The sequence below is a fragment of the Bacillus sp. CGMCC 1.16541 genome, from assembly GCF_003184905.1.
Taxonomy (GTDB): Bacteria; Bacillota; Bacilli; order Bacillales; family Bacillaceae_H; genus Priestia.
Window position 1 is genome coordinate 288,358 of the sequence record NZ_QFRU01000001.1, and the last position, 106,161, is coordinate 394,518.

Below are 106,161 nucleotides of genomic sequence, written 5' to 3' on the forward strand. Positions count from 1 at the left end.
ATTTATATTCTTGTTTTGCTTTTTCAAACTCTGACAGCGTTTGAGGTGCCACTTCAGTTTGTTGCTGAAGTAATTGATAGCTATGTTCTAATGCATGCTGAATTTTTTCAAAATCGAGTTGATTGTATGTCATAAAAACGCCCTCCTACTCAGGCAAATAAATGAAATACTATTACTATATACAAATACGTATCTGTTTATACGCTAAAAAGCGTGATGTTCATAAACATCACGCCTTTTTATTAGTCTTACTTATTGGTTATTTCTCGGAGGACGTTTCCCCCAGTATTGATAGTAATCTGTTTCAATGAATCCATTAAAGAGCTTACGTTTTTTGGTTGCTTGCTTTCCGTAAAATTGCTCAAAACCTTTATGAGATGTGAGCATGTAAATAGACCACGTATCTAAATTAGCAAAAGCTTGCCCCATCTCACTATACATTTTTTCAACAGAAGGACGATCGCTTAAACGTTCACCATATGGCGGATTTCCAATTATCACTCCATATTCTTTTCTCGTTGTAAAGTCACGCACCTGCATCTGTTTAAATGTTACTAAATCACCAAGACCTGCTTCAAATGCATTTTCCTGTGCAATTTTCACCATGCGATGATCAATATCAAACCCTGTAATGTCAAGTTCTTGATCATAGTTTGCTACATCTTCTGCTTCTTCTCTTGCTTTATCCCACACATCAGCAGACATCCACGGCCATTCTTCCGAGATAAAGTCTCGATTGAATCCAGGAGCAATGTTTTGACCAATTAATGCCGCTTCAATCGGGATTGTACCAGAACCACAGAACGGATCAACAAACGGTTTAGCAGGTGTCCATGACGTTAACATAACAAGCGCTGCCGCTAACGTTTCTTTAAGAGGAGCTTCCCCTTGGTCCACACGATAGCCTCGTTTATGCAGTCCAACTCCACTTGTATCAATCGTTAATGTCGCTACATCTTTTAATAATGCCACTTCAATTTTAAACATAGGTCCTGTTTCATCTAACCAACCTTCTGTTTTATGATAGTGTCTTTTCACACTATCTACAATTGCTTTTTTCACAATGCTTTGACAATCTGATACACTGAATAATTTCGATTTCACGGACTTACCACTTACCGGAAATTGCGCATCGACTGGTAAATAGTCTCCCCAATTAAGAGCTTTCGTTTTTTCAAACAGCTCATCAAACGTTGTTGCTTTAAACTGTCCCACTTGTATTTTAATACGGTCAGCTGTACGAAGCCATAAATTACAGCGAGCGATAGCAAGCTCGTCTCCTTCAAATACAACCTTCCCGTTCTCTACTTCACATTCATACCCTAGTGCACGTACTTCTTTTGCGACAAGTGCTTCAATCCCCATCGCGGCAGTTGCAATAATTTTATACTTACCCATATTTTAACCTCGTTTATTTCAATTTAGATGTATCTGTAAAGTACCACATCTGTATGTACATTTCAAACAATCTCGTAAAATTAATAAAGGTTTGAGAACTTAATTCCCAAACCTTTACTGTTTATGTTCGGCATGCACTCAATGATTGTTCAATATGTGCAACCGTTTGCTCATTATTCAGTCGTTAATAAGTAAACACGCGTTTCATACGGTTTTAACATAAATGAATGAGCAGACTCAATGCTATCTAATGGATAGTTGTTCGCTAATACTTTTTGAGTTGTAAATGTGATATCTTCTGGAAGTTCAAATGTTTCTTCTTGACGAGACATGTTACATACAACTACTACTTTCTCGTTCCCAAGTGTACGTGTATAAGCATAAACTTTCTCGTGATCTGGTAAGATCAAATCGTATGCTCCATAAACTAATACTTCGTGTTCTTTACGAAGACGAACAAGATTTTTATAGAAGCTTAAAATAGAAAACTTATTGTTCAACTGTGCTTCTACGTTAATTTCTTTATAATTTGGATTTACGCCCATCCAAGGTGTTCCAGTTGAGAACCCTGCATTTTCTTTTGTATTCCACTGCATTGGCGTACGAGAGTTATCACGACCTGTTTCCCAAATTACAGGCATAATTTCTTCGTGTGAACGACCTTTTTCACGTTGGATGCGATAATAGTTAATCATCCCTACATCATTATAATCCTCAATGGAATCAAATTTTACGTTTGTCATCCCAATTTCTTGACCTTGATAAATGAATGGTGTTCCTTGCATTAAGAAGTATAATGCTGCTAAACATTTTGCGCTTTCTTCACGATATTCTGGATCACCAAACTTATTAATTGAACGAATATGATCGTGATTTTCTAAGTATAACGCATTCCAGCCGTTTACTTTTTCTAATCCTTTTTGCCAATTCGTTAAAATCGTTTTCATTTCTTTTAAGTCAAGTGGACTTGATTGACCTTTGTCCCATAAACTCATGTGCTCAAATTGAAAAATCATATTGAACTTTCCGTTGTCAGCTCCAACCCACTCATCAGCGCCATCCCATTTTACACCGTTCGCTTCACCGACTGTCATAATGTCGTATTTTTCAAATGTATTCTCTTTTAATTCTTGTAAATGCTCTTGAATTCCTGGACGATTCATATGCCCTTCAAAAGATGGTACATAATCTAAGCCTTCTGGATTTGGCAAATCAGGGAACCCTGGAACTTTTTTAATATGAGAAATGGCATCCACACGGAATCCATCAATTCCTTTGTCTAACCACCAGTTTACCATCTCATATAACTCTGTACGCACCTTTGGATTTTCCCAGTTTAAATCAGGTTGTTTACGCGAGAATACGTGCATGTAATACTCTTTTGTTTTCTCATCAAACTCCCATGCTGAACCACTGAAAATTGATTCCCAGTTATTTGGTTCTTGTCCGTCTTTACCTTCATGCCAAATGTAATAATCACGATATGGGTTCTCTTTTGATGAACGAGATTCAATAAACCAAGGGTGCTCATCTGATGTGTGGTTGATAACTAAATCCATGATTAATTTCATACCACGTGCATGAACTTCTTCTAGTAATTGATCGAAATCTTTCATTGTTCCGAAATCATCCATAATATCTTGATAGTCACTAATATCGTAACCGTTATCATCATTCGGTGATTTATAGATCGGACAAATCCAAATAACATCAATTCCAAGGTCTTTTAAATAATCTAATTTTGAGATTACACCTTGAATGTCACCAATACCGTCTCCGTTTGAATCCATAAAACTACGTGGGTATATTTGATAAGCGACTGCTTCTTTCCACCATTTCTTTTCCAATATGTTCAACCCCTCACAAAACTACGTTGAAGTAAGCGCTAGCAAAAAACTAACACTATCCCATATTGTATAATGAAAACGTGTAAAAAAACAGAGGATTTTAATAAAAAATGACGAAATAACTAAAAAACTCTCCATTCGATATGGAGAGTTTACATTTCATTATTATTTTCAAAATACGTTTCATTTTTCATAAAGTTGTCGAGTGCTTATCAATAGCGTTCTGTAAGCCATGTTTTGTCCCTTTGTACTTCAATCGGCTAGCAGCCTCGTACTCCGGTGGCAACCATCTATCTACAAGTTGATAGTCAACTCGTCCTTCCGTCCGTTCAATTCCTTCTGGAAGATGCCCCTACCATTATTTGGGTTTCTCGCTCGAGGGGTTTACCTCGTTCCACTCTCACCATTTCTAATGAGACTCCGTCACTGTGGCACTTTCAGGGTATTAAAACCATATCGAAAGACTTAGGTTTGTTCCCCGCCGTTAGCCTAGTTGTCTAGACTACCCTAGCTTATGACTTCGCTAGGCACGAACACTACAGGCATCGCAGCCTGTGCGAGCATGGACTTTCCTCTACATCCTCAAGGGATGCAGCGGTCACCCAAACGCTATTGATGACGACAAGTACTAGTATAATAAAAATAAGAGCGAAATGCAACTCCTATTTTTGCCATACTTTATTCGTACAATTTACTACCAAATACATGCTTTTCCAAGTTAGATAAACGTTTTAGAATATCAAAGTTTGTCGTTCCACTTGCTTGATTTTGATTATACGTTTGCTGTTGACGTTTTGATGAATCTTCTAATTGTTTTTTCAAACGCATATTCTCTGCCTGAAGATTTCCAATTTCCTCGTGGAATGCTTCATAATCTTTAATAATTGAATCTAAAAACTTATCTACTTCTTCTTGGTTGTAACCTCTCATGCTTGACTTAAAGTCTTTTTCTAAAATTTCTTTTGCTGTTAAGCGAATTTTATCAGATAACATGTCCCTCACCTCAATACGCTTGCCCTATTCATTATTACTTTATATTTTTTCAAAAATAGGATGAATTGTCAATTTTTCTTTTACACGTTCGTTCGACAAAATGAAATTAATCCAATGAGTGTTGCTCATCTTCTACAAGATTTTGCAAATCATGCGATGTGATTGTCATGATTTCGTAATCAGCTTGCTCTCTTTTTTTCTTCGCAGTCTCTAACATATATTGCGGACTTCCTTCGTGCTCTTCATCATATATGATAAGCAATCCATCACTTTTTGCAACTATAAATTGATTTTTTAATCGAAATTGCATTGGACTTTCATACTTCTTTTTTGTAATACTATCCACAAAGTCAGCTTGGCTCACAATAAATTCATACCACTCTTGATTTGTTTCATTCCATTTTTCTTCTTGATCTAAAAAAGGTGTTAACACGGCCAACTTTAATTCTGGATACTCACATTGTAAATCAAATATGACTTCTGCGGCCCATAGTTCTACACCTAATTGTCCACTTATTATTACCCATTCTACCCCTTCTTCAATCAATGGAATTAACCTTTTATGTAAAGCTTTTTTAATGTATGTAATCCCTTCATACTTTTGGTTAAAAATTCCAAGTTCATAAGGTTTATATCCTGTAATTGCCAACACTTTTATCACATTACTAGCTCCTTATTAAAAAGATAATAGGAACTGATCAACGTCAGTTCCTATTAAAACTCTTATCTGCAATATCCTTTGCCTGGCATTTGTTGCATACCTGCTACTTGACCTGGAAATGGAGCATTTACACCTGGCATCATTCCTGGCATCTGCTGTGCACCTGCCACTTGACCTGGCATACCTCCTGGCATCATACCCGGCATCATTCCTGGCATTTGCTGTGCACCTGCTACTTGACCTGGCATACCTCCTGGCATCATACCCGGCATCATTCCTGGCATTTGCTGTGCACCTGCTACTTGACCTGGCATACCTCCTGGCATCATACCCGGCATCATTCCTGGCATTTGCTGTGCACCTGCTACTTGACCTGGCATACCTCCTGGCATCATACCCGGCATCATTCCTGGCATTTGCTGTGCACCTGCTACTTGACCTGGCATACCTCCTGGCATCATACCCGGCATCATTCCTGGCATTTGCTGTGCACCTGCTACTTGACCTGGCATACCTCCTGGCATCATACCCGGCATCATTCCTGGCATTTGCTGTGCACCTGCTACTTGACCTGGCATACCTCCTGGCATCATACCCGGCATCATTCCTGGCATTTGCTGTGCACCTGCTACTTGACCTGGCATACCTCCTGGCATCATACCCGGCATCATTCCTGGCATTTGCTGTGCACCTGCTACTTGACCTGGCATACCTCCTGGCATCATACCCGGCATCATTCCTGGCATTTGCTGTGCACCTGCTACTTGACCTGGGCCACCAATAAATTGTTGGTTGGTTGCTTCATTAACCGTTGATTGTGTTTGCGGGAAATAGTGTACATGTTTAAAGTTTGTTTGGTTAACAAAAGTTGTGTGTGTTGGATGAATATGTGGTACCACCACGTCTTGAGCACTAAATTGTGTACAGCACTTAGTTGGGTGAACGATTGGTGGACAACATTTTGTTGGTCTACAGTACATATGCATTCTCCTTTTTTTCGTGAAGTTAGTTATTACACTAATACAATATGTAAGGAGATGTGTACATGTACTGATTCAAATACCTATTTTTACGAGTTAATCACTCACATAAATGTGTAGTATGTGTTTTTAATGCTACTTAATACAATCACCGTTAAACAAATAACTGCGAAAAATGAAAATAAGATTACATTTTTCATAAGGCTCTCTCTCCACTTCACCATTTTTACAATACGCTCATCCGATGTCACGCATTTCCATAACACTCGCCGAATATCGAGTTGAAAAATACGCTTTCATTCTTCATTGAGTTTAGTCATTACAGTGAATTATTTTATCAATGACAGAAAAAGAGAACAATAAAAAAGTGAAGAAATGACCAAAATTTAATAATTGGAAATATTGCGTCATATTTGTCACATATAAACATGATTAGGTGTCTCTCTCTATCTTTACTTCCAAGCGTTTCATTCGCTTTTCAAACGCTAATTTTTCCTTTTCATTGTACATTTTTATTTGTTGATTCTTTTCTTTCCACCATTGATAAGCTTGCTTTGTACATGCAAGTGCTTCGTCAAAGTTTTTATAGCGATGTTCATATACCTTTGCTAGCTCGATTGCTGCTTCTCGTTTCGTTTTACCACATCCAGTTTGATAAACAACTCTCCATAAATCCATACACTTATCCCATTGTTTTTCTCTTTTGTACTGAAGAGCAATCGCCATTTTTGCTTTATCGTGTTCTTCTTGTTCGTGTGCTGACACATTCTCATACAAAGGTCTTGCTATCTTCTTTTCACCAAGTTGATCGTACCACCTTGCGACTTCAAATGTCTCCTTTATACTAAGAGATGCTCCTTGCAGAAGTTGATTGGAAAGATGGATATAAAGGGTAACAAGCGATAAAATATCATGCTCATTATGTTTCATCACCTCAAAGACACCTTGAGGGTTTTTTCGATCAACATAATCAAAATAAATCATCGGCGCTAAATATCCAGGTATATCACCTTGTCGCTTGATGTTTAAAACCTCTTCTTCTACTTTTGTGAGCTTCACCGAGTCTAGCTTATGCTTCCATAATCGCCTTGCTGGGTGAAGAAGGTCAAAGTGCTCGAGTTTCGGTAACGGTGGCAACTCATTTCGTAAGAGCGTATGTCTTGTTTTTACTTGAGGCCAATCAAAAGATTTTCCGTTATATACAATAGACGTTGTGAACTCACTGATATCTTTCAAAAAGAAGTAGTAAAGAGCGGTTTCTGCACTTGGTGAAGGAAGGAAATACTGTTTGACCTTTATCACATTCCCTTCTAATTGAGCATACCCAAGTAGAAAAATCGTTGTTCCCGCTCCGCCACTTAACCCGGTTGTTTCTGTATCAAAAAAGAATACTTCTGATACTTGCTTATTTTTTAATGACAACGGGTGTTGAATATCAACTTGCCACCAAACATCTGCTACAACATGCAAATCTGAAAATGGGTACAGACCATGCTGTTGCGAGAGAGGGTACGTTACTTCTCGGATAAAAATATATTCACCTTCGTAAAAGACTGGTTTTGCTCCAAATTCAATCCACTGCTGAAGAAACGGAATCGAAGAGGGTGATTCAGACACCTTCTCCTCTTTTCCACCTTTTTTCTCCACTTCTTCACGTACAATATGTTTTCGTAACTTCTTCAGCTTATTTTTCATCGCCATCATACTTCACCTTACGTAATGAATGGAGTAACTGAATCGAATCAGCTTTTGATGTGTCACCACTTGCTTCTGTACCAGTGCAAGATGGACACCCACTTTCACACATACAATGTGTAATGAGCTTGTACACTTCGTCTAACACACTGCCCATTTGTTCATACACTTTATCACTTAAGCCGATGCCTCCAGGATAACGATCATATAAAAAGATGGTCGGCTCTTCATTGTGAACCGCTTTTACTTGTGGAACAACATGTAAATCCGATGGGTCACACATCACTCGTAAAGGTGCAATGGATTGAAGAGCGTTCGCTACTCCAACCAAAGCTTGCTCTAAACGGTCCTCTGTCATGCTTCCCATTTGGCCACGAGCAAAACTTAGCCACACAGCATTGGTATGAAGCTCTTCCTCTGGTAAATGAATCGGCCCCGAACCAATGTTTTCATGCGTTTCAAATTTTATCTTTTTAAAAATCGTTGCCATTGCCGTGACCATCACATCGCCATACCCAATGTTATATCCATGCTCTTTTTTCTCCCTATCTGCTTCTAACACCTTTAACTGAACAGCCAAATTTGCATCGGTAAAATAGTCCACGTCTACTTCACGTACATATGCTTTTTTCTCATCCCAATCCAAATACTCCACTTGGTACTGAGTACCTTGGTGAAGATAAATTGCTTCATCATGAAGTAATGTCATCGCACTAAAGCGGTCCATTTCTCCAATCACTGTTACATTTGCAACATTCGTTTGATCAATGATGATTACATTTTCTTGAGACGCAGATCGCAAGCTAATATTATGAGCTGGAAACGACTCACTCATCCAGTACCATTTATCACCACTCATGTGAAGCACACGCTCTTCTGTTAAAAATTCAAGTACATCTTCAATGTCCACCCCATCAAACGTTTCTCCTTTTTTAAAAGGCAGTTCATATGATGCACACTTCAAATGATCGACTAAGATGACTAAGTTATCGGGATTAATACGAGCGGTTTCTGGGTTTCGGCTGAAAAAATAATTAGGATGCTGAATCATGTATTGATCTAATGGACTAGAGCTTGCGACCATTACAATAATCGCTTCACCGTGTCTTCGGCCAGCACGGCCAGCTTGCTGCCACGCACTTGCGACCGTTCCAGGATAGCCTGTCATGATACACACTTGAAGTTGGCCAATGTCTACTCCTAGTTCAAGTGCATTTGTACTTACAACACCATAAATTTCACCCGTTCTTAACCCTCTTTCAATGTCACGACGCTGCTTTGGTAAATAGCCACCTCGATAGCCTCGAATTGATTTCGCTTGTAGCTCGTTTTTCACAAGCTCTTGTAGATACGTTAAAATGATTTCGACACGAACTCGACTTCGTGCAAACACAATGGTTTGAATTTTATTCTTTAAAAACTCACTCGCTAAATTACGTACTTCTAATGTGGCACTTCGTCTAATGTTAAGTGGTTTATTAACAATCGGAGGATTATAAAACACAAAGTGCTTTTTACCAGCAGGTGCTCCATTATTATCAACTAATACAACATCTTCACCGGTTAATTCCTCAGCCAACTCTTTTGGATTCGCAATTGTCGCTGATGTACAAATAAAGATCGGGCTGCTTCCATAGTAACGACAAATTCTTTTTAGACGCCGAATGACATTTGCGACATGACTACCAAATACGCCTCGATACGTGTGAAGCTCATCAATGATGATGTACTTCAAATTTTCAAATAGTGATACCCATTTTGTATGATGAGGTAAAATAGCAGAATGAAGCATATCTGGATTTGTAATGACTACGTGTCCCGCTTTCCTTACCTTTTGGCGAATATTTGCAGGTGTGTCACCGTCATACGTATAACTGTTAATGGCGACCCCCATCTCATCAATGATTTCATTCAATTCACTTTTTTGATCTTGCGCTAATGCTTTAGTTGGGAATAAATATAACGCACGTGATTGTTCATTCTCAACAATGCTTTGTAAAACTGGCAAGTTATAGCAAAGTGTTTTTCCTGATGCAGTTGGCGTAACCGCTACAAAGTTTTGTTTATTATAAGCACATTCAAACGCTGTCTGTTGATGAGTATAAAGAGACGAAATCCCCCTTGTTTCAAGTGCATACTTTAATTTTTCATGAATAAACGAAGGAAAAGGCGCTGTTTTCGCTTCTTTTTCATCTATTGTATGCCAATGAACAATATTATCGCGGTACTGCTCATTCTCATTTAGTACATTGATTACTTCTTGTAAATTTTTCCTTACTTTCATGTTCATCACCTACCTACTATTTTAACGAAGAACGTATCATTTCACTAGATTCTATTCGTAAGCTTTTGTACAAGCATGTTTTCTAAACAATTGGATATTGTAACAACTAGGAGGTGTAGCAAATGGCAAACCCTTATTTATGTCCAAGCTGTAAAACAAATCGTACACGTTTTAATGTGATTGAACAAAAAGCCACATCCGTCAAAATTGATCCAAAAACAGGTGATGTGACAAATACTTACACAAATGATAACCTTGATCCTTTTCATACACCATATCGCGGCCCTGAACGTCGCATTCAATGCGCTGCGTGTGGACTAATTGAAGATGAGCAAATGTTTGTAAAACATGCCGAACATCATCGTTTGTCTTAGTTTATAGCACATAACCAATAACGCTGTCTCACTTTATTTAAAAAAGAGCAAAGAGGCTCATTCAAATGAAAAAGCCTTGCCTATTGATCAACCCATTTGATAAAGGCAATAGGTAAGGTATGATTTCTGTTAAAAAGACCTATCATCTATTCTCTTTGAAAAGAGAGTATACGACAGGCCCTTGTTCATTCTTCTACTTTTTCGCGAAACATTTTATCTAATAAATCAAAGAATTCACTTAAATGAATTGGCTTTGTTAAATAGGCAGTAAAGCCACTATTTAACGCTCTTTCAATATCTTTTTTCATTCCGTTAGCACTTAGTGCAACAACCGGCAACTCTTTTAGCTGACGACTATTTTGTAATTGTTCTATGACTTTATAGCCATTCATATCTGGCAGATTCATATCTAATAAAATTAAATCCATTCGTTCGTTACGAGCTAATTCAATGCCTTGTTCACCTGTAGAAGCCGTCACCAATTGATAAAGTGGATGAGAGTGAAGCACTTGTTCAATCAACTGAACATTTGCTTTGTTATCTTCAATATAAAGGATTCGAAAATGTAATACGTTCTCTTCCTCTTCAACTATTTGCTCTTCTTGATGAGCAGCCACTTCATTCATAGCTGATAAATGAATAGGAAGACTAAACCAAAAATCACTACCTTCTCCTACTTTACTTGTGACACCGAGCTGGCCATCCATTAATTCGACAAATTGTTTTACCAACGATAAGCCGATCCCTGTCCCGTCCTCTTTCGTACCTTGAACTCGGTAGAAAGAATCGAATATTTGATTATACTCCTCGGGAGGAAAACCAATCCCTGTATCACAAATATGAACAACAAGTTCATCATTCACCTTTTTACATGTGACGATTACTTCTCCACCTTCTCGGTTGTATTTAATCGCATTTTCTAAAAGATTTAATAGTATTTGCTTTAAACGAACAGGGTCTACAGGTACAGCATGTTGTTGACAATCCTCTAATTCTTGATCAATACGTATCTTCTTTGTATTTGCCAACGGTTGTACCATTTGAACAGCTTCATGGATGATTTCTTCTATATACATCACATCAAATTCCAAATGTAATTTTCCCGTTTCAATTCTTGATAAATCGAGAATTTCATTCATCAAATGTAATAAGTGGCGACCTCCACTCAAAATTTGTTGAACAAATTGCTGCTGTTTTTTATCCAATGTCGGTTCTAGCTCCAGTAATTGCGCAAAACCTAACACACCATTTAAGGGAGTACGTAATTCATGACTCATCTTGGATAAAAACTCAGACTTAGCCATATTTGCTTGTTCCGCTTCTTCTTTTGCACGTATAATTGCTTGTTCCATTTTTCTACGCTCTGTTACTTCTTCATAAACCCATAGGTTTCCATGGTTTTGATCATTGATTGGGAATGGGATATACGTTCGAATATAAGAATGACCGTCTACAGTTTCCATCTGCTCCGTTACAATTTTACGATTACGAACAATTTTGGTGATCGATTGTTCTTCAAAACCAGAAAATTTATTTACGTAACGTTCATATAAGCTGCGACCACTTTGTCCGATATAAGAATCATAGTTTCCTTTAATACCTAGCATTTCACAAAACGTATCATTCAATAAAATGATTTTGCGATTCTCATCTGTTACCGCAATTCCAATCTTTAGGTTGTCAATCAACGCTTTTTGTAGCGCATATGATTCTCGTAATCTTAACTCTTGCTCTTTCTGAAGGGTAATATCATCAATCGTTAGTAGTGCTCGGTTTTGTTTGTCTTCTGAGATGGTAAACGGATTCGAATTCACACTAATCCACTTCACTATTTTGTCATTCACTTTCACACCTAGCACTTCGTCTTGAATAGAGACACCTAGCTTTTTCGTTTTCATTCCTGGAATGTGCTCAAATGGAATCGATACGCCATTTTCATCAACGAACTCCATATTTAACGGTGATAATGACTCTTCCGTAAACATCCCTTCTTTAATCCCAAGAATTTTTTCTACATTTTCATTCAGCGTAATGAGATGGTTATCTTCTTCAAAAATCATCACACCTTCAGACATCGTATTTAACGCCGTTCGATATAAAGCTTCTTTGTCCCGTAGCGCCTCTTCCATCTGCTTACGATCGGTAATGTCCACACACGAACCAATGACTTCTATCACTTCATCCTGATAAAAAACCGGCTTCAAAATTGCTAGATAGTGAATACCATTAATTTCTCCTTCGTAGTTCGTATCATATCCATCCCACGCTTTTTGATAATATCGGGTTTTATATAACGCTTCTTCTTCAGAAAGAAATTCTGCTAACGACTTCCCAACAATGTCTTCTGGTGTAAACCCAACCTTATAAAGCAATTCTCCATCGCACAACGTATGTACAAAACTGTTTTCTTGTTTAACAATCGTGAAGATCATTCCTTGCTGTTGTCGCATTGTATTTTGTAAATCTGATTGCGCTTTTCGCAGTTCTTCTTCGTATGTAACAACGTCTGTTACATCTTTTGCTAGCAAAAAAGCTCCGATAGGTCGTTCATTAGCTACTTTAATCGGAATAAGCGTACAACTCATATGAAAAGCGCCTTCTCCATCGATTACCATCACGCTTTCAAACGATTGAGGAATTCCTTTCTTCACCTTTTCAAACTTTGAACGAATTGATTGTTGATCTTGAAGTTGAAAGAAGTGATCAACCTTGTTTAATCGCATCTTAAATTGACTATTATTTAACATTCGTAGTCCACATGGATTGATGTTTGTAATGTCTCCATCGAGGTTAATTGAAAAAACAAGAAATGGACTATGAATAAAGAGTGACTGAAAATGTTGCTCAGAAAGCTCCTGCATTTTTAAAGCTTTATTTCTTACTAAATAAGCGTTTAATATAAAAGCAGAAAACAAGACAAACATCATAAGCACGATTAGAGAAGATAATGCACTAATGGAAATATCTCCCCTAAAAATGATTTTGGGCGCAATTGCTTGCTGAACACTGTTAGTCGTTTCAAATGTAGTTGCAACCATAGCAGTGTAGTGCATCAACGCAATCCCTGTTCCCATTACAATGGAGACAAGTACTTTTTTTAGTAACGCGAATTGATTGTTATGACTTTCCCAATAGATTAAAAGAGCTAATGCTAAAAAAGAAGTCAGGACAGCAATCATAATGGAGACAAGCACCCACAGAGGGTCATATGAGAGAACAAGCTCCATCTCCATCGCAGCCATGCCGACATAATGCATGGAAACAATTGCTGCACCCATCAAAAATCCACCTAATGCAAATAAATAAATTGTTACACGATCTCGTCCTACGACGAAAAAAGCTGCTGCTGCCCCCACAACAGCCAAACACATTGAAAGAATAGTCAAAAACACGTTATAGGTAACATCAATATGAAATGGGTGTGCTAACATGGCAATAAAATGCATCGACCAAATACCAAACCCTAAGATCATTCCAGCAATAACTTGATGACCTATTTGTCTCATTTTTATGTAACTTTTCTCCTTATCAATTAAATCTAACGAAATAAACGCAGAAATAACCGCAATGAGAAAAGAAAGAATCACAAGCTGAACATTATATTGTGCAAAATGAATCATTGTTTATCTCCTTCTTCTTAACACTTCTTTTATCATACAAAATTCACTTATTAAAGACAATTTAATTTAGTAACCGTGAAATTTTAACCTCTAAAACTATATCTTTCTACCTGATTTGTCCTAAAAACAAAAGGCTATCTTAGGATAATGTAATGATTTTAAAGTGATTTATCGATAAGAGAAAGTTTCATAATGGGATTAACAGACAAGTTTGTACTCTCTTTTATAAAGGTTGCATTTCTAGTTATGTCAAGTTTTTACACATTTTTAATGGCTAAATACTTTCACAAATACTTTTTTATTAAAACAAATCGTCACTTCGTTACACTTTCTAACGAAAAAAGAAAAAAGAAGTTTGTGAAGGGGGTGTAATACATGAATCATTTACTTCCCAGCGGATCCATTGTTCTGTTACACGGTGGAAATAAAAAGCTTATGATTCACAGAAGAAAACAATTACTCGTTACGGGCGAAGGAGCCAATCAGCAGATGTATGATTAGGTGGGGGGGGCCTTATCCTGAAGGGTACATTTCTCCTGAATACACGTATGTATTTAATCATAAAGACATTGACAACGTTATCTTTACAGGGTTTGTCGATGAAGACGAGAAGGAATTTAAATCATTTCTAGCAACAAACGAAACCAGCTAAGGTACGTACCCTAGCTGGTTTCGTTTTAGTTTAGCTCTCATTATTGATACATAATCTTCCCCAGTACATCTTTCCCACCTGTGACTGGAATGACATTGCCCGTCATGAAGTCCGATTTATCGTCACATAGAAATGCGATCACACGGGATAAGTCTTCCCCTGTTCCGACACGTCCTACAGGTGTGTATGGTTCGGTGGTGTGTTGAGCAGATTCAATGTCTGCTTCTTTCCATTCTCCTGTAATATCGCCTGGAGATACCATGTTGACTGTAATTCCATGCTTGCCTTCTTCTAGTGCCATAGTTTTGGTTAATGATACAAGTCCAACCTTTGCAGCTGCAAAAGCAGAGCGATATACCCATCCTGGTGCTGTTTCGGCTCGGTCGAATCCAAAGTTGACAATTCGTCCCCACTTTTGTTCTCTCATGATTGGAACGATAAGCTTACATAAATAAAATACGGCATTTAAATTTCCATTTATTAAGTAGTTCCATTCGTCTACGTCATAATCAACCATGGCTTTTCGCTCAAATACATATGGACCTGCATTATTAATTAATACATCAATTCGACCAAAGTGTTCTTTTACGACTTCTACCATTCGCTCACAATCTGAAAATGACGAAATATCTCCTTGTAATGCTAAGGTACGAACATGATACTGAGTCTCTAAATGACTGGCTAACGTAAACGCGTCTTCTTCACTACGCATATAATTAATCACAATATGAATACCTTGCTTGGCAAGTTCAATCGCTGTTCGTTTTCCAATGCCTGTCGCACTACCAGTAATGAATGCTACTTTTTCATTTGCAATCATAGTCACATACTTCCTTATCCGATTTAGTTCGACTTTTCTTTTCCTATTATACTATCTTTTTGAAAAGATAATAAAGTAAAAGGCGGTTACAAATGTGTTCGTCATTCATTCTGCTGTTTCCTTTGAATTCATGAAAAAATGTGTATAATAAGGAATGAAATCTTTGTTTACAATGAAAGGTGTTGCGTATGCTAACAATTACAGAATATACAGTTGAAAAGTTGGAAGATCCATTTAACATTCTAACAGGAGATCGTTATGAGTTCTTCTTATACTTAGATGTACCTGAAGACGATGAACTACATACAGATAAAGGATTAGCACTAAAAGTTCTTTATACAGTCGATGAAGACAAGCAATCCATCACGAATTATCATTTCTTAGAAATGGAAACAAACGAGTATTTAGATTTTGAGTTAGAAGACGATGAGAAAGAAATGATTGAAGCTTTTTGTCGTGATAACTTACATACAGATGAACAATAATTTAAGCGTACTAAAAAGGTGAAGCAACTTACTGACTTCACCTTTTGCTTACTTTTTACGTAAAACAGCTCGAACCGGACTTCCATCTCCTTCAACAAGCGGAAGTGGTAGTGCTGCTAACTCATACAACCCTTCTTCAATGTCATCAAGTACAAGCCCTTCTAAAATATGAATATGACGAGCACGTAGCGCATGATGAGCACGTAACTCTTTGCTGTCTAATGCGTCTACAGACGGTAAATCAAGGCCCAATAGCTGAACACCTTTTTTCGCTAAATAAGGAGCGACGTCTGGCTCAACAGGTGGGATACTTCCAGGAAAAGCGGAGCGATTCGTCCATGCATCCGTTCGAATAAGCAACCTTGTCACACCATCTAAGTCTAGATGACTGAGTTCGTTTAACCCAATCACTTGAGGCTCTTTTATGTGAACAACGAGTGCTTCTCCTATATATAAATTCACATCTAAGTCAATGACACGTTTTCCGTTATCATCAAAGTGAAACGGTGCGTCAATATGCGTACCAGTGTGTGTACTCATCTTTACTTCTCCGACATTGACAGATCCACTTTCCTCTTTACTCCAACTTATTCGGTATGAAAATGGTGTATCTCCAGGCCACACTGCTATGTCATTATATAGCTTTTGTGATACATCAATCCATCTACTCATTTTGCTCATCTCCTTTTATAACTTCGTACGTAAGCTCCATAACTCTGGAAAGAATTGATGGTCAACTATCTTTTTTAAATACGTCACACCAGAAGAACCACCCGTACCCATTTTATGACCAATAATTCGTTCAACTGTCATCATGTGATTATATCGCCATAGCTGTTGTTGACTGCCAATATCGACTAGTTTTTCTGCTAACTCATATAAATCCCAATACTTCTCAACGTCTCTGTACACCGTTAACCAAGCAGATTCTATACTGCCGTTTGGCTCATATACTTGAGAAAAGTCTCTCGTTAAACAAGCTTCATCCGTTAGTAATCCTCTTCCATGAAGCGCTTGAATAGATGCATCATAAATACTCGGTGCTTGCAATGCTTCATTCAATTTGTCATAAAGAGTAGGTTCATGTTCGTAAACAGCAAGCGTATGCTTATTTTTATGTCCTAGTGCAAACTCAATAAGACGATTTTGATACGATTGAAAACCGGAAGAGTGACCTAACTGATCTCGAAACTCCATATATTCAGAAGGCGTCAATGTTGATAACACACTCCATGATTGAATAAGCTGTTGTTGAATGCGTGAAACACGAGATAGCATTTTAAATGCTTCTTCTAATTCATTTTGACGAATAGATGCCGTCGCAGCAGTTAGTTCATGCAAAATAAGCTTCATCCATAATTCACTTGTTTGGTGAATTACGATGAAAAGCATTTCATCATGATGATTTGATAATCGTTGCTGACTAGATAAAATACGATCAAGCTGTAAATAGTCCCCATACGACATCGACTTTTTAAAATCTGTTTGGATTCCCTTTTCTAACGATCGACCGTCTTTCTCGCTCATTCTCTTGCCCCCCTTATGCCACTACTTCACGTTCGTTTTTATAGTGCTCATACTTCTTCTCAATCATTATACTTCTCAATTGCTGAACAACTTCCCACACTTCTTCAAATGATGAATATAAAGCGACTGGTGCTAAACGGATAATACGAGGAGCACGAAAATCCGGAATCACACCATGATCTTTTAACGCTTTACAAATACGTGCCGCTTCTTGATGCTCGATACTGACATGACCACCACGTCGCTTATCTTCCCGGGGATTCCCAATTGTAAAGCCCATTCCATCAAGTTCTGTTTCAATTAACCACATGAGATAATCTGTTAGTTTAAGCGACTTTGCTCGCACTTTTTCAATTCCTACTTCTAAAAATAAATCAAGAGAACCAATAAGTGGTGCAACACTCATCACATGTGGTGTGCCAATTTGATAAGCTCCTGCTCCTTCTGCTTGTGTAAACGTGTGATTCATATCGAATTGCGTTTCTTTTTGAGATCCAAACCAACCAGAAAGACCTACCTTTTCCCCAAAGTGCTTTTTATTTACGTATAAACCACCTACACTTCCTGGTCCACCATTTAAGTGTTTATAATTACACCAATAAGCAAAATCAACGTCCCATTCATGAAATTGATGTGGAATAGCTCCTACTGAGTGACAGCCATCAAATCCAATCGCTATCCCACGTTGGTGAGCTTCTATTGTTAATCGTTTCATATCAAGGATCTGACCACTTCTATATAAAACAGTCGGCAATACAATAAGTGCGATTTCATCCGTCATTGCTGCAATAATATCGGCTTCATCAATAAATCGCCCATCTCGACTTTTCACACGAATAAGGTGTGTTTCTGGGTCATATCCTCTTAACTGCAGTTGACTCTTAAGCGCATAAATATCAGAGGGGAAATTTAATTCATCGGCTAAAATCTTTGTCCGGTTATTAGTCGGTTTGTAAAACGTAGCTACAAGCTGATGTAAGTTAACTGTCGTCGATCCCGTAACAATAACCTCTTCTGGTAACGCCCCTACTAAAGGTGCGCTTTTCTCACCTAACTCCTCCGACAAATGAAACCATGGATGTTTTCCTTTCATCCAACCATCAATTCCAAGATTTTTCCAATCGTTCAAAACATCTAGTAATGACGCCTCTGCTCGTTTACTTAACAATCCAAGTGAATTCCCATCCATATAAATCGACGTTGTTGATAAATAAAACTCATCACGATAAGACGCAAGTTCATCTTGCTGATCTAACGCTTTTGCAAAGTCACGTGTACTTTTATATGTACTTCCACCCATGCTACCACCCTTTTTCATAATCTACTAAAATTTCACCAAGTTAATTAAAGCGCTTTCATTTATTCTTTCTTTGCTCTTTCTCAATTAACTGTTGAACGTGCTTTTTCGGTTCCCAACAATTAAATTGATACGTTGGCTTTGTTTCATATCGTAATCGTTCACAATAATACATCATACGTTGTTCTAGCTTTACTGCTTTAAAATGTTTACAAGTAGCACAACAATGAAAACGACTCACCTTATCCCCCTTCTCATCAACTAATATTATTCTTTCTAGTATCCTTACTTATTAATCTATCATATTTAACAATTCAAAATGACACAAAATCATTTACATATTGCTTATTATTTCGTTTATTCTCTATAATAAGGCTAACTAACTATTTTGTGTTTTGAAGTACCTCACTTGTCTTAACACCTTACAATTCGATAAGGTTATATGGGCGTTGTTTTGCGAAAGGAGTTAAACTATGGACTTTCTACAAGTATTACTGCCAATTTTCGGTATTTTCACTCTCGGCTTTATCGGTCAAAAAACCATTGGCTTTGATACAAAAAACATCTCAAAGATGTCGCTATACTTAATGTCACCCGTTCTTACATTTCAAACATTTTATACAAATGCATTAAGCATGACTTATGTGTATTTAGGCATTTTTCTTCTTGTACTTTGCTTTACCATCATTGGCATTGTTTATCTCATTGGCTTTATAAAAAAATATCCGACAAATGAACTCTGTGGCATGATTCTAGCTTCTGCGTTTATGAATAATGGAAATTATGGAACACCTGTCGTCTTACTTGTATTTGGAGCGATGGGTCTTGATATTGCGATTGTATTAATGGTGTTACAGCAATTAATTATGTGTACAGTAGGTGTTTACTATGCAGCAAAAGGAAGTCCAGAAGCTGATGGAGTTCGTTCAGCTATTCGCGCAGTTCAGCGGATGCCTATTATGTATGGAGCAGCTCTAGGCGTCATTTTTCAATACATGAGCATTCCTCTTTCAAAGCCAATTCAAGAGGCGGTTAGTTTAGTTGCCAGTGCAACAATTCCTACGATTATGATCGTATTAGGTATGCAACTCGCCAATATTAAAATTAAAAACTTAGCCATTTATAAGCTATCATTTTCACTATCTTTAAAACTTTTATTATCACCTGTTATTGCTTTTATCATTACGTTATTTCTACCTGTTGATGACATGACAAAACAAATTATGATTATTATGGCTGCTATGCCAAGTGCGGCTAATACCACTATGTATGCATTACAATTTGATACTGATACAGACTTTGTTTCTAGTGCAACGTTAATCAGTACGTGTCTTAGTTTGATTACCTTGCCAATTGTATTGAGCATCGTCTTATAAAAAAAGAAGGTGGGACATAACGAAATGATTCCTTCTCAAAAACGAACAAGAACGTTTCTGTCATCGTGATGTTACAACAACAAGTTCGTTCCATTTCGCTCCAGCCACTCGCTTTCCGCAGGGATCAACCTGAGCCTCCTCGTTCCTGCGGAGTCTCAGCCTTTCCTCTATTTCCCGCAGGAGTCGAGTGTCCTACGCTCCATTCCACTATTCTTTTAAACTTGTTTTTTAACCAAAAAATGAGGGTGTCCCAAAAGGTATAAACTTTTGGACACCCTCTTTTTAGGTTAGCTTCTAAAATTAGTCCGTTGATTTCCGTTCCAAACAACCTGTGCCAAAGACAAAGATACAAAAATCGTACAGGTCTCAGTGAGAAACCACCAACAACGAAAAGAAGTTCGTGAACGCTTGGCCACGGAAGAAGGAAGCAAAAGATACAGGCAGCGAAAAATAGATGTAGAGCCTGTGTTTGGACAGATTAAGCACAATCGAGCGTTTAAGAGATTTGGGTTAAGAGGCCTATCCAAAATACCACGGATTGGAGTCTTATTTGCGCTGCACACAATTTACTGAAGTGGGCAGCCAACAAAAAAATTAGGGTAATGAAGGGAAGGAATATCTCTCTTTCCCTTATAAATCCATCAAACCAAAACCCAGAAACTGGATGAAAAGTAAAAGAGGCGACTCTCAGATCGAATTTATTCAACCTTTTGAGTCAGCCTCATATTATCGACTGAAACACTTATGTCCCAGCCTCTTTTCTATTACTTCTTAAAAATACCAAACGGTTTACCGATTGGTAAAAACACACGTCCAAAGTGCGTATTTAATACAGCTGCGGCTGAACCATAAAATGATAATAAAGCAATACACAGTTCAGATACAGCAGCTAACATATGTGTCGCATGCGGCATAATACCAAACGAACTTAATGACAAGCCAATGAATAAGAAGTCAATTAAAACGAAAATAAAGAATAAGACCTTATGCGTCTCCATTGCGCCAATTGTCATGTAAATACTAAAAATTAAATATCCTACAAATGCAAAGCCAAGCTGTTTTGGATCCACATTTGCAGCTAAATTTTCACCGAAGAACCCTAATTGAATTAACCATGACGTTCCAACTCCAAGCCAGAACAATCCGAATGCTCCAAATGCCGTTGTACCGAATGTATTATTATGTTTCGCATCGTGAATACATGCAAATAATTGAGCGAAACCTCCTAAAAAGAGCGCCCATGGTAAGACGAAAGAAAGACCTTCTGTTAATCCTAATTTTTGTGATGAAGCAACAAGTGTCACCATTGCTAATCCAAATAATCCGATTGCGGATGGGTCAGCCGTTGTCATTTTAACGTGTTGTGTTGATTGATTTTCCATGTTTACCTCCTCAAAAGCACATACTTAAACAAGATACTAGAGAGGTAAACATGTGTCAATAATTTTCGGCCTTATTCACTCTTTTAAAAAGAAGTTGTTATTTTTAGAGAATTCATTACCACCCTGCACGTTAAAGCATACGATCAATGTCTTCATTAATAACTTCTTTACGCTTATTTTGTAACGTTTCAAATAAAAGTTGCGCCTCTTCTGCTGTTAATTCAATGGACGTTTCTTCATTAAACTTATTTTTATGTGTATGCAGATTTAACTGACTTTTATCAAACCGATTTCTTTTCATGACTAATCACCTCTTGTTGTATAAATGAAACATTGGTGCCGTTCACCTTGTATTATTATTTACAACAGAGAAGGGTTCATGTACGAGACAAGCTATTTTTTTCTTGCAATACAATCTCTTTAAAATAAGTAAGTGGTAATAAATCATCATCAATTAGCGAATGTCCCCATGTCAAACGCATAAAAAGCTTTGCTATTGCCTTTTCTCGCTCCCCTCCACTATCTGCATTGCATAAAGCAATTGTACATAGATACACATCACACATTTGATTGGCAACTTTTTTTGCATAATATGTTTGAATTTCATTATTTTGTTTTGATACATGCGCCACTAATGCAGCTACTTTTGTCATCTCATTCATTATTTGCTGTATTTCGCTTCCCCACTTGGAAGACAATGAATTGAGCAAACTTTGAATGTGCTTAGTAAATAAAGCATGCACATTGAACTTATGAAGTAAACGAAGTACTTCTAAGCCAAGCGTATTTGCTGTACCTTCCCATACTGTTAAGACTTGAGCATCTCTTAACAGCCGAGGTGTGACGAAGTCTTCAATATATCCATTGCCTCCATGCATTTCAATGGCTTCATGTGAAAAATGAATCGCATCTTCCGCTGTACGCATCTTTAAGAGTGCAATTAATAAGCGATTTAACGCTTTGTCTTCTTTTGATGACTCATCTGGTCTCGTCATCACTCTGTCAAATAATGAAATTAACTCAAAGCACGCACTTACTTGAACTTCCTGTTTCACTGCTAGTTCTACTAATGTCTCTTGAATCATTGGATAGTCTGTTAACTTCTTTCCAAATGCGTTACGTTTGTTAGCGTATGACCTTGCTTCATCGTATGCTCGCTTCATAATCCCTACAGACGCAATTGCATTACATACCCTTGATAAATTCAAGGCTTCCATCATATAATAAAATCCTTTTGATGCATCTCCTATTAAATAAGCAGTTGCTCCTTCTAACACGACTTCCGCTGATGGTACAGCTCGTACACCTAATTTGTCTTTTAAGCGGCGAATGGATAGATGATTTAATGTGCCGTCTTCTTTTTTCCACGGTACAAGAAATAAACTTAACCCTTTCGTCCCTCGTTCTGCCCCTTCAATGCGAGCAAGAACCGTCGCAACTCCACACGCTCCGGCATTACTAGCGAAATACTTTTCTCCATATAATTTATACCTATCTCCTTCTTTGATAGCTTTTGTTTCGTTCGCTCCTACATCAGAACCTCCTTGTCGTTCTGTCAGAAAGGTGGCTCCTTCGTAAAGTTCCACTTCGCCCGTTGATAGCACATGTGGTAAATATTTTTCTTTTAACGCCTCATCTGCATAGTGTTCAAGTAAGTAAGCTGTAGCCATAGTTAGTGTAACCGGACAATAAAATCCTGGTTCTACTTGCGACAACAAATACCCTTGTGCATATGAATAAATATAATTTCCACGACAATCTAACTCAGGAATTCGCTTATGTACGTATCCGACAATTCCTGCACCGTATGTTTGTTGAATTGTTTGTTTGTAGCCTTCATTTAACCAAACATAAGAGCAATCATTGCCATATGCATCGTATTTAATGAGCTTTGGTTGTCCTTCTCGATCGGTATGTATGGCTCGTTCGTCAAACTCATTTTGACAAAGGTGCCAAAAATCTTGCAGTTGTTTCTCTGCATATTGAAACATGTCGTTGTCTAAATGCTTTTTCAATATTCGTCTTAAATTTGGATCACTTACAAATAATTGACTTCTGTCCATTTTTCTTCGTCCTCCTTATTGAAACATTTTCCAAAATTTTCAACATCTTCCTTGTTTTCTCTCGCAACTCTATCTTATGTCAAACTCCATAGTGAGTTAAAAAGGACTAGTAATCAAAGTACTTTTAATATATCTGAATTTTCTTATATTTTAATCAATGTACACGTTAAGGTCAATCAAAAGATTTCACAAAAATTGGAAATAGAGAAGAGAATAAATGACTTTCTCTTACACCACCCTAAAACATGAACAACTTTAAAGGAGGAATAACAAATGATAAGAGTAATCCCAACCATTTTCGTTGGCTCATTGGCTGTTTTATCACTTGTTGGCTGCGCTTCAAATCAACAAGGTAAAAATGAACTTATGGGGCAAGACGATGCTCGTAACGTCGTATATGAAAATGTAAACAATACAAACGACACAACTCAAAATAACCAAGAAACACGTATTCGCGTAGCAAATGAAGCTGGAGATCGCGTTGTAAAATTAGAAGAAGTTCGCCAAGCAAATATTATTGTTACGGATAATAATGCATATGTAGGAGCTGTGTTAGAGAATAATACTGAAGGTGAATTAACAAAAGAAATTGAACGTAAAATTTCAGATGAAGTGAAAGCTGCTGATCCTGATATTAATAACGTGTATGTATCTACAAATCCTGATTTTGTAGATCGTATGGGTAACTATGTAAATAAGATTGAATCTGGGCGACCACTCACTGGTTTACTTGATGAATTTAACGAGGTTGTTCGTCGCGTGTTTCCTAACGCTCGCTAAATAATAGGCAACACCTACTTAAACAGGCTATTGATAGAACTCTCAATAGCCTGTTTCTAGTTTTCAACATTTTTTTAAAAGTAATGATAGACACACAAGCCTTTTCTTTGCTTGTACATACGATAAACTAGTATCCAATATAGAAAGGAATAGTGATTAAATGGAAATAAATGGACATCACATGGTTGTCGATGCTTTTGCTTGTAATTCTGCTCTCTTAAATGATGTTAAAGCATTAGAAGAATTACTTTTGCACATCACAAAAACGCTTCATATGGAAGTACTTCATACACACTTTCATCAATTTCACCCAGTAGGTATTACAGGGGTCATCGTACTAGGAACTTCCCATTTCTCGATTCATACATGGCCTGAAGAAGGATATGCTGCACTCGACTTATACACATGCGGAGACGGCAATCCTATGACAGAGATTCACACACTGTTAAAAGGTCTTGAATGTCAGTATGCAAATGTCTACTATCTTCCTCGTGGAGAAAAGCATAAACAAGCAATCTCTTCCACAATTCTAGGTACGCCCCTCAATGACGGAGGACAAAAAGATGCTGAATAAAAAATCTTCTAACTTATGGCTTTCCGCTTACTATAAAAAGAAACAAGCAAACTCTCCTCTCAAAAATGACGCTAACCTCAATAAGAAAACAAAGAGTAGTCAACAAAAGCTTACTAATCCGAATAAAACCGTAGATGAGTGGGATCAACTCAGCTTACAAGCCATTCAACAACAAGACCATACCATGATTATCCAAGAAAATAGTCCTTATCAACAAGTTCACCTTGTAGAAGCAGCTGACCTTCGCTTATATTTAGATGAACAGTTGCAATTTAGTTCCCTAGATGAAAAGATTTATCATGAAGCACTCGTGCATCCAGCTTTCATGTTTGCTCCTCATGCTACTAGAGTCCTTATTGTTGGCGGTGGTGATGGACTTGCATTAAGAGAAGTCTTGAGGCATGAGCAAGTATCACAAGCTGACCTTGTTGACTTAGATCCCATTGTTTTAAATGCCGCTGCATCAAATCCAAACTTATCTGCGTTAAATAATCAATCATTCTTTGATAGCCGTGTAACCATTTACTGCCAAGATGCCAATCAATATTTAAAAGGGATGCTTCAGCCATACGATATTATTATCGTGGATTTCCCGGACCCTACTAATGAGATCACAAGCAAGTTGTACACCGTTGAATTTTATAACAACCTTCAACGTTACCTTTCAGATGATGGAATTATCGTTTGTCAATCTAACTCTCCTGAAGATACTCCTGTTGTTTACTGGAGCATTGCCAAAACGATGGAGGCAGCAGGTTTATCTACAGTTGGTTACCATACGATTGTTCCTTCCTTCGGGGACTGGGGCTTTCACTTAGCTTCAAAAACGAAACTAAAAGTACAAACGACTAACCTTCCTGTTCAAACTCGTTCCCTCCCTACTATAGAAAAACTTTTCTCATTTCCTACTTCTATTTATAACCAGAGACAAAATGCCATTGTAAATAGTGAACAAGCTTTATTGCTGCACAAGATCTTTTTAAAAGAAATTAAAGGTTAATGAGTAACTAAGTTTATAATGGCCTCAATCCTTTGTCCGTTAACTGTCATAAATCTATTTGACAACAGGATGAAGGTTTTTGTTTTATTCACACAATCGTTATGTAGTATGTTTTGAAAACCTGTTGCACAAACTACCTTTACATTACCTTACTTTTATCTTTTATAAAGGGCAAATAACACATCTGAATATTATGAATAGTTTTATTTTATAAGAATATTGGAATCGTTTTCATTGTTATCGCATGAAGGGATGAAGTAAACTTTTCTAACAATTTCCTTATGTTTAATCACTTGATACTTGGGTAATTGTTTGTTAGGTTAAGAAACCATAAGCAACAAAACCTTGATGTTATGCAATTTTCTAAATGTACATACTAAAAAAACAAAGGAGAGATATTGTGGAAACAGAAGTTTTTATAGCACTGGCCATTTATTTTGCCGGTATGCTTGGAATTGGATTTTACGCATATAAAAAATCAACAGATGATATTTCAGGATACATGTTAGGAGGACGTGGTCTAGGACCTGCCGTAACTGCTTTATCAGCAGGTGCATCTGATATGAGTGGTTGGATGCTAATGGGTTTACCAGGTGCGATGTACACGACCGGTGTTTCAAGTTTATGGATTGCTGTTGGTCTATCGATTGGTGCTTATATAAACTACTTAATCCTCGCCCCACGTCTTCGTACTTACACTGAAGTCGCGAATGACTCTATTACAATCCCTGACTTTTTTGAAAATCGTTTTAGAGATAGTTCAAAAATTCTTCGTACAGTATCAGCGGTCGTTATTTTTATTTTCTTCACACTGTACACTTCAGCCGGTATGGTATCTGGTGGAACGCTATTCGAATCAGCATTCGGATTAGATTATAAAATTGGTTTATTCGTAACAGCAGGTGTTGTTATTGCCTACACATTATTTGGTGGATTTTTAGCCGTTAGTTTAACCGACTTTGTACAAGGTATTATTATGTTTATTGCTCTTATTCTTGTACCGATTGTTGCACTTACAGATTTAGGTGGCGTTGGGCCAACATTTGATACGATTCGTGATATTGATCCAACTTACTTAGATTTCTTTAAAGGAACATCTTTTATTGGACTACTTTCATTCTTAGCATGGGGACTTGGTTACTTTGGACAGCCTCATATTATTGTTCGTTTTATGGCTATTTCATCCGTAAAAGAACTAAAGCCAGCACGCCGTATTGCGATGGGATGGATGGTTATCGCAATTATTGGTGCAATGTTCACTGGACTTGTAGGAATTGCCTATGTTGAAAATACAGCAACAACATTAGCAGACCCTGAAACAATCTTTATCGTCTTTGCACAAGTACTGTTTCATCCGTTAATTACTGGTTTCTTATTAGCAGCAATTTTAGCGGCGATTATGAGCACCATTTCTTCTCAGCTTCTTGTTACATCTAGTGCAGTAACAGAAGATTTCTATAAAGCATTCTTCCGTCGTAGTGCATCTGATAAAGAGTTAGTAACAGTTGGACGTATCGCTGTATTCGGAGTGGCATTAATTGGGATTGCCTTATCTTATAACCCAAGTGATACAATTTTAGGTCTCGTTGGTTATGCTTGGGCAGGATTTGGTTCTGCATTTGGACCAGCGATCTTATTAAGTCTATATTGGAAGCAAATGACACGTTGGGGTGCACTAGCTGGTATGATTGTTGGTGCTGTCACGGTTTTAATCTGGGTAAACGTCCCAACTTTAAAAGACTTTATGTATGAAATGATTCCGGGATTCTTCTTAAGTTTACTAGCCGTTATTGTGGTAAGTTACTTAACGAAAGATCCTTCTAAGAAAGTACAAAACACATTTGATGAAATGGAAGAAACATTAGAGGAAGAAACAAAATAAGATATTATGAAAGTGAGCGAGTAAATTTTTCATTTACTCGCTCACTTTTTTATGATGAACTTTTGTTTGGAACATATAATGGTATATCATACGAACGTTACGAAGGAGAGGATTTAATAATGCAACCGTCTTTTTATCCAAACTACACCCCTCCCCCTTATCATAATCAACAGAGAACACAAGATCGATCCGTTACAGTGATTGGTAGGGGTGAAGTAGAAGCGATCCCTGATACCATTTCGTTAGTCATTGGTGTACGCACGGAAGATGAAAATGTAAAAGATGCTTTACAGATTAACTCATTGACCTCTACACAAATGATTGAGGCGCTAAATAATAATGGTATTTCAGGTGATCAAATTCAAACGAAGTCTTTTACGGTAAATCCTAAATATGATTATTCAGACGGAAAAACAACATTAATTGGATATGAAGTACAACATCTCTTTACTATCAAAGTAAAGGATGTAAAGCAAGCTGGTGAAGTATACGATGTTGCCATCACAAATGGTGCAAACATCGCTCAAGATATTCAATTTAGTGTAAGCAATCCTGAACCATTCTACAATGAAGCATTAAGAGAAGCGATTTTAAATGCACAAGAAAAAGCTCAAACGATTGCTAAAACAATCCAAGTAACGTTGAATCCATTTCCTACTGAAATCGTTGAATCTAGTCAATTAAGAGAAAGTAGCCCAAAAGTTTTTGGACTTGGGTCAGTTAGCGCCGCACCACCGATTCAAGCTCAAGAGCTGACCATTTCAGCTATTGTCAAAGTAGTTTATCATTATTAACAATTTGTACTATAATAAGTGAAGCAATTATTTACAAGGAGGGTACAAATGACATCAAGTCAGTTGCTTCACACTTATAAACAACTTTGGTCAAATCGTTCATTTGCAAATGAACATGACAGTAATAGTGGGGATGTATTATATCAAGCAATCGAAAAAGATTTACTCGATGAAATGACTCACCCTCGTGTTAGAAAACCACCTCATATTAAATATCAATGGGCAATCAAACGGATTCTTGATAGTACTTTAACATCCGATGAAAAACTTGCGCTCATTGAGGAATATACAAATATTTATGAGACATTTATTATAAAAAAAAGTTGATGAGGAAATCCATTCACTCATCAACCTTTTTTATGTTTTGTTAAACAGAAAAACTACTTGCAAACGTTTGTAATGCTTGCTCAAAGTCATGTTGTAAATCAACACCTTCTTCTAGCCCTACTGAAATTCTAAGCAATGTTTCAGTAATCCCCTTTTCTTCTCTGACCTCTTTTGGAATACTCGCATGAGACATAGTTGCTGGATGAGTCAAAATAGATTCTACCCCTCCTAAACTAACCCCAACTGATGCTAATTTGACCGTTTTTAAAAAGTGACTCGTCAATGCTTCATCTTTTAATGTAAAAGAGATAATGGCACCATATCCGCTTGCTTGTTCAGAAGCTAGTGGATAATGCGGATGATCAATTAATCCAGGATAATACACCTTCTCAACAAACGAATGATTTTCCAACCAGTTAGCTAACTCTAAAGCGGTCTTCTGCTGTTGATCTAGTCTTACTTTTAATGTTTTCATCCCTCTTAGTACTAATGAGCTGTCTTGTGGACCTAATATGGCACCAAACGCATTTTGAACAAACTTCACTTCGTTCGCAAGTTGTTCATCGCTAACCACAACTAACCCTGCTACAACGTCACTATGCCCCCCGAGATACTTTGTTGCACTATGGATGACAATATGAGCACCAAGGTCGATTGGCCGTTGTAAGTACGGCGTCATAAACGTATTATCAACGATTGTAAGTAATTGGTGGTCTTCCGCTAACGTAGCAACCTTTTTGATATCCGTGATGTGTAAAAATGGGTTAGACGGACTTTCAAGATAAATACCTTTTGTATGAGCTGTAATGGCACCCTTTACTTCTTCAATATTAGTAGTATCAACAAATATCACTTTAATACCAAACCTTGAAAAAAGTTGAGTCAGCACACGGTATGTGCCGCCGTAAATATCATGAGAAACGATAATCTCGTCCCCTGATTCAAATAAACAAAGCACAGACGAGATTGCCGCCATCCCCGATGAAAAAGCGAATCCAGCTGCCCCGTTTTCGAGTTGTGCAATCGTATTTTCCAGCGCTTCTCGTGTTGGGTTGCCTGAGCGGGAATAATCATACTTTCCGTTATTACCTTCTGCCTCTTGATTAAATGTAGATACTTGATAAATTGGGACGTTTACTGCACCATAATGTCCTTCAATACCCGTTTTCGCATGAATTAACTTCGTTCCGAATTGACAGTTTTCTTCATTTTCGATAAGCATCAAATACCTCCTCTAAATCTTTAATTAAATCAGTTGCATGCTCAATCCCTACTGAGAATCGCAATAAACAGTTTGTCACACCAATTCGATCACGTATTTTTTCTGGAATATCAGCGTGAGTTTGTCTAGCCGGGAATGTGATTAAGCTCTCCACTCCACCAAGACTTTCTGCAAATGTAATAATGTTTACGTGTTCAAGAATAAATGGCACAAGGTCCGGGTCTTTCACTGCAAACGAAATCATTCCTCCAAAACCACTTGCTTGCTTCTTCATTACTTCATACCCTGGGTGCGTTTCAAGTCCTGGGTAATAAACTTTTTCAACCTCACTTCGACTTGTTAACCAGTGAGCAATTTGTAATGCATTTTCATTATGCTTTTCCATTCTTATTCCTAATGTTTTGATTCCTCTTAACAATAACCAACTATCTTGTGGGCCTAATATAGCCCCAACTGCATTTTGATAAAATCGTATTTTTTCCCCGAGCTCACAACATCGAGTCACAACCAATCCAGCTACTACATCATTATGTCCACCTATATACTTACTCGCACTATGGATGACAATATCTGCTCCTAACTCAATTGGACGCTGATAGTATGGAGACATAAAGGTGTTATCGACAATGGTCCATAAAGCGTACTCGTTAGCTAACTCGATTGATGCTTCTAAATCTGTTACATGCATCATCGGATTTGTTGGTGTTTCAATAAATAACGCCTTCGTATTTGATTGAATCGCAAGTCGAACCTCTTCTATGTTCGCTGTATTCACATATGTGACCGTCACACCATGTTCAGATAAAATGTCGCTTAACACACGGTACGTACCTCCATATAAATCTTCTGATACAACAAGGTGATCACCACTTTTAAACAGTAATAATACAGAGGTAATCGCAGCCATCCCTGAAGCAAATGCTAAACCAACTTTTCCTTTCTCCAAGTTAGCGATTGCTTCTTCTAATGCCGATCTTGTTGGATTTGCTGTTCTTGCGTAGTCATATCCAGTACTTTCTCCAAGTCTCGGGTGTTCAAATGTTGATGCCTGATAAATAGGTGTAGTAATGGAACCTGTTGCTACATCTCTTTTCATCCCTGATCGTACAAGTAACGTCTCAATATGCATATTTTTCTCTCCTCTTCCTAAATAAAAAACACCCTTCACAGATGGAAGAGTGTTTGTATGTAACACTTTCTCTCATCTGTTAGAACAAAGAATTGTTCTACAGGAATTAGCACCGTTCAAATTAGATTAATTTGATGGTTGCCGGGCATCATAGGGCCAGTCCCTCCGCCTCTCTGGATAAGAGTTGCTTATTTTCGTTTCATGTATAAAACTATTTGATATCCACTTTAATAAAATCAATGATAATTGTCAATACAATTTTCTAAAAAATCCAACAATAATATCTATTAAGCGTTTTGATTGTATGATGATATGTATTGTTGATAGTCTAACTGCTCATAAAAGTGAACCAATGAGTATCACCTCATTGGCTTCGTTTTCCTTATGGGAGATGCATCGTTTTAATATGCATAAGTTTCCAAAACATCTCGTCTCCATTTGCTGTTATGAGTTCAACAATGTTATTTGCGATACTTTTTACGACGCCAATTTTGTAAGGGTTATCACCTAAGTCAAATACAACAAGCTCTCCTTCTACCTTCTTTAATTGTTCTTCAAATGTTCGAGATAACGGAATAGAAGATGGTTTTACAGGGAGTTCTTCGTTATTAAGCATATAAGGGGTTAATTCATGATTGTATGGTGTTAGCCATTTTAAGTGATGTAAGGAAATACACATTGTTTTATAAACAGGTGAATAAAAAACAAAGTAATCATTAAGTACACTTGTAATGTATCCATGAATTGACTTGTTCCCTGTCACATAGATTTCCACGAACCTGCCTTTTGCATGTTGCAGCATTTTCCGATAAGAAATCACTTCTGATTCATTAAAAATAGAATCTTCTATATCTGCGCTTTTAATTTTTTCTTCTGTATATTGTTTTATACTATGCAAATGAAGCATCGGAACATATAAATATTGTTTTCCATCGAAGAGAACGAGTATATCAAGACCTACATCAATTAATATGCCTAAAAAGATTGTATTACCTGTTATTTCAAGCTGAACTTGTTTGCCAATATATGATTTTAGTGCAGTAGACATCTTTTTACCTCCTTCCTCATAGATGAAGAAGGGTGCTCAATCGCACCCAACTGTTTAGTTACCCTTTCCAACGATAATCTCTAGTTGTAATAACAGTTTCTTGAGCAATTGTTGCTTGATTCGTTTCGTTGTTTCCTTCTTTTGCACTTTTTTCTTCTTTAGCATCACTAGTGTCTGTTGCATTATTTTCTTCTGTAGAACCACTATTCTCTACTGTATTTTCTTCTTTTGAGCTATTATTTTCTGTTGTACTATTTTCTGTTTCGTTCGTGCGCGCTGCCTCTTCCTGTTCTGAAGCTGCTTCTTGCATTTTAAATGAGCCTCTTTCTCCTTCACTTACACTACGAATATGAGCTAATTGAATTCGAAGCACTTCTTTGTTTTTTATTAACATGATGTTGTGAGGCGAAGTTTGAACAACGATTCCTTCTACAGCTTCTGGACCACCTACGTTGAGAGAAACCCATTTCGTCATTAATGCTTTAAATAAGTTTGCAAATCCGTTTGTACGAACGTAGTCCATTTCGGAATTCAACTTCGGTAACTTGTCATTAACCAACGTCACACTTTTCACTTGATCAATATTGAAGTATGAAATTCCATCTTTCAAACTAAGTACGATCATATAAGCATCTGTTACATCAATTAAAAATGCCTTTGTTGCTTCTGGACCGCCTTGATTAATCTGAATCATGTTACTTTTTAACTGTTTCAACAAAGAGACAAATGATTTTTCTTTCAGACAAACAGATCCTTCTGCTCCTGAATTACCTTGACCAGAGTTTACTTTAGAATCCTCTGTTACACTTTTTACATGCTTTAACTGATAATAAGAAACATGAGATGCTCCGTTAACGGCTAATGCTAAATAGTCTTGCTTCAAATCTAATAACATACCAGACTTGGATTCTGGACCACCACGGTTGACCTTTACTGCTTTTCCGACTAAAGGCCGTAATGATGTGTGGAAATGGCCCGACATTTTATTGCTGTTGTGCAATTGATAAGTCATTATACTTCCTCCTTGATATCTATCCATATTGGTCATTCATACTGTATATATACGTGTCACAATAGGGGTTTGACTCTAGTAATTCGCCTATTTCTACATAAATCAACGCTTGCCTAATAGAACGTAACACCTTGTTATTTAAGTTCATCTAACTGCTTATATAAAAACGCCCGACGCTTATCTATAAAATTCAAAATAAATGCTGGTTCTTTCTTAAACTGCTCACTATATTTTGAGATATATGGGTCACTTTCCACATACGAATAAAGCATGTTATAAAGGCTCATTATCTTCGGTCCCATGTATTCAACTGTAAATTGCTTCTCTAACACTTCAGCTAGAATGTCTCGATATTGCGCTTTAAAAATCGGTAAATGTAACAACCTCGCAGATAGGGTATTAAATCCCTGTATACGCAAATAATCTGCCTGCATTTCATTTCCATTCAAATTTCGCCCCCATGTTCCATCACAATCCCAAGGAATTAATTCAAATAATCCTGTTTGACTATTACGGTACAGAGCATAATTTTGTACAAATCCGTCATAGTTTTGGGTACATACCACTCCCGTTAACCAACGTAGGTAGTTTTCAACATGAATCACCTCAGGAATCTTTTTGGCAAACTCATCATGCGATAGAGTATTAACATTATAAATAAGTTCGACTAACGCCTGCTGATCGTTTCCATACAAATACTTTGACTCGTATCCTTTTTCTAAGCTTTCTTTTAACGATTGAGTTAACTCACTCATTAGTGAAAAGTTAGCATCCGCGTCTATTGCATAAAATAGAGAACCTGTTGGTACATTTCGTTTCTTCAAAAAATCTTCATTAACAGATTCAATCTTTAAATAAACCCCTTCTCTCTTTCCATTCATTTTCATTTCGACATAGTGTGCTTGTGGCGCCAAGATGCCAATATCGTGAAAAAAATCAAGTGAGAGCTTGTTTCTCATGAAAGAAGGATCTAAATACTCTGCATTCAAATGAAATTCCTTCTCACCCCCCAATTTCTTTGGATTGTAGAAGCGAACAAAGTAAGACTTCTTTTTGAGAGTACGGGTAGTCGCTCCTCGATAAACAATATCTATTTCTATCTTTTGATTCTGTACTAATAATTGAGCTGGAATAGGTTCATCACACCAAATATCTTTCTTTAGTTCCTTTATATCGTTTGGACGGATAAAAAATTGATAGCAATCCATCATTGTTCACACCCTTTCACTTGTACCTATTAAATGGTATGACGAGAAAGAAATGAGTGATACAAAGGCGATTGTTCTATTTTGTGAAAAATAAACGATTACACTAGAGCATGTTTTCTCTTTTTACGTACATTAAAAGTAGAGACAAACTTTATTGTTTTGTTTATGAGGATTGATAGATATGTATTATTTTAAGGGGGAAAAATCGTGTTTTTTAAAAACCGTGACTTATATGGAGCTGCTCAAGAAGCAGTAGCAACTGGACTTGGTGGATTTATGTTTCAAGAGCCTAAAGAAGATCAATCAAATGAAGTAGAAACAATGGAAGAAATTGAGGCTGAAATTGAAGCAGCTCTTGCTGATTTACAGGAAGACACACAAGAAGATAATAGTGACATGAATACAATGACTCAAACAACGGGCCTTCAACAGATTCAACAATTCACTAACGGCTCTCGTTCTAACGGCAATCGCTCTCGTTCTAACGGCAAGCATTCTCGCTCTAATGGCAAAGATTCTCGTTCTAACGGCAATCGCTCTCGTTCTAACGGCAATCGCTCTCGTTCTAACGGCAAAGATTCTCGTTCTAACGGCAAGGGTTCTCGTTCTAATGGCAAAGATTCTCGTTCTAACAGTAAGGGTTCTCGTTCTAACAGCAAGGGTTCTCGTTCTAACAGCAAGGGTTCTCGTTCTAACAGCAAGGGTTCTCGATCTAACGGCAATCGCTCTCGTTCTAACAGTAATCGTGAAGAACGTTCTATGCCTGAACGACAAAGTTCAAGCAACAGCACACGTATCTTCCGAGATGGAAACCAAGAAGAACTTCGCTTTTAAGTTCGTTATGTCAGTCACTATATTCACATAACCGTAGTGATTAGGCGGTGTCTCATAAAAACTAAGAAAGCTGACTTTTGTCAGCTTTCTTAGTTTTTATGAGATTTTTGACCATATTTTGCGTTATGTTCTGGTGTAGCGTCTTTTTGAATAGACACTTCGCTTGAAAACTCTTCATTCATTTTGTTATTTGGGTATTTATTTTGACGTTCACGATTGTTATTTTTATTTGTCATACAGTTCACCTCTTCACATTATTTTTCTTTACACTCAATAGTTTGAATCATCATCACTTTTTTATTTCATTAAAAATCCTGCTATTGAAAGAAAGATTTGGACTCCTTTTGTTTACATATTCTTTTCATTAAACATCACACTAAATGTAGAAGGAGAGGATAACTAGATGTCTACAAATAAAAAAATGTACGTAACACCGTCTAACACACCAACTCTTGTCATTAAAACGCACTTAGACCCTGATACAAACGAAGAGAAAAATCCTTATTTTACACATAAGCGAGATGAGAAGTTTGAACAATACTTCAAGCGTTCTTAATTCCAGCAACTCTTTAACCAAATTAAGCCGTTCTACAAATGTAGAAGAAGTAAAAAGATTAAATAAACAATCCGGGTTAACATATAACGAAGTATTTGCATTATTAGGAAAAAACTATTTAGATTCTCAACAACAAAAACGATAAAATAAAATCCTTCTCCTCTCTCCAGTTTAAAGAAACTCTGGAGAAGAAGAGAAGGATTATGATAAATGCGCTTTTACTATGCTCTATGAAAAGAACCGACTACTTCAGTCGTTTCTGTTATATTCACAAATGCATTAGGATCTGTATCATTAATCATTTTTTTGACATCTGCTAATTGATAGCGAGTAATAACAACCATTAACATTTTTTGTCTTTCGCCTGAATACGCACCTTCTGCATCTATTAACGTTACACCACGATATAAACTCGAAAGAAACTTCTGCTTAATTTCCTCTCCTTTTCTAGTTACAATCATCAGTGTTAATTTAATGTGCTTTGTATGAATGGTATCGACCACTTTTCCTGTTGCATATATGGCTACCATTGTATTTAGTGCAGCGTCCCAGTTAAACACAAAACCAGAAGCAATGACAACCACTGCATTCATTGCAGAAATTAAAGCTCCTAACGGGAAGTCCTTTTTCTTTGTCAATAGCATGGCAATAATATCAAAACCGCCAGATGAGCCTGATGAACGGAAAATGAGTCCAATTCCAATACCCGTTAACACACCACCAAATAACGAAGATAAAATAGGTTCTGTAGAGACTTGAACGATAGGAATAACATACAGACTTACTGATAATACAACGACTGATAAAATGGTATAAAAGATAAACCGCTTACCAAGTTTTAAAATACCTAAAATAAGCAAAGGTAAGTTTAATAAAAAGTTTAATACGCCGGTATTAAAGGGGGTAATAATCCCAAGCATAATGGCAACTCCGCTTAATCCACTACTTAAAATTTCGTGCGGAATAAGAAATAGATTATACGCAATCCCTACAAGTATCGATCCGATGATGATAATAAGTATCCTGGTCATTTCTGTTCTCCTCAATCATAAACTAAAAATAATTGAATTTATTATAGTAGAGGATTAAATAAAACAGAAAAAGATAGTTTTTTCTGAAATATCACTCATTCATATCAAAGAACTTCTTCACACGTTAAATTTTAAAGATACCACCAAATCCTTTCACAAGTGATGTTAACTGATTAACTGCCCCCATCATTTGTCCAGCTGTATTCATCATTTTATTCATGTCATAAGTTCCGTTTGATGTTTTAAATTGAGACATAAACGATTGCATTTGTGATGGTTGCTGTTTAATTCCTTGATTCATTTTCGGATAAGGTGTGACGTAAGGATTGTTCATATTCATCATATACGGTTGTTGAAATGGTTGCTGTGCATATGGTCCTCCATTCATTTGTGGAACTGGCATTTGAACGAATGGAGATTGCTGTGGCATGTAAGCTCCTTGCCAGTAAGCTGGCATTGGCCTCATCGGTTGAGTATATTGAGGAAACGGATAATATTGACTTAAATCAACATGATGTTGTTCAGTTGGATGATAATGATTTGCATGCATGCAATAACCTCCCTTTTATCAATAGTACATCATATGCCTATACAAGCTTATAGGTGATTTCCATAACGACTAAAACATTTTCATTAACGCATTATTTGTTGATATTTGTCGAAAGTTTCAATTTTTCAAATAAAAGAATTAACTCATATCTATGGTAAGATGAAACAAATGGGGATTAGGAGGGAATTTACATGTGTGTGAACGAACTTCGTAAAAGTTTTGTTGAATGTAAAAAGTACGAACCAGAACATCACAATGAACTTCTGGACTTTGCACAACAAAAATATTTAAAAGGGAACATTTCAATTTCACAATATAAGTCGATCGTGAAAGAGCTTGAATTAATTGGGGCTCAAAAACCAGACTTTGTGACTGTTGAAGAACATCATTAATGGATAAGACCATCAGCTTAAGGGTTGGTGGCTTTTTTGTTAGTTGTCGTTTGTTTTCCCTTCTTATTCCATACATAAGCGATTTCATTCACTCTCATATTAGTAATGTACTCTTAAAATAAAGGAGGCGTTTTAATATGAGTAGAGGAAAGCATTTTAATCATAAACGTCAAGGTCATGAACAACAGCCGTCTAAAGCTGCACAACAAGTATCTCCAAAAACAGAAGAAATAGTCGAATATTCAATTGAACCTTTTGCTCACGATGGAGAAAAGCCAGTTTCAACACGTACTGGAAAAGCGTAAACACAAAAAATCCCGCCTTGTTATGCAAAGACGGGATTTTCATTCGTTTGCTAAAATTGATTCTAATACATACTTATTTGCTTGATACATTTGTTTAAATCGCTTTTCACGTGTATCTTTATAAAACGATTGCAAAACCACATTATGCAAGTTTTCAATTGTTGACGTAATCTGATTAAGATGAATGTATTTCGGCTTTTCGTCCTGAATCCACTTTTTCGTTACCATTTCCCATTCATCAAGCTCTATAAAGAACGCGTCCACATAAGGCTTTACTTCCATATAAAAATCAGCTTCTGCTTCTGTTTGATGAACATGCAAAAGACGACTTAGAGCTTTCTCATTGTATACAAATAGTTTTTCAGTAAGCTCAATCACTGTTGATTTTGTTATCATTTTATTTTCACCTCTAAGTTGATATTGTATCATACATGTCTATAAATTTTTAGCTATACTGTTCGAAGGATGACTTCTCTTTTAGACTCTCTCCACCCTAACTGAGAATGACAATATTGCGTATCTTTCGTTGCTTTCTCTAAATCGCCTAAAGATTGATTAATTTGTTTAGCATGATCAAAGAATGACTTTTCTTGCTTAGTAACTGACTCATTTATCTTAACAGACATTTCTTTTTCCGTTATCTCTAATTGGGATAAAACATCATCTAACAAACTTAACACATCTTGTGTTGCTACTAAGTTTTGTTTCATCATCATCCCTCCAGACTGTTTTACTTATATATTCTCCCTCTTATCAGGTTCTCCTAGTGACATGACAAAACTAGTAACCATTCGTCAAAGAAAGTGATTTTACACCCGCTGAGTTAAAAATTCGACAACACATCCTGTTTGTCATAAGAATGAAATGAACGAAGTGGTAAACACTATTTCTAGTAGGAGGTGGTTAACAATGAGTCAAAACCAAAAGCAACAAAAAAAACAATCAAACAACGCTCCAAAACAAACAGAATCAAAAACATATGCTGATCCTAAGAAATTAAACGGCCCAAATCAGCCCTCTACTTAATGTGTAAAAAAGAGCGATTGAAAAGCATAACAACTTTTTCAATCGCTCTTTTTCACTTATTACTCTACTTTTCACCCGTAAATGAAATTCCTTTTACAAAATAGGCATTAAAAAAGGCATAAATAAATAGTAAAGTGTTTCATTTTATTGCAATGGATGATGAACATATGATTGTAACTTAATGAGTAAATGGAGTTCTACTTGTTTCTTTCGATACCACTTTGTCACGTTTATTTTAGGTGGAAGTGAAACATCTTTTTGCCATACTCTAATTTTTCTCCGACTCTCTTGCCAATGATTATCTTTAGATTGATGATGTGAAACTAGTGGAAAAGTTGTTCGTAAAATAGGTGTATGACGTTCTACGTCTTCTTTAAGATATTGCTCATAATCATATCTTGAACCTGTATGAATGGTTTGATTGGAAAACTGTAAAAATTCTTCATGATGAGCTGGATGAAATAAAAGTTTAGCTAATTTTTTACCCAATTCTATCCGCTTCGATTTTTTCCAAAAATCATGAACAGAGCAGCCATATAATTGCCCTTCTAACGTTGGAAATAAGACGCAAGAAAAATGGAGAAAGTCTTGAAAAGTAAAAATAAACGAACGAAACACCTTTTCCTGGTAAAATGGATGTTCAATGACTGGTTGTTGAATAATGTTTTGCTCATTAATAATTAACGATGTGCGTAAACGCTCTTGATCACCTTTTTCCCAAAAACGTTGCCATTCTTCTCTAATAAAAGAAGACACACCGAAATAAGGTAATAAATAAAAGTACGACTTTTGCTTTGCTTTTGAAACCGCGTAAATAAGTAATTGCGGATATACATCGTGAAAAATGAGCCAATTTGCTCGCTCATAAGTAAGAAAAAGGATATCTCTTGTTTGTTTCCTTAGCAAACGAGGCATCCACTTCCCTTCTAAGTCGCACATATTCCATCCAGCATTACGAGACACCATGCTCGCTAGAAATGACCATTGAATCTCTGGATAGTAACGATAATAGTCAGCATACGCAATTGTTCTTGAAACATTATCAATGTTCATTTTCTCTCTTTTGTATTTAATATAATGTAAGAGTCGTTTTTCAAATGACAATTCATTCATTGTACCACTTTCTTTCATAAAAAATAGTCGATTTACTAGGACTGTTTGATTATTTTTTCTGTTAGTTCTGTTTTTTCTGAAAAAACTTAATCAGTCCATCTCCTTATGATTTTTGGTATGATATATTATATATTTTTGACGTATTTACTTTTAAAGGGGGTAATGATAGAATGATTCGCTATCCAAATGGAAAACTGTATAGTCCTGTTCACCAAGGAAATACCCCTGCAAACAAGAAGCTACCAATAAACTATAGTAATCGAGGTATGACGCTTGAAGAAGATTTAAATGCAACAAATGACTATTATTTAACGCACGGTATTGCAGTGATTCATAAGAAACCAACACCCGTACAAATTGTAAAAGTTGATTATCCAAAAAGAAGTGCTGCCGTCATTAAAGAAGCCTACTTTAAACAAGCTTCGACGACTGATTATAATGGTGTTTATAAAGGGAAGTACATTGACTTTGAAGCAAAAGAAACAAAAAACAAAACCTCTTTTCCGCTTCAAAACTTTCATGAACATCAAATTCAACATATGGAACAAATTTTGAAACAAAATGGGATTTGTTTCGTCATATTAATGTTTACTACTTTTCAAGAAATATACTTACTCGATGCATCGCACTTACTTCCTTTATGGGATAATGTGCAGAAGGAAGGTAGGAAATCCATTCCGAAAAAAGAGATAGAAGAAAAAGGTCATTTAATAGAAGTGGGGTATCATCCGCGTATTGATTACATGAAAACTGTAGATAAATTGTATTTTTAAGAGTATGATATAAATGTTTACCGAAATCATTCTCTTACAATTAGTTGAAAGGTAGGAGCTTTTATGTCTGAGAATTATACTTCTCGCGAAGAACGTCGACGATCTCAAGGCGACAATAAACAAAAAAATAAATCATCTAGTTCAACACCAAAAAAGAAACGCGGAGGAATTTTCCGCAAAATCGTTGTAGTCGTTCTATTATTAGGATTTGTTTCAATGATTGCTGGAGCTGGCACATTTTTTGCACTCGTAAGCGATGCTCCTAAAATTGATGACTCTATGTTAAAAGATTCATTATCATCAAAGATTTATGATGTAAACGAAGAAAAGTTTGCCGAGCTTGGCGGTCAAAAACGTACATATGTACAATATGATGATATTCCACCTTTTGTAAAAGAGGCATTTCTTGCAACTGAAGATGTTCGTTTCTTTAAACATCATGGAATTGACTTTTATCGTATTGGTGGCGCTGTGGTTGCTAACTTCAAGGAAGGCTTTGGATCTGAAGGAGCTAGTACCATTACCCAACAAGTTGTTAAAAACTCATTTTTAACACCTGAAAAAACAATTAAACGTAAAGTACAAGAAATGTGGCTTTCTTTTCAGCTAGAAAGAAAGTATTCAAAGCAACAAATTCTAGAGATGTATTTAAACAAAATCTACTTTGCTAAAGGTGAAGTATATGGGATTGCAAAAGCTGCTGAGACATTTTATGGCGTCACAGACTTAAATGACCTTGAATTACATCAAGCAGCAATGCTTGCAGGTCTTCCTAAAGCACCAAACACGTATAACCCATACAACAACCCTGAATCAGCAACAAAACGTCGAAACATCGTATTAACTCTCATGGAGAGACATGGTTTTATTACAAAGGCAGAAGCTGACGCAGCGAAAAAAGTAGACGTGCAAGAAACATTAGTCGAACGAACAGAAGAACAAGAACAATATGCAGCATTCATTGACGAAGTCATTGAGGAAGTAAAAACAAAAACAGAAGCTGACGTGTTTTCTGCTGGTCTTGAAATCTACACAACTCTTGATCCAGAAGCACAAAGTTATGTAGAGAAAACGTTAAATACAAATGAAGTTGTTCAATTTCCAAACGAAAATTTCCAAGCTGCCGTTGTTCTGCTTGATACAGAAACAGGTGCTGTACGAGCAATTGGCGGTGGACGTAATCGTGTATCTCGTGGCTTCAGTTTAGCCACTGATAATTATCCACAACCTGGTTCAACCATTAAACCAATCTTAGATTTTGGTCCAGCAATTGAGCATTTAAATTGGTCTACTGCTCAACCAATCAATGATGAACCATACACGTACTCAAATGGTACAGCTATTAACAACTTTGATCGTAGTCATAAAGGATGGCTTTCTGCTCGTGAAGCACTTGGTCGTTCTCGAAACATCCCTGCTTTAAAAGCATTTCAAGCCGTTGGAGCTGAAAAAGCGAGAGAGTTTGGTGCTGGATTAGGTATTCCACTAGAAAAAGCAATTCCAGAAGCTTATTCCATTGGAGGATTTAATAAAGGAGTATCTCCCCTTCAACTTGCTGGAGCGTACAGTGCTTTTGGGAATAATGGGATTTATAATAAGCCACATACGGTAACAAAGGTAAAGTTTCCTGATGGAACTGAAATGGATTTAACACCTAAACCAAAAGTGGCTATGAAAGACTCTACAGCCTTCATGGTTACACATATGTTAAAGTCCGTAGTCGAAGAACCATATGGTACAGCTAGGGCTGTCAGAACGTCTGGATTAGAGATTGCAGGTAAGACAGGAACAACAAACTTTGATGCTGACGATAAAGCTAGATATAATATCCGCAGCGGTGGCGTAAAAGACGTCTGGTTTGCAGGATATACACCTAAATATACAGCAGCTGTGTGGACAGGTTACGAAAAATATTCAAGTGAAAACTATATTTATAGTCAATCTGAAAAAGACATGGCAAAGAGTATCTTTAAAAAGGTTGTATCTCATGTATCACAAGGAAAAGATCGAGGAAGCTTTAAACAACCTAATAGCGTTGTAAAAGTACCAATCGAAAAAGTTTCCGGTGAAGAGTTGAGAAAACCAAGTGCTGGTACCCCTAGTAATATGGTTGAAGAAGAATACTTTATTCGTGGTACAGAGCCAACAAAAGTTTCAAAGAAATTTATGGAAGCTGATCGTCCAAAAGGTGTGAAAGCACAATTCGACCCATCAGCAAATCAAATTAACGTAAGTTGGTCATATCCAGAAGATAAAATGAATGACGTTACATTCCAAGTAAATACGTCTGTAGACGGAAGCTCATCTCAGCAGTCTACAAAAAACACATCTATTGTCGTACCATCACCAACACCAGGTGCAACGTACACATTTACAATCACTGCAACATTTGGTGGTTCCACAAGTAAAGGAGCTTCTGCTTCCGTTAGAATTCCTGGCGGTGAAGAAGAGGAACCATCTGAAGACGAGAATGATTCGGAAGAACAACGTAAAGAAGACGATGATGAAGAGAAAGATAAGGATGACTCTTCAGATCAAAAAGAGAACAAAGATGATAAAGGTAAAGATAAGGACAAAGAGAAAGAGAAGGATAAAGAGAAGGATAAAGATAAAGAACAACAGCCACCACCTAATGAGGGCAACCAACCTTCTCCACCTCCATCCAATGATCAAGGTGGCCAAATCCCACCACAGAGTCCTGGAGATTCAAATGGTACAAATCCCCCTACAAGTGAAGGATAAAAGGATGCCATAGTCTAAGGTCTTTCAAACAAAAAGCCTATCTCAAATTGGAGAATCATGTTCCCCAATTGAGATAGGCTTTATTTTTTATGTATAATGACCAATTTAGCATATAATTTTTGAAGTTCTTGATAAAGTTCCGACAGTTGAATAAATGAATGATATAGATGGGGCTTTGTCATAATAAACGCTATCCGTTCACCTATGTTTATCGGTTTATAAGTAAGTTCCTTAACATCCTCATCTAAATGTGTTAATCGAGAAACTTTTACACCATTCATCCAAAATAGCGCACTAATAAAATTGGCTACTCCATATTTCATTGACATTTGTGTAGCATGTGCTTGTCGCTTTTTATGTAATAAAGCAATCTTTGTCTCTAGTTCGTTCCATAGTTCAAAAACATATGGCACAAAGTCTTGTGGTTGCTTCCAAGGCTCTTCAGGTTGTAAACGTAAGTCGTATGGAAAAAACGAAGATAACATCACTTCCTTAAACACTTTTTTTTCACAACGTTCCATGACAGATGCTTTCGAAAAGAATAAAGGATGATAAAACTGTGGTGGAACTTTCGTTTGCTTAGTCATTCTTTTCCTTCTCTCTCATTCGCTTTTTCCCTTCTCGACATACATCTAAAAGAGGACAAATATGACACTGCGGAGACTGAGCTTTACAATGGTATCGACCAAAGAAAATCATTCGATGATGAGTAACCGACCACTCTTCTTTCGGCACTTTTCGCATCAATGTTTTTTCAACTTCTAATACGGAGTCTTTCCAACGACAAATAGCTAAACGTTTACTTACTCTTTCAACATGTGTATCCACTGCAATTGCAGGGATACCAAATGCTACTGATACAACGACGTTAGCTGTTTTTCTTCCTACACCAGGTAATTTGGTTAATTCATCACGGTCTTGTGGTACTTCTCCACCATACTCATTAATAAGTAGTTGACATAATTTACGAATATTCTTTGCCTTATTACGATATAAACCAATTGAACGAATATCTTGCTGTAACTCTTCATCTGAAACAGCTAAATAATCTTCAGGCGTTTTATATTTTTGAAATAAATTCTTGGTTACCTTATTTACAAGTGCATCAGTACATTGTGCAGACAGAGCTACTGCAATGACTAACTCAAATGGATTTTGATGGTTCAGTTCACAATGAGCATCTGGGAACATTTCTGCCATCTGATCAAGACAATATCTAATTTGTTTTAACGTTAACATTTTACATCTCACCTTGCTATGTATTTTTAAATGTAACTAGAACAAAAAGCGAGAGACTAAAAATCTCTCGCTTTTTATTCTTGCCGGTTCGTGATAAAACCATGTTTTTGTATTTGAACAAAAGCAATCTTTTTTATGTCTTATATGTTAAGCACTTAATTAATTACTGCTCGAGCCAATTAAAGAACGGAACTGATGTATTAGAGGTTTCTTTTTCAATCGTTGGAGCCTTTTTAGACTGTTGTTGATGTTGACGAAACTTTCTTCCGTAACTTCGAGCTTGTTCAATTGTTTTAATTCCATTCTTTTTCCACTCAAATAAAATGCGATCAATATATCGAAAGTTAAGCTTTCCTGACATCACAGCTTCTCGTAAAGCAGCTTTAATAATGACAATATCATGATGGTCTTGGTCTACCCACATCGTTAATGTTTCACATTCAAATGGAGACAGAGGACGTCCAAATTCTTTTTCAAAGATTGAATATAAATCTAATTCATTTTGTTGTTGAACTTCAACTGATTGATGTTGTGTTTCTTTCACCATAAAATAAACAAGTTTTTCCCATAGCGGTTTTAAGGAATAGGTTTCAGAAATCATTGAGGCTTGATCATGATGCTGTTCAATTGTTAAAAAACCTCGTTGAATTAAACTACGTAACGTCTCCATGCAACCCGTACTTGAGATGCTCATTTTACTCGAAAGTTCAGCTGGAGTTGGAAATGCATTTCCTCCTTCAACTGCTACGTAAATATGCATGAGCGTCATAAATTCAACCTCATTCAATCCTAATTCCGCGTAATGATTCATTAATAATTTCGGAATGGACACACTTCCTTGTTCAAACCATCTTACTATATTTTCTTTATCCATATATGAACACCTCAACTTTTAGTATATCATGAAGTGGAAATCTTACGAACTGAATTACACCATTACCGAAAAATAAAAGCTCCCCTGATAGACACAGGGGGGCTTTATCTTATTGTATAGATGTTTAATTTATTTTAAGGATATAAACGGTTTAGTAAACGTGGGAACGGAATCGTTTCACGTACGTGTTCTACCCCACTAATCCATGCTACTGTTCGCTCTAGACCAAGTCCAAATCCTGAGTGTGGAACAGATCCGTACTTACGAAGTTCGAAGTACCATTTGTACGTTTCAGCATCTAAATCGTGCTCTTTTAAACGTTGTTCTAATAAATCCATATCGTGGATACGTTGTGAACCACCAATGATTTCTCCATAACCTTCTGGCGCAATTAAGTCTGCACATAATACAACCTCTTCATTATTTGCATCTGGTTGCATGTAAAAAGGCTTTAATGATGTTGGATAATGTGTAATAAATACCGGCTTATCATAGCTTTCTGCAATTGCCGTTTCATGTGGAGCACCAAAGTCATCACCCCACTGAATATCATCAAATCCTTTTTCATGTAAGAATTTAACAGCATCATCGTAAGAGATACGTGGAAACGGTGCTTTAATGTTTTCTAGTTTTGATGTGTCACGACCTAATGTTTTTAGCTCTAAAGCACAATTTTTTAATACAGATTGAACAACATGTGATACGTACTCTTCTTGTACTTTCAAGTTATCTTCAAACTCATAAAAAGCCATCTCAGGCTCAATCATCCAAAACTCAATTAGATGACGACGTGTTTTTGATTTTTCGGCACGGAATGTTGGGCCAAATGAGAATACTTTTCCTAACGCCATAGCAGCAGCTTCCATATAAAGTTGTCCACTTTGAGAAAGATACGCATCTTCATCAAAATACTTTGTGTGGAAAAGTTCCGTTGTTCCCTCTGGAGCACTTCCTGTTAAAATAGGTGGATCTACCTTTGTGAATCCATTCTCATTAAAGAACTCATACGTTGCACGAATAATTTCATTACGCACTTTCATCACAGCATGCTGACGCTTTGAACGTAACCATAGATGACGGTTGTCCATTAAGAATTCTGTTCCATGCTCTTTTGGCGTGATTGGGTAATCAACTGCTGCATGAATGACTTCTAGGTTTGTAACAGTTAGTTCATATCCAAATGGAGAACGCTCATCTGCTCGAACAACCCCTGTTACATATAAAGAAGATTCTTGTGTGATTGATTTTGCTAATTGAAATACTTCTTCGCCCACTTCTGCCTTTACAACAACACCTTGCATAAAGCCAGAGCCATCACGAAGCTGTAAAAATGCAATTTTACCACTTGAACGTTTATTTGCAAGCCAAGCACCAATCGTTACTTCTTGATCAACATACTTGCCTGCTTCAGAAATCGTAATTTTCACGATGAATATCCCTCCAAAACACTTACATAAAATGAAATGTCAGCAAATTTGTACTGACTTAAATTAGTTGATTCTGTTCTTGCAGTCAACTCGATTGTAAAAACAGAATCAACTAAGTATGTACGACCATTTTATTATACAATTCACTACTCACAATAACAAGAGAGAATCAAGTTCACAAAAAGTTGTAAAAACTCGATTCTCTCTACTTATTAGTTCATACGACGATTCATAAAGTTGGTAATGCGATCAATAGCTTTTTCGAGTAAGTCTAGTGATGTTGCATATGATAGACGAACATTCTCAGGAGCACCGAATCCCGAACCTGGGACTAACGCTACTTTTTCTTCCTCTAGCAGAGCTTCTACCCATTGATCAACCGTTTCAAATCCGGTCAATTTTGCTGCTTCAATAGCATTTGGAAATAAGTAAAACGCACCTTGTGGTTTAATGCACGTAAACCCTGGTACTGCTACTAGCTTATCGTAAATGATATTCAAGCGTTCTTCAAAAGCTTGTCTCATCGTTTCAACAGGCTCTTGTGTCCCATTGTATGCAGCAATCGATGCATATTGAGCAACAGACGTTGGATTTGATGTACTATGACTCGCAAGGTTTGTCATCGCTTTAATAATTTCTACGTTACCAGCTGCATACCCAATGCGCCAACCTGTCATAGAATGTGATTTAGATACCCCATTAATGATAATCGTTTGTTCTTTTAACTGCTGGGAAATCTCTGCAATTGATACGTGCTTTTCACTACCATATACAAGTTTTTCATATATTTCATCGGAAATAATGAAAAGGTTATGCTTCAAGCAAACTTCCCCAATGGCTTCTAATTCCTCACGACTGTAAATCATACCTGTTGGATTACTTGGTGAGTTAATAATCACTGCTTTTGTTTTATCTGTAACAGTTGCTTCTAACTGTTCAGGCGTAATTTTAAACTGATTACTCTCAAATCCTTCAACATAGACTGGTACACCTTGTGCTAATTTCACTTGCTCTGGATAACTTACCCAATAAGGAGTTGGGATAATCACTTCGTCACCTTCGTCTAAGAGCACTTGAAACAGCGTATAAAGCGCATGCTTCGCTCCTGAACATACAATGATCTCACTTGGCTTATATTCGATACCTTGATCGTCTTTGAACTTTTGAGAAATTGCTGTTTTTAATGATGCTAATCCCCCAGAAGGTGTATATTTTGTATGACCTTCATTCATTGCTTGTTGTGCTGCTTCTAAAATGTGTGCTGGTGTATTAAAGTCAGGTTCCCCTGCTCCTAATCCAATAACATCATGTCCTGCAGCTTTTAATTCCTTAGCTTTAGCTGTAATGGCTAATGTTGATGATGGCGTTAAAGCTGATACACGTTTAGCTAACTTCACTAAAATCTCCCCCTAAAAGCATCAAAATTTATATCACATATGTTTGTCACTAAATGTAATGTTGAACATATGGTATATTCACTCACAATTATTGAGATAAGCTATAGCGTTTTAAAAACTTACCACTTTCAAAATCAATATAGTAATATGTAAAGCGATCTTCCTCATCAATATACGTGATTTCCCATAGTGGTAGTTGACGTTCCATCCCTAAGCGAACAGACTTAATTTCTTTTGGATTTCGTTCCTTTTCAACGAGTGAACGAGCTTGACTTTGTGTAATTCCACTCGCTTCTTTTTTCATAATCATATCATTTTTTTTAACATCTTTAGGTATCCAAACAATTATCTTTTCACCTTTATCGTTTGTTGCTTTTACAATATAAAATGTATCTTTTCCAAAATACGTTTGTACGTTTGTCACATCTTTTAATTCATACTCTTTCTGAGCTAGTGCAACCGCTTTTTCTTCATCTCCCTGCTTACCTTTTACAGACTGATGATAAATAGAAGCGAATTGCCAACTAATCACAACGATAACTAAAATACCAATTAAAATACTCCACTTTTTCATAATAACCCTACTTTATGTACGATAAATTGTAAAAACTGCTTTATCTTTATCTTCTTCATCTAAAGCTAGTCCAAACATTAAGTCTTTCTTTTTTAATGTTCGGTTTAAACTATCTACGATTTTGTACAAATCAGAAGAATAGTCAATGCGAATTGTTGATAATACTTCAATTTTACTTTCCATCTGTCATACCTCCTTAAGACGTGTACACAAAAATTGCTATTCATAAGTTTCGTTACTTCGGTCACACTATACTTACAAAGTAATTCACACATTATTATAACAGCTTAAAATAAAATTACGAAAACTTTCTCAATAAAATTCTTTCCTACCCACATCATACAAAAGCAGCTTTTTATAAAAAGCTGCTCTTTTTTTAGGACATTTCCACGAAATTCGTGTCAGTAAACAACTAATAAGGAACTCTTCATACCTGAGGACTTTGAATGAGCACTTTTTAAGAATGAGAAGGTATGGAAATCATTTCATACTGATACTTCGTCATCTTCATTGCCACCGTTCCAGTTTGTTTGACATAGTGAATATCGATCCACATCTCATACAATCGCTCTAACAAATCTGTCTCAATTCGTCCTGTACTGCTTTCAAATATAATAGCTGCTTGTGGATCTACTTTTTCTAAAAATGGTTGAGATGTTGTCGAACCGATTCCATAATTGGCCACTTTTAATACATCAGTATCAGATAAGGGCAACTGACTTAGTTTTTTTTCAGTTATTAAATCGCCATTCGTCATGTAGAGAATTCGATTTTCACCATAAGTTACTAAGATGTCCATTGAAGGTGTCGTTCCCTCATGATGTAACACACGAACACTAATCTCTTTTGAGTACCGATGATTTGTTCCTTCTTTCCAGCTTTTATATAATACATCACTTCGCTTCTTATACTCTGCAGGTACATAGACGCGATTGGGTGAATAACGGGTTACAACTTCATTTAAATTATCGTCAAAACCGGGACCTGGCTTTGTAACAATGATGTCATCTACCTTTTTAACACCAAACGTATTCATAAGGTGAAACAATTCATGTTTAGAACGTTCGCTACCTGTATTAATTAAAAGATGATGATTGTGCCCGTCTTTTACTAAAGTGGCTTCTCCGTCCGACAGATTAAAAAAGACAATAACTGCTTCATCTTCGGATAAATCAAAGTCTACACTTTCTACTTTCATCGTATATCCTCGTTCTGGTGAACCAATAAGGCTTATGAAGCAAGCCATTATTAATGCAATAAAAGGCCGATTCATCTTCTCAGCTCCAACTTGATTTCTACTGTAAAGTGTCTTACAAATTAAGAATTGAACTACCCCCACTTACTCATTTGGCTTCGCCCTTCACATTTCTTGAAGATGGGGGGTTCTCGCCTATTTTAGATAAACCGTATAAATAATGACAAGGTTTTACTTAAAGGTTATTTCGTTTGATCCCACCAATTCTGAAGGTCCTCTACTGTTTCATGAAATGATTTTTTATTAACTTCAACTCTTGGTAAAGACATTAAAAAATACTTTCCATATGCAGAATGCGTAATGCGATTATCAAAGACAAAAACAGCCCCTCTATCCTCTTTTGATCGAATAAGGCGTCCAAATCCTTGCTTAAATTTAATAATAGCTTGTGGAAGAGAATAGTCCATGAAAGCATTTTTACCAGTACTCTTATATTTTTCTACTTTAGCCGCTACAAAAGGCTGTTCTGGTGGTAAAAATGGAAGTCGAACGATAATTAGACATGATAGTTTTTCACCTGGAATGTCAATGCCTTCCCAGAAGCTATTTGTTCCTAAAAGAATCGCTTTTTCAAATTGAGTAAAATCTTTTATCAATCGGTTTTTATTCCGAGTCGTTACTCCCTGTCCTAATAAAACAAATTCATCTTTATCATTTAGTTCTTTCATGTAACTATAGGTATGTTTCAACATGTCATATGAAGTAAACAATACAAGCATTTTACCATTAGTAACAGACGCAACATCTAATATGCTTTCCGCTAACAACATACTATATTCTTCTACTGATACAGAATTAACAGTTGGAAAATCTGTTGGGATAAACACTTTGGCTTGCCTTTCATATGGAAAAGGAGACGACACAGATAGCTGCAATGGTTGAAAATCATACAAACCTAATTCATTCATAATATAGTCAAACGAATTGTGAACGGTTAACGTCGCTGATGTTAAGATGACCGTTTGCTTGTTTGTGAAAAAATCATCTGCTAATTGATCTGCTACAGATACGGGCTGACTATATAAGAATGTAGCATTAGCTGCTCCTTTTGGCTCAATTTCAAACCATTTAACTGTCTCTTTTTCTTCTTGAAACAATAAGTGATAGAGACAATCATCGATTTCTGTAAACATGTTACAAACTGTAAAAAATTCGTGTAAAACGGTTTGCTCTTCCTTTTTAAATTGATTTAATGTTACTTCGACACTTGCTTGTTCACTGTGAACAATTCGTAGGAAATCACGCAACAAAAAGCGTACTCGGGAAGCTAATTCATGAATGGCTAACCAGTGATCACCTGTTTCTTGTTCTATATGATACCGATAACTAATCCGTCCAATATCAGCTGTTTTATTGTTTGCTTTTTTCATTACATATGAATGAATAAGCCTAAATAAGTCGTTACATTCAGCATGAAGCTTTCCAATCATCTCATTGACTGTATTTAATGAATTTTTATGGTGATGCTTTGACATCATCTTATACACATCTGCCAATAAGCCTTTCGTTTGTAGTGAACCAATGCGTGTTAGCAAAGTATGAATGGAAAAGTAGTCTAACTGTACGCCTAATTCTTCACTTGCAATTTCCTCTAAGTGATGCGCCTCATCAATGATGACACAATCATACGCAGGCAATAACGATTGCTTATTCATCACATCCATTAGTAATAATCGATGATTGGTAATAATCACTTGTGCATATTGAGCTCTTATTCGTGCGCGCTCGTAGTAAGAATAGGTATTCCAAGGAGGACGTACATCAAGGTGTGATGGGTTTGCTTCATTAATACGATCCCAAAATAATTTACCTCCAGATGGCAAATTAATTTCATCGATGTCTCCCGTTAACGTTTCAGTTAGCCACACAAGAATCTTTGCTTTTGTTAAGATAGCGTCGTAATTATTTTCCCGCTCTTTTAATAAATGAAGAAACTTACGAATGCTAATATAATGCTCTCTACCTTTTAATATAACAGCAGATAATGGAAAAGATAAAACTTGACTTGCTAACTTTATATCCTTCTCAATGAGCTGCTGTTGCAATGCAATAGTATGAGTAGACACTACCACTTGCTTTCTTTCGTTAACCGCGTGAATGACAGCGGGAATTAAATACGCTAACGTTTTTCCTGTTCCAGTTCCTGCCTCGATTAACGCATGCTCCCGAGAAGAAAATGCTTCATGAACAAAGTCCATCATTTCCCACTGTTCTTTTCGATCTTCAAAGTTTGTTATTACTCTCCCGAAGTATTGATTTCTCTCTTTAGAAAATGCTTCATAAGAAAACGGAATGACTGTATCTTTCACTTCTTCCTTTTCTATCTTTCGAATAGCCAAACCATGAAGAAATACATAGTGATTTTCCTCTTCTATTACATCTTGTTTCTGTTCAATCACATCTTCAATTAGTTCCCCAATCTCACTTTTTAGATGTAAGGATAAAGAATAAAGCTGCTTTAACGTGGTAAGAGGCAACCGTTTCATTTTTTCAATTAGCATTAATAAAATGTTTGCCGTCACTTCTGCGTCACTATCAGCTTGATGTGGATTATCATGTGTAATAGCTAAACATTCTGCTAATTGGTTTAATTTGTATCCATCGATGGTTGGGAGTAATATACGTGCTAATTCGACCGTATCAATCGTGGAATTATACAAAGTATCATAGCCATGATTATGTAATTCATCTTGAAGAAATGAGAGGTCAAAAGCCACATTATGTGCAACAAAATAAGAATCTTTTACTAACTCCAACACTCTCGGAGCAATGTCTTCAAATAATGGAGCACCTTCTACCATTTCATCATTAATGTGCGTTAATTGCTCAATAAATGGTGGAATTGGTATTTCTGGATTTAAAAAACTTGAGAACCGATCAACAATCTTTCCATTTTCAATGACAACAGCTGCAAACTGAATGATTTTATCTCCTTGCTTAGGAGAATGGCCGGTCGTCTCAAGATCAATCACAACAAAGCGCTTGTTCATAGATAACACCTCACAAAATTCTTCCTTTTTAGTATTCATGTAGCGTGAGTTGTGTATGTGAAAATTCATCATGGTTTTTTCGCTTTAAACGAACTTACCTTTAAGCTCTCATTATAACTCAAATTACTTTACCAAGCATAATAAATCATTTCTTCAAAAAAATAGCCTCCTGTTACTCAAAAATGAGTACAGAAGGCAATAAATAAACATCTTATAAAATTGTAGAAGCTGGTTCTTGTTGTAGTAACTGCTTAATTTGATTATGCTCATCCATAATTGCTACCGTTGGCTGATGGTTAGCTACTTCTTCATTAGGAACCATCGCATATGAAATAATAATCACAACATCTCCAGGCTGTACAAGACGCGCAGCAGCACCATTTAAGCAAACCACACCACTACCTCGTTCACCAGGAATCGCATACGTTTCAAGTCTTGCTCCATTATTATTGTTCACAATTTGCACTTTCTCATTAACCGCAATGCCTACTGCATCTAATAAGTCTTCATCAATTGTAACGCTGCCTACATAATTTAAGTTTGCTTCTGTGACACGCGCACGATGGATTTTAGCATTCATCATTGTTCGAAACATTGTTTATTCCTCCGTTATACGTCAAATGTTAAGTTATCAATTAGTCGAGCTTTTGAAAAAACAACCGCTACTGCGATAATGAGTTTACCTGATAGATGATCTACCTTCGTCAAATACGGGTATGAATAGATGTCAATATAATCAATACGACCACTTGTATGATGATGAAGATAGTCCTCTATTGCTTGCTTTACTCTCTCTGGATCAGTTTCTCCTTCGCTAATTAGCTGCTTCGCTTTTTGTAAACTTCTATAAATACTTGAGGCCTCGCTTCGTTCCTGTGTTGTTAAATATACATTCCGTGAACTTTTTGCTAGACCATCCTCTTCTCTAATTGTCTCAACGGGAACAAGTGTAATAGGAAAATGAAAATCGGAAATGAGCGCATCTACTACCGCCACTTGCTGTGCATCTTTCATTCCAAAATATGCTCGGTCGGGTGTCACGATATGAAATAGCTTTGTTAATACCGTTGCCACACCGTCAAAGTGACCTGGTCGTTTCGCTCCGCATAAAACATCCACTCGCTTTGTTACCGTGATCTCAATCGTTGGTTCATTTGGATAGATCTCATCTACTGTTGGGTAAAAAAGAAAGTCTACTCCCGCCTCTTTTGCCAATCGTTCATCACGTACAAAGTCTCTTGGATAGGAATCAAAATCTTCATTCGGTCCAAACTGTGTTGGATTCACAAAAATGCTCAGTACAACCGTATCATTCTCATTTTTTGCTTCACGAAGGAGCGTAAGGTGACCTTCATGTAAGTATCCCATTGTAGGAACAAATCCAATTTCGTTCCCTTCTGTTCGTTTTTGTTTGATACATCGCTGCATCTCACTAATTGTTCGAATGACTTGCATTTTACTTTCCTCCATATAAAGCGGCTAACTGCTCTTCTTTCATCGTAAATGTGTGTTGATCTTCTGGAAATGACTTCTCTTTCACTTCTGACACGTACTGCTTTAAACTTGGTACAATAACTTCATTCACACAACCGTACTGCTTAACGAATTTAGGTACTCTTTCCACCCCGTATGTTAAAATATCGTGATAAACAAGAACTTGACCATCTGTTTCTTTCCCTGCTCCAATCCCAATTGTCGGAATTGATAATCGACTTGAAATCTCTTTAGCAAGCTGCTTTGGTACACATTCTAATACAAGTGCAATCGCGCCTGCTTGCTCACATTTTACAGCATCGTCAATGAGTTTTTTTGCCGCTTCGGCATCTTTTCCTTGTACTTTATAACCACCGAGTACACCAACAGATTGTGGCGTAAGACCTAAATGAGCAACAACAGGAATACCTGCATTTGTCAAATCAGCAATCGTGTAAATAACATCGCCTGCTCCCTCGACTTTTAATGCATGTGCACCGCTTTTTTGAACAATGTCAGCTGCGTTTCGCATCGTTTCTGCTCTTGAAATATGATAAGACATAAACGGCATGTCCGTCACAACAAATGTATTGGGCGCACCACGTTTTACTGCTTTTGTATGATGAATCATGTCGTCTACGGTAACAGGAAGTGTGGAGTCATAACCAAGTACAACCATTCCTAAAGAGTCACCAACTAAAATCATATCGACACCTGCTTGCTCAGCATACGTAGCAGATGGGTAATCATACGCTGTTAACATCACAATCGGTTCACACTCTTTTTTCATTTTCATAAACTCTGTTTTCGTCTTCATGATCTTTCTCCTCCTTTTTTCAGAGGAGATGACTACCGAACGTTCATCAAGCAGTAAAAAATCCTTCTTCCAATCATTAAGGAAGAAGGATTTTGAACATTCAAACAATATCAGTAAATAGACGTTTGTCTAGTAAAGATTCGGTGTTTGTCATCCCTCTGTCCTAGTCCATCTCGGATCAAGGCAGATTAAATTAAGGTAAAAAAATACGAGTATCAGGTGAAGTTCTTTCGATACTACCCTGATACTCGTATTATAATGAATTTACAGATCATTTTCTAGTAGATAATTCAATGTCTGCTGAATGGATATGATGAAGAACACCTAAATCGTCTTCAATGAGTAACACACCATCTTCTGTAATCCCTTTTGCCCAGCCTTCGATAGAACCTCTTAACGTTCTAGCAATAATTCTTTTACCAATACTAATGGCATACGTCTCCCAAAGCAATTTAATTAAGCCAAAACCGTTTGTTAAGTATTCTTCATACAGCGTCTCAATTTTCAGGAAAATAGCTTGCATTAAAGCTGCGCGATTAATAGTTTCTCCTTTTTCAACCGCTAATGATGTTGCAATCTCCTTAATAGAATCAGAGAAGTCTTCTTTTTGCTGATTTACGTTAATGCCAATTCCAATAATAACAGAATGAATACGATCAGCATCTGCTTGCATCTCCGTTAAAATTCCAACCGCCTTTTTCCCCTCAATTAAAATATCATTCGGCCACTTAATTTGAGGAGAAATACCTGTTACCTCTTGAATGGATTGAACAACTGCTACCGCTGTTAAAAGTGTTAATTGTGGTGCATGTTGTGGTGGAACAGTTGGGCGCAAAATAACACTCATCCATACACCTGTCCCTTTTGGAGAGTGCCATACACGGTCTAGACGACCTCGCCCGGCTGTTTGCTGTTCAGCAACAACAACTGTTCCTTCTTCTGCTCCCTCTTGAGCTAATCGATGCGCAATTTTTTGAGTTGATTCAACTACTTCTTCATAATGAACGTGCTGTCCAATTCTCTTTGTTTGCAAACCTAAAATGAGCTCATTTTCACTCACTTTATTTGGTTTGTTAACAATTCGGTACCCTTTCTTTCTTACAGCTTCTAATTCATAGCCTTCTTTTCTTAAATCTTCGATGTGCTTCCACACAGCGGTTCTTGAGCAACCTAACAAATCACTGATTTTCTGTCCGGACACATATTCTTCTTCAGAATTTGTAAACATTTCTAACAATGTTCTTCTTATATCTGATTGCATGATTTCACCCACTCTTTTATCGCATCTTTATCATTTATTAATTGACCGTTCACGATGTTCATTTCAATCATTCTCAATACTTCTGAAAGCCAAGGTCCGCCTTTTTTATCGACCCACTTCATAACATCTGCACCATTGACCACCACATCTTGGAAAGAATGAATAGGCAGATCACTATGTACATTGATAATCCAAGACTCTTCTATTTGTCCGTTTCCAAGGACTTCACAAATCCGATTAACCGAAAGACTTGTCTCCAATCCATAGGTATAGACGAGCTCTGATGACCAACCTTTTTTACACACTTGTCGATAAGCGACTATGTTTTGCTTAATTTCTTTGATGGCTTTATTAGAAAGCTTCCAACTCTTTAAGAAGCGCTCTTCTTGTTCTTCCTGTAAAACAAGCAGTACTACCGCCCAGTACTCAGACAGGTTTTGAAGAAGACACCATCGATAAGACAATAGTTGTCGAAATACTTCATCACTTACAGCGAAATTGGGTAAATAAGTATATAATTTTGTATCAGCCAATAAAGCAAAGGCTTCAATTGGATTTGCGCCTTGCAAAAGCTTTTCAAACTCTACTTTAATTCTTTCAACAGACACATGTTGCAGAAGCTTTGCATGTTTCTTAATCGCTTGCTTTGTCTCGTCATCAAGTTTAAAAGAAAGTTGACTAACGAAACGAATGGCTCTCATCATCCGAAGAGCATCTTCATGAAACCTCTCTGAAGCGTCTCCGACCGTTGAAATGCCTTTGTTCATAATTGCTTCTTTTCCCTTAAAAGGATCTATGATATTACCATGCCGATTCATGGCAATCGCATTAATTGTAAAGTCACGTCGCTGTAAATCTTCTTTCAATGATGAAATAAATTGTACAGAAGAAGGACGACGAAAATCATCATACTCTCCTTCTGAACGGAATGTTGTAACTTCATATGGCTCACCTTCATGCAGTACAACAACCGTTCCATGCTCAATTCCAACATCAATCGTCTTCGGAAATAGGCTCATTACTTCTTCTGGCTTTGCAGAAGTGGCAATATCAACATCTCCAATTTCTCGACCAATGATTGAATCACGAACAGCACCTCCGACAAAATACGCTTCATGACCGTTTTGTTCAAGTTTTTTTAAAATAGTAAGTGGCTGAATAAATGGCTTTTTCATCCCAATCTCCATTACGATTCCTTCATCATGCGGTAATAAAGTCGTTCGTATTCATTAACAATTGTTGTTGAATGAAATCTATCATTTACGGAAGCTAGTGCTTTTTTCGCCATCGTATTATAACTTTGTTCATTCGTTAATAAATGAACAGCTTTAGAAGCAATACTCTCGACATCACCTAGTTCACATATAAATCCTGTTTCTCCATCTTCAATCACTTCTGGAATGCCACCAACATTTGTTCCGATACAAGGTACCCCACACGCCATTGCTTCTAGTAAAACAAGACCAAAGCTCTCTTTTTCTGATAAAAGTAATTTTAAGTCACTAATGGAGTACAATTCTTCTATGTTCTCCTGTTTTCCTAAGAATAAAACTTTCTCTTTTAAGCCAAGCGTTTTTACTAGTTGACAAATAACTGTCATTTCAGGTCCGTCTCCAACTAATAATAATTTCGCAGGTACTTGTTGTTGAATGAGGTCAAACGATTTTACCACATCTTGAACGCGTTTCACTTGTCTAAAGTTTGATACATGAATGACGACTTTCTCATCTGATTGAATACCATATTCTTTTTTCAAATGAGAAGCATCTATTTTCTTATACACGCGTTCATCAATAAAGTTATAGACCGTTTCAATTTTCTTTTCAGGTTTGACTAAATCATACGTTTGCTCAACTAACGCTTTTGATACAGCTGTAACTACATCAGACTTTTCAATTCCAAATTTGATTAAATCCTTTAATGATGAATCATACCCTAAAACCGTGATGTCTGTTCCATGTAACGTTGTGACAATCTTTAATTGCTCTCCTACCATTTGTTTTGCTAAATATGCACATACTGCATGTGGAATGGCATAATGAGCATGAATAATATCTAGCTTTTCACGCTTTGCCACTTCTGCAATTTTTGTAGATAGTGCCAAATCATAGGGAGGATATTTAAAGACAGAATATTGATTCACTTCGACTTCATGAAAATAAATATTTGGATAAACTTTTTTTAAGCGAAAAGGCATACTAGATGAAATAAAATGAATTTCATGTCCTTTCTCTGCTAATAGTTTTCCTAGTTCTGTGGCAACAACCCCTGAGCCTCCTACTGATGGATAGCACGTGATTCCAATCTTTAATGTCATTGTGTGCCTCCTATTAAATCTCGTTCAATCAGTAATGGTTTTTTCGTTAGAAATCCTTCAGCATATAAAACGCCTACTTCTTTACCCATTAAGCGGTCTCTACTTTCTACTGTTTCAATATAACCGTTTACAAGCGGTGTATCATAAGCATCGTCTGTTTTCGTAAATTGACTCTCATAAGCACGCAAGCTCTCTAATTTTTTTGAATAGGTGTGAGAGACGTCAATGACAAAATGCGGCTTGTGAAACCCATTAATCATATAAAAATAAAAAGACGCGACACGATGGGCATTCTGATTTTGAGGATCACAATATTTCTTTACTCCAGCTGAAAAAATTGCTTCCTCTACTAATCGTGCACAATTCCCGTGGTCAGGATGTCTGTCTTCAATGTAAGGCGCAAACACAACTTTTGGTTTATATGTACGAATGACAGAAACAAGTTCTTTTATGTACTCCTCTTTCATGTATAGGCCTCGATCAGGCATATTCAACTGTATTCGCTCATGAACACCTAAAAGAGAAGAAGCCTTTTGTGCCTCGTCTTGACGAATCGTTACGTTTCCATTTGAAGAGAGTTCTGCATGAGTTAAATCACAAATCCCTACTTTTAACCCTTGCTCTACAAACTTTGCAATGGATCCGCTCATACCGATTTCTACATCGTCCGCATGAGCGCCAAATGCTAATACATCTAATTGATTATTACTCATGTCACTCACCTTGCTGTTTTAGAATAGAACGCCACTTTAAGTCTCCTCGTTCAAGTCCGTGAATAAATAGTTCTGCAGCTCCCATATTCGTGGCAAGTGGGATTGCATACACATCGCATAAGCGCATTAAAGCAGAAACATCTGGTTCGTGAGGTTGTGCTGTTAATGGATCTCGAAAGAAAATAACCATATCCATTTTATTTTGGGCAATCATTGCTCCAATTTCTTGATCTCCTCCGAGAGGTCCCGATTGAAAGCGTTGCACATCTAACCCTGTCGCTTCCATAATCTTTGTTCCTGTCGTACCTGTAGCAAACAACGTATGCTTTTGAAGTACGTACTTATATGCTACAGCAAATTGAACCATGTCATTCTTTTTCTTATCATGTGCGATTAATGCTACATTCATTTTCCTATCCCCTTTTTCACTCATTCTTTACTCAATAATATTTTCTAAACCATAAACGAGCATATCCATGTTCATAACAGTCTCTACTGAAAGTTTAACCCCTGACATGAAAGAAGCTCGGTTATATGAATCGTGGCGAATTTTTAATGACTCACCAAAACCACCAAATAATACTTCTTGATGTGCAATTAACCCAGGAAGACGAACACTATGCAGGTGAATACCATCGTATGTAGCACCTCTTGCCCCTGGTAAAATTTCTTTTTCTTCAGGATGTCCTTGCTTTTTCGTTTCACGCACTTCACTAATAAGCTCTGCTGTCTTTAATCCTGTACCAGATGGCGCATCCAGTTTATTATCATGATGCAACTCGATAATTTCTACATCATTAAAATACTTTGCAGCCATTTGTGAAAATTTCATCATTAGAATGGCTCCAATCGCAAAGTTTGGTGCGATAATACACCCTAGTCCTTTTTCTTCAGATAGCTGCTTTAATTGCTGAAGGTCTTCTTCCGAAAATCCTGTTGTTCCCACGACTGGTCGAACGCCATATTCTAACGCTTTCTTCGTATGTACTCGTCCAATCTCTGGTGTTGTTAAGTCAACGAGCACATCTGCTTTTACTTCTTGTAAACACTTTTCAATGTCTGTATAAATACGAGCTTGTAATTTAGGTAATCCGTCTACTTCACTTATGTATTTCCCTTCGTTGACACGATCAACAGCTGCTACAAGTTCAAAATGTTCTGTATCTTGAATTAAACGTAAAGCCTCGATTCCCATTCTTCCTCTTGGTCCTGCTAAAATAATACGAATCGTTTTCATGTTGTTCTCTCCTTATTCTTCATTATCAATTCTTGTCCAACGATCTTTGTCACGTGTATTAAATTTTTCCATAACACGATTGTGAGCTTCTTGTAAATCAATATTCAATGAATTTGCAAAGCATATTAAAACAAACAACATATCTCCCATCTCTTCTTCAATCGTTTGTTCTTTTTCGCTACTCTTTTTTGGTTTTTCACCATAATAATGGTTAACTTCTCTTGATAATTCACCTAATTCTTCTGTCATACGAGCTAACATTGCAAGCGGACTAAAGTATCCCTCTTTAAATTGACCTATATAAGCATCTACTTCGTTTTGCATTTCTTTCATTGTTTTCTCTGTCACATTCTTCACCTCAACTCTTATTTAAATAGACCTATCCTTAAGTCTTATCATTTCACAAGTCACGGAAAACAGTTAGCTTTTCTTCTAATCCACACCAAATCGTTATCTCTGAGAAATAAATGTTAAAAAACCTCAAAAAAAAAAACAATGATGGTTGTGTACTATCTATTAATCGTCTCTTTACATGTTAGCTAAACAAGTGGCTTTTGACAAACAATTCGTTTAATAAATGTGTCAAACAATGATAAGTGGTTTAGAAGCTACCTTAATCGTAAAAAATGTAATGACATCACCCATCCTTTTGGTTACTTCAATTAACCTCAAACGGCAAGCTTTCAAGAAATGAACTTAAAGATTATTACCTTTTGGGAAAGAACATTGCTTACTAAGGATTTAGTATTTACGACTGTTCATCGTTTCTACTATTATTAGGTAAGAACAGTTTAAAAAAATCACGCGGAGGTACATATGTTTAATGGATTAAGATTACCGAATATTTTATTTATTTTATTAGGTTCCGCTATCTTTGGATTTGGTTTAGTTAATTTTAACATGCAAAATAATTTAGCTGAAGGTGGATTTACCGGAATTACTCTGCTTTTATATTTCTTATATGAAATTGATCCCTCTTATACAAACTTACTTTTAAATATCCCGTTGTTTTTTATTGGGTGGAAGTTGCTTGGAAGAACTTCTTTTTACTATACCATGATTGGCGTTGTGAGTTTATCTGCCTTTCTTTGGATTTTCCAACGTTATCCGGTTGATATGCCCTTAAAAGACGATATGACTTTAGCAGCTTTATTTGCTGGCGTATTCATTGGAGTGGGTTTAGGTATTATTTTCCGATACGGAGGTACAACAGGTGGCGTAGACATAATTGCGAGACTTGTTCAAAAATATGTCGGATGGAATATGGGGAAAACCATGTTTTTATTTGATTTTGTTGTCATTACTGTATCGCTCATCTTCTATTTAACCTATACAGAAGCCATGTATACACTTGTTGCTGTGTTTGTTGCAGCAAAGGTGATTGATTTTATGCAAGAAGGGGCGTATGCAGCGAAAGGGGCGACTATTATTTCATCAAAAAATGAAGAGATTTCTCAGAAAATTATTGAACAAATGGACCGAGGCGTAACCGTCTTGAAAGGACAAGGCTCTTATTCAAAACAAGAATTAAACGTTTTATACTGCGTCGTTAGTAAAAATGAGATATTTCGTTTAAAGCAAGTCATTACTTCAATTGATCCACATGCATTTGTTGCGGTTAGCGATGTGCATGATGTACTTGGAGAAGGTTTTACATTAGACGAAAATAAAAACCCCCTTCAGCGTTAAAAAAAGAGGAGATCACTCCTCTTTTTTCTCATTTCTAGGTATAGGAGTAGGAGTAGGCTTTGCAAAACGCTTATATTTTTGATCAATATAATGCCTAATATCTTTCACTGTTTGACCTTCATTTAACATCTTCATTGATTCGTCAGCGATATCTAGACATAACCCACATTTTGTTGCATGATTGTCCCAAACAACCGCTCCATTGTCTTTTATTTCATAAACGAAACAATCATAATTATCTTTGTGATTAGCCGTTTCTCCACAGCCACAATAACAAGGGATGTATGTAAGCAAATGCTGATAGTGCACAGCTTGTTTATATAGTTCTTTTATTCTTGGCTTCTGTTCATCCAAAAACGTCGGTAGCTCATCCTTACTAGATGTTTCCTCATGAATATCGGGTGTAACACGACATTCGTGATGGTCTTGTTGTTCAGCCGACACCATACTCACACTACTAAATAGCAGCACTAGTCCTAACAAAAGTTGAATCATATGTGACCTTCCTTTCATTCATCTCTTTGTTAGTTTGTCTTAACTATAAAAAAATAGCCGCTCTCTAGTTATAGAGAGCGGCTATTTTTTTAAAGACGCTTAAATGAAAGAAAGCACTTTTCTCTTTTACTTCATTTCACCTTAATCGTCGTTGTTCATACCTGTATAAATTAAAATTAAACGAGCTAGCTCTAATACAGCTACAGCCGCTGCTGCAACATATGTTAACGCTGCTGCATTTAAGACCTTACGTGTTTCACGTTCTTCGTCATTACGAATGACACCTACTGATACAAGCTGACTCATTGCTCGACTTGACGCATTAAACTCAACTGGTAACGTAACAACTTGGAATAGGACAGCTGCTGCCATAAATACAATCCCAAGTAAAAGTAGGTTACTCATAGAAGCAAGAATACCAACTAAAATTAACACCCATGAAATATTTGATCCAAAACTTGCTACAGGAACTAATGCATGTCTGAAACGTAAGAATGCATACCCTTCTGCGTCTTGGATTGCATGCCCTACTTCGTGAGCTGCAACTGCAGCACCTGCTACTGACGTTCCATAATAGTTTTCTTCAGATAGACGAATCACTTTTGAACGTGGATCGTAATGATCGGTTAACACTCCTCTAATCGGTTCAACTTGTACATTGTGTAGCCCGTTATCATTCAAAATTTGTCTTGCTACCTCTGCACCTGTCATCCCAGAAGAACTTGCTACTTTCGAGTACTTTTTGTATGCACCTTTTACTTTAAACTGTGCCCACAAAGGTACTAGAATGATGATGAGAAAGTAAACCAAAAAGCCCATTCACATAGCCTCCAATAATAATGTAATTACTCATATTTTAGACAATAGAAGCTTGTCATGTCAATCATTATGCTCTCGTTGAGAAGTTGGTTTTTGTTTATCAGCATAATATTTTCGCCACCCAACATAAGACAACGTTAAAATAATAATACTTCCAGTCGTAATCATAACCCATATTAACGAAGGGTCCGCTTCATCTTCTTTCATCTTTGTAAATAAGTCGCGCAAATCTAACTCCATTTGATTCATTTGTTGAATTTGAGAGGTTTCGGTTCCCATTATTTGCTCATATTCATTTAGCACTTGTAAATGCGAATCAACCCGTTGTATATATTCTGGGTTAATATCCACTTTGGCACTCGGTAAAATCATGTCGTATTTCGTGGAGAAATCATGAAGTTGCTCTTGAAAGTACTCAGTTTCTCCTTTTTCAAGCGTTTCTTTCATATGACCAAATACAGACATAATACTATCTTCCATTTCTGTCCACATTGGCTGGCGTTCACTTTGAAGCGCATCAACAAGCAAACGGAATTGCATCGCTTTTTGTATTCGAACTTCTATGGCAGTAGATGATGAATCAATGGACCGAGACACTTGTTCATGACAAATAGTTAAGATGCGCAAGTCTTCCACAGACATGTTCAATGAGTTTATATCCAAACGGGCAAATTCGTCCGAAAATTGTTTGAGCATTTTCTGTGCTTCTTCATTTCGCTCTTGCTGTACAAGTAATAAGATTTCATCTGATAGACGGTTCAAGTCACTCCATTCCTTATTAGTCGCAAACGAAACGTGCTGAAGTGCAAAGAAAAAGATTATAACCATCCCGATAATCCTAGCTTTCATCCTTGTCCCTCCTCTAGGTAATAGTAAAACCTATGAAAAGATGGACAAGAGTAGACCAGTTATTTTAAGGATAAGAAAGGAAGGTGAACGTTCTGCTCTGACTGTTTATAAAACGAAAAACATCGTCGTATCAAGCAGGAAACAAGCCAAGGATGTTGACTTTAACCTTCTTAATCCATTTTTCCGACTTGCATTTTAGCAGTATTCTTCATTACTACATATCCGTTTGAATAAAGTTTTGTGTATAAAACTTTTGATATACACCTACACCTAAGCTTGTAAATTCTTTATTAAGCAGTGCTTTTCGATGACCTTCACTATTTAGCCAACCTTCAACAGCAGCTATTCCATCTTGATATTGCGAAGCAATATTTTCACCAGCAGAAACAAAGTCAACCTCTCCTTTTTGCAAACGATCGCCCAAATCTCCTTTTGTTGGTGAAACATGAGAAAAGTATGCATCATCACTCATATCTTTACTATGTCCATAAGCTACTTTTGCTACTTCATCGTTCCATTTCAATGAGTGTAAATGGTGCCGTTTTCGAATAACATTTGTAATATCAAGAATTTGTTGAGCAGTTCCCGCTTCTATTTCGCTCCATTCCTCGTCTGATAGAGGAGCACTATCATACAACGTTCCACGATAAGAGAGCGCATAGGGCCTTTGTTTAATAAGTGTTTCTTCATTCATGACTCTGATACTTGAAACTGTTCCTAGAAAATCATCTACATACAGTTGCACAAATACATCATCATATTTTAAAAGAGGTCGCGTCTTTCTATCTTCATCTGAAAGTTCAAACTTGTAAAAGTCTCCCTCATGAGAAAACTCAACTTCTTTATCTACGTCTATTTTGTTCAACAACTCTTTGTAGTCCTCTCCAATAACAAAAGGAGATGTATTAGTATTTTGTCCAATTGCATAGACAGTTACAATTTCATTATCTAATACCCCAATTTGAAAATAAGTTTCAGGGGTTTCATTGTATACCCACCAATCATAACCATATGCGGATGCATCAATACGAGTTGGCTCTCCAAAGAGACCGATTACTTCCTCTGGACTTTTTCCTACTAGTGAGACAATGTTTTCATTTTCACCATGTAGAGACAAAGCCTCTTCACTTTGCAATTCGTTTGAAGGTGGTTGCACCTCATTTTGTTCTTTATGATATAAATCAGGCAAGTAATCCCCAATATAGATAAACATTAAGATAAAAACAACTAAAAATACTAGTTTTTTCAGTGGTGACTCAACTCCTTTTTGTACTTACTACCTTTTTAACACCATTATGCCTTCATTATACACGTTATGTTATGAAAATTTCTAATAATCTTATGTTTAGAAAACACATTCTAACAAAATGCAAAAAAACTACTAGTGTCAAAACTGGATGCACTCAGTAGTTCTTTTACGGTCTAAATACCATTTATATGTTATTGTATCGTTATCATTTTAATGGAGATGCTCAGAAATTTCTGTTAATGCAACACCAGCACTTTGATCTGATAAGTGATTCGTTGATAAATCTCCTAGTGAAACAATTCCGACAAGCTTCCCATTTTCGACAACAGGCAAACGACGCACCTGATTGTGAGCCATCATTTGTACTGCTTCTTCTACAGATGTTGTCGCTGATACTGTCACTAGCTCACTACTCATCACATCAGTTACTCGACTTGAGTTTGCCTTTTTTTCAGCAACTCCTCGTACAACAATATCTCGATCTGTAATCATTCCTATTAGATGTCCCTCTTCAACGATTGGAATAGACCCGACATTTAACTTTTTCATTTTATCTGCCACTTCAAATACATTATCTTTTGTTGTACACACGTCAATATTAGTCGTCATGACATCACGGACGGTTTGCATGTAACTTCATCCTCTCTATAGCAATGTTTGTTCATTAAAAGAGTATTTTCTCTTTAGAATATAGTGTTACCTGTCCTCTATCTTTTCTTTCCTGGTCATTCACATCAATTTGTCCAAACAACTACACATTTTTATCCAATTATTCATGAATCGTACACATGATTTCATTGCATCATTTATCCATTCGTAATATTATTAAACAAGGGAGTATATGTTTAGGAGGTTTTTACATAATGAGATTTGAAAACATTGGTATTGAAGAATTAAAGGTAGATTTAGTTCGATTAGATTCCATCATGGAAAACTTAGGACTAGTTCGTGCGGGGCAATGGGATTATGAGCGTGTAACGTATGACCGCAAATTTGAGATTCAAAAAGACGTTTTTTATCTTCGTGTACAAGGATATGCAGTAGAAGGTGATGTGGGTAGCCGTCATGCCGTTATAAAATTAATGACTCCTTTACTTGGTAAACACTACTATCCACATGGTGTAGAGTACGGTGAAGGTGAAAGTTTCCCTTCTACACTTGTTGATCAATCAAAGAAATTGCTTTCTCAATTAAAGCAAGAAGTGGAAGCGGTTAATTCTTGATTCAGAGCCGAAAAAGCTAACTTTCAAAGGTTACTTTTTCGGCTTTTTACATCCCCTTTTAAACAAAATAGAATACAGCAACTACTTGCTCTATCCTCTTTCTTCCATTTGGAAATCGAACTCCTTTCGGTCAAACGATTCGTTTAAAAATAAAATGATTTTATTCAAACGAAATTCTGTTATCCCACGTCAGAACATGCTAAAATTAAACTAATGATGTACGTTTGTTCGGAGAAAGGAGCACCAAATTGGCCACATTTTTTTCAAAACGCTTTATTATCATTGCATTAATGATACTAGTATTAACAATACTCGCTGTTTACATCTTGCCTTTATCAGTTCCCTTAATTGTTGCTTTGATTACAGCGCTTTTTTTAGAGCCTGCTGTTCGACTGCTACAAGCAAAGGCTTCATTGAAACGACATTTATCCGTTTTAATTACGTTTTTGCTCTTTTTATTCATCCTTGGACTTAGCGCTTATTTTATTTCAACAAAGGTTATTACAGAAATCGTACAAATTGCGCAAAACACACCTATGTATATTAATGAAATTAACAACCTTTGGTTACAGATGAAAATCAATTTAACGCATGCAGCTCAAAACCTTCCTCCGGGATTTGTAGATGAAGCAAGCAGACAAGTGGATGACTTTTTAAATAAATTGCGTGTAGATTTAGCATCGTATTTAAACATTGAAAATGTGAAATCGCTCATTACGAATATTCCGAATTTTCTAGTGAGCTTCATTGTTTACTTAATAGCTCTTTTCTTATTTATGCTAGACTTACCAAAACTAAAAGATAACTTTTACAGCCACTTAACCGATAAGACAGCAGATAAAGTTCAATTCATGAGCTCAAGGCTGTCTCATGTTGTATTCGGTTTTTGTAAGGCACAGTTTTTAGTCAGTGTGCTTATTTTTATTGTCACATTAATTGGGTTGTTTATCATTGCACCAGAAATTGCATTGGTTATGTCTTTTGTTATTTGGATTATTGATTTAATCCCAATTATTGGTTCAATTGTTATTTTAGCTCCGTGGGCGTTGTTTCATTTAGCAGCAGGGAATGTTGCGCTAGGAACAAAATTGGCTATTTTAGCTGCCGTTTTGCTTATTATTCGCCGTACAGTGGAACCTAAAATTATGGGTAGTCATATTGGTTTATCTCCCCTTTCAACGCTAATCACAATGTTTTTAGGTTTACAACTATTTGGCATTCTAGGCTTCATTATTGGGCCACTTGCCTTGATTGCATTCAATTCTGCTCGAGAAGCAGGAATTATCAAAACAAACTTCAAACTATAAAAGAGGTTAAGTAGGAGGGAAATCCCACCCACTTAACCTCTCAACATCCCTTGTCTGATCCTGCCTATTATGAAGTGATCCTAAATATTAGATTAGGTTTTTAACTTTCATGTGTCACCTCATTAACAGATAATCAGGCAAGGAATGTTACCTATCATTTTTCCTTACTAAGCGTTATACCCTTGCTTACTTTATCGATACTAAAAGAAGTCCATAAAGGTTGTATCTTTCTTCGTAATCATTTCTTCAAGTTGCGTTAATTCCTCTTTAGATCCATGAATCTGTCCAAGTTTTGCTAGTTCACTCACTTTTTTATACCCCATTAATGCACACGTTAACGATTGAATAGTAAGGTGTACTCCTCGTTTAGGAGGAGTAGTACAACGACTGCCTTGACTTTGCGGCTGATAGAATGTGATGTTCCCATCTTTAATTAAATACGTACCATTGTTCCATTCTGCTTGAGCATCGTATAAATGAATGAATAATGACTTTTCCACTTTCTTTAAAGGATACTTTGATAAAAACCGTTCGACGTCCACAATTCTTCCCATAAAGTAAGGGTGCACGATTTGTTCAATTCGAGGATTGTGTAGCAAGTACGCTAATAAGTCATTAGCTGGTACAACCATTTCCATTTCTTCAATCATAGAATCATGTTGACATATAAAGTTCCAAAGCGCTTTTGTACCTTCAATCTCAATCGAAATAAACTCTTCCACATTCATCTTTCCATCTTTTACGCTATACATTAGATAACCTGTTGGATCATTTTTAGAATTAAACCAGACCACATAGTGAGTACTTTTGTCTTCTGCAAATGACAGCCACCAGTTCTGTGACCGCTTTAACATACCATTATATTGCTTCGTGTATAATTCATAAATATGATTGATTAACTCTATATCTTTTGGAATATACACACGCTTTACAAAGCCTGTTGCTTGATTAAATGGGATAAGATCTTCCTTTTTCACTTTATATTTCTTTTGATCAGCAATAAGTTCCCAGCCATATTTTCGATAAAAGCTAACTTTAAAAGGATGAAGATAAGACACGAGTTGACCGCACTTTCTCATTTCTTTTAAACTATGTAACAGTAACTCATTTACATGCCCACTTCGTCGATACTCAGGCCATGTTGCTACTCCTGCAATACCACCCATTTGTATCTCTTCTTCTTCAATAAAGACACTATGTGACAATATGTGTAGCTTTGATGCTAACTGCTCCCCATCAAAAATCCCCCACACTTGATGGTCGTTTAACTTGTTAATGCGTTGAATTTTTTCCTCTTTTGATAACGTATATTGAAACGCATACTGAGATAGTTCTAATGACTTCTCATACTCATTCTCTTGTAATAATCTCATAAATTGACTACCCCCTTTCACTCACTTTTCTTATTTATACATGTACGCTACGAATTCCTCTATTTAACAACAAAAAAACAGCTACAGGCTAAGCCTATAACTGTTTAAAATCCTAATATTGCTTTAATGACGGATGTTGTTTCTCCTCCGCGGTAAAATACATACAACAGTAAATAAACAGCTACACCTGTAGTAGCAGTAAAGAACCAAATAATGCTTGTAATAGGCCCAATCTTTTTATGTTTAATCAACTGATTTTTATATCCTGTTAACAAAGTGACAATCCCAAATACAGCCCCTACGGTTGCTAAAAAGATGTGAAATACTAAAAACAACGTATAGTAAATCTTAATATCATCTGGACCACCAAACGCTGTATTTCCAACAAAAATAGTACGAGAAGCATAAATGACAAAGAAAATAATTGCAAATATCGCCGCTACAAACATTGCTTTTTTATGTGCTTCAATCTTCCCTTTGCTTACAAGATACCAGCCAACCGCAACTGTTATGGCACTCAATACGATAAACGTCGTACTAATAGTCGGTAAAATAGGTAACGAATTCATAGCTGCATCCTTTCTCTTTTCCCCAACAATTACGCTATGCCCTTGTCTATCTAAAAGGGGATGTTGGTGTAATTGTTTCTGTTAATTCCAATTCATCTTTTTGACGCTCACTCTTTGCCCACTGGAAGAAAATATATCCTAAGACTGTTCCATACACAATTTCTTGAATTACCTTCATTATGACCCCTCCAAGTTGCTGGTCTTCAACTGGTGGTAACATATTAAACATTTCTGGACCGATTGTCCCCATCGCTGCTAACATACTAGGTGGTACACATAAAGCTAGAGCATTTACCCAAGCTTCAGGATCTGTATACGTTGCATATAAAGACGTGTCAGCAAAAATAATTAACGCACAAGCTGGAGTTAACAATACACCGTCTGCAAAGATATACCCAATTCTCTTTACTCCTGACAATGATTGATGCTCAGGTAATTGATTCATTAACGGCCACCACATAAAGAATGCAGTAACAAATAAAATAAATGAAACAACTCCATGAAGTGTTGCATCCGTTTTCACAACATCAAAAACCAAAGGGATATGGTATAACGAAAATGTACCATTAAATACGAGAAGTGCAATTAACGGCTTTGAGAAGAATGAAAAAAACGGTTTTACAAACTTATAATTAATAATAGCTCGCGCTAACCAACTCGGAATGCCTAGAATTAGCAATGGCGGAATAGCAAGATACACAATTGCCATTTGTGTCATATGAGCACTAAACATTAAATGCCCAAGTAAATCAACAGGCCCCCCTTTAAAGAAATACAGCAAAACCATGCTAACCACAAAATATACTTGTGTTTTTGTATGTACCGGTTCGCTATCAGTAAAGCGAGAACGCAGCGGATTGATTACTACAAAATAAGAAATCGTAATGGCTGCTATTATTAAAAAGAAATAAGGACTCCAAAGTGCTTGAAAACCAAAAACTTGTAAGTTATTAAACAACGAAACATCACCTCTAATTTTAGGAGTGACCAGTTACTGTTATTATACACGAAAAACTTTATACCTAGCAATGTCACTATGTATGAACATTTTGTTAACTCTACTCGCAAACTTACCATGACGGAGAAATTGTCATGGTAGGTTTGCGAGCTTTAATAAAAATGATAAAAATCAATTACATTCTATTTATCTATCTAGAAAAAATAAATATTCATCTAGAGAATCTGTCAAGATAAAAAGAGCTAGCAAACATGCTAGCTCTTTCTGTTTATTACCACCAAACAATTGTTATGAATGCTAGTACTGTTAGTAGACCAACAGCTAAGCCAGAATATAAGAACATTGCTGGTACATCATGACCTTTATGACTCATATGCATGAAATAATAAAGTTGAAACACAACCTGCACGACTGCAAGCAAGATAATGAATGGTACTGTAAACCACCCTGTAAAATCTTGATTGTATACTGCAAAGAATGCAACAAGCGTTAAAAAGATCATGAGCGCAAATGAGATAACTTGATATCTCATTTCTTCAGCATTTTTCTTTTTACGATAAGCTAAGTCTACTTTTGGGTTACGTGAACTTGAATGATTTGTCTCCATCAGATTATCCCACCATTCCCATTAAGTATACTACTGTAAAGATAAACACCCACACTACGTCGATAAAGTGCCAGTAAAGGCTAGCAACATAGAACTTTGGTGCGTTGTATAAGTTTAGTCCACGTCTAAAGTTACGAATAATTAGTGTACCAATCCATAATAAACCAAACGCTACGTGAGCTCCATGCGTTCCAACTAATGTATAAAACGCAGATCCAAAAGCACTACTTGTGAATGTATGCTTTAGGTGAATGTAATGATTGAACTCATAAATCTCTAACAGTAAGAATGCAAACCCTAGTAGCCATGTAATAATCATCCAAAGTTGCATCTTTTTAAAGTTAAAATTCTTCATGTGGTACATTGCATATACACTTGTTAATGAACTCGTTAAAAGTAACATCGTTGCAACAAAAACAAGTGTAATATCAAATAGCTCTTGTGTAGTTGGACCACCAGCTGTTGAATCTTTTAGTGCTAAATATGTTGCAAAAAGTGATGCGAATAAAACTGTTTCTCCACCGAGGAAAAGCCAAAAACCTAGAAACTTATTCTTACCTTCAAGGGTTGCTTTTTCAGGCGATGCGGGAAACGTTTCAGGCGTTAATTTCTGTTCAGCTGCCATTATGCATTCGCCCCCTTATCATCATCATTTAAAATATCTTCTTTATGAATATGGTAACCATGATCATCAATCCATGAACGGAAGAACATCGAAATAAATGTAATTGCTAATCCTGCAATACCTACAATGTCACCCCAACCATGATCATTACGATACATGAATCCGAATGCAGCTACGAATAGACCAACAGAAATCATAAATGGAATAAACGAACCATTTGGCATATGGATGTCACCAACTGGCTCAGCTGGAGTCATCTCTTTTTTACCTTCCATTTTTTCTACCCATAACGCATCTAAACCACGAACAAGTGGAGTCTGCTTGAAGTTATACTCAAGTGGAGGTGACGCAACTGCCCACTCAAGTGTACGTCCATCTTCCCATGCATCTCCAGCAGCTTTCTTACCGTTAATGCTTGTTTTAATTACATTGATTAATAACACAATTGTCGCTACAGCCATAAACGCAGCTCCAACTGAACTAATTAAGTTTCCAGTTTCTAAACCTTGACCAGGTAAGAACTTCCAAATACGACGTGGCATTCCCATTAAACCTAAGAAATGCTGAATGAAGAACGTTAAATGGAATCCAATAAAGAATAACCAGAATGTAATCTTACCAAGTGTTTCATCTAACATACGACCAAACATTTTTGGCCACCAATATGTTACACCCGCAAGTAGTGCAAATACTACCCCACCTACAATTACGTAGTGGAAGTGAGCAACTACGAAATACGAATCATGGAACTGATAATCCGCAGGAGCTGCAGCGTTCATAATACCTGTTACCCCACCCATTACGAAAGAAGGGATAAAGGCTACTGCATACAACATTGGAACTGTAAACTTGATACTACCGCCCCAAAGGGTTAGTAGCCAGTTAAAGATTTTAATACCTGTAGGAACAGCAATTGCCATTGTTGCTACCGCAAAGATTGCATTTGCAATTGGGCCTAATCCTGTTGTAAACATGTGGTGAGCCCACACCATGAATCCTAAGAACCCGATTAATACAGTTGCAAATACCATTGAAGAGTATCCGAACAGTCGTTTTCTTGAGAATGTAGATAAAATTTCCGAGAAAATACCGAACGCTGGAAGTACTAATATGTATACTTCAGGATGTCCGAAAATCCAGAATAAATGCTCCCAAATGATTGTGTTACCACCCATTGTCGGATCAAAGAAATTTGCACCGAATAAACGGTCAAAGATTAATAAGAATAATCCTACTGTTAATGGTGGGAATGCAAATAAGATAAGAGCAGACGCTACAAATGTCGACCAAGTAAACAATGGCATACGCATGTAAGTCATACCTGGAGCGCGCATGTTAATAATTGTTACAAGGAAGTTGATACCACCAATTAAGGTTCCAGCACCAGAAATCTGTAAACCTAATGCGTAAAAGTCAATACCATGACCTGGAGAAGCTAATGATAAAGATGCGTAAGATGTCCACCCAGCATCAGGTGCTCCCCCTAAGAACCAACTTAGATTTAAGAAAACTCCACCTGCAAAGAATAACCAAAAACCTAGTGAGTTTAAGAATGGAAATGCAACATCACGTGCCCCTATTTGAAGAGGTACAACCGCATTCATTAATGCAAATAAAAGCGGCATCGCTGCAAGGAAGATCATGGTTGTTCCGTGCATTGTTAAAATTTCATTGTAAAGACCAGCACTAACAAAATCGTTATCTGGTACCGCAAGTTGAATACGAATAAATAAAGCCTCTATACCACCTACAAGGAAGAAAAACCCACCTGATATTAAATAAAGGATGGCAATTTTCTTATGGTCTACAGTTGTAAGGTAATCCCACACTGTAGCTCCAAAGCCTTGTTTCTTAGATTGCGTACTCACGGCTTAACCTCCCTTTCTATAAATCTCTATGACTTATTCGAGAATTACTTTTCTTTTAGACCTTTTAAATATTCTGTTAATTGATCTAACTCTTCATCACTTAATTCAGGATATGTACCTGTCATTTTGTTACCTGGTTTTAATGTTTCAGGATCTTTTAACCACTGTTTTAGATTTTCATCATTATGATCTAAAATACCAGCGATTTTCTCACGATCTGCAAAACCAGCTAAGTTTGGTGCCTGACGAGCTTGTTCTGGACGACCATCTTGTGCTTCAACTGCGTGACAGCCAATACAGCTTTGATTAAAGATTTCTTCACCTGCTTGTGCAACTTCTGTTGTCACTTCAGGTTTAGCATCTTTCAAGTTTGCTACCCAAGCATCGTATTCTTCTTGAGGAAGCGCTCGCACTTTAAAGTCCATTAAAGCATGTGAAGGACCACATAGCTCTGCACATTTTCCGTAGAATACACCACCAGCTTTTTCAGCTCTCTCAGAATCGAATACTAACCAGAATTTATTCTCGTTATCAGTGTTTGTGTCTAACTTTCCACCCACTGAAGGAATCCAAAATGAGTGCTTTACATCAGATGCTTTTACATTGAAGTAGACTTTTTTATCTGTTGGGACAACTAAATCTTGTGACGTGATAATTCCTTCATTTGGATATTCAAACTCCCACCAGTAAAGGTTGGCACGCACATTGACAACCATTGCATCTTTCTTTTCCATTCCCTTTACATCAGCCAATTTAAATGTATCCATGACTGTTGGTACTGTTAATACAATTAGTAATAGAATCGGAATAACAGTCCAGATGATTTCTAGTTTGTGACTTCCTTCCACTTGCTTTGGAATGACATTCTCTTCGCCTTTACGACGACGGAAGCGCACAACTACATAAACGAAGATAATGGAAACTATAATGATAACCAGAACCATTATCGCAGTACTTAAAAGCATTAATGAGTACTGCATGTCTGCTACTTCACCAGCTGGTCGTAACGTTGATAAGAACGGTTTACCACATCCAGCCAATAAAAGCGCTATCATGCTAAACAAAGACAATATGCGCCACTTTGGTAGCCTTTTTTTCATAGCTTATTCAAACCCCTCTTTCATTGATGTAATTTTACCGTTTGTAAGGACAATCCTACACACAGCAAAACATGAAATTCCTTCTATAAAATAAATTCTAAGTAGAAGAAATACCCAACCAATAATATGTAAGTTTCCACCAATTGCAGACCTACTAATTAGCGGAGGTACTGCACATGATACACTACCTACTACAGTGTTCATTTTATATTGACGCTTTGATCACATTACCTAAATACAGGTGTTTAATAGCTACTTGTTTAATTCAAGTTGCTGTTACATTTATGATCGTAAGCATTAATACACTCGTTAGAGTAAAACCTATCCCTAGTCGCATAAGACTGTTCATTAAGAACTTCATATTCTGTTTTTCAATATAGAAAATTGAAGGCGTTTCCACATAACGTATACATAAAAATACAATTCCAAAAAATAACTTATATTGTATATTAGAACATGTTTCTCCTGTCTATTAAAACACATTTTTCGGTAATTTTGTGAAAAAAATATGAAAAATATATGGATTTTTTTTGTCACATGACTGAATTTACACTCTGTTACTTGATTCTTTTATATAATTAACAATAGAATGAATGAGTGTGTGTTGTAAACAATATTTGTATAGTGTTAACTTAATCTAGCAACAATTTGTGTACTTTTCTATTTAACTACTTTTCACTATAATAACATATGAAATTCCTTTTCATTGTTAAAATAACAAAAATTTTCCTATCAAAACATTTTCTTCGCCGATTTCACTGTTTTGTACTTTTACTGATATAATATTACAGGGCGATTTATTTAACGTATGATTTATTTATTATAAGACTTAGGACGGTGAGTGGTTTGCGACGTGGATTAAAATGGCTCTCTGTAGCCTCAACTATAGTTATGCTACTTGTTTTATTAGGTGGTGCACTCGTTACAAAAACAGAATCAGGAGCTGGATGTGGGGATTCATGGCCGCTATGTCATGGAGAACTTATCCCTAGTAACATTACTCCTGAGCTTGTTATTGAATTAAGTCACCGTGTTATTTCTGGTGGTGCAGGGCTATTAATTTTAGCTCTTTCAGTCTGGTCATGGATCGCACTTGGACATGTAAGAGAAGTAAAACCTTTAGCTTTTATCTCATTCTTTTTCCTTGTTTTACAGGGCTTAATTGGTGCTGCTGCTGTTATGTGGGGACAATCTGATGCAGTATTAGCACTTCACTTTGGTATATCACTTGTATCATTTGCATCTATCTTACTATTGACACTTATTATCTTTGAAGTGGACAAAAAATTTGATGCTAACTCTGTGAAGGTTGCGCCTAGAATGAAGTTTCACATTTATGGCATCATTTTATATAGTTACCTTGTTGTTTACACAGGTGCTCTTGTTCGACATATGAATGCTAGTCTTGCTTGCCCATCGTGGCCGTTATGCTCAAAAGCTGGTATGCCCACACAAATGCATGAGTGGATTCAGATGGGACATCGCTTTGCAGCCGGCTTAATCTTTGTTTGGATTTTAATTGCATTTGTTCATGCTTTTAAGCATTATCGTAATCAAAAGACTATTTACTACGGCTGGATGATTGCACTTATTTTAGTCTCATTACAAGTTGTATCTGGTGCCCTTGTTGTATTTACAAAACTAAATTTATTTATCGCACTTGGACATGCTTTATTTATCTCTTGTCTCTTTGGAGTATTGAGTTACTTAGCATTGATGGCAACACGTAGTAAATATAATGAAGGAACACTTAATCAAGATCATACTATATCAAAATAAAAAAACGAGAAAGGCATCGCCTTTCTCGTTTTTTTATTTCATTAAGACTTTGTTACTTCAATTAGTAAGTCACCTGGTTGAATCGCCTCACCGTTTGATACGTGAATATCTTTTACAATACCTTCAAACGGTGCTTGAACCGTTGTTTCCATCTTCATCGCTTCTGTAATCATAAGATGATCACCTTTTGATACTTTTTCCCCTTTTTCGACCAGGACTTTAATAACTGTACCTGGCATTGAAGCTCCAATGTGGTTCTCGTTTCCTTTGTCAGCTTTCGCTTTTGTCGTCACAGTTGTTTTGATACTTTCATCTTTAATGACCACTTCACGAGGTTGTCCATTTAATTCAAAGTACACAGTACGCGTTCCGTCCGCTTGTGGTTGACCAATTGATAAAAGTTTAACAATTAATGTTTTTCCTTTTTCAATCTCAATCTCCACTTCTTCTCCTAAGCGCATACCATATAAGAATGTCGGTGTATCTAGAACTGAAATATTTCCATACATCTCTACCGCTTTGTTGTAATCCATAAATACTTTTGGATACAACGCATAGGCAAGTGCATCAAAGCTCGTGACCTGACGATTTAATGAGTGGAATAGTGTTTCTTTTACTTCATTAAAATCAACAGATTCAAGAAGTTCTCCTGGTCTTACAGTAAGAGGCTCTCTCCCCTTTAAAATGATACGTTGTAACTCTTTAGGAAAGCCACCATGTGGTTGTCCTAAGTATCCTTCAAAAAGTTCAATAACAGAATCTGGGAAGTCTAGTGTTTCACCACGATCGTAAATATCATCTTCTGTTAAGTTGTTTTGTACCATAAATAAAGCCATATCACCTACTACTTTTGAAGAAGGTGTTACTTTTACGATATCACCAAACAACTCGTTAACACGCGAATACATGTCTTTTACTTCATCCCAACGCTCGCCAAGTCCAACTGCTTTTGCTTGCTGTTGAAGGTTACTATATTGCCCTCCTGGCATCTCATGTACATACACTTCTGTGTGAGGGGCATTCATTCCACTTTCAAAGTCTTGATAATACTTTCGAACATCTTCCCAATAGTGAGAAAGCTGCTCTAACCCGTTAATGTCGATATTTGGTTTGCGATCTGTGCCTTCTAGTGCATAATACAGCGAATTTGCACTTGGCTGAGAAGTTAAACCAGCCATTGAGCTAACTGCTACATCAACAATATCGACTCCTGCCTCAATCGCTTTTGCATACATAAAAATTCCGTTTCCACTTGTATCATGCGTATGGAGGTGAATTGGGATATCAATTGTTTCTTTTAAAGCTGAGACTAAGTCATAAGCTGCTTGTGGCTTCAATAACCCAGCCATGTCTTTAATGCCTAATACATGTGCACCGGATTGTTCTAGTTCTTTTGCTAACTGTGTATAGTACGTTAAGTCGTATTTACGACGAGTCGGATCTAAAATATCTCCTGTATAACACATCGTTGCTTCCGCAATTTTATTATGCTGACGTACAGAATCAATAGCAAGTGTCATTCCTTGTACCCAGTTTAAGCTGTCAAAAATTCGGAATACATCAATTCCTGCTAAAGCTGACTTTTCAACAAACTGTTTAATGACATTGTCAGGGTAGTTTTTATACCCAACGGCATTTGATGCACGAAGTAACATTTGAAATAACACATTTGGTGATTGCTCACGTAAAGATAACAATCGATCCCATGGGTCTTCTTTTAAAAAGCGATACGAAACGTCAAATGTTGCTCCTCCCCACATTTCCATCGAAAATAAGTTTGGAAGTAAACGTGATGTTGGATTTGCAATCTTCTCTAAATCATGTGTACGAACTCGTGTCGCCAACAATGATTGATGTGCGTCACGGAACGTTGTATCCGTTAATAACACTTCTTTTTGTTCTTTAATCCATTTCACTAAACCATCTGGACCTTGTTCATCTAAAATTTGCTTTGTACCAGCTGGCACCTTTTCATTTACATTAACCAATGGAATTCGTGGCTTTGCAAAAACAGGCTTTTTCTTTTTCGTTACACCAGGGAAACCATTAATCGTTACATCCCCAATGTACGTTAACATCTTTGTTCCACGATCTTTACGTTTTGGAAACACAAATAATTCTGGTGACGTATCAATAAATGATGTATCATACGTACCGGTTAAAAACTTCTCATGCTTCACAACATTCTCAAGAAATGGAATATTTGTTTTAATCCCACGAATACGAAACTCTTTTAAGTTACGCACCATCTTTGATGCTGCTTGATCAAACGTTAAAGCCCATGTTGTTACTTTTACAAGTAATGAATCGTAATATGGAGTAATTACAGCACCTTGAAAACTATTACCTGTATCTAAACGAACTCCAAAACCTCCACCTGAACGATAAGCCATAATTTTACCTGTGTCTGGCATAAAGTTGTTTAATGGATCCTCTGTCGTTACACGCGACTGAATCGCATAACCATGTAAGTGAATATCCTCTTGCTTTGGAATCGATAATTCTTTACTATACAGTTCAAATCCATCTGCAATTAAAATTTGCGACTGTACGATGTCGATACCCGTAATCATTTCAGTAATTGTATGCTCTACTTGTACACGAGGGTTCACTTCGATAAAGTAGAAATTTTCTCCTGCTACTAAGAACTCCACTGTCCCTGCATTTATGTATTGAACATTCTCCATTAATGCAACGGCTGCTTCGCAAATGCGGTCACGAAGATCTGAACTTAACGAGATACTAGGTGCTACTTCTACTACTTTTTGGTGACGACGCTGTACAGAACAATCACGCTCATATAAGTGAACAATATTCCCTTGTTGATCTCCTAAAATTTGAACCTCAATATGTTTAGGGTTTTCAACAAATTTCTCTACATATACTTCATCACTACCAAATGCGGCTTTAGCTTCTGAGCGAGCACGTTCATAAGCTTCTTTAAGACCCGCTTTGTTTCGAACGATACGCATTCCACGACCACCACCACCAAGAGCAGCTTTGATCATCAATGGATAGCCATGTTCTTCACCAAATTGGTCAGCTTCTTCTAATCCACGAATTGGTCCATCTGTTCCGGGAATAACAGGAATGTCAGCTAAAATGGCTTGATGACGAGCTTTCACTTTATCACCAAACATATCTAAGTGCTTTGATTTTGGACCAATAAAAATAATTCCCTCTTCTTCACAACGTTTTGCAAATTGGATATTTTCTGATAAAAAACCGTAACCTGGGTGAACGGCATCAATTCCATGTGCTTTTGCAATTGCAATAATTCCTTCAATATCTAAGTAAGCATCAATTGGTTTTTTACCTTCACCAACTAAATACGCTTCATCCGCTTTGTAACGATGATACGAACCTGCATCTTCTTTTGAATAAATCGCAACTGTACGAATGTTTAATTCTGTACAAGCTCGAAATACACGAATCGCAATTTCTCCTCTATTGGCAACTAACACTTTTTTTATCTTTTTAGTCACTAGACTCATGTTGTATCTCTCCTCTCGAATTTCGTATTTACTTTTGGTTTGTTTATCCCTTCACAGAATATATGATTGGTAAAAGAGAAGGGAAAGGATATAGAAAACTAGAGGTAACAAAAAGAATTTACTATCTTTTCTTACCTCTAACGTCCTTCGTGTAAGTTAATGAATTGGAATGGTCTTAGAAGTCTTTTGGATCTCCTGCTTCTTTTGTTGACGAGCTTCTTGATAATTTACAAAAAAGGAAATATTAATCACAATTCCTATCGAAATCATTAAAAGCAACAAAGAAGAACCACCGTAGCTAATGAATGGCAACGGAACACCTGTAATCGGGAGAATTCCTGTTAACCCACCGAGGTTAACAAAAGACTGTATCCCTATCATGCTTGCAATTCCAATACATATAAGGCTGCCAAATGGATCTTGACATCTCTTTGCTAAAGATAGAATTCTGAGAATTAAAAATATAAGTAAGGATAACACAATTATGACGCCAAGAAAACCTAATTCTTCTGCAATCACTGCCATAATGAAGTCTGTATGAGCTTCTGGTAGGTATCCATACTTTTGAATACTTTCTCCTAAACCTAGTCCTTTTAGCCCTCCAACTCCAATTGCTATGTACGAGTTGACAAGCTGATACCCTTGATCATCCGCATATTGAAATGGGTTAGAAGCACCTGTAAATCGAGACATTCTTTCTTCAGACATATAGCCTGTCCAATAAGCAAAAGGGAGCATGATTATCACAAAAATCAATGCTAATAAACCTAATCGAATAATCGTTTTACGATTAATTCCTGAACAAAGCATAACAACACCAGCAATCGTTGCAATAATCGCTCCTGTACCAAAATCTGGTTGGATTGCTACGATGAAAAAAATAAAGAAAGTTAATCCAATCGGTCCAATAAATGTTTCTTTTATGTTATTAATTTTATTTTGTCTTTTTGACAATACAGAAGCTAAGTAGATGATGACTGTCAGTTTGGCAAATTCAGCAGGTTGAAGTCCCAAATTACCAAACTTTAACCAACTTTGAGCATTTCCGGCTGTATGTCCAACAATGAACACAAGTCCCAACATCAACACATTTCCTATTACAATTAATTTAATTAATTTCGGATACAACTTATACGGAAATAACATCGCTAGTAAACATATAATTCCTGAAAATATAAGTGATTTTTTTTGTTTATTGTAAAAAAAATCACTTTCTACATCAAATTGTGCTACTGTCGTAATCATGCTTGCACTATAAATCATTACAAGACCCACTGCACAAAGAGCTGCCACAGCTAAAATAATTGAATAATCATAATAGCGAAAGATTTTCTTTAACATTTCTTTTTCATCTTCCTTCAAATAATCTCGACAACGGGTTATTACAATCATATTTCTGCTTTTATTTTACTACACCTTTGTATTTTTGGGTGACCTTTTTATATTTATTAAGAAAGTTGTATATAGTGTATTAATTGTACAACATATACAAAAAACTCAAACTATGCAGTCGTATAGTTTGAGTTTTTCTGTGTATCTTATTTTTTTGTAAAAGCTTCATGCAATGCGGATAATTCTTGTTCAAGACGATCTAATAGTTGCTTTCCAACTGGCTCTTCAATTAAACCTAGTCGAACTGCAAAATCAATTTCTCTTGATAATCCAAACATTTGTGTATCTAAAACCTCTTCATACAGAGGACATTGAGGCATAGTCAAATTATCCATTTGCACCTTAATCAGCTTCAAAATTTTATCTGCATCAGCTTTTAACAATGCGTATGCTTTTTCACGATGATCGACCATTGTATCGGGTGTCACAATCAATCCCTCCGTTCACGAGCGATTACCTATTCTATCTATTAATATTAACGGTAAGGAGAAGAAAAAGCAAGGATAAGAACACTTAGAAAATGCTAAAATGATATTTTTCAGCTAGAAGTTCTAGTAACTTTATTCCACCTATACTATTCCCCTTCTCATCAAGAGACGGCCCAAAAATCCCGATTCCAAATTGATTAGGCACTACTCCCATAATCCCACCAGACACTCCACTCTTAGCAGGAATGCCGATTTTAATCGCGAACTCACCTGAAGCATTATACATTCCACATGTCACCATAAACGTTTTACAAATTCGCGCAATTTCTCTTGGGATTAACACATCTTGAGTCATTGGACTTAGCCCATCCGCCGCAAAGACAGCGCCTATCTTGGCAAGATCTAAACTATGCATCTCAATGGAACATTGTTTTGTATATAGCTCCATTAGTTCTTCAATGTCGTTTTCAATGACATGATACTGCTTCATATAGTAACACATCGAACGATTCAACCATGCTGTTTCAAACTCCGATTCCGCAATGCTCTGACAATAGGATATTTCTTCGTTGTCAGCCAACTTACGAACAAAAGCTAATAACCTGTTCCATCTTTCCTTATGTGTTCTTCCCTTTATCATATCCGTAACAGCTAATGCTCCTGCATTAATCATGGGATTAAGTGGCTTAGAAGGCTTATGGGTTTCTAATTTAATAATACTGTTATAAGGGTCTCCTGTAGGCTCCATTCCAACTTTTTCAAAAACAACTTCAGGTCCATGATCCATTAAAACAAGCGCTAACGCCAATACCTTCGAGATGCTCTGAAGTGTGAACTTTTTTTCTACGTTTCCCGCTGACAGACATGTTTGATCTAACTTAAAAATCGCAACAGATAGATCATTTACGCTAGCTTTTCCTAAAGCTGGAATGTATGAAGCGACTTCCCCATACTGCGTCACTTTCTTTGCTTCCTTTACAAGACTCATTAATTCTTTCTCTGTTTTACACGCCATTTGTTCACCTCAACTATTTGCGTCTTGTGCTATTACTGTTATCATACCAATGTGATGAACTTTCCATTCTAGGTGACAAAACAAAAGAAAGCGCTTATACTTTTTTTAGGAGGGGAATTAGATGGAATCCATTATTTTATTAAAAGGCAATGTCAAACATCCTTTAACGCTTGATCCGGGAGTTTGGATTTTTGATGATCGAAAAGTAGATTTACATACATATTTTCAAGAAAGTAAAAAAGAAGAAGACGCGAATGAAAAATACACAAAAGAAGTGTCGAAGCATTGGGACCGCGAAATCCGTGAAGGAGCTGTATTTCCTCCAACGTTAAAAACGGAAAAAAAGTTTCAGAAAGAACGTATTCTGACAGGAACATTTGGTATTCCGTTTCAACCATTTTTAGAAAATGCCATTCCACATGAAAGCGCTTGGGCTGTTTCTTTTGTCGGAGATGACCAAACTGTCACAATGTCTTTAGAAGAAGCTAAAGAAGTGATTTTTGGGTTTAGTAAGGACGGTAAACCATTAAAAGCAGATGGACCCATTCATGTCTATAAAGGAGATGGGTCAACACTCCACAACCCTTTTAAAAATGTGAAAGAAATTATCATAAAATAATAATGAACCAAAAAAACCCCCTGCCATAGAAAAACTGCACCTCCAATTGTTAGGTTTTGTGTCTAACAATTGGGGTGCAGTTCAAACAGGGATTTTCTTTCATCTAGCTATAAAATATCAGCAGCGAGCTGAGCAAGTCCTGAGCGTTCTCCTTTTACTAATCGGACATGCCCAGAAATCTTTTGTTCTTTAAATCGCTCTACAACATACGTTAAACCATTATTGTACTCATCTAAATAAGGATGATCAATTTGAGCTGGGTCCCCCATTAATACAATTTTGCTTCGTTCACCTACACGCGTTAAAATCGTTTTCACTTCATGTTTTGTAAGGTTTTGTGCTTCGTCAATAATGATAAATTGATCTGGAATACTACGTCCTCTTATATACGTCAATGCTTCAACTTCAATTGAACTCATCCCAGCTAAAATGGCATCCAACTCTCCAGGCTTCTTTGTGTTAAATAAGTATTCTAAATTATCATAGACTGGTTGCATCCAAGGTCTTAATTTCTCTTGTTTTTCACCAGGTAAAAAGCCAATATCTTTCCCTACAGGAACAATAGGTCTGGCTACTAACAATTTCTTAAAACAGCCTAAATCCTCCGTTTGCATGAGTCCAGCAGCTAATGCTAATAACGTTTTCCCTGTACCAGCTTTTCCTATTAATGTTACAAGTTGCGTATCATCTCTTAGCAAAAGCTCTAATGCCATAATTTGTTGTACGTTACGAGGTTTTATTCCCCAAATATGATCGTACTCAAATAATAGTTTTTTTACACGTTTTCCGCTTTGATCAACAATTCCAACTGCAGAGCCGGAGCCGCCTAAAGCATCTTTCATAATTAAGAATTGATTCGGGAAAAAGGGGTGATTTGCAATTTGAGAAGTTAAAATCTCTCCTTTTTCATAAAATTGATTCAATGTTTCTCTTGCCACATAAGCCTCTATAAACCCAGTATAAATACTATTGAATTCAACAACTCGATCGCTTAAAAAATCTTCTGCCCTTAACCCTATTGCATCTGCTTTTACTCGTACTAATACATCTTTACTTACTAAGATAACTTCCTTTCCATCTTCTTTTGTCTCTTCTTCTAATGACAAGTTCTTCGCAACCGCCAAAATTCGATTATCGTTCGTTTTTTCAACAAATATTTCTTGGAGTTGATGAAACGAGCGATGATTTAATTCTATTCGCAAAGAGCCTCCATTTTCTAACGGAATTTTTTCATGAAGTTTACCCGATTGTCTTAAGCCGTCAATTAACTTTGAGACTTGTCGAGCATTTCTCCCTACTTCGTCCATGTTTCTTTTTTTAGAGTCCACTTCTTCTAGTACAACAGCAGGTATTACAACTTCATTATCGTCAAAAGAAAAAATTGAATGCGGGTCTTGTAATAAGACATTTGTATCTAAAACATAGATTTTTCCCAACATTCCGCCTCCTACTTTGATTGTTTTTCCGTTCAGAAGTAAAGATAAGGCTCCATCCATTTACCATATTATGTAGTGTATATACGTAACGAATACGTATATGGACGGACCGTTTGCTTTAATATATGAACTTGTGCATAAAGATAGAAGAACTATTGAACAATAAATACAAATTGCAACAAAAAATGAGCTATTTAAAAAAGGAGAGTTTCTAACATGAAAAATTGGATCATCTTAACAAGCTTATGTTGCTGTTTAACGTTATTAGGTTGTAACAATCAAACGAACACAGCTGACGAAGATTTAAACGAAAAACAGCTTATTACGGTAAAGAATACAGCACCACAACCAGTTAAAAATCAAACGTCTACTCAAGTGTCTCAACACCTTGTAGAGATTGCTACACGGGTACCTAATGTAAAAGATGCAACAGCCATTGTCGTTGGTAAATATGCCATTGTAGGAATTGATGTTAACAATAAGATGGACCGTTCTGAAGTAAGCTCGATTAAGTACACGGTTGCTGAAAGTTTAAAAAACGATCCGTACGGTGCAAACTCAGTTGTCATTGCAGATCCTGACACATTTGCTCGTCTTCGACAAATTGGACATGAAATTCAACAAGGTCGCCCTGTTACAGGATTCTTGGACGAGCTTGCGGCCATTGTGAATCGTGTTATGCCTGAAATCTCAGAAGATATTCGCAAAAATCCAACTCCAACTGAAACGAACGATGAAAAGTTAAACAAAGAAGAACAAAAACAATTAAAAAACACCCAGAAAGAGCAATCGAATCAACAGTTAGAAAAAAATAAATATAATCAGTAATCAAAATATATGTAACGCTTAAACACTTTTAAAATAAACAATCCGACCATATGACTTTAAGCTGTAGGAAAAGGAACAGATCCCCTCTTCCTACAGCTTCTTTTTCATTGCTTGAATGACTTGATTATCTAATTTAGCTGCAGCGACTGCGTCGTATGTTTTTTCATAAGAAGGTTCAACGGAGATTTTTGATCCATAAAACATTACATCACGCACTTCTTGTATCTTCACTTCAATTAATGCTAATTTCAACGGTACACCTTCAAGCTTTTCAGTCTTAACTGCTGCTTTCCCACTAATTGAATAGCAGGATTCGTTTGCAATAATATTAATAACAACTAAATTGTTTTGCTCAATATTCTTCACAATCCGAGATCGATTGTCAACAGCAAGGCGTACATGTTCTAAATCAGGTGCAATGACCCAAGAGATTGCACTAACATTCGGCCCTTTCGTTTCAAAATCAACAGTTGAAATTGTTGTAAATCTCTCTTTTTGTAGCGCTTGAAACAATGGTTCAATCAGTAATGGTTCAACTTGATTAGCCACCTAACCACCTCCGTAACTGTTTCTCCTCAACAACGACATACATGCATGAGAATTCAGTTAATTGACGATGCTGAGTTTTATACAATACTTTCTCTAATAACATTCGATGAAAGATGAAGTTTCCCTTTATTTCAGAGCCTTCTTCTTATAAAATGTTCTGTAGAGAAGTTGAGGTGATAGGATGAGAGTAAAGTGTGTACTATGCGACAAAATTGAGTCTATTGAAGATGAATCTTCATTAGCAAAAAGGTTACGCAATCGACCGATTCATACATACATGTGCGAACCTTGTCGTAACCGCATTGAACAACGAACGAAAGAAAGAGCTGCGACTGGAAATTTTAAGCTATACCGATCAAAGAAAGTAGAGGAGGATTGGTAATTTGATTAAAAGCGGCATCACAATAGGATTCATTAGTGGTAGCGTGTTAGGTCTCGTGTTGAAATTGATTGAAATGATTACGAACAAAAAAGTGTATACGTTACTGTTAAACATCGACTTTATCCCGATTATCGGTGAAGTTCACTGGCCAGAAAGCATTGAGTTTTTCTTCCATCTTCTCATTGCGTTTATAATTGGCATTCTATTTGTGTATGTCGTCAAAAGGCTCACAATCCAATCGTGGAGACGATTACTTGTGACATCAATTTTTTTGACACTACCAACCATCCCATTGTACTTTCCTTTAACAATATTAGCGATCAAAGAAACACCGGCTATTGATGATTTCGTATCTATTTCCTATTGGACGATTAGTCATTTATTGTTTGCTCTAACATTGGCGGCTTCATATCGCTTCATACAAAAAAAGAGGGTGTCCCAAAAGGTATAAACTTTTGGGCACCCTCTTTTTAGGTTAGCTTCTAAAATTAGTCCGTTGATTTCCGTTCCAAACAACCTGTGCCAAAGACAAAGATACAAAAATCGTACAGGTCTCAGTGAGAAACCACCAACAACGAAAAGAAGTTCGTGAACGCTTGGCCACGGAAGAAGGAAGCAAAAGATACAGGCAGCGAAAAATAGATGTAGAGCCTGTGTTTGGACAGATTAAGCACAATCGAGCGTTTAAGAGATTTGGGTTAAGAGGCCTATCCAAAAATACCACGGATTGGGGTCTTATTTGCGCTGCACACAATTTACTGAAGTGGGCAGCCAACAAAGAAAGCGAACAAAAATTAGGGTAATGAAGGGAAGGAATATCCCTCTTTCCCTTATAAATCCATCAAACCAAAACCTAGAAACTGGATGAAAAGTAAAAGAGGCGACTCTCAGATCGAATTTATTCAACCTTTTGAGTCAGCCTCTTTTTTATAGGTTAGAATAGTTTTGAAACTTTTCCGGTTCTTGCTTAATTTGTTCATACATACATTCAACAAGTTCAACAGGAAAACGCTTTGTTTCTTCTTTACCATCCATTTTATATGAAACCACATAGGCTACTTCATCTTTTTTCACTCTGACATCTTTAAGTGCAAAATCCTGATCAAGCATTTGTTGAAAGAACGTAAAGGTTTCTTGAGCAGAAAAATCATCAGGACGAGCATCTGCTACAATTTTGATGGATAACCAATTATATAAAGCGTCTTGAACCGACTTCATGCAAACAACTCCCTTATTGTGGTAAGTTCGCATTTGTCTCCTGTTTTTTCGATTGATGTAAGCGAACTTTATAAACAATTAATACGAGAGCAGCTACAACTAATCCTTCTGTAACCGGCAGAAAAATGCCTAAGAATGTTAAAATCGTACAGCCTAATGCAAGAAATGTATAAATAACAACCGACTTTAACACCGGTAATTTCCTTGCAAATCCTAGCTTGTACACAACCACAGAGAGTGCAAAGATCGTGAAATATAGAAACCACATATTCACTTCAGGATTTTCGTCCACTTTAAACAAAGCGGCGAAAAACGAAAGGTGTTCTTTCACATCGATCTCCATTGTTTCTCCCCCTCACCCTTGTTGATCTTATTTTTCCATTTCAGCGTACTTCTTTTTCTTCGCAACTTTTTCACGTTCGTTTTTATCTAAAATCTTTTTACGTAAACGAATCGATTCAGGTGTGATTTCACAGTACTCATCTTCATTTAAGTACTCAAGAGATTGCTCTAATGACATAAGACGAGGCTTTTTCATACTTGTTGTTTGATCTTTGTTAGCTGAACGCATGTTTGTCATTTGCTTCATTTTACATACGTTTACAACTAAATCATTTTCACGTGTATGCTCTCCAACAATCATACCTTCATAAACTTCTGTACCTGGTTCAATGAAAATCGTACCACGATCTTCAACTCCCATAATACCGTAAGCAGATGATTTACCAGTTTCCATTGATACAAGAACCCCTTGGCGACGTCCTCCAACTTGACCTGGTTGCATTGGTTGATAGCTGTCGAATGAATGGTTAATGATTCCGAATCCTCGTGTTAACGATAAGAATTCTGTTGTGTAACCGATTAAACCACGGGCTGGTACCATAAAGATAAGACGAACTTGTCCGCTACCATTGTTGATCATGTCAATCATTTCACCTTTACGCGCACCCATGGACTCCATAATTGAACCTGTATGCTCTTCAGGAATATCAATTTGTACACGTTCTACTGGTTCACAACGAACACCATCGATTTCTCTTACGATAACTTCTGGCTTTGATACTTGAATCTCGTAGCCTTCTCGACGCATATTTTCAATTAAAATTGATAAATGAAGCTCTCCACGTCCTGATACGACCCAAACGTCTGGAGAATCTGTATTTTCAACGCGTAAACTTACATCTGTTTGAAGTTCGGACATTAAGCGCTCTTCAATTTTACGTGATGTGACATATTTACCCTCGCGTCCTGCAAATGGGCTGTTGTTCACAAGGAATGTCATCTGTAATGTTGGTTCATCAATACGTAAGATTGGTAATGCATCTTGATGTTCAACTGGACATACTGTCTCACCTACGTTAATGTCTTCCATTCCTGAAACGGCAATTAAGTCTCCTGCTTTGGCTTCTTCAATTTCTACACGTTTTAATCCTAAGAAACCGAACATTTTTGTTACACGGAATTGTTTGACACTGCCATCAAGCTTCATTAATGCTACTTGTTGACCAACTTTCATTGTCCCACGGAATACACGACCTACTCCAATACGACCTACATAGTCATTGTAATCAAGCATCGCTACTTGAAACTGAAGAGGCTCTTCGCTATTGTCCACTGGTGCTGGAATATGTTCAACAATTGCATCGAACAATGCTTCCATGTTTTCATCTTGTTTAGATGGGTCTGTACTTGCTGTACCGTTAATAGCTGAAGCATATACAACTGGGAATTCGATTTGTTCTTCACTTGCGCCAAGCTCAATGAATAAATCAATTACTTCATCTACTACTTCTTCTGGACGAGCAAAGTCACGATCAATTTTATTTACAACGACAATCGGTGTTAAGTTTTGCTCTAATGCTTTTTTCAACACAAAGCGTGTTTGTGGCATACAACCTTCGTATGCATCAACGACTAATAATACACCGTCTACCATTTTCATGATACGCTCTACTTCTCCACCGAAGTCAGCATGTCCTGGTGTATCCATGATGTTAATACGTGTATCTTTATAATTAATAGCTGTATTTTTCGCTAAAATTGTAATTCCACGCTCACGCTCAAGGTCGTTTGAATCCATCGCACGCTCATCAACTTGTTCGTTTGTGCGGAATGTACCTGACTGATGTAACATTTTATCTACTAATGTTGTTTTCCCATGGTCTACATGGGCAATAATCGCAATATTACGTAAATCTTTACGAATGTTCACGCATTTCACTCCTATGCTTGTAATAACTAAGCTATTATATCACACTCACCATAGAATACTATAGAATAGTGTAGAATTACAAAATGATTTTGTTGTACACTATAAGTTAAGAAGAATGGTTTCTTCATTTATAGAAAACCTTTATCTCTAAATGAGCTTTTATTTAGTCTTTTCTAAGAAGACAGTTTTTATCTTGAACATGTAATCATTTAGACAACAAGATATAAGATGGGAGGATTATAAGGTGAAAAACATTAAATGGATTTTTGTGTTTTACGCTATAGTAGCAACTGTTTCAATTATGGCAATAGGGATTTTCGTTGGCGAAGGTAGCGTTTTAGGCGTACTAGGAGCCATTGTAGCTCTTGTTGCTGTAATGGGGTTTGGATTTGTTACAAAAAAGAAAATGCGTGAGCGAGGAGAACTATAAGCGTTTTTTACATAAAAAACTGCGCCTCATCAAGAATATTCTTGATGAGGCGCAGTTTTTAGCATCATGGTTATTTTACGTACTAGCTCATAACTTATCTTTAATATACTCATTTTGTACTTGTTCATGAAGCGTGGCGTTCCCAATAAACACACTACTATTTTCTAAAATAGAAAGTGGCTTTCCATCCAAGCTCGTCACAGTACCACCTACTTCATCTACAAGAATCATTCCTGCTGCAAAGTCCCATGGTGCTAAGCGCATTGTAATATAGGCATCTAGTCGACCTGCAGCAACGTATGCAAGTTCCACAGCCGCTGAACCGTATGAGCGTGTTCCTCTAACTCGACGAACAAGCGGAGCTAACACAGTTGGATTAATTCGTTTATTTGCTGTCACCCATGTTGCATTAAGTCCAACGACAGCTTCTTCAATTGGAACTGGCTCTAACTTTGGCAAACGTGTATCATTCATATACGCACCTTGTCCTTTGCGTGCATGATACATTTCATCGTGCACAACATCATAGATTAGGCCAACTTGACCCACTCCATCTTCAAAAATACCGACTGAAATGGCAAAGTTACGTTGCTGATGAACAAAATTCATGGTCCCATCAATTGGATCAATTACCCAGATGATACCTTCTGTTGATTCTATGTTTTCTCCGTATCCTTCTTCCCCTAAAATACGATGATCAGGAAATACTTCATTAATTTTTCCGATTAAAAATTGCTCTACTTCTTTATCCATATTTGTCACAAGATCGTTTGGATTTGATTTAGACTGAATTAGTAGCTCTTTGCTAAAAGATTCTTTGATTTTCTTTCCAGCTTCTTTTACCCAATCTTTTGCATACGTATCAATTTTCTCCCAACTATATTCCATCATTAAAGCCCCCTCGTGCATATGTATGTAGTTTAAGCTTAAAAAAATCCGTACAATAAATCAAGTAACCACCCTTATCACAGAAAAAACGAACCTGTAAAAAAAGGTTCGTATAGCACACTATACATTTTGTAGTCTTATCATTTCCTGGCGTAAAGTTTCAAGTTTTTGTTTACAAACTGTTTTCTTCTCTTCGTTTTTTTCAACCATCGCATCATAGAGAGTTGCTAATTCATAGTCCACTTCCAAGCGTAATACAGCAAGCCTTTTGTGACCGTCAGCCTTTTTATACATGTTTACCACTTGCTTCATAATTAAAACACCCCTCTTTCACTTTTTCACCCAAATGAGAACTTACATTTTAAAAAGACTAAATTTTCAGATATTTTTATTGATATATTCTATGTAGAAAACCAAATTCATGCAACTAAATTGTGTGATTACCTAGAAAAAATATATTTGATGATGTAAGTAGCACTTATTACATTCTCGCCTTATTTCAAGAGTTGAATACGTGCAATGCGATGAACCACTATGGTACACTTTGTCCATGAATACATTCTTATCGGAGGTTCAACATGACGTTTTCTGGATTTCAAGAAGAAGATTTTAATGTATTTCAAATCGAGGGTCTAGATGCACGAATGGAAGCAATTAAGGCTCAAATTCGCCCAAAGTTTGAAACATTAGGCTATCACTTTGCCCCTACTTTATCTGCTTTATGCGGAGATGAAATGCATGTACATATCGCAAAGCACGCAAGACGCACTGTGAATCCACCAAAAGACACATGGGTTGCGTTTGCTAACAGTAAAAGAGGATATAAAAAACTCCCACATTTTCAAATTGGCTTGTGGGAATCTCATGTATTTATTTGGTTTGCAGTCATTTATGAGTCACCTATTAAAGAAGGATTTGGACAAGTATTGCAAAAAGAAATAAAGAAGGTCCAGGAACTTATTCCTTCTCACTTTGTTTGGTCAACAGATCACACAAAACCGGATACATTAACAACGGAAAATCTTCAAACAGATGGCTTATTTCAATTATTTAATCGACTCCAAACGATTAAAAAAGCAGAAATACTTTGTGGCATAACGATTCCACAAGCCCAAGCCGTATCCATGACCAGCGAGGATTGGCTTAAAACCATTGATAAAACGTTTCGTACTTTACAACCATTATATGAAATGGCGAAACAACAATAAAAAAGAGGAGATTGTCAAAAGCTTGACAATCTCCTCTTTACTCTTTCATCGCATCTTTATTATTTCACCAGAAGCCGACTCTTTTGCTTTTTTAATTGTCCGGTATGAAGAATAGCCACTTTGATCCTCAAAGTCATTGCACATCGTCTTTTCTTCCGCTTTACTAGGGACAATTTCTTTAAACCGACGATACACTTCCATTAGTTGATCTCGTTCAATTCCCTTTTCGTAAGCTTTTTCAATCGATTCAAAAAATTTTACTACATCAATAATCTCATCTGTACTCCAGTCAATTGAGATTGGATATTGATATTCCATATTACTCACTCCAATACTTCATAACTTCTACGCACGTGTTGCAAGCGATGTCCAGCGCCCTGCAATCCGTTCTGATTCTTGAATCATTCGTTTGAATAATTCATCGACTGTTGGTACATCTTTAATCATCCCCATTACTTGTCCAGCCCATGCAAATCCTTCTTCTTGATTTCCGTCATAGATATAATTACGATTCGCTTGTCCACTTATGTATTGTTTTAAGTCTTCATATGTCGCATGATTGGACTCTAGCGCTAAAATTTGGTCTGTAAATGAATTGGCAATGGCTCTCGCTGGCGCTCCTAACGTGCGTTTAATTACTACTGTATCATACTCACTTCCATTGACAAGTGCTTGTTTATAAGACTCATGAGCGTGAACACATTCTTTTGTTGCAATAAACCTTGTCCCCATCTCAATCCCTTCTGCTCCTAAACTTAAGGCGGCCATTAATCCTCTTCCATCTCCAATACCCCCTGATGCAATTACAGGGATAGATACAGCATCAACGACTTGAGGAATTAACACAAATGTACCTGTATCATTTTTCCCAAGATGCCCACCACCTTCTTGTCCGACAACCATGACAGCATCAGCACCTAGTTCTTCTGCTTTTTCAGCTTGTCTTCTCGCAGCAACGAGAACAAGTTTTTTTACATCTACACCTTTTAATTGTTCAAAAATGGGAGCTGGATTTCCACCAGTCATTGTTACAACAGGTACGTTCTCTTCAATCGCCACTTCAAGCATATGTTCGAATGGTCTTCCATGCTGTCCAATTGCAAAATTAACACCAAATGGCTTAAAGGTGTTTTGGCGTACCTTTTGGATTTCCTGCCTTAAAGCTTCTGGAGAAGGTAAAGACATCGCAGTAATTTGGCCTAATCCTCCAGCATTTGAAACCGCAGCAGCTAAATCGGCATAAGCTAAATAAGCGAGTCCGCCTTGGATGATTGGATAATCGATCTTCAATAAGTTTGTAATACGTGTATTCCACTTCATATTCATTCCTCCTTTTTCTGTTTCTCTTCTTGATACATAAGAAATTATCCTTTCTTTTCAACGAAAAATTTCTATGCAAAACATATGAGAAGTGCTATAATTCACTTGTTTTATGTTTTCATGAAACGTGGAAGTTACCTATTAAAAACAAAAAGACTTTTTATCACGAACTAAGTCGTGATAAAAATGACATAATGACCATTAATTTAGTAAAGAGGTGTATAACAAAATTGTCAGATCAATTTGCTAACCCATTATTCACAAAACTAGTCGAACATGCTAAAAATAATCCAACTCAGTTCCATATTCCTGGCCATAAAAAAGGAACAGGTATGGACCCTAAATTTCGTGAGTTCATCGGTGAAAATGCCCTTTCCATCGATTTAATTAATATCGGTCCATTAGATGACCTCCATCAGCCAAAAGGTATTATTAAAGAAGCGCAAGATTTAGCTGCAAATGCTTTTGGAGCAGATCACACATTTTTCTCCGTTCAAGGTACAAGTGGGGCTATTATGACAATGGTAATGTCTGTTTGTGGACCTGGAGACAAAATTATTGTTCCGCGTAATGTTCATAAATCTGTTATGAGTGCCATTGTATTTTCAGGTGCAACACCTATTTTTATTCATCCGGAAATTGATCCAAAACTAGGTATTTCACATGGAATCACAACAGACTCTGTTCAAAAAGCATTAGAACAACACCCTGATGCGAAAGGATTACTTGTGATTAACCCAACTTACTTTGGGATTGCCGGTGATTTACGAAGAATTGTTGAAATTGCTCATTCTTATGATGTGCCTGTTTTAGTAGACGAAGCGCATGGTGTTCATATTCACTTTCATGACTCTTTGCCGTTATCTGCTATGCAAGCTGGTGCAGATATGGCTGCAACAAGCGTTCATAAATTGGGTGGATCAATGACTCAAAGCTCCATTCTAAACGTACGAGAAGGACTTGTTTCACCAAAACGTGTTCAGTCTATTTTAAGCATGTTAACAACAACTTCAACTTCTTATTTATTATTAGCTTCATTAGATGTGGCACGAAAACGTCTAGCAACAGAAGGGAAGCAGTTAATTGATGAAGCCATTCATTTAGCGGAATATGCTCGCACAGAAATCAATAACATTGCTCACTTGCAATGTATAGGGCGTGAAATTCTTGGAACAAAAGCTACCTATGACTTTGATCCAACAAAGCTAATTATCTCTGTGTCCGATTTAGGCATTACAGGATACGATGTGGAAAAGTGGCTACGTGAAAAATACAACATTGAAGTTGAAATGTCAGATTTATATAACATCCTTTGTATTATTACACCTGGAGATCGAGCTAAAGATATTGAGAAGTTACTGACAGCGTTAAAAGAACTGTCTACTGAATTTTACCACCTGTCTCAACAAGAAGATTCGATTGAAGTTCCTGTATTACTTCCAAATATTCCAGTTCTTGCGGTTACACCTCGCGATGCTTTTTATGCAGAAACAGAGATTGTACCGTTTGATGAATCTGCAGGCCGCATTATTGCTGAATTTATTATGGTGTATCCACCTGGTATTCCAATCTTTATTCCTGGTGAAATTATTACCGACGAAAATTTAAATTACATCAAAACAAACTTAGAAGCTGGTTTACCTGTTCAAGGGCCAGAAGACTTCGAGTTAAAAACACTTCGGGTTATAAAAGAACACAAAGCGATCAAATAAAAAATGACTGCATGTTACTACAAGCAAGTAGATAATATGCAGTCATTTTTTTACGCATCGTTAATTAAAAGAGCGCCTCCAAAAATGATTGCCTCTCACTTCCTCACAAAAAAGCATGTAGCCCCTCAGCTACATGCCTCCCATCCCTTTTACCGATTAATCTAAATCTTCATCCATTACTTTACAATCTTCACAGTCACATTTCCCATATAGTCTTGACACCTTTTCATCTTCGAAATGACCAATCGTACTGTTACATGCTTGACAAATAATTGTTCCCATATTTAAACTCCCCTTTGCTTATGTTTATGAAACTATATGACGCTTTTGACTGAAAAAGAAGTATTTTGTAAGCGTTTTAATCTTCTTGATATTATAATATTATGTCACATTTGTTTTGTCAACAACTAATTAGTATGTCACATTAACTTTTCTAAAATTCATTTTCAGAAAAAGCAAAACAAAAAATAGAAGTGATTATTCATCACTCCACTTCTAAAAAAGACTGTGTTTTTAAAACTTAAAGCTCGTTAACAATCGGTGCAATCTGACTGACAACTCTACCTTTGAAGAAATAATGAAAAACAACGTCTTATACAATTAAACAGATAAAATTCTCTTGCTTTAAACTTTGGAGCTAGAATGTTTCTTTAATAATCTGTTTAACTTCTTGTGATTCTAATCCTTCCCAGAATAATGTCCCTCTTATTAGTAGATCAACATGTAAATGTAATTCAGATTGATCTTTTTGTACTTCTCCACTTGTTCCAGAATTACCTACAAATCCAACAAACGTATGTTCATCCACCAAGTCACCTACATGTAAGTTAGGCGATACGTTACTTAAATGTGCAAATCTCGCTTGAACTCCATTGTCATACTCAATCCATACTTGTCGACCTCTTAACTTATCAAGGATATACGCTGGTGTTTTGTTTACTGTTTGACATAGCTGTAGATCTTCTTCTCTCTCATCAATTGAAGAATAGCCTTTATAATCGTGATCAATTCGAACCACTTTACCTTCTCCCATGGCATACACAGGGGTTTGCTGATTAATGATCATGCCTGCTGAATACGTGTACCAATCTAACCCTTCATGATATCCATAACGATACGTTCGGGGAGCACCAGGTATGTGAGAAGCAAATGTATCAGCATGTGCGCCTTTTAAAGGAGATGTTAATGATTGAAAATATTCTCTTACTTCTTCAAAACTATATTGATTAGTTGTGGTGACTTCCACTGTATGAGGTGGCAATTGTGTAACTTCTTGCTTCATTCGTACAGCGTGAGCTTCAACTCGAATAATACTAGAGAGTTCATTTTTCAAAAAAGGAGTAGACAAAAAAGGAATATTGTCTTTTATAACAAAATCGTCTTTTTCTATCGCAATATACGAACCATTTTTTTGTACAACTGGGACTTGTTCAATAAATAGATACGTAGCTTCTTCAATTTGGATTTGTAGTTGTTTATCAAGCTTATCAAATCGATAATCACTTCCTAGTAAAGAAAGTTGCTGTGCATCAACATATGGCTTATCGTTTATATACTCGATACGAACGATACCATCTTCGTTGGATTGATTATTTCTTATAGACATACTAACAGTAGCGATACAAAGACAGAGCATAACTGCTGCAAGATAACGATTCAATGACCTTTTCCTTTCTGTTACAGGCTATACTTTCACCCTTTAAAAGTAGTAAAAACTAGAGTGATGCCAAGTATTTAATTTGGTATCAGTATAGCCTTCTCACTCTCAACTTAATCGAACAAATATGGTACAATGAAAGAAGAAATTGAGGAGGAAAAGATGAAAATTAGAAGCTATCTATTCATTTTTATCATTAGTTTTGCTTGCACATTGTTTACTCCCTTCATCTTTGATACATATGTAGATGAAGTGATTACAGGAGAAAAGGTAGCCTTTGGCGTGCCATTCCCATTTGTTTTTCAACAAACCGAAACACCTTTTGCTTCTTCTTCGACACCAATAGCTGTTACATTTAATCACTATTTTAATGAGGATACTACTTTTTCAGTGGTCCCTTTTCTTCTATCACTAGCAAGTTGCTTTATTCTCTTTTTAGCAATTGGCTACTTAATTATGAAATTATTTTCATTTAAAATAGAGCGCAATGAATGAACATTTTATAAAACAGAAAGTCGGTAGCAATCCAACGATTGCTACCGACTTTCTGTTCACAGCATTTTCTCATTAAATCCTGCTACTTATTTCAATTAACAGCCATGCGAGACGTTGGCAGATGAAAAATGTTGTAAATGTCATTAAAGTAGTAGAAAAAGCACTCTTTTTCTTTTTTAAAGTCGTCTCTGCCACTAAGTACGCTAAATACGCAAAAACAAAAAACAAAATAACTTTAGCTAAAAGCTGATCGCGATTTGAAATCATTTCGATAACGGTGTATCCACTCCAAATGATAAGTTGTATACACCAAACCGTTATTTTAATCATTACTCGTCTTTCCCTTCTATCACTCTTATTTTTACGCTTTGCTCATGATGAAGGGTTACAGAAAGTGGTCATTATTCATATGTACGATTCATGTACTTTTCTTATACCACAAAAAGTTGAAACAGAAGTAGCTAAAGCTAAAAAACATACACATGCAAAACACCCTTGCCTGTCTATCCATTATATAAATGGATTTTGTTGGCAAGGGTGTTTATAGGTTGAGCTAAATAAGGGTGTTCTTTCCCTTCTTGGCTCAGTCCCTGTTTCTATTATTAATTACTTCACGATATGAATTGGGCTACCAATTGCAACTTCAGCAGCTTCCATTGTAATTTCACCTAATGTTGGGTGAGCGTGAATAGTTAATGCGATGTCTTCAGCTGTCATACCAGCTTCAATTGCAAGACCAAGTTCAGCAATCATATCAGATGCGCTTGGACCTGCGATTTGAGCACCAACAACTACTCCGTCTTCTTTACGAGTTACAAGCTTTAAGAATCCTTCCGCAGCGTTAAGTGCAAGAGCACGTCCGTTTGCAGCAAATGGGAACTTAGCAGCGTTCACTTCTAAGCCTTCTTCTTTTGCTTGTGCTTCAGTATAACCTACAGATGCAAGCTCAGGCTCAGAGAATACAACTGCTGGAATACCTAAGTAGTCGATTTCAGCAGGTTCGCCAGCGATTGCTTCAGCTGCGATTTTACCTTCGTAAGAAGCTTTATGTGCAAGTGGTGGTCCAGAAACGATGTCACCAATTGCATAGATGTTGCTTACTGATGTACGGCATTGCTTGTCGATTTCGATGATACCACGATCAGTCATCTTCACACCAACTTGCTCTAAACCAAGCTCATCTGTGTTTGGACGACGACCTACAGTAACTAGTACGTAATCAGCTTCAACTGTTTGAGTTTCGCCTTTTACTTCGAATGTTACTTTTACGCCATCTTCAGTCTCTTCCACACCTTTAGCCATTGCTTTTGTGTGAATTTCAACGTTACCTTTTTTCTTCAGGTTACGCTTTACAAGAGAACTCATTTGTTTTTCAAAACCAGCTAAAATCTCGTCAGCAGCTTCTACAAATGTTACTTCTGTACCAAAGTTTGCGTAAGCTGTACCAAGTTCAGTACCGATATAACCGCCACCGATAACAACTAACTTCTTAGGTACTTCTTGTAATGCAAGTGCACCCGTTGAATCAAGAACTCGTTTAGAGAACTTGAATCCTGGAATCTCGATTGGGCGAGAACCAGTTGCAATGATTGCATTTTTAAATTTATATGTTTGTGCAGAATTTTCATCCATTACACGTACAGTTTCATTGTCAACGAAGTAAGCTTCACCTTGAATGATATCTACTTTGTTACCTTTAAGTAACCCTTCAACACCACCAGTAAGCTTTTTCACTACGCCGTTTTTGAACTCTTGAACTTTTGTAAAGTCAACTGTTACATTCTCAGCTTTAATCCCCATGTCTTCAGAATGCTTCGCATTCTCAAAACGGTGACCAGCAGCGATTAATGCTTTTGAAGGAATACAACCAACGTTTAAGCAAACCCCACCAAGGGTACCTTTTTCAACGATTGTTACTTTTTGACCTAATTGTGCTGCACGGATTGCTGCAACATATCCGCCAGGACCAGCACCGATGACTAGCGTATCAGTTTCGATTGCGAAATCTCCTACTACCATTTATTACGCCTCCATTAATAATAATTCTGGATCATTCAGTAAACGCTTGATTTGGTTTAGAGCGTTTTGAGCTGTTGCACCATCAATAATACGGTGGTCAAAGCTTAGAGAAAGTGCTAATACTGGAGCAATTACAATTTCACCGTCACGTACAACAGGTTTTTCTGCGATGCGACCGATACCTAGAATTGCAACTTCTGGGTGGTTGATTACTGGAGTGAACCATTGTCCACCAGCAGAACCGATATTTGTAATTGTGCAAGATGCACCTTTCATTTCAGCTGGAGCTAAACGACCTTCACGTGCTTTTGTAGCAAGATCATTAATTTGATCAGAAATAGCAAATACAGATTTGCGATCAGCATGCTTAACAACTGGCACAAGTAAACCTTTGTCTGTGTCAGCAGCGATACCGATGTTATAGTAATGCTTTTGAATTACTTCATCAGTTGCATCGTCGATAGATGTATTAAGTGCTGGATATTTCTTAAGCGCAGATGTTAAAGCTTTTACTACATAAGGTAAGAACGTTAACTTGATTCCTTGCTCAGCTGCAACCTCTTTGAACTTCTTACGATGTGCAACAAGTTTTGTTACATCCACTTCGTCCATTAACGTAACGTGTGGAGCTGTATGCTTAGAGTTTACCATAGCTTTTGCAATTGCGCGACGAATTCCACTCATTTTCTCACGAGTTTCTGGGAAGTCACCTTCTGGAACTACTGTTTGAGCAGCAGCTTTTGTTTCTTCAGCTTTTGCTTCTTCTTGAGCAGGAGCAGCAGCGTCTGTTGTTTCAGCAACTTTCGAACCACCAGCTAAGAAGCTTTCGATGTCTTCTTTTGTGATACGACCGTTTTTACCTGAACCAGGAACAGCTTTAATATCTACGCCTTTTTCGCGTGCATATTTACGCACTGATGGCATTGCTACTACTTTACGGTTAGGGTCAACTTCTACTTGTGCTTGAGCACCAGCGCCTGTCTCTTCAGCTTTTACTTCAGGAGCTTCTTCTTTTTTCACATCTTGACCAGCTTCAGCCGTTGCTTGTACTTGAGCTTCTGTCTTTTCTTCTTTTGCTGGTGCATCGTCATGATCGTCACCTTTGAACTTTAAGTTTTCATAGCCAGGTGCATCGAACGTTACGATAACTTGTCCAACTGTTGCAACTGTACCTTCGTCAACTTTAAGCTCTAATACTTTACCTTTAACAGGAGAAGGAATTTCTACTACAGCTTTATCGTTTTGTACTTCTGCAAGTACGTCGTCTTCATTAATTTCATCTCCAGGTTTTACGAACCACTTTACGATTTCACCTTCATGGATACCTTCACCGATATCTGGAAGTTTAAATTCAAATGACATGTGTGTTCACCCTCCTATGTTAAGTACATTCTGACATTTACCATCTATTTAACAAGTAAATGTGTAAAAGAAACCAGCACTAAGGCTGACTTCTTCTACACTTGTTTTCACATTAATTAAAATTCAAGAACTTTTTTAGCTGTTTGAACGATATCGTTATGGTTTGGTAACCAAACACCTTCAGCTTGTGAGAACGGATATACAGTATCTGGTGCTGCTACACGTAATACTGGTGCCTCTAGACTTAAGATTGCACGATCGTTAATTTCAGCCACAACGTTTGCTGCAATACCAGCTTGTTTTTGAGCTTCTTGAACAACAATTACGCGACCAGTTTTTTCAACTGAAGCAATGATTGTTTCAATATCTAAAGGTTGAACCGTACGTAAGTCAACAACCTCTACAGAGTGACCTTCTTTTTCAAGCTCTTCAGCAGCTTTTAATGATGCATGAACCATTGCACCGTAAGAGATGATTGTAAGATCTGTACCTTCACGTTTTACATCTGCTTTACCAATTTCAATTGTGTACTCCTCTTCAGGTACTTCTTGACGGAATGAACGGTAAAGTTTCATATGCTCTAAGAAAATAACCGGGTCATTGTCACGAATTGATGAAATTAATAAACCTTTTGCATCATAAGGTGTTGAAGGAATAACTACTTTTAAACCAGGTTGAGAAGTCATTAAACCTTCTAAGCTGTCTGCGTGAAGCTCTGGTGTATGTACACCACCACCGAATGGAGAGCGGAACGTAATTGGAGCTGTCCAACGTCCACCAGAACGGTAACGCATACGAGCTGCTTGGCCAGAAATTGAATCGATTACTTCATAAACGAAACCGAAGAATTGGATTTCAGGAACTGGACGGAAACCTTGAGTAGAAAGACCTACTGCAAGACCACCAATACCAGACTCAGCTAGAGGTGTATCAAATACGCGATCTTCACCAAATTCTTGTTGAAGGCCTTCAGTCGCACGGAATACCCCGCCGTTTACGCCAACGTCTTCACCAAAAACTAATACGTTTTCGTCGTTTTTTAATTCTGTGCGTAACGCATCAGTAATCGCTTGAATCATTGTCATTTGCGCCATGGCTTACTTCGACTCCTTCTCTTTGTAGATTTCATATTGCTCTTTTAAGTTGAAAGGCATGTCTTCTTCGTACATGATATCCATTAAATCTGTTACTTTTTGTTTTGGATAGTCGTCTGCCTTTTTGATTGCTTCTTTAATATCTTCTTTAGCTTGCTCGATTACTTTGTTTTCTTCTTCTTCGTTCCATAGACCTTTTGCTTCTAAGAACTTACGGAAGCGAACGATTGGATCTTTCTTTTCCCACTCGTTATCAAGCTCTGTAGAACGGTAGCGAGTTGGATCGTCACCAGCCATTGTATGTGGACCATAACGGTATGTTAATGTTTCAACTAATGTTGGACCTTCACCGTTTACAGCACGGTCACGAGCTTCACGAACCGCTACGTATACAGCTAATGGATCCATTCCATCTACTTGTACACCTGGGATACCAGCAGCTGCTGCTTTTTGAGCGATTGTTTTCGCTGCAGATTGCTTTTCAACTGGTGTAGAGATTGCGAAACGGTTGTTTTGAACAACAAAGATTGCTGGAGCTTTGAATGCACCTGCGAAGTTAATACCTTCGTAAAAGTCACCTTGAGATGCTCCACCGTCACCAGTATACGTAATCGCAACAGCTTTTTTACCACGCTTTTTAAGACCTAGTGCTACACCCGCAGCTTGGATGTATTGTGCACCGATAATAATTTGTGGAGATAAAGCATTTAAGTCTTCAGGCATTTGGTTACCGTGGAAATGTCCACGAGAGAACAAGAATGCTTGGTATAATGGAAGACCGTGCCAAATTAACTGAGGCACATCGCGGTATGCTGGTAAAATAAAGTCTTCTTTTTCTAATGCGAATTGAGAAGCAATTTGAGATGCTTCTTGTCCAGCAGTTGGTGCATAGAATCCTAAACGACCTTGACGGTTTAAAGAAATTGAACGTTGGTCCAGAATACGAGTGTAAACCATACGTGTCATTAAATCTTTTAATTGATCATCAGTTAGGTCAGGCATAAATGATTTGTCTACAAGTTCGCCCTCTTCGTTAAGAACTTGGAACGTTGTGTAATGCGCTGCAACTTTATCTAGTTGCTTTGATACATCGATAATAGCTTTTTTTGTTTTAGCAGCCATCTAAGTCACCTCTTCCTTTCGTTTAACCATTATTATTCATTTTGTTAGTCACACAAAAACATACAATGTTAGAATGTCCAAAACGAACACGGAAAAGTCATTTTTTGTCGACTAACATCAAGTGAATTCGTTATTTTTCTACACCTATATGTATTCCCTGACGAATCCCAAGAAAACATTTAAGTAAAAGGAAAGTTCATGTGGATACATTCATCCACTAAACTGTATTAATTATTTCAGAAAAATTATTAATACAATATCTATCACATCGACTAGTTTACAATATAACAAAATGGTTCGTCAATCCATTTACATCAATAAAATTAACCGTTTTTCACCAACTTTCAAATATTGGGAAAATGACATTCTGTACTATTACACAACAACAATCTGTACTATATGTTTTATAATAAATGAAAATGAAGGTTTTAATCGTGCATGACAGAGACAGTTTTGACACGTTAACAGACTGCTTCATTGTACGTTTTAAAAGAAAGCGCTATTTTCTTACACATAACTTTCCTAGACCTAGTTGAGAACTCACCAGTCGTTAAGCTTTTAAAAATAAAAAAAAGAAACCGACACATACACCTTATCCCGAAGATGGTTATGTATCGCCTTCTAAAAAAGTCATACTTTTAATTTGTATTACGGTTATTCACCTTTTTATAAAATTGTTGCTTTTTCTCATTGTACTCTTGTGTTTTACGATTAAACTCTTCGTTCGCATTTATAATCTTTTCATACGTATTGTTTATTTCCGTGATTTGTCCTTCTAGTTCATCTAATGTTACGCCTTCATTTTGAAACAACGCATAAAGTTCTTTGTCTAACTCAATTCCTTCTTTATAAAACATATACAAGTTTTCATATGCTACATAACGTTCATTCATCAAAATGATAAGCTTTCTTGCTTCTTTTTTTACTTGTTGATCTTCGATTTTCTTAATTTCGGCTTCTAACTCAAGAGACTTATAATAAGATTTATCAATACTCTTTTTCTCTTTTTCAATTCGTTTTTCGCGTTCACTTACCACTTTTGATGCTCGACTAGCCACTTTTTTCACTTGTTCCTGCTCCTTCATTCCAAGTGAAATCATTTCATCGTACAGCTCTTTTTCTTTTTTCTCCAACTCCGTTAAAGGTTCTTGTTGACTTGAAAACGCCTTTTCTTCAGCAACTATTTCTTCAAATGACTCGTATACATCTAACTCTGGCAATGAGCTTTCAGAGCATGCAGTAAGCATACATGTTACAAGTGCACCAGTAAGGATATATTTCTTCATAAGACAAAACTCCCATATAAATATGTCGATTATTATACTATAAAATAGACCATTAATGTCGGATTTCCACATTACAATCTGTTAATAATTATTTGTCAAAAATCACTAGCGTTGCATAAATATAGTTTGAATTTTCAGTTTAATACTTTTTCGGATTTA

The 106,161-nt window shown here is 36.7% G+C and carries 109 protein-coding genes, 1 other RNA gene, 2 pseudogenes and 1 riboswitch (1 of these 113 only partly in view); of the genes and pseudogenes, 31 read left to right on the plus strand and 81 right to left on the minus strand.

What is annotated here, in order from left to right:
- The 9 genes from DIS06_RS05940 to DIS06_RS05980 all read right to left on the minus strand — a co-directional run.
- Positions 1 to 133, minus strand: partial view of a DUF3921 family protein gene (locus DIS06_RS05940; protein ID WP_110112318.1) — the 5' portion only. Its footprint begins 74 nt before the window's first position; the window shows 133 of its 207 coding nt (coding positions 1-133); the start codon lies at positions 131 to 133; its stop codon lies beyond the left edge, outside the window.
- A 119-nt stretch (positions 134 to 252) separates the two neighbouring features.
- Positions 253 to 1,398, minus strand: a complete 1,146-nt coding sequence (locus tag DIS06_RS05945) for a THUMP domain-containing class I SAM-dependent RNA methyltransferase (RefSeq protein WP_110112319.1) — start codon at positions 1,396 to 1,398, stop codon at positions 253 to 255.
- Positions 1,399 to 1,571: 173 nt separating this feature from the next.
- Positions 1,572 to 3,245 carry a glycoside hydrolase family 13 protein gene (locus DIS06_RS05950; protein WP_110112320.1) on the minus strand — a complete coding sequence of 558 codons (1,674 nt, stop codon included), beginning with the start codon at positions 3,243 to 3,245 and terminating at the stop codon, positions 1,572 to 1,574.
- Positions 3,246 to 3,466: 221 nt separating this feature from the next.
- Positions 3,467 to 3,855: RNase P RNA component class B (rnpB, locus tag DIS06_RS05955), an RNA gene on the minus strand.
- 68 nt (positions 3,856 to 3,923) lie between these two features.
- Positions 3,924 to 4,238: a cell division regulator GpsB gene (gene gpsB, locus DIS06_RS05960; RefSeq protein ID WP_110112321.1), complete on the minus strand. Its 315-nt coding sequence runs from the start codon at positions 4,236 to 4,238 to the stop codon at positions 3,924 to 3,926.
- A 106-nt stretch (positions 4,239 to 4,344) separates the two neighbouring features.
- Positions 4,345 to 4,896: an SLOG family protein gene (locus DIS06_RS05965; protein WP_110112435.1), complete on the minus strand. Its 552-nt coding sequence runs from the start codon at positions 4,894 to 4,896 to the stop codon at positions 4,345 to 4,347.
- A gap of 65 nt (positions 4,897 to 4,961) precedes the next feature.
- Positions 4,962 to 5,879: a spore coat protein gene (locus DIS06_RS05970; RefSeq protein WP_110112322.1), complete on the minus strand. Its 918-nt coding sequence runs from the start codon at positions 5,877 to 5,879 to the stop codon at positions 4,962 to 4,964.
- A 432-nt stretch (positions 5,880 to 6,311) separates the two neighbouring features.
- Entirely contained in the window at positions 6,312 to 7,580 is a 1,269-nt protein-coding gene (locus tag DIS06_RS05975; protein WP_110112323.1) for a ribonuclease H-like domain-containing protein, read from the minus strand.
- Positions 7,564 to 9,858: a DEAD/DEAH box helicase gene (locus tag DIS06_RS05980; RefSeq protein WP_110112324.1), complete on the minus strand. Its 2,295-nt coding sequence runs from the start codon at positions 9,856 to 9,858 to the stop codon at positions 7,564 to 7,566. The genes DIS06_RS05975 and DIS06_RS05980 overlap by 17 nt, the downstream gene beginning before the upstream one ends.
- Positions 9,859 to 9,980: 122 nt before the next feature.
- Between DIS06_RS05980 and DIS06_RS05985 the strand changes: the two genes are divergently transcribed.
- Positions 9,981 to 10,232 (plus strand): DNA alkylation repair protein, encoded by a 252-nt coding sequence (locus tag DIS06_RS05985; protein ID WP_110112325.1) that lies wholly within the window; start codon positions 9,981 to 9,983, stop codon positions 10,230 to 10,232.
- A 185-nt stretch (positions 10,233 to 10,417) separates the two neighbouring features.
- Here DIS06_RS05985 and DIS06_RS05990 read toward each other — a convergent pair whose 3' ends face one another.
- Complete coding sequence (locus DIS06_RS05990; protein WP_110112326.1) at positions 10,418 to 13,852, minus strand: MHYT domain-containing protein; 3,435 nt, start codon at positions 13,850 to 13,852, stop codon at positions 10,418 to 10,420.
- 375 nt (positions 13,853 to 14,227) lie between these two features.
- On the opposite strand from DIS06_RS05990, the gene DIS06_RS20915 reads away from it, so the two are divergent.
- Both DIS06_RS20915 and DIS06_RS20920 read left to right on the plus strand, forming a co-directional pair.
- Complete coding sequence (locus tag DIS06_RS20915; protein ID WP_481746842.1) at positions 14,228 to 14,353, plus strand: DUF4176 domain-containing protein; 126 nt, start codon at positions 14,228 to 14,230, stop codon at positions 14,351 to 14,353.
- Positions 14,346 to 14,504: a DUF4176 domain-containing protein gene (locus tag DIS06_RS20920; RefSeq protein WP_481746843.1), complete on the plus strand. Its 159-nt coding sequence runs from the start codon at positions 14,346 to 14,348 to the stop codon at positions 14,502 to 14,504. The genes DIS06_RS20915 and DIS06_RS20920 overlap by 8 nt, the downstream gene beginning before the upstream one ends.
- A 40-nt stretch (positions 14,505 to 14,544) precedes the next feature.
- On the opposite strand, the gene DIS06_RS06005 is transcribed toward DIS06_RS20920, so the two are convergent.
- Positions 14,545 to 15,324: an SDR family oxidoreductase gene (locus DIS06_RS06005; RefSeq protein WP_110112328.1), complete on the minus strand. Its 780-nt coding sequence runs from the start codon at positions 15,322 to 15,324 to the stop codon at positions 14,545 to 14,547.
- Between the two features lie 188 nt (positions 15,325 to 15,512).
- Between DIS06_RS06005 and DIS06_RS06010 the strand changes: the two genes are divergently transcribed.
- On the plus strand, positions 15,513 to 15,809 hold the full coding sequence (locus DIS06_RS06010; RefSeq protein WP_110112329.1) for a DUF6509 family protein: 297 nt from the start codon (positions 15,513 to 15,515) through the stop codon (positions 15,807 to 15,809).
- 48 nt (positions 15,810 to 15,857) lie between these two features.
- Here DIS06_RS06010 and kynB read toward each other — a convergent pair whose 3' ends face one another.
- From kynB to DIS06_RS06030, 4 genes are read right to left on the minus strand one after another with little or no spacing between them, the layout of a single operon-like run.
- Positions 15,858 to 16,481 carry an arylformamidase gene (gene kynB / locus DIS06_RS06015; protein ID WP_110112330.1) on the minus strand — a complete coding sequence of 208 codons (624 nt, stop codon included), beginning with the start codon at positions 16,479 to 16,481 and terminating at the stop codon, positions 15,858 to 15,860.
- A gap of 15 nt (positions 16,482 to 16,496) precedes the next feature.
- Positions 16,497 to 17,336 carry a tryptophan 2,3-dioxygenase gene (gene kynA / locus DIS06_RS06020; RefSeq protein WP_110112331.1) on the minus strand — a complete coding sequence of 280 codons (840 nt, stop codon included), beginning with the start codon at positions 17,334 to 17,336 and terminating at the stop codon, positions 16,497 to 16,499.
- Positions 17,337 to 17,349: 13 nt separating this feature from the next.
- Complete coding sequence (kynU, locus tag DIS06_RS06025; RefSeq protein ID WP_110112332.1) at positions 17,350 to 18,636, minus strand: kynureninase; 1,287 nt, start codon at positions 18,634 to 18,636, stop codon at positions 17,350 to 17,352.
- A 55-nt stretch (positions 18,637 to 18,691) separates the two neighbouring features.
- Entirely contained in the window at positions 18,692 to 18,874 is a 183-nt protein-coding gene (locus tag DIS06_RS06030; protein WP_110112333.1) for a hypothetical protein, read from the minus strand.
- A gap of 232 nt (positions 18,875 to 19,106) precedes the next feature.
- On the opposite strand from DIS06_RS06030, the gene DIS06_RS06035 reads away from it, so the two are divergent.
- Both DIS06_RS06035 and DIS06_RS20570 read left to right on the plus strand, forming a co-directional pair.
- A complete protein-coding gene (locus DIS06_RS06035; RefSeq protein WP_110112334.1) occupies positions 19,107 to 20,009 on the plus strand; it encodes an AEC family transporter in 903 nt (300 codons plus the stop codon).
- Positions 20,010 to 20,324: 315 nt separating this feature from the next.
- Positions 20,325 to 20,677 (plus strand): annotated as a pseudogene (locus tag DIS06_RS20570) (transposase); the annotation flags it as partial.
- 96 nt (positions 20,678 to 20,773) lie between these two features.
- On the opposite strand, the gene DIS06_RS06050 reads toward DIS06_RS20570, so the two are convergent.
- The 3 genes from DIS06_RS06050 to DIS06_RS06055 all read right to left on the minus strand — a co-directional run bounded on the left by DIS06_RS06050 (position 20,774) and on the right by DIS06_RS06055 (position 23,454).
- Positions 20,774 to 21,391, minus strand: coding sequence for an acetate uptake transporter (locus DIS06_RS06050; protein WP_110112337.1), 618 nt, complete (start codon positions 21,389 to 21,391; stop codon positions 20,774 to 20,776).
- A 130-nt stretch (positions 21,392 to 21,521) separates the two neighbouring features.
- Positions 21,522 to 21,692: a hypothetical protein gene (locus DIS06_RS20095; RefSeq protein WP_162595877.1), complete on the minus strand. Its 171-nt coding sequence runs from the start codon at positions 21,690 to 21,692 to the stop codon at positions 21,522 to 21,524.
- Positions 21,693 to 21,768: 76 nt separating this feature from the next.
- Entirely contained in the window at positions 21,769 to 23,454 is a 1,686-nt protein-coding gene (locus DIS06_RS06055; protein ID WP_110112338.1) for an acyl-CoA dehydrogenase family protein, read from the minus strand.
- A 273-nt stretch (positions 23,455 to 23,727) separates the two neighbouring features.
- Here DIS06_RS06055 and DIS06_RS06060 point away from each other — a divergent pair, with 273 nt between their 5' ends.
- The 6 genes from DIS06_RS06060 (at position 23,728) to DIS06_RS06085 (ending at position 28,811) form a co-directional block, all read left to right on the plus strand.
- Positions 23,728 to 24,234 carry a YhcN/YlaJ family sporulation lipoprotein gene (locus DIS06_RS06060; protein ID WP_110112339.1) on the plus strand — a complete coding sequence of 169 codons (507 nt, stop codon included), beginning with the start codon at positions 23,728 to 23,730 and terminating at the stop codon, positions 24,232 to 24,234.
- Between the two features lie 160 nt (positions 24,235 to 24,394).
- A complete protein-coding gene (gene speD / locus DIS06_RS06065; RefSeq protein ID WP_110112340.1) occupies positions 24,395 to 24,808 on the plus strand; it encodes an adenosylmethionine decarboxylase in 414 nt (137 codons plus the stop codon).
- Positions 24,798 to 25,808 carry a spermine/spermidine synthase domain-containing protein gene (locus DIS06_RS06070; protein WP_162595896.1) on the plus strand — a complete coding sequence of 337 codons (1,011 nt, stop codon included), beginning with the start codon at positions 24,798 to 24,800 and terminating at the stop codon, positions 25,806 to 25,808. The genes speD and DIS06_RS06070 overlap by 11 nt, the downstream gene beginning before the upstream one ends.
- Before the next feature lie 367 nt (positions 25,809 to 26,175).
- Entirely contained in the window at positions 26,176 to 27,690 is a 1,515-nt protein-coding gene (putP, locus tag DIS06_RS06075) for a sodium/proline symporter PutP (protein WP_481746844.1), read from the plus strand.
- A 119-nt stretch (positions 27,691 to 27,809) separates the two neighbouring features.
- Positions 27,810 to 28,484 (plus strand): SIMPL domain-containing protein, encoded by a 675-nt coding sequence (locus DIS06_RS06080; protein WP_110112343.1) that lies wholly within the window; start codon positions 27,810 to 27,812, stop codon positions 28,482 to 28,484.
- 48 nt (positions 28,485 to 28,532) lie between these two features.
- Positions 28,533 to 28,811, plus strand: a complete 279-nt coding sequence (locus tag DIS06_RS06085; protein ID WP_110112344.1) for a hypothetical protein — start codon at positions 28,533 to 28,535, stop codon at positions 28,809 to 28,811.
- Positions 28,812 to 28,851: 40 nt separating this feature from the next.
- Here the strand turns inward: DIS06_RS06085 and DIS06_RS06090 are convergent, their stop codons facing one another.
- From DIS06_RS06090 to DIS06_RS06110, 5 genes are all read right to left on the minus strand, one after another.
- On the minus strand, positions 28,852 to 30,033 hold the full coding sequence (locus tag DIS06_RS06090) for a trans-sulfuration enzyme family protein (RefSeq protein ID WP_110112345.1): 1,182 nt from the start codon (positions 30,031 to 30,033) through the stop codon (positions 28,852 to 28,854).
- Positions 30,017 to 31,162, minus strand: coding sequence for a trans-sulfuration enzyme family protein (locus DIS06_RS06095; protein WP_110112346.1), 1,146 nt, complete (start codon positions 31,160 to 31,162; stop codon positions 30,017 to 30,019). Before DIS06_RS06095 ends, DIS06_RS06090 begins: the two co-directional genes overlap by 17 nt.
- A gap of 69 nt (positions 31,163 to 31,231) precedes the next feature.
- A riboswitch (SAM riboswitch) is annotated at positions 31,232 to 31,346 on the minus strand.
- Between the two features lie 198 nt (positions 31,347 to 31,544).
- Complete coding sequence (locus DIS06_RS06100; protein ID WP_110112347.1) at positions 31,545 to 32,210, minus strand: DUF2642 domain-containing protein; 666 nt, start codon at positions 32,208 to 32,210, stop codon at positions 31,545 to 31,547.
- Positions 32,211 to 32,268: 58 nt separating this feature from the next.
- Positions 32,269 to 33,222 carry a hypothetical protein gene (locus DIS06_RS06105; protein WP_110112348.1) on the minus strand — a complete coding sequence of 318 codons (954 nt, stop codon included), beginning with the start codon at positions 33,220 to 33,222 and terminating at the stop codon, positions 32,269 to 32,271.
- Positions 33,223 to 33,356: 134 nt separating this feature from the next.
- Entirely contained in the window at positions 33,357 to 34,433 is a 1,077-nt protein-coding gene (locus DIS06_RS06110) for a CotH kinase family protein (protein WP_110112349.1), read from the minus strand.
- Between the two features lie 204 nt (positions 34,434 to 34,637).
- On the opposite strand from DIS06_RS06110, the gene DIS06_RS20100 reads away from it, so the two are divergent.
- Positions 34,638 to 35,264 carry a hypothetical protein gene (locus tag DIS06_RS20100; protein WP_162595897.1) on the plus strand — a complete coding sequence of 209 codons (627 nt, stop codon included), beginning with the start codon at positions 34,638 to 34,640 and terminating at the stop codon, positions 35,262 to 35,264.
- An 89-nt stretch (positions 35,265 to 35,353) separates the two neighbouring features.
- Here DIS06_RS20100 and DIS06_RS20370 read toward each other — a convergent pair whose 3' ends face one another.
- On the minus strand, positions 35,354 to 35,500 hold the full coding sequence (locus DIS06_RS20370; protein ID WP_204166762.1) for a hypothetical protein: 147 nt from the start codon (positions 35,498 to 35,500) through the stop codon (positions 35,354 to 35,356).
- Between the two features lie 167 nt (positions 35,501 to 35,667).
- Between DIS06_RS20370 and DIS06_RS20375 the strand changes: the two genes are divergently transcribed.
- Positions 35,668 to 35,820 (plus strand): hypothetical protein, encoded by a 153-nt coding sequence (locus DIS06_RS20375; RefSeq protein ID WP_204166763.1) that lies wholly within the window; start codon positions 35,668 to 35,670, stop codon positions 35,818 to 35,820.
- A gap of 221 nt (positions 35,821 to 36,041) precedes the next feature.
- Here the strand turns inward: DIS06_RS20375 and DIS06_RS06120 are convergent, their stop codons facing one another.
- Positions 36,042 to 36,851, minus strand: coding sequence for a YitT family protein (locus DIS06_RS06120; protein WP_110112350.1), 810 nt, complete (start codon positions 36,849 to 36,851; stop codon positions 36,042 to 36,044).
- A 124-nt stretch (positions 36,852 to 36,975) separates the two neighbouring features.
- A complete protein-coding gene (locus DIS06_RS06125; RefSeq protein ID WP_110112351.1) occupies positions 36,976 to 37,401 on the minus strand; it encodes a YppG family protein in 426 nt (141 codons plus the stop codon).
- Between the two features lie 191 nt (positions 37,402 to 37,592).
- Between DIS06_RS06125 and yppF the strand changes: the two genes are divergently transcribed.
- A complete protein-coding gene (yppF, locus tag DIS06_RS06130) occupies positions 37,593 to 37,793 on the plus strand; it encodes a YppF family protein (protein WP_110112352.1) in 201 nt (66 codons plus the stop codon).
- A 137-nt stretch (positions 37,794 to 37,930) separates the two neighbouring features.
- Positions 37,931 to 38,098, plus strand: a complete 168-nt coding sequence (locus DIS06_RS20380) for a hypothetical protein (RefSeq protein ID WP_204166764.1) — start codon at positions 37,931 to 37,933, stop codon at positions 38,096 to 38,098.
- A 39-nt stretch (positions 38,099 to 38,137) separates the two neighbouring features.
- On the opposite strand, the gene DIS06_RS06135 is transcribed toward DIS06_RS20380, so the two are convergent.
- The 3 genes from DIS06_RS06135 to DIS06_RS06145 form a co-directional block, all read right to left on the minus strand.
- On the minus strand, positions 38,138 to 38,494 hold the full coding sequence (locus DIS06_RS06135) for a YppE family protein (protein ID WP_110112353.1): 357 nt from the start codon (positions 38,492 to 38,494) through the stop codon (positions 38,138 to 38,140).
- 53 nt (positions 38,495 to 38,547) lie between these two features.
- The gene (locus tag DIS06_RS06140) at positions 38,548 to 38,808 is read right to left on the minus strand and encodes a hypothetical protein (protein ID WP_110112354.1); all 261 of its coding nucleotides are present in this window, start codon (positions 38,806 to 38,808) and stop codon (positions 38,548 to 38,550) included.
- Between the two features lie 460 nt (positions 38,809 to 39,268).
- A complete protein-coding gene (locus tag DIS06_RS06145) occupies positions 39,269 to 40,177 on the minus strand; it encodes a DUF2515 family protein (RefSeq protein WP_239421901.1) in 909 nt (302 codons plus the stop codon).
- A gap of 230 nt (positions 40,178 to 40,407) precedes the next feature.
- Here DIS06_RS06145 and recU point away from each other — a divergent pair, with 230 nt between their 5' ends.
- On the plus strand, positions 40,408 to 41,010 hold the full coding sequence (recU, locus tag DIS06_RS06150) for a Holliday junction resolvase RecU (protein WP_110112356.1): 603 nt from the start codon (positions 40,408 to 40,410) through the stop codon (positions 41,008 to 41,010).
- A 63-nt stretch (positions 41,011 to 41,073) separates the two neighbouring features.
- The gene (locus tag DIS06_RS06155; RefSeq protein ID WP_110112357.1) at positions 41,074 to 43,752 is read left to right on the plus strand and encodes a PBP1A family penicillin-binding protein; all 2,679 of its coding nucleotides are present in this window, start codon (positions 41,074 to 41,076) and stop codon (positions 43,750 to 43,752) included.
- 80 nt (positions 43,753 to 43,832) lie between these two features.
- Here DIS06_RS06155 and DIS06_RS06160 read toward each other — a convergent pair whose 3' ends face one another.
- From DIS06_RS06160 to DIS06_RS06250, 19 genes are all read right to left on the minus strand, one after another.
- On the minus strand, positions 43,833 to 44,339 hold the full coding sequence (locus DIS06_RS06160; RefSeq protein ID WP_110112358.1) for a YpoC family protein: 507 nt from the start codon (positions 44,337 to 44,339) through the stop codon (positions 43,833 to 43,835).
- The gene (nth, locus tag DIS06_RS06165) at positions 44,332 to 44,991 is read right to left on the minus strand and encodes an endonuclease III (protein WP_110112359.1); all 660 of its coding nucleotides are present in this window, start codon (positions 44,989 to 44,991) and stop codon (positions 44,332 to 44,334) included. Before nth ends, DIS06_RS06160 begins: the two co-directional genes overlap by 8 nt.
- Positions 44,992 to 45,154: 163 nt before the next feature.
- Positions 45,155 to 45,865, minus strand: a complete 711-nt coding sequence (locus tag DIS06_RS06170) for a DnaD domain-containing protein (RefSeq protein WP_110112360.1) — start codon at positions 45,863 to 45,865, stop codon at positions 45,155 to 45,157.
- 134 nt (positions 45,866 to 45,999) lie between these two features.
- Positions 46,000 to 47,292, minus strand: a complete 1,293-nt coding sequence (gene asnS, locus DIS06_RS06175; protein ID WP_110112361.1) for an asparagine--tRNA ligase — start codon at positions 47,290 to 47,292, stop codon at positions 46,000 to 46,002.
- Between the two features lie 212 nt (positions 47,293 to 47,504).
- Positions 47,505 to 48,689 (minus strand): pyridoxal phosphate-dependent aminotransferase, encoded by a 1,185-nt coding sequence (locus DIS06_RS06180; protein WP_110112362.1) that lies wholly within the window; start codon positions 48,687 to 48,689, stop codon positions 47,505 to 47,507.
- Between the two features lie 88 nt (positions 48,690 to 48,777).
- Positions 48,778 to 49,263, minus strand: coding sequence for a cell wall elongation regulator TseB-like domain-containing protein (locus DIS06_RS06185; RefSeq protein ID WP_110112363.1), 486 nt, complete (start codon positions 49,261 to 49,263; stop codon positions 48,778 to 48,780).
- A 12-nt stretch (positions 49,264 to 49,275) separates the two neighbouring features.
- Positions 49,276 to 49,446, minus strand: a complete 171-nt coding sequence (locus DIS06_RS06190; RefSeq protein WP_110112364.1) for a YpmA family protein — start codon at positions 49,444 to 49,446, stop codon at positions 49,276 to 49,278.
- A gap of 274 nt (positions 49,447 to 49,720) precedes the next feature.
- Positions 49,721 to 50,536, minus strand: coding sequence for a ComEC/Rec2 family competence protein (locus tag DIS06_RS06195; RefSeq protein ID WP_110112365.1), 816 nt, complete (start codon positions 50,534 to 50,536; stop codon positions 49,721 to 49,723).
- Between the two features lie 164 nt (positions 50,537 to 50,700).
- Positions 50,701 to 53,508 carry an ATP-dependent DNA helicase DinG gene (gene dinG / locus DIS06_RS06200; RefSeq protein ID WP_110112366.1) on the minus strand — a complete coding sequence of 936 codons (2,808 nt, stop codon included), beginning with the start codon at positions 53,506 to 53,508 and terminating at the stop codon, positions 50,701 to 50,703.
- A 211-nt stretch (positions 53,509 to 53,719) separates the two neighbouring features.
- Entirely contained in the window at positions 53,720 to 54,103 is a 384-nt protein-coding gene (gene panD / locus DIS06_RS06205; RefSeq protein WP_110112367.1) for an aspartate 1-decarboxylase, read from the minus strand.
- A 14-nt stretch (positions 54,104 to 54,117) separates the two neighbouring features.
- On the minus strand, positions 54,118 to 54,963 hold the full coding sequence (gene panC, locus DIS06_RS06210) for a pantoate--beta-alanine ligase (protein ID WP_110112368.1): 846 nt from the start codon (positions 54,961 to 54,963) through the stop codon (positions 54,118 to 54,120).
- A gap of 1 nt (position 54,964) precedes the next feature.
- Positions 54,965 to 55,798, minus strand: a complete 834-nt coding sequence (gene panB / locus DIS06_RS06215) for a 3-methyl-2-oxobutanoate hydroxymethyltransferase (protein ID WP_110112369.1) — start codon at positions 55,796 to 55,798, stop codon at positions 54,965 to 54,967.
- Between the two features lie 271 nt (positions 55,799 to 56,069).
- A complete protein-coding gene (locus DIS06_RS06220) occupies positions 56,070 to 57,059 on the minus strand; it encodes a biotin--[acetyl-CoA-carboxylase] ligase (protein WP_110112370.1) in 990 nt (329 codons plus the stop codon).
- Positions 57,044 to 58,234: a CCA tRNA nucleotidyltransferase gene (locus DIS06_RS06225; protein WP_110112437.1), complete on the minus strand. Its 1,191-nt coding sequence runs from the start codon at positions 58,232 to 58,234 to the stop codon at positions 57,044 to 57,046. The genes DIS06_RS06220 and DIS06_RS06225 overlap by 16 nt, the downstream gene beginning before the upstream one ends.
- Before the next feature lie 11 nt (positions 58,235 to 58,245).
- Entirely contained in the window at positions 58,246 to 59,376 is a 1,131-nt protein-coding gene (bshA, locus tag DIS06_RS06230) for an N-acetyl-alpha-D-glucosaminyl L-malate synthase BshA (RefSeq protein WP_110112371.1), read from the minus strand.
- Positions 59,373 to 60,089 carry a bacillithiol biosynthesis deacetylase BshB1 gene (bshB1, locus tag DIS06_RS06235; protein ID WP_110112372.1) on the minus strand — a complete coding sequence of 239 codons (717 nt, stop codon included), beginning with the start codon at positions 60,087 to 60,089 and terminating at the stop codon, positions 59,373 to 59,375. The genes bshA and bshB1 overlap by 4 nt, the downstream gene beginning before the upstream one ends.
- Position 60,090: 1 nt before the next feature.
- Positions 60,091 to 60,498: a methylglyoxal synthase gene (mgsA, locus tag DIS06_RS06240; protein ID WP_110112373.1), complete on the minus strand. Its 408-nt coding sequence runs from the start codon at positions 60,496 to 60,498 to the stop codon at positions 60,091 to 60,093.
- 27 nt (positions 60,499 to 60,525) lie between these two features.
- Complete coding sequence (dapB, locus tag DIS06_RS06245) at positions 60,526 to 61,326, minus strand: 4-hydroxy-tetrahydrodipicolinate reductase (RefSeq protein ID WP_110112374.1); 801 nt, start codon at positions 61,324 to 61,326, stop codon at positions 60,526 to 60,528.
- A gap of 12 nt (positions 61,327 to 61,338) precedes the next feature.
- A complete protein-coding gene (locus DIS06_RS06250) occupies positions 61,339 to 61,674 on the minus strand; it encodes a nucleotide pyrophosphohydrolase (RefSeq protein WP_481746845.1) in 336 nt (111 codons plus the stop codon).
- Positions 61,675 to 62,142: 468 nt separating this feature from the next.
- Between DIS06_RS06250 and DIS06_RS06255 the strand changes: the two genes are divergently transcribed.
- Positions 62,143 to 63,015, plus strand: a complete 873-nt coding sequence (locus DIS06_RS06255; RefSeq protein ID WP_110112375.1) for a YitT family protein — start codon at positions 62,143 to 62,145, stop codon at positions 63,013 to 63,015.
- Positions 63,016 to 63,027: 12 nt separating this feature from the next.
- On the opposite strand, the gene DIS06_RS06260 is transcribed toward DIS06_RS06255, so the two are convergent.
- The 5 genes from DIS06_RS06260 to DIS06_RS06280 form a co-directional block, all read right to left on the minus strand.
- Positions 63,028 to 63,510: a PCYCGC domain-containing protein gene (locus DIS06_RS06260; protein ID WP_239421903.1), complete on the minus strand. Its 483-nt coding sequence runs from the start codon at positions 63,508 to 63,510 to the stop codon at positions 63,028 to 63,030.
- A 141-nt stretch (positions 63,511 to 63,651) separates the two neighbouring features.
- Positions 63,652 to 64,329 (minus strand): zinc metallopeptidase, encoded by a 678-nt coding sequence (locus DIS06_RS06265; protein ID WP_110112377.1) that lies wholly within the window; start codon positions 64,327 to 64,329, stop codon positions 63,652 to 63,654.
- A gap of 60 nt (positions 64,330 to 64,389) precedes the next feature.
- A complete protein-coding gene (ypjB, locus tag DIS06_RS06270) occupies positions 64,390 to 65,178 on the minus strand; it encodes a sporulation protein YpjB (protein WP_110112378.1) in 789 nt (262 codons plus the stop codon).
- Between the two features lie 214 nt (positions 65,179 to 65,392).
- On the minus strand, positions 65,393 to 66,367 hold the full coding sequence (locus DIS06_RS06275) for a CAP domain-containing protein (RefSeq protein ID WP_162595898.1): 975 nt from the start codon (positions 66,365 to 66,367) through the stop codon (positions 65,393 to 65,395).
- Between the two features lie 270 nt (positions 66,368 to 66,637).
- A complete protein-coding gene (locus DIS06_RS06280) occupies positions 66,638 to 67,057 on the minus strand; it encodes a CBS domain-containing protein (protein WP_110112380.1) in 420 nt (139 codons plus the stop codon).
- Positions 67,058 to 67,290: 233 nt separating this feature from the next.
- On the opposite strand from DIS06_RS06280, the gene DIS06_RS06285 reads away from it, so the two are divergent.
- Together DIS06_RS06285 and ytvI are read left to right on the plus strand one after the other, a co-directional pair.
- The gene (locus DIS06_RS06285) at positions 67,291 to 67,650 is read left to right on the plus strand and encodes a YugN family protein (protein ID WP_110112381.1); all 360 of its coding nucleotides are present in this window, start codon (positions 67,291 to 67,293) and stop codon (positions 67,648 to 67,650) included.
- 248 nt (positions 67,651 to 67,898) lie between these two features.
- Positions 67,899 to 68,957: a sporulation integral membrane protein YtvI gene (gene ytvI, locus DIS06_RS06290; protein WP_110112382.1), complete on the plus strand. Its 1,059-nt coding sequence runs from the start codon at positions 67,899 to 67,901 to the stop codon at positions 68,955 to 68,957.
- Between the two features lie 200 nt (positions 68,958 to 69,157).
- Here ytvI and DIS06_RS06295 read toward each other — a convergent pair whose 3' ends face one another.
- From DIS06_RS06295 to coxB, 7 genes are all read right to left on the minus strand, one after another.
- Positions 69,158 to 70,330, minus strand: a complete 1,173-nt coding sequence (locus DIS06_RS06295; protein ID WP_110112383.1) for a GNAT family N-acetyltransferase — start codon at positions 70,328 to 70,330, stop codon at positions 69,158 to 69,160.
- A gap of 104 nt (positions 70,331 to 70,434) precedes the next feature.
- Positions 70,435 to 70,899 (minus strand): DUF420 domain-containing protein, encoded by a 465-nt coding sequence (locus tag DIS06_RS06300; RefSeq protein WP_110112384.1) that lies wholly within the window; start codon positions 70,897 to 70,899, stop codon positions 70,435 to 70,437.
- A gap of 46 nt (positions 70,900 to 70,945) precedes the next feature.
- Entirely contained in the window at positions 70,946 to 71,857 is a 912-nt protein-coding gene (gene ctaG, locus DIS06_RS06305; RefSeq protein WP_110112385.1) for a cytochrome c oxidase assembly factor CtaG, read from the minus strand.
- Positions 71,858 to 72,128: 271 nt separating this feature from the next.
- The gene (gene ctaF, locus DIS06_RS06310) at positions 72,129 to 72,464 is read right to left on the minus strand and encodes a cytochrome c oxidase subunit IVB (RefSeq protein ID WP_110112386.1); all 336 of its coding nucleotides are present in this window, start codon (positions 72,462 to 72,464) and stop codon (positions 72,129 to 72,131) included.
- Positions 72,465 to 72,468: 4 nt separating this feature from the next.
- On the minus strand, positions 72,469 to 73,089 hold the full coding sequence (gene ctaE / locus DIS06_RS06315; RefSeq protein ID WP_110112387.1) for a cytochrome c oxidase subunit III: 621 nt from the start codon (positions 73,087 to 73,089) through the stop codon (positions 72,469 to 72,471).
- Positions 73,089 to 74,957, minus strand: a complete 1,869-nt coding sequence (ctaD, locus tag DIS06_RS06320; protein WP_110112388.1) for a cytochrome c oxidase subunit I — start codon at positions 74,955 to 74,957, stop codon at positions 73,089 to 73,091. The genes ctaE and ctaD overlap by 1 nt, the downstream gene beginning before the upstream one ends.
- A 44-nt stretch (positions 74,958 to 75,001) precedes the next feature.
- Positions 75,002 to 76,057, minus strand: coding sequence for a cytochrome c oxidase subunit II (gene coxB, locus DIS06_RS06325; RefSeq protein WP_110112389.1), 1,056 nt, complete (start codon positions 76,055 to 76,057; stop codon positions 75,002 to 75,004).
- Positions 76,058 to 76,903: 846 nt separating this feature from the next.
- Between coxB and DIS06_RS06330 the strand changes: the two genes are divergently transcribed.
- Positions 76,904 to 77,836 carry a COX15/CtaA family protein gene (locus DIS06_RS06330; RefSeq protein ID WP_162595899.1) on the plus strand — a complete coding sequence of 311 codons (933 nt, stop codon included), beginning with the start codon at positions 76,904 to 76,906 and terminating at the stop codon, positions 77,834 to 77,836.
- A 41-nt stretch (positions 77,837 to 77,877) separates the two neighbouring features.
- Here DIS06_RS06330 and pyc read toward each other — a convergent pair whose 3' ends face one another.
- From pyc to glsA, 4 genes are all read right to left on the minus strand, one after another.
- Positions 77,878 to 81,330: a pyruvate carboxylase gene (gene pyc, locus DIS06_RS06335; protein WP_110112391.1), complete on the minus strand. Its 3,453-nt coding sequence runs from the start codon at positions 81,328 to 81,330 to the stop codon at positions 77,878 to 77,880.
- 156 nt (positions 81,331 to 81,486) lie between these two features.
- Positions 81,487 to 82,671, minus strand: a complete 1,185-nt coding sequence (locus DIS06_RS06340; protein ID WP_110112439.1) for an FtsW/RodA/SpoVE family cell cycle protein — start codon at positions 82,669 to 82,671, stop codon at positions 81,487 to 81,489.
- Positions 82,672 to 82,868: 197 nt separating this feature from the next.
- Positions 82,869 to 83,135: an Fpa/YlaN family protein gene (locus DIS06_RS06345; RefSeq protein WP_239583488.1), complete on the minus strand. Its 267-nt coding sequence runs from the start codon at positions 83,133 to 83,135 to the stop codon at positions 82,869 to 82,871.
- Positions 83,136 to 83,235: 100 nt separating this feature from the next.
- Positions 83,236 to 84,165, minus strand: a complete 930-nt coding sequence (gene glsA / locus DIS06_RS06350; RefSeq protein ID WP_110112393.1) for a glutaminase A — start codon at positions 84,163 to 84,165, stop codon at positions 83,236 to 83,238.
- 121 nt (positions 84,166 to 84,286) lie between these two features.
- Between glsA and DIS06_RS06355 the strand changes: the two genes are divergently transcribed.
- Entirely contained in the window at positions 84,287 to 84,784 is a 498-nt protein-coding gene (locus DIS06_RS06355; RefSeq protein ID WP_110112394.1) for a peptidyl-prolyl cis-trans isomerase, read from the plus strand.
- Between the two features lie 107 nt (positions 84,785 to 84,891).
- Here the strand turns inward: DIS06_RS06355 and DIS06_RS06360 are convergent, their stop codons facing one another.
- Complete coding sequence (locus DIS06_RS06360) at positions 84,892 to 86,220, minus strand: PhoH family protein (RefSeq protein WP_204166765.1); 1,329 nt, start codon at positions 86,218 to 86,220, stop codon at positions 84,892 to 84,894.
- Positions 86,221 to 86,436: 216 nt separating this feature from the next.
- Here DIS06_RS06360 and DIS06_RS06365 point away from each other — a divergent pair, with 216 nt between their 5' ends.
- Positions 86,437 to 87,048 carry a YhcN/YlaJ family sporulation lipoprotein gene (locus DIS06_RS06365; protein WP_110112396.1) on the plus strand — a complete coding sequence of 204 codons (612 nt, stop codon included), beginning with the start codon at positions 86,437 to 86,439 and terminating at the stop codon, positions 87,046 to 87,048.
- 90 nt (positions 87,049 to 87,138) lie between these two features.
- On the opposite strand, the gene DIS06_RS06370 is transcribed toward DIS06_RS06365, so the two are convergent.
- Positions 87,139 to 87,597 (minus strand): pyridoxamine 5'-phosphate oxidase family protein, encoded by a 459-nt coding sequence (locus DIS06_RS06370; RefSeq protein WP_110112397.1) that lies wholly within the window; start codon positions 87,595 to 87,597, stop codon positions 87,139 to 87,141.
- A 181-nt stretch (positions 87,598 to 87,778) separates the two neighbouring features.
- Here DIS06_RS06370 and DIS06_RS06375 point away from each other — a divergent pair, with 181 nt between their 5' ends.
- The 3 genes and pseudogenes from DIS06_RS06375 to DIS06_RS06385 all read left to right on the plus strand — a co-directional run.
- The gene (locus DIS06_RS06375) at positions 87,779 to 87,979 is read left to right on the plus strand and encodes a YlaI family protein (protein WP_110112398.1); all 201 of its coding nucleotides are present in this window, start codon (positions 87,779 to 87,781) and stop codon (positions 87,977 to 87,979) included.
- Position 87,980: 1 nt separating this feature from the next.
- Entirely contained in the window at positions 87,981 to 88,430 is a 450-nt protein-coding gene (locus tag DIS06_RS06380) for a hypothetical protein (protein WP_110112399.1), read from the plus strand.
- 52 nt (positions 88,431 to 88,482) lie between these two features.
- Positions 88,483 to 88,782 (plus strand): annotated as a pseudogene (locus DIS06_RS06385) (transposase); the annotation flags it as partial.
- A gap of 124 nt (positions 88,783 to 88,906) precedes the next feature.
- Here the strand turns inward: DIS06_RS06385 and DIS06_RS06390 are convergent.
- Genes DIS06_RS06390 through typA form a run of 3 tightly spaced genes read right to left on the minus strand, consistent with a single transcriptional unit; the run spans position 88,907 to position 91,409 of the window.
- The gene (locus DIS06_RS06390) at positions 88,907 to 89,197 is read right to left on the minus strand and encodes a hypothetical protein (protein ID WP_110112401.1); all 291 of its coding nucleotides are present in this window, start codon (positions 89,195 to 89,197) and stop codon (positions 88,907 to 88,909) included.
- 13 nt (positions 89,198 to 89,210) lie between these two features.
- Positions 89,211 to 89,540: a YlaH-like family protein gene (locus DIS06_RS06395; RefSeq protein ID WP_481746846.1), complete on the minus strand. Its 330-nt coding sequence runs from the start codon at positions 89,538 to 89,540 to the stop codon at positions 89,211 to 89,213.
- A gap of 27 nt (positions 89,541 to 89,567) precedes the next feature.
- Positions 89,568 to 91,409 carry a translational GTPase TypA gene (typA, locus tag DIS06_RS06400; RefSeq protein WP_110112402.1) on the minus strand — a complete coding sequence of 614 codons (1,842 nt, stop codon included), beginning with the start codon at positions 91,407 to 91,409 and terminating at the stop codon, positions 89,568 to 89,570.
- Positions 91,410 to 91,653: 244 nt separating this feature from the next.
- Here typA and DIS06_RS06405 point away from each other — a divergent pair, with 244 nt between their 5' ends.
- Positions 91,654 to 91,839: a YlaF family protein gene (locus DIS06_RS06405; RefSeq protein ID WP_110112403.1), complete on the plus strand. Its 186-nt coding sequence runs from the start codon at positions 91,654 to 91,656 to the stop codon at positions 91,837 to 91,839.
- A gap of 87 nt (positions 91,840 to 91,926) precedes the next feature.
- Here DIS06_RS06405 and DIS06_RS06410 read toward each other — a convergent pair whose 3' ends face one another.
- Positions 91,927 to 92,727, minus strand: a complete 801-nt coding sequence (locus DIS06_RS06410; RefSeq protein ID WP_110112404.1) for an inositol monophosphatase family protein — start codon at positions 92,725 to 92,727, stop codon at positions 91,927 to 91,929.
- 120 nt (positions 92,728 to 92,847) lie between these two features.
- Entirely contained in the window at positions 92,848 to 93,039 is a 192-nt protein-coding gene (locus DIS06_RS06415; protein ID WP_110112405.1) for a hypothetical protein, read from the minus strand.
- A 266-nt stretch (positions 93,040 to 93,305) separates the two neighbouring features.
- On the opposite strand from DIS06_RS06415, the gene DIS06_RS06420 reads away from it, so the two are divergent.
- Positions 93,306 to 93,935: a YktB family protein gene (locus tag DIS06_RS06420; protein WP_110112406.1), complete on the plus strand. Its 630-nt coding sequence runs from the start codon at positions 93,306 to 93,308 to the stop codon at positions 93,933 to 93,935.
- A 45-nt stretch (positions 93,936 to 93,980) separates the two neighbouring features.
- Here the strand turns inward: DIS06_RS06420 and DIS06_RS06425 are convergent, their stop codons facing one another.
- Both DIS06_RS06425 and DIS06_RS06430 read right to left on the minus strand, forming a co-directional pair.
- Positions 93,981 to 94,253, minus strand: a complete 273-nt coding sequence (locus DIS06_RS06425; RefSeq protein WP_110112407.1) for a UPF0223 family protein — start codon at positions 94,251 to 94,253, stop codon at positions 93,981 to 93,983.
- Positions 94,254 to 94,280: 27 nt separating this feature from the next.
- A complete protein-coding gene (locus DIS06_RS06430; RefSeq protein WP_110112408.1) occupies positions 94,281 to 95,255 on the minus strand; it encodes an NAD(P)H-dependent flavin oxidoreductase in 975 nt (324 codons plus the stop codon).
- Positions 95,256 to 95,449: 194 nt separating this feature from the next.
- Between DIS06_RS06430 and DIS06_RS06435 the strand changes: the two genes are divergently transcribed.
- The gene (locus DIS06_RS06435; RefSeq protein WP_110112409.1) at positions 95,450 to 96,967 is read left to right on the plus strand and encodes an aminotransferase class I/II-fold pyridoxal phosphate-dependent enzyme; all 1,518 of its coding nucleotides are present in this window, start codon (positions 95,450 to 95,452) and stop codon (positions 96,965 to 96,967) included.
- A gap of 156 nt (positions 96,968 to 97,123) precedes the next feature.
- Here DIS06_RS06435 and DIS06_RS06440 read toward each other — a convergent pair whose 3' ends face one another.
- Together DIS06_RS06440 and DIS06_RS06445 are read right to left on the minus strand one after the other, a co-directional pair.
- Positions 97,124 to 97,249, minus strand: coding sequence for a GapA-binding peptide SR1P (locus DIS06_RS06440; protein WP_110112410.1), 126 nt, complete (start codon positions 97,247 to 97,249; stop codon positions 97,124 to 97,126).
- Positions 97,250 to 97,604: 355 nt separating this feature from the next.
- Positions 97,605 to 98,627, minus strand: a complete 1,023-nt coding sequence (locus DIS06_RS06445) for a M23 family metallopeptidase (RefSeq protein ID WP_110112411.1) — start codon at positions 98,625 to 98,627, stop codon at positions 97,605 to 97,607.
- Positions 98,628 to 98,786: 159 nt separating this feature from the next.
- Between DIS06_RS06445 and DIS06_RS06450 the strand changes: the two genes are divergently transcribed.
- Positions 98,787 to 99,119 carry a hypothetical protein gene (locus DIS06_RS06450; protein ID WP_110112412.1) on the plus strand — a complete coding sequence of 111 codons (333 nt, stop codon included), beginning with the start codon at positions 98,787 to 98,789 and terminating at the stop codon, positions 99,117 to 99,119.
- Between the two features lie 72 nt (positions 99,120 to 99,191).
- On the opposite strand, the gene DIS06_RS06455 is transcribed toward DIS06_RS06450, so the two are convergent.
- The 6 genes from DIS06_RS06455 to DIS06_RS06480 all read right to left on the minus strand — a co-directional run bounded on the left by DIS06_RS06455 (position 99,192) and on the right by DIS06_RS06480 (position 106,002).
- Positions 99,192 to 99,449 carry a hypothetical protein gene (locus DIS06_RS06455; protein ID WP_110112413.1) on the minus strand — a complete coding sequence of 86 codons (258 nt, stop codon included), beginning with the start codon at positions 99,447 to 99,449 and terminating at the stop codon, positions 99,192 to 99,194.
- Between the two features lie 276 nt (positions 99,450 to 99,725).
- Positions 99,726 to 101,138 carry a dihydrolipoyl dehydrogenase gene (lpdA, locus tag DIS06_RS06460; protein ID WP_110112414.1) on the minus strand — a complete coding sequence of 471 codons (1,413 nt, stop codon included), beginning with the start codon at positions 101,136 to 101,138 and terminating at the stop codon, positions 99,726 to 99,728.
- 3 nt (positions 101,139 to 101,141) lie between these two features.
- Positions 101,142 to 102,500, minus strand: coding sequence for a dihydrolipoamide acetyltransferase family protein (locus DIS06_RS06465; RefSeq protein WP_110112415.1), 1,359 nt, complete (start codon positions 102,498 to 102,500; stop codon positions 101,142 to 101,144).
- 116 nt (positions 102,501 to 102,616) lie between these two features.
- Positions 102,617 to 103,594: an alpha-ketoacid dehydrogenase subunit beta gene (locus DIS06_RS06470; protein WP_110112416.1), complete on the minus strand. Its 978-nt coding sequence runs from the start codon at positions 103,592 to 103,594 to the stop codon at positions 102,617 to 102,619.
- A gap of 3 nt (positions 103,595 to 103,597) precedes the next feature.
- On the minus strand, positions 103,598 to 104,716 hold the full coding sequence (gene pdhA / locus DIS06_RS06475; RefSeq protein WP_110112417.1) for a pyruvate dehydrogenase (acetyl-transferring) E1 component subunit alpha: 1,119 nt from the start codon (positions 104,714 to 104,716) through the stop codon (positions 103,598 to 103,600).
- A 638-nt stretch (positions 104,717 to 105,354) separates the two neighbouring features.
- Positions 105,355 to 106,002 carry a YkyA family protein gene (locus DIS06_RS06480; protein ID WP_162595900.1) on the minus strand — a complete coding sequence of 216 codons (648 nt, stop codon included), beginning with the start codon at positions 106,000 to 106,002 and terminating at the stop codon, positions 105,355 to 105,357.
- Positions 106,003 to 106,161: the final 159 nt, after the last annotated feature.

Coding starts and splice junctions, on each gene's coding strand:
- DIS06_RS06105 (WP_110112348.1), bottom strand. CDS start 33,222: ATGACTTATCAATTGCACAACAGCAATAAAATGTCGGGCCATTTCCAC.
- DIS06_RS06255 (WP_110112375.1), top strand. CDS start 62,143: ATGTTTAATGGATTAAGATTACCGAATATTTTATTTATTTTATTAGGT.
- DIS06_RS06440 (WP_110112410.1), bottom strand. CDS start 97,249: ATGGGAACAATTATTTGTCAAGCATGTAACAGTACGATTGGTCATTTC.
- DIS06_RS06425 (WP_110112407.1), bottom strand. CDS start 94,253: ATGGAATATCAATATCCAATCTCAATTGACTGGAGTACAGATGAGATT.
- DIS06_RS20370 (WP_204166762.1), bottom strand. CDS start 35,500: ATGACAAATAAAAATAACAATCGTGAACGTCAAAATAAATACCCAAAT.
- DIS06_RS06145 (WP_239421901.1), bottom strand. CDS start 40,177: ATGAACATTGATAATGTTTCAAGAACAATTGCGTATGCTGACTATTAT.
- DIS06_RS06410 (WP_110112404.1), bottom strand. CDS start 92,727: ATGGAATATAGTTGGGAGAAAATTGATACGTATGCAAAAGATTGGGTA.
- DIS06_RS06480 (WP_162595900.1), bottom strand. CDS start 106,002: ATGAAGAAATATATCCTTACTGGTGCACTTGTAACATGTATGCTTACT.
- DIS06_RS06420 (WP_110112406.1), top strand. CDS start 93,306: ATGACGTTTTCTGGATTTCAAGAAGAAGATTTTAATGTATTTCAAATC.
- kynU (WP_110112332.1), bottom strand. CDS start 18,636: ATGGGTGGAAGTACATATAAAAGTACACGTGACTTTGCAAAAGCGTTA.
- recU (WP_110112356.1), top strand. CDS start 40,408: ATGATTCGCTATCCAAATGGAAAACTGTATAGTCCTGTTCACCAAGGA.
- DIS06_RS06220 (WP_110112370.1), bottom strand. CDS start 57,059: ATGCAATCAGATATAAGAAGAACATTGTTAGAAATGTTTACAAATTCT.
- DIS06_RS20375 (WP_204166763.1), top strand. CDS start 35,668: ATGTCTACAAATAAAAAAATGTACGTAACACCGTCTAACACACCAACT.
- gpsB (WP_110112321.1), bottom strand. CDS start 4,238: ATGTTATCTGATAAAATTCGCTTAACAGCAAAAGAAATTTTAGAAAAA.
- dinG (WP_110112366.1), bottom strand. CDS start 53,508: ATGAACAAGCGCTTTGTTGTGATTGATCTTGAGACGACCGGCCATTCT.
- DIS06_RS06365 (WP_110112396.1), top strand. CDS start 86,437: ATGAAAAATTGGATCATCTTAACAAGCTTATGTTGCTGTTTAACGTTA.
- DIS06_RS06155 (WP_110112357.1), top strand. CDS start 41,074: ATGTCTGAGAATTATACTTCTCGCGAAGAACGTCGACGATCTCAAGGC.
- mgsA (WP_110112373.1), bottom strand. CDS start 60,498: ATGAATGTAGCATTAATCGCACATGATAAGAAAAAGAATGACATGGTT.
- DIS06_RS06060 (WP_110112339.1), top strand. CDS start 23,728: ATGATAAGAGTAATCCCAACCATTTTCGTTGGCTCATTGGCTGTTTTA.
- bshA (WP_110112371.1), bottom strand. CDS start 59,376: ATGACATTAAAGATTGGAATCACGTGCTATCCATCAGTAGGAGGCTCA.
- panB (WP_110112369.1), bottom strand. CDS start 55,798: ATGAAGACGAAAACAGAGTTTATGAAAATGAAAAAAGAGTGTGAACCG.
- glsA (WP_110112393.1), bottom strand. CDS start 84,165: ATGGCGTGTAAAACAGAGAAAGAATTAATGAGTCTTGTAAAGGAAGCA.
- DIS06_RS06160 (WP_110112358.1), bottom strand. CDS start 44,339: ATGACTAAGCAAACGAAAGTTCCACCACAGTTTTATCATCCTTTATTC.
- DIS06_RS06080 (WP_110112343.1), top strand. CDS start 27,810: ATGCAACCGTCTTTTTATCCAAACTACACCCCTCCCCCTTATCATAAT.
- DIS06_RS06470 (WP_110112416.1), bottom strand. CDS start 103,594: ATGGCGCAAATGACAATGATTCAAGCGATTACTGATGCGTTACGCACA.
- DIS06_RS05945 (WP_110112319.1), bottom strand. CDS start 1,398: ATGGGTAAGTATAAAATTATTGCAACTGCCGCGATGGGGATTGAAGCA.
- DIS06_RS05980 (WP_110112324.1), bottom strand. CDS start 9,858: ATGAAAGTAAGGAAAAATTTACAAGAAGTAATCAATGTACTAAATGAG.
- DIS06_RS20380 (WP_204166764.1), top strand. CDS start 37,931: ATGAGTAGAGGAAAGCATTTTAATCATAAACGTCAAGGTCATGAACAA.
- pyc (WP_110112391.1), bottom strand. CDS start 81,330: ATGAGTCTAGTGACTAAAAAGATAAAAAAAGTGTTAGTTGCCAATAGA.
- DIS06_RS06295 (WP_110112383.1), bottom strand. CDS start 70,330: ATGAGATTATTACAAGAGAATGAGTATGAGAAGTCATTAGAACTATCT.
- DIS06_RS06300 (WP_110112384.1), bottom strand. CDS start 70,899: ATGAATTCGTTACCTATTTTACCGACTATTAGTACGACGTTTATCGTA.
- ctaE (WP_110112387.1), bottom strand. CDS start 73,089: ATGGCAGCTGAACAGAAATTAACGCCTGAAACGTTTCCCGCATCGCCT.
- yppF (WP_110112352.1), top strand. CDS start 37,593: ATGTGTGTGAACGAACTTCGTAAAAGTTTTGTTGAATGTAAAAAGTAC.
- DIS06_RS06135 (WP_110112353.1), bottom strand. CDS start 38,494: ATGATAACAAAATCAACAGTGATTGAGCTTACTGAAAAACTATTTGTA.
- DIS06_RS06085 (WP_110112344.1), top strand. CDS start 28,533: ATGACATCAAGTCAGTTGCTTCACACTTATAAACAACTTTGGTCAAAT.
- DIS06_RS06395 (WP_481746846.1), bottom strand. CDS start 89,540: ATGGAGATCGATGTGAAAGAACACCTTTCGTTTTTCGCCGCTTTGTTT.
- DIS06_RS06450 (WP_110112412.1), top strand. CDS start 98,787: ATGAAAATTAGAAGCTATCTATTCATTTTTATCATTAGTTTTGCTTGC.
- DIS06_RS20095 (WP_162595877.1), bottom strand. CDS start 21,692: ATGAAAAGAAATCGGTTTGATAAAAGTCAGTTAAATCTGCATACACAT.
- DIS06_RS06390 (WP_110112401.1), bottom strand. CDS start 89,197: ATGAAGTCGGTTCAAGACGCTTTATATAATTGGTTATCCATCAAAATT.
- DIS06_RS20915 (WP_481746842.1), top strand. CDS start 14,228: ATGAATCATTTACTTCCCAGCGGATCCATTGTTCTGTTACACGGTGGA.
- kynB (WP_110112330.1), bottom strand. CDS start 16,481: ATGAGTAGATGGATTGATGTATCACAAAAGCTATATAATGACATAGCA.
- DIS06_RS06035 (WP_110112334.1), top strand. CDS start 19,107: ATGGACTTTCTACAAGTATTACTGCCAATTTTCGGTATTTTCACTCTC.
- kynA (WP_110112331.1), bottom strand. CDS start 17,336: ATGAGCGAGAAAGACGGTCGATCGTTAGAAAAGGGAATCCAAACAGAT.
- DIS06_RS06005 (WP_110112328.1), bottom strand. CDS start 15,324: ATGATTGCAAATGAAAAAGTAGCATTCATTACTGGTAGTGCGACAGGC.
- DIS06_RS06120 (WP_110112350.1), bottom strand. CDS start 36,851: ATGACCAGGATACTTATTATCATCATCGGATCGATACTTGTAGGGATT.
- DIS06_RS06430 (WP_110112408.1), bottom strand. CDS start 95,255: ATGAAGTGGAATACACGTATTACAAACTTATTGAAGATCGATTATCCA.
- DIS06_RS05985 (WP_110112325.1), top strand. CDS start 9,981: ATGGCAAACCCTTATTTATGTCCAAGCTGTAAAACAAATCGTACACGT.
- DIS06_RS06455 (WP_110112413.1), bottom strand. CDS start 99,449: ATGATTAAAATAACGGTTTGGTGTATACAACTTATCATTTGGAGTGGA.
- DIS06_RS06375 (WP_110112398.1), top strand. CDS start 87,779: ATGAGAGTAAAGTGTGTACTATGCGACAAAATTGAGTCTATTGAAGAT.
- DIS06_RS06225 (WP_110112437.1), bottom strand. CDS start 58,234: ATGAAAAAGCCATTTATTCAGCCACTTACTATTTTAAAAAAACTTGAA.
- coxB (WP_110112389.1), bottom strand. CDS start 76,057: ATGAAAAAAAGGCTACCAAAGTGGCGCATATTGTCTTTGTTTAGCATG.
- nth (WP_110112359.1), bottom strand. CDS start 44,991: ATGTTAACGTTAAAACAAATTAGATATTGTCTTGATCAGATGGCAGAA.
- DIS06_RS06170 (WP_110112360.1), bottom strand. CDS start 45,865: ATGGATAAAGAAAATATAGTAAGATGGTTTGAACAAGGAAGTGTGTCC.
- DIS06_RS05975 (WP_110112323.1), bottom strand. CDS start 7,580: ATGGCGATGAAAAATAAGCTGAAGAAGTTACGAAAACATATTGTACGT.
- DIS06_RS06070 (WP_162595896.1), top strand. CDS start 24,798: ATGCTGAATAAAAAATCTTCTAACTTATGGCTTTCCGCTTACTATAAA.
- DIS06_RS06435 (WP_110112409.1), top strand. CDS start 95,450: ATGACCATTAATTTAGTAAAGAGGTGTATAACAAAATTGTCAGATCAA.
- ctaF (WP_110112386.1), bottom strand. CDS start 72,464: ATGGAGACAAATCATTCAAGTTCACGTAACCCAAAAGTAGACTTAGCT.
- DIS06_RS06010 (WP_110112329.1), top strand. CDS start 15,513: ATGCTAACAATTACAGAATATACAGTTGAAAAGTTGGAAGATCCATTT.
- DIS06_RS06055 (WP_110112338.1), bottom strand. CDS start 23,454: ATGGACAGAAGTCAATTATTTGTAAGTGATCCAAATTTAAGACGAATA.
- DIS06_RS06415 (WP_110112405.1), bottom strand. CDS start 93,039: ATGAAGCAAGTGGTAAACATGTATAAAAAGGCTGACGGTCACAAAAGG.
- ypjB (WP_110112378.1), bottom strand. CDS start 65,178: ATGAAAGCTAGGATTATCGGGATGGTTATAATCTTTTTCTTTGCACTT.
- DIS06_RS06095 (WP_110112346.1), bottom strand. CDS start 31,162: ATGCATATTGAGACGTTACTTGTACGATCAGGGATGAAAAGAGATGTA.
- DIS06_RS06050 (WP_110112337.1), bottom strand. CDS start 21,391: ATGGAAAATCAATCAACACAACACGTTAAAATGACAACGGCTGACCCA.
- speD (WP_110112340.1), top strand. CDS start 24,395: ATGGAAATAAATGGACATCACATGGTTGTCGATGCTTTTGCTTGTAAT.
- lpdA (WP_110112414.1), bottom strand. CDS start 101,138: ATGGTAGTAGGAGATTTCGCAATCGAAACTGATACGCTAGTCATCGGT.
- DIS06_RS06345 (WP_239583488.1), bottom strand. CDS start 83,135: ATGGTCGATCATCGTGAAAAAGCATACGCATTGTTAAAAGCTGATGCA.
- DIS06_RS06110 (WP_110112349.1), bottom strand. CDS start 34,433: ATGATGGATTGCTATCAATTTTTTATCCGTCCAAACGATATAAAGGAA.
- DIS06_RS06100 (WP_110112347.1), bottom strand. CDS start 32,210: ATGTCTACTGCACTAAAATCATATATTGGCAAACAAGTTCAGCTTGAA.
- DIS06_RS06465 (WP_110112415.1), bottom strand. CDS start 102,500: ATGTCATTTGAATTTAAACTTCCAGATATCGGTGAAGGTATCCATGAA.
- DIS06_RS06340 (WP_110112439.1), bottom strand. CDS start 82,671: ATGTTAAAGAAAATCTTTCGCTATTATGATTATTCAATTATTTTAGCT.
- DIS06_RS06185 (WP_110112363.1), bottom strand. CDS start 49,263: ATGAAAAAGTGGAGTATTTTAATTGGTATTTTAGTTATCGTTGTGATT.
- panC (WP_110112368.1), bottom strand. CDS start 54,963: ATGCAAGTCATTCGAACAATTAGTGAGATGCAGCGATGTATCAAACAA.
- pdhA (WP_110112417.1), bottom strand. CDS start 104,716: ATGGCTGCTAAAACAAAAAAAGCTATTATCGATGTATCAAAGCAACTA.
- DIS06_RS06125 (WP_110112351.1), bottom strand. CDS start 37,401: ATGCATGCAAATCATTATCATCCAACTGAACAACATCATGTTGATTTA.
- DIS06_RS06355 (WP_110112394.1), top strand. CDS start 84,287: ATGGAATCCATTATTTTATTAAAAGGCAATGTCAAACATCCTTTAACG.
- DIS06_RS06090 (WP_110112345.1), bottom strand. CDS start 30,033: ATGCTTATCGAAAATGAAGAAAACTGTCAATTCGGAACGAAGTTAATT.
- DIS06_RS06195 (WP_110112365.1), bottom strand. CDS start 50,536: ATGAATCGGCCTTTTATTGCATTAATAATGGCTTGCTTCATAAGCCTT.
- DIS06_RS05970 (WP_110112322.1), bottom strand. CDS start 5,879: ATGTACTGTAGACCAACAAAATGTTGTCCACCAATCGTTCACCCAACT.
- DIS06_RS06260 (WP_239421903.1), bottom strand. CDS start 63,510: ATGATTCAACTTTTGTTAGGACTAGTGCTGCTATTTAGTAGTGTGAGT.
- DIS06_RS06190 (WP_110112364.1), bottom strand. CDS start 49,446: ATGGAAAGTAAAATTGAAGTATTATCAACAATTCGCATTGACTATTCT.
- DIS06_RS20920 (WP_481746843.1), top strand. CDS start 14,346: ATGATTAGGTGGGGGGGGCCTTATCCTGAAGGGTACATTTCTCCTGAA.
- DIS06_RS06140 (WP_110112354.1), bottom strand. CDS start 38,808: ATGAAACAAAACTTAGTAGCAACACAAGATGTGTTAAGTTTGTTAGAT.
- DIS06_RS06285 (WP_110112381.1), top strand. CDS start 67,291: ATGAGATTTGAAAACATTGGTATTGAAGAATTAAAGGTAGATTTAGTT.
- bshB1 (WP_110112372.1), bottom strand. CDS start 60,089: ATGAGTAATAATCAATTAGATGTATTAGCATTTGGCGCTCATGCGGAC.
- DIS06_RS06265 (WP_110112377.1), bottom strand. CDS start 64,329: ATGGGCTTTTTGGTTTACTTTCTCATCATCATTCTAGTACCTTTGTGG.
- putP (WP_481746844.1), top strand. CDS start 26,176: ATGTACATACTAAAAAAACAAAGGAGAGATATTGTGGAAACAGAAGTT.
- panD (WP_110112367.1), bottom strand. CDS start 54,103: ATGTTTCGAACAATGATGAATGCTAAAATCCATCGTGCGCGTGTCACA.
- DIS06_RS06280 (WP_110112380.1), bottom strand. CDS start 67,057: ATGCAAACCGTCCGTGATGTCATGACGACTAATATTGACGTGTGTACA.
- DIS06_RS05990 (WP_110112326.1), bottom strand. CDS start 13,852: ATGATTCATTTTGCACAATATAATGTTCAGCTTGTGATTCTTTCTTTT.
- dapB (WP_110112374.1), bottom strand. CDS start 61,326: ATGAAAACGATTCGTATTATTTTAGCAGGACCAAGAGGAAGAATGGGA.